Raw genomic sequence first — 110,894 nt, forward strand, 5'->3', positions numbered from 1 at the left:
CCCGCACCCGGTATTGGATGTCAGGAGTCTCGCCGCGCTCGGTGGGCCAACGAAAGGTTTCTATCGCCATAGTGATCTCGATAGGATGTTGGCTTTCAACCAAGGTGTGAGGTCCAGCATGAAACTCACCGTTTCCAGCATCTCCGTAACCGACGAAGCTGATGATGAGCGTTTGCAGTTGGTTTCAAGCCACATTGATTTGGAGTTCGATACCGACGGCTGCTATGGCGGCGCCGGTATCGGCATTAACTTTGAGATCGAGAATGCTCGTGACATGACATTCAGCCAGCTCGAAAAAATCGTGCTGGAAAAGGCACGCGCCGTCCTGAAGTGATCTCAGCGCCGCTGCATGGCCCTGCCAATGGCACCGTCAGGACGCAGGTCCATGCTCAACAGCTTGCGGTACTTCATCTCGACAAAATCGCCAATTTCCCTTCCAAACTGCCCGAGCATTGGGCTGCTCGACTCCATCTGGCTTGAGCCATCGCTATTGATCGTGATGCTCACGTTCACTGTCGAACCAGCGCCTTGCCCACCGCCTCCGCTCGACGCGATTGTTGGTGTCAAAGCCGGGCCAAGGGGCGTAATGCTCCCCGCTTCGCTACCCATCATCAGGTAGGTCTTGCCACCCTGATTCAATAGCTCGGGCCCCAGTTCATTGACCTGGTAGAGTGAGTTTGCCGCTACCGGGCCACCGGCAGCGCGCCGACCAGAGACGAAATTGTCCATGATCTCAGGGCTGTACCCGGCCTGGGTCGATCCTGCGGATGTCGTTCCGCTACCGAACCAAGCAGAGAGCGCTGTGGGCCTGCCACGGGAGACGCCGGTGGCGAGCCTCAAGCGCAGTCTCGGCGTGACAATGAAGGGCCGGCGCATCGCCGTCCGCGTGCGGCCATGACCGGCTACCAGCGAGCCCGTCGCCTCGCCATGTTGCGCGGCAGCTTAATCACCCTTTCCCTCTGCACCGCCTGGATGCTCGCCAGCGCTTACGCAGGCTGCATCACCTCCTGAGGTAACCATGAGCACAACACCCCGCCTGGCCGCCCAGCTCGACTGGAAGACGGTCGGAGCGTTCTCGCCTGAGCGCTACCAGGGCGACGAGCGCAAAGAGTCCATCCTGACCAGCCCGCTGCACATCATCTGCACCATGCGCAGCAAGACCAAGACGGTTCAGGGCGAAGGCAAGAAGATCCTCAAACTGGGCATGAAGTCCGAGCAGCGTGACGGTTCTGACTACGAGTTCACTGTGGTGCTCGACCTGCTACACGATGGAAACGTCGCCGTGACCACCAAGGACCGTACCCGTCTCTTCGATCAGCCGGAGGTTGTCAGCCCGGATACCGGCCGGCGCCTTCTGGCCTGGCTGAACGATGGCAAGTCTCAAGCTGATCTCCAGGCTGCGGCACTCGACGACGCCATGTCGAAGATCCCGATCACAGAGACGATGCAGGAACTGCAGAGCGTGTTCTCGGCAGCCTATCGCGTCCTCGAGCAGTCCCCTCAGCCATTCGCAATCAGCGATGATCTACCTGCACTACCGCGAACAAGCGCCAGGTCTTCTGCGCAACGCCCACGCCGCCCTGGACGACGTGGAGAACTGTCGCCTTCTGCTGATCAAGATCCTCGACGCCCTAGCTACTGAGCTGGGCCGCCCTGTGGCCGACTGGGAAGAGCTCTGGACCATTTCGGAAGACGCCCGCATTCCAACCGTGATCGGCTTCGGCAAGCACCGCAGCGCCAAGTTCAGCGATCTACCGCCCGATTACCGCCGCTGGCTGCTGAATCAGCCCGATCTTGACCCGTTCGTTCGCAAAGCCCTCATGAGGTAGCTCGCATGAACCAATCCATCGACCTGAAGGCCGCAACCGCGGCCTTCTTCGCGTCTGGCGGCCAGCTCGTCGTGCTGGAGGGCTTCACCTACCGGCCTCTACCGCCGCGCAGACATCCTGAGCCCAAGCCGAAGCGGGCAAAGCCAGTCAAGCAAGAGCCCGACGGTGAGCGCAAAAGCCGAGCCAAGGCCCGCACCGCGCAGATAGCAGAGCTCGCTAAGACTATGACCTGTGGCGAGGTGGCCAAGCTGCTGGGCGAAACCAAGACCGCTCTATGGGGCGTAGCGGCTCGTGGCGGATTCAGGTTCTTCAGCCCGCCTAGACCAGCCAGGCCGGCGAAGGTAAAGGCCGAACCGAGTCAGGAGGACCGCGATCTAGCCGAAAAGATCATCGCCTTGCGTGATGCGGGAAAGTCCAGATGCCGGGCCACGATTGAACTGGGTATCGGCAACTGTCGGCTTGTGCGAATCATCGAGGCGTTCGATATCGACTTCCCAGTTCAACAGCGCCAGAGGTAGGCCATGAGCGATCATGGTGAGCACCCCACCGTCTACTACCTTGGCCGGGAATGCCGCCGCAACGGTGGCGGCAAGATGGCCAACCCATTCGCCTTTCACACGTTCCACGGCTCATGGTTTCTGGCCGGTTGGAACGACATGGACCTTGAGATTGAGCAGAAAAATCCGAAGCGCGCTGCAAAGAACAAGGCGGCGTGAACATCTCCACCTTCCACCAAGCGGCCTGCAGGAGGTCGAACATGGCAACCCTTCTCGACGCATCAATGCGCAAGCCAGTGCGAAAGCTGTATATCACCCGCAGCGGCGGCCAGTACCGGCCTGATGACGTGGCCCTGGCCTTTGCGCTGAGCCTTCGTGTTCACGACAGCGCCAACCACCTGCGCAGGCTGGCCCGGCGCCTGGTCGACAAGGTCTGCCTGGAGCACCAGCCGAACATGAAGCGCTTGGCCCGCGAGCCGGACGACGCCAAGGTGTTCGACGCTGCGCTCAAGATCATCAATCGGGTGTGCGACTTGCTCAATATCGGGCCGGGCACCAGCTTTGTGCGCAATGGAGGCGATGATGGCTCTGACGCAGAAGCAGCGTGACGAGCGCCGGCGCGAAAAGGCCGAGCGCCTACAGGAAGAAGACCTGCGCTTGAAGGTTCGACCAGGGACTAAACAGGCCCTGCTGGAACTGATGGAGTGGGCCGGGATCGAGGAACAGGGCGAGGCGATGACGCTGATGATTCATCACATCGAAGCGCTCGGGCATCACGCGCTGTTCAGGATCGCGCGCCACGAAATCGATGCTCACAGAACCGTGGCGCGCACTGAACCGCTGCGGCTGTCAGCTAGGAAGCGAACGGGCCAGCACTTGCGAGCGATATGCGGCTGGGCAGATGCCACCTACAGCCAGATGATCGAGGCGCTGATTCACGGCATCCACGCACTGGGCAGGCTGCACGCGGCGAAGTTTCGCACCCCGCCGCGGCACGAAATCAGCATCTCACCGCGGCTGGCCCTGGCCTTCGACCGGAAGAGCATGTTGATGATTGAGCAAGATCCGGGGGACGAGGTTATAGCGCCATGATCCGGTCTACGAGCTCTCGTCCACGGGCGAAGGCTGAGTTTTCCGCCTGATACCCGTCAGCATATTCACCGCGCAGGCTTTCCTTGGTACCAGGAACTTCCTTTCCACCATGGAAAATCGCAAGCGTCACCGAATAATGGGTCATCTTACAGTCCGCCCTCTCCGGATGCGTCTTGATCGGCCCGGTTACCCGGGTCCTGATTTCAGGATCTCGATAGTCTTCGAAGTTCTCGAGATAAGTCGGCTCGAATGACATAAAACCTCCTTGTGTCCGGCCCTATGCCGGTCACCCGTAATACCCAATTTATAAGCAATCGTCCTGCTTCACAGTACAAAAGCATGAAGCACTGGTCAAAACCCACAGCCTCAAACTAAGGATTAAATTCAGCCTCATCATAATCAAACAAGTTAATCGCAAATTCATTGTCACCAAACGCCTCTCGATCCAGATTCAGCACATGATTTGGATGTAACAACAGAGTCACATCCAAGTTATCAAAAATTGCAAACTCATTGGCATATTGCTGAAACTTTTGACCGCTTGGCATCAAGCAATTATAAAACAGGACAACCAACTCATAATCGGAGATTAATGACCTAGCAACACTACCAAGCACTTTCTTATTGATATGCCTGCTTTCCGATATAAACCGAAGCAAAGTATACAAACTTCTAAAATAAATACTTAGATCCCCTCGATGCTTATCCCACAACTCTCTGTAGGCCTCTCTGATCCTGTCAGACTCATTAGTAGAGGTGGCATCATCATATTCTTTTTGCAACTTATTGGACCACACTTTGAAGCAGTCTCTTCCTTTAGTGATGACTTGATTACCGCCGCCATTAGTTCGTTGCAAATCAATATCATAAACGACCGACTGCTGAAGACTTAACATATTATAAAATTGCGACTCGGCCTGCTGACGCAAGCTATCGACCTGGCTGTCAGCAATATCCTTGCGCTGCAGAAGAAGAGTCGTAATAAGACCAAAAAACGCCAGGCCAGAAAAGAGAGCATTAAGCACCCCGAAGGCATCCCCGAATGTCCCAGACCTAACGCCAACCAAATTTCCATTGGTGTCAGCGGCATCGAAACCGAAAAACAGAAATAGCCAATACCCTGCATACAGCGCAACTATTAGCGAACCAACACTTACAACAACTAATGTTCTTGGAATTTTTTTATTTTCCCGATCTTCCATGTCAAATCCTCGTATCCAGCTATGAATATGGCCATGACGTCTGAAGCCATAGTGCCATCACGCCAGGAGAGAATCCATTGCGACAATCAAATCACCGCATCCTGGTGGGCGACTGCATCGAGATGATGCGGACGCTGCCGGATCAGTCAGTGCACACCTGCATTACCAGCCCGCCCTATTTCGGACTGCGCGACTACGGGGTCGACGGCCAGATCGGGCTGGAGGCCTCTCCCCGCGAATTTATCGAGAGCCTGGTCGCTGTGTTCCGCGAGGTGCGCCGAGTGCTGCGGAATGACGGAACCCTGTGGGTGAATCTGGGAGATAGCTACGCCAGTGGCACGAAAGGCAGCGGCGGTACAGGGAAGAGCACATTGGGTGCCGCCAGCGGAGGGAATGGCATCAGTGAGGCTGGGATCCTGCGTTCGCAGCAGCGGCAGGCCATGAATGCACGCAAAGTTGATTGCGGGCTGGCAGATAAGCAGTTGATTGGCATCCCTTGGCGCCTAGCCTTCGCGCTCCAAGCTGACGGCTGGTACCTGCGACAGGACATTATCTGGCACAAGCCGAAGCCGGTCAGCTGGATGCGGTTCCTGATCGCCACCTACACCAACCCCGGCCAGGTGGTGCTCGACAACACAATGGGCAGCGGCACGACCGGAGTTGCCTGTATCCAGCTGGGCCGGCGCTTTGTCGGCATCGAGCAGGACGAAGCGCATTTCGGTACCGCCCAGCAGCGCATTGCTGAGGCAATTACCATCCGCGAAACCCCGGCAGCGCAGATCGACCTCTTCGAAGCGCGAGCCTAACCCCTCCCCCAACTACTCAAGCCCGCCGACATGCGCGGACGAAGGATTCCCTATGTCCGATATCAGCGTGAAGTGCTGCCGTTGCCGCAATAAGCACAAGGAAAGCGAGCGCATTCCAGCCCCATGCAAATGGGCAGAAGGCGTAAGCACCATGGTTTGCCCGCGCTGCCGCGCAACCGATTATTACCGCGTCGAGCCTGCGCCAGCAGCCTGACAACCAACCTGCCGCCACCGGCGGCGTGGAGACGAACATGTGCAAAGTTACCCTTGAGGAATGGGCGCACGATCACTTCAGGACGCCGCCCAGCAGCAATACCCTTCGCCGTTGGGCCCGTGAGGGCCTGATCACCCCTGCCCCGGTAAAGCATGGCCGCAGCTACTATGTGGAGGATGATGCTTGCTACCAAGAGCCTGAGCCGCTGCCACGCATTCCGGCTGGCAGCTCCCTTGTAAACCGAATTGCGAGTGCACGATATGGCGCCCAGGCCGCGTAATCCTGGATCCAAGGACCTTCCGCCCAACCTCTACAGAAAGACCGACAAACGGAACGGCGTTACGTACTACACCTACCGCGACCCCGTCAGCAATCGCATGTTTGGCCTTGGCAGTGACAAGGCTAAAGCGATCGCTGAGGCGGTCGCCGCAAACATGTCCCTTCAAATGGCGCCGCCAACCCTGGCGGCCCGGATCACACCGGAACCATCTGTTCCAGATCGTCCATTCCGCGAATGGCTGGGTGAGTACCAGTTGATCCTGGATGGGCGCGAACTGTCATCAGCCACACTGCGCAATGTGCGCATGCGGTTGAAGCGTCTAGAAGAGGCCTTCGGAGGCAAAGGCATTCGCTCGTTGACCACAATGGATATAGCCGATTACTTATCTGGTTTCGTGAAGGAAGGGAAGGCGCAGATGGCCAGGGCCATGCGGTCGTTGTTGCGCGATCTGTTCATGGAGGCCGTTGGCAGGGGATGGGCTGAGTCAAACCCTGTGGAGGTCACCAGGCCGGCAAGGGTCAAGATCAAGCGCCAGCGGCTTACGCTGGAGATTTGGAAGGCGATATACGAAGAGGCCAAACAGCCGTGGCTCAAGCGCGCCATGGAGCTCGCCATCTTGACCGGGCAGCGCCGAGAGGACATCGCCAATTTCGTATTCAAGGATGAGGTGGACGGGTTCCTGCAGGTCGTCCAGTCGAAGACGGGGGCCAGGCTCCGGCTCAGCACCAGCATTACGCTCGAGTGCGTTGGGCTTAACCTGGCTGAAGTGATACGGCGTTGCCGGGACAGAGTGCTGTCGAAGCACGTGGTGCATCACCACCGGACAATCAGCCGCGCGAAGGCGGGGTCGCCGATCATGCTCGACACGGTCAGCAAAGAGTTCGCCGTGGCCCGTGACCGGGCGGCAGAGAAACTTGGCCTCGACCTGGGCGCCAGCCCGCCAACCTTCCACGAACAGCGCTCTTTGGCGGCCCGGCTGCATGAGGAGGAAGGTCGAGACGCCCAGCGACTGCTGGGTCACCGTTCAGCCAAGATGACCGATCTATACCGCGATAGTCGTGGCGCAGAGTGGATAGATGTGGCCTAGTTTTTAGGTTATGTAGAATTTATGGTGAAGATCAATGAAAACCACATAAAAGGTATTAGCGCAAAACCTAAATTTTTCTTGGCTACACAATTTGTGATTAAGTGCAGACGGGATTGTAAACCCCGCCAACCGAATGGTTCGATCAACACGAAACCTTCCCCAGACTGCGTCATGTGGCACAGATGGGGGGTGAGTAAATTCGCTTTTTTTGGGAAACTTGTCGTATATTTGATACATATTCCCATTGCCACGCCCCGCAGGCATCGTGACCCAGTGCGATAAATCCTGCTCACTGAAGTTCTTCAGCTTTTCCAACAACTGTGTAAGAAAGTCAGCAGACAACTCACCACGCAATCCAGCTGGCTGATTAAGGTCCAAGTAATGAAGATTAAACTTAAGCCTTTTAACTAGACCCGAACCTTCGACGCTATCCGTTGGAATTTGTTTGATGAATTCAGCTGCTTTTTTATTCTTAAATTTACCTCTCATAACTTAGGGATCCCACCGAGCTTACCCTCTCGATAAAGAGCTGAAATCGACCGATCATTACGAATCAAATCCCCTGGTATCTCATCAAGCCGATAGCTGTAGCTTTCACCATCTTCTTTCGAAACAAGGATAGTCCTGTACTTGCCAAGACTATCGATCACATCGGAGTTGTGTGCCGTAAACAGAAACTGAGCGCCGTGCGGGTTGGATTCTTTGTTAATGAACAGATCTAGCAAAGGCGGCAAAAGCATGGGATGGCAGTTCTGATCGAATTCATCCATGATCAGAACACCACCTTCTTTCAAAACCATCCAGTATATTGCAAGGCGCCGATACAGCGCCATTGTCCCACTAGATTGGTCATAGGAAGTAAGAGCGGCCCGCCCATTCGACTTACCTACTTTGTGAATGAAAATTGGGAAAAACTCTTTCTTTCCCGTAGGCAAGTCATGCGAATGAATTTCTATATCAACTATTCCAAGATCCGCCCTGCGAATGAAGTTTTTCACAAACTCAAAAGCTTCAGGAACGCTATTGTAAAATGAAGTAGCACTTTCCCGATTAAACATCTCTGAATCTGGAATCAAACCAAGCGGCGTCACATTGCCCGCGAACCTCTCGAAATAGCTAACAATTCGCTCAAAGTCGCTTGGCAAATTCTTAATCTTATATTTCACGATAGTCGAGACAAACGAAGCGCGAGTCTTCAGCTCAATCAGATCAAGGGCGCTGTACTCATTGGACCTGTAGGAGATTGCATCCCCCTTACGCTCAACAATAAGTGTCTTTCTCTGCAATTTCTTGTACAAAGCCTCCCTAACAACCGCTTCGCGAGTTGCAGTAAGCTCATAGCGATACTTTGCATCACCGATCTGAAAATCAATATAAAAATCGGTGGGATTCTTATTATCAAAATAGGGATCAAGACTGATATTATCTTTCTCATCATTCGCGAAAGAGTCAGCAATGAACCAGCTAAGAAAACGCAAACATTTTAGAATACTAGTTTTTCCAGAAGCGTTTCCGCCCTTGATTCCAAGCACAGTTGCAACTTTTCGTCCTTGGGATACAAGGGCCGGTGCCTTAGCTGTGAGCTGAAAGGAAGCGTTCAGACCTTCCTTGAAGGAAAAGTAGTTGCGCGCACCGTAGCTATAAATCATTCGAACCTCAGTTAAAACCCGTAATCCGTCATTTTTGACGGAAAATCATGATAAGGTATGGAAGCGCCCTTGGCTACCTCATTGGCACCTTTTGGGGGATTTGCCCTATTCTGATTCGCTGGGATAAGGGATAATTTGCCTCAGAATTTTGGGGAGATATTGGGGGGGCAAATGGGGAAGATCTCATCCTCCCTTGCAAATCAATGACTTACATCATTTACGGCATCAAAGCCTGCGACACCATGAAAAAGGCACGCACCTGGCTCGAAGACCAGGCCATTGCCTACGAATTCCACGACTACAAGACCCAAGGCATCGACCGCGACAGCCTCAACCGCTGGTGCGACGAGCACGGCTGGGAAGTGGTCCTCAATCGCGCCGGCACCACCTTCCGCAAGCTGGATGACGCCAGCAAGGCCAACCTCGACCAGGCCAAGGCCGTCGAGCTGATGCTGGCCCAGCCGTCGATGATCAAGCGCCCGGTGCTCGACCTCGGCAGCCGTACCCTGGTCGGCTTCAAGCCCGACCTGTACGCCGCGGCACTGGCCTGAACCGCCTTCGCTTCAACCCCTTATTTGCATGAGGTAATCGCATGTCCACTACCCTGTTCAGCCTGGCCTTCGGTGTCGGCACCCAGAACCGCCAGGGTGCCTGGCTGGAAGTCTTCTACGCACAGCCCCTGGTCGCCCCGAGCGCCGAGCTGGTCGCCGCCATCGCCCCGATCCTCGGCTATGAAGGTGGCAACCAGGCCATCGCCTTCAGCAACGCCCAGGCCGCCCAGCTGGCCGAAGCACTCAAGGCCGTGGATGCCGGCCAGGCCGCCCTGTTGACCCGCCTGGCCGAAAGCCACAAGCCGCTGGTCGCCACCCTGCTGGCCGAAGACGGCGCCCTGACCTCCACCCCGGAGGCCTATCTCAAGCTGCACCTGCTGTCCCACCGCCTGGTCAAGCCGCACGGCGTAAGCCTGGCTGGCATCTTCCCGCTGCTGCCGAACGTCGCCTGGACCAACCAGGGCGCGGTGGACCTGAGCGAGCTGGCCGAACTGCAGCTCGAGGCACGCCTGAAGGGCGAGCTGCTGGAAGTGTTCTCGGTGGACAAGTTCCCGAAGATGACCGACTACGTGGTCCCGGCCGGCGTGCGTATCGCCGACACCGCCCGCGTGCGCCTGGGCGCCTACATCGGCGAAGGCACCACCATCATGCACGAAGGTTTCGTCAACTTTAACGCCGGCACCGAAGGCCCGGGCATGATCGAAGGCCGCGTGTCGGCGGGCGTGTTCGTCGGCAAGGGCTCGGACCTGGGTGGCGGCTGCTCGACCATGGGCACCCTGTCCGGCGGCGGCAACATCGTCATCAAGGTCGGCGAAGGCTGCCTGATCGGCGCCAATGCCGGCATCGGCATCCCGCTGGGCGACCGCAACACCGTGGAAGCGGGCCTGTACATCACGGCCGGTACCAAGGTGAACCTGCTGGACGAGAACAACCAGCTGGTCAAGGTCGTCAAGGCGCGTGACCTGGCCGGTCAGACCGACCTGCTGTTCCGCCGCAACTCGCTGAACGGCGCAGTGGAATGCAAGACCCACAAGTCGGCCATCGAGCTGAACGAGGCGCTGCACGCCCACAACTGAGAACCATGACGGGTTCGAAGTGATAAGATCGGGTCTGGCCTAGCACCAGGCCCGATTTTCATTTCAGGTCCCGTGATCATGTTCCAGCCCTCCCCCTGGCGTGCCGATTTCCCCGCGATCGCCGCCCTGCAACGGCAGCACCAGACCTACCTGGACAGCGCCGCCACCACCCAGAAGCCCCAGGCCCTGCTCGACGCCCTGAGCCATTACTACCGCCACGGCGCGGCCAATGTGCATCGCGCCCAGCACCTGCCCGGCGCCATGGCCACCCAGGCCTTCGAAACCAGCCGTGACAAGGTCGCTGCCTGGCTCAACGCCGGCGACGCACGCCAGGTCGTCTTCACCCATGGCGCTACCGCGGCGCTGAACCTGCTCGCCTATGGCCTGGAATACCGCTTCGAAGCTGGCGACGAAATCGCCATCAGCGCCCTGGAGCACCATGCCAACCTATTGCCATGGCAGGAACTGGCCCGGCGCCGCAACCTGCGCCTGGTGGTACTGCCCCTGGACGAACACGGCCATATAGACCTGAACCAGGCCTTGCAATTGATCGGCCCCCGTACACGGTTGCTGGCGGTGAGCCAGCTGTCCAATGTGCTGGGCACCTGGCAACCCCTGCCTGCGTTGCTCGCCCATGCCCAGGCCCAAGGCGCGCTGACCGTGGTCGACGGTGCCCAGGGCATCGTCCATGGTCGGCACGACGTGCAACAGCTGGGCTGCGATTTCTACGTGTTCTCCAGCCACAAGCTGTACGGCCCCGAAGGCGTCGGCGTACTGTATGGCCGCCCGGGAGCGCTGGAGCAACTGCGCCACTGGCAGTTCGGCGGCGAAATGGTGCAACTGGCCGACTACCACAGCGCCAGCTATCGCCCCGCACCGCTGGGCTTCGAAGCCGGCACCCCGCCGATCGCCGGCGTCATCGGCCTGGGCGCGACCCTTGGCTACCTCGCCAGCCTCGACGCGACCGCCGTCGCCAACCATGAAGCCAGCCTGCACCAGCAGTTGCTGCGCGGCCTGGCCGACCGGGACGGCATCCGCATCCTGGGCACGCCGCAAGCGGCCCTGGCCAGTTTCGTGGTGGAAGGCGTGCACAATGCCGACCTTGCCCACGTGCTGACCGAGCAAGGCATCGCCGTGCGCGCCGGGCATCACTGCGCCATGCCGCTGCTCAAGGGCCTGGGGCTCGAAGGCGCGATTCGGGTGTCGCTGGCCTTGTACAACGACGGCGACGACCTGGCGCGCTTCTTCGACGCCCTCGATCAAGGCCTGGAGCTATTGCGATGAGCCTGCCGGTAGAGGCCAGCCAGGCGCTGGAGCGCTTCGAACAGGCGCACGGCTGGGAGCAGCGGGCGCGATTGCTGATGCAGTGGGGCGATCGGCTGGAGCCATTGGACGATACGCAGAAATGCGAAGCCAACCGCGTGCATGGCTGCGAAAGCCTGGTCTGGCTGGTGGCGGAGAACGACCAGGGGCAATGGCACTTCAAGGCCAGCAGCGATGCGCGCCTGTTGCGCGGGCTGTTAGCGCTGCTGTTGGTACGAGTGCAAGGGTTGCCGAGCGCGGAACTGGCACAGGTGAACCTGCACGGCTGGTTTACCCAGCTGGGGCTGGAGCGGCAGTTGTCGCCGTCGCGCAGCAATGGGTTGCATGCAGTGCTCCAGCGCATGGCAGAGTTGGCGTCCAACCGCTGACGAACACCGCCCCTGTAGGAGCGGCCTCGTGCCGCGAAAGGGTCGCGCAGCGGCCCCTGTTTTTCAGCTTCGGCGAGGATTGCCAGGGCCGCTTTGCGGCCCTTTCGCGGCACGAGGCCGCTCCTACAGGGCGGTTATTCTGGTTTGATGCGCTCCGAAGGCCGTCGCGCCCCTGCCACCAGCTTTTCCACCGCTTTGCTCGCCGCGACCATGCCAAAGGTCGCGGTAACCATCATCACCGCGCCAAAGCCACCTGAGCAGTCCAGGCGCACACCCTCACCGACGAAGCTCTTCTGCAGGCAGACGCTGCCATCACCCTTGGGATAGCGCAGCTGCTCGCTGGAAAACACACACGGCACGCCATAGTTGCGCGACACGTTGCGCGAGAAGTTGTAGTCGCGGCGCAGGGTCGAACGCACCCGCGAGGCCAGCGGGTCGTTGAAGGTCTTGTTGAGGTCGCCGACCTGCACCTGGGTCGGGTCGATCTGCCCGCCTGCGCCACCGGTGGTGACGATGGCGATCTTGCGCCGGCGGCACCAGGCGATCAATGCGGCCTTGGCCATGACGCTGTCGATGCAGTCGATGACGCAGTCGAGCGCTTCGGTGATGTATTCGACCATGGTGTCGCGGGTGACGAAGTCGGCCACGGCATGCACGGTGCACGCCGGGTTGATCGCGCGCAGGCGCTCGGCCATCACCTCCACCTTCGGGCGCCCCACCTGGCCCTCCAGGGCATGAGCCTGGCGGTTGGTATTGCTGACGCAGACATCGTCAAGGTCGAACAAGGTGATCTCGCCCACGCCACTGCGGGCCATGGCCTCGGCCGCCCAGGAACCGACCCCGCCGATACCGACGATCGCCACATGGGCCTGGCGCAGGCGCTCCAGGCCCTGTTCGCCATACAGCCGGGCAACGCCGGCGAAGCGTGGATCTTCTGTGCTCATGCTCACCCCCTGAAAAAACGGCGCGCATTATATGCCAACAGGCTGGCCCTGGGGCCGCCATGCCGCCCTTGTTAGTAAAGACCCTACGAATCCTGCTTTAATACCCATCAATCAAAGCGTCCTGAGCGATAGCCGAGCGGCATCAGAACTTCATCGTGCGCGGGCAATCCAAGCATTGCTTGCCCTGGCAAGGCCCGCCCCGCTCCCCCTTCGGAACCTGAAACACCTATGTCATCACGCAAATTCGGTCTCAACCTGGTGGTGGTCCTGGCCATCGCCGCGCTGTTCACTGGCTTCTGGGCGCTGATCAACCGCCCGGTGTCCGCCCCTGCCTGGCCGGAGCAGATCTCCGGCTTCTCCTATTCGCCGTTCCGCCTGGGCCAGAGCCCACAGAAAGGCCAATACCCCAGCGATGAGGAAATGCTCCAGGACCTGGAGCAGATGAGCAAGCTGACCGACAGCATCCGCATCTATACGGTCGAGGGTACCCAGGCGGACATCCCTCGCCTGGCCGAGGAACTGGGGTTACGCGTCACCCTGGGCATCTGGATCAGCCCGGACCTGGAACGCAACGAGCGTGAGATCGCCAAGGCCATCGAACTGGCCAATACCTCACGCAGCGTGGTGCGGGTCGTGGTGGGCAACGAAGCCCTGTTCCGCGAGGAGATCACCCCCGAGGCGCTGATCGGCTACCTGGACCGGGTGCGGGCAGCGGTGAAAGTCCCGGTCACCACCAGTGAACAATGGCACATCTGGAAGGAAAACCCGGAACTGGCCAAGCATGTCGACCTGATCGCCGCGCACATCCTGCCCTACTGGGAATTCGTGCCGATGAAGGACTCGCTGCAGTTCGTCCTCGACCGTGCCCGCGAGCTCAAGCAGCAATTCCCGCGCAAGCCGTTGCTGCTCTCGGAGGTCGGCTGGCCGAGCAACGGGCGCATGCGCGGCGGTGCCGACGCCACCCAGGCCGATCAGGCCATCTACCTGCGCACGCTGGTCAATACGCTAAACCGTCGGGGTTACAACTACTTCGTCATCGAGGCCTACGACCAACCCTGGAAGGCCAGCGACGAAGGCTCCGTGGGCGCCTACTGGGGCGTGTTCAACGCCGCACGCCAACAGAAATTCAACTTCGAAGGCCCGGTGGTCGCCATTCCGCAATGGCGCGCCCTGGCCGTAGCCTCGGTGGTGTTGGCGATGATCGCCCTGGCGGTGCTGCTGATCGACGGCTCGGCCTTGCGCCAGCGTGGCCGCACCTTCCTCACCTTCATCACCTTCCTGTGCGGGTCGGTGCTGGTGTGGATCGCCTATGACTACAGCCAGCAGTACAGCACCTGGTTCAGCGTGACCGTGGGCGTCTTGCTGGCCCTGGGCGCCCTGGGCGTGTTCATCGTGCTGTTGACCGAGGCCCATGAGCTGGCCGAAGCGGTGTGGATCCACAAGCGGCGCAGGGAGTTCCTGCCGGTGCAGGCGGACACGGCCTACCGGCCCAAGGTCTCGATCCACGTGCCCTGCTACAACGAGCCGCCCGAGATGGTGAAACAGACCCTCGACGCCCTGGCCGCCCTCGACTACCCGGACTATGAAGTGCTGGTGATCGACAACAACACCAAGGACCCGGCCGTATGGGAGCCGCTCAAGGCCCATTGCGAGCTGCTGGGCGAGCGCTTCCGCTTCTTCCACGTAGCGCCCCTGGCCGGCTTCAAGGGTGGCGCGCTGAACTACTTGATCCCGCACACCGCCGAAGACGCCGAAGTGATCGCGGTGATCGACTCGGACTACTGCGTCGACCGCAACTGGCTCAAGCACATGGTCCCGCACTTCGCCGACCCGAAGATCGCCGTGGTGCAGTCGCCCCAGGACTATCGCGACCAGCATGAAAGCGCCTTCAAGAAGCTGTGCTACAGCGAGTACAAGGGCTTCTTCCACATCGGCATGGTCACCCGCAACGACCGTGACGCGATCATCCAGCACGGCACCATGACCATGACCCGCCGTTCGGTACTGCAGGAGCTGGGATGGGCCGAGTGGTGCATCTGCGAGGATGCCGAGCTGGGCCTGCGGGTGTTCGAGAAGGGGCTGTCGGCCGCCTATGCGCACAACAGCTACGGCAAAGGCCTGATGCCGGACACCTTCATCGACTTCAAGAAGCAGCGCTTCCGCTGGGCCTACGGCGCCATCCAGATCATCAAGCACCACGCCGCCGCCCTGCTGCGGGGCAAGGGCAGCGAGCTGACCCGCGGCCAGCGCTACCACTTCCTGGCCGGCTGGCTGCCATGGATCGCCGATGGCATGAACATCTTCTTCACCGTCGGTGCGTTGTTGTGGTCGGCCGCGATGATCATCGTGCCGCAACGGGTCGACCCACCGCTGATGATCTTCGCCATTCCGCCGCTGGCGCTGTTCTTCTTCAAGGTCGGCAAGATCATCTTCCTGTACCGCCGTGCCGTGGGCGTCGATCTCAAGGATGCCTTTGCCGCCGCCCTGGCGGGGCTGGCACTGTCGCATACCATCGCCAAGGCGGTGCTGTACGGGTTCTTCACCAGCAGCATGCCGTTCTTCCGCACGCCCAAGAATGCCGACAGCCATGGCTTGCTGGTGGCGATTTCCGAGGCCCGGGAGGAGCTGTTCATCATGCTCATGCTGTGGGGCGCGGCGCTGGGCATCTACCTGGTGCAAGGCCTGCCTGGCGCGGACATGCGCTTCTGGGTGGCGATGTTGCTGGTGCAGTCGCTGCCTTATGTGGCGGCGTTGGTGATGGCGTTCCTGTCTTCGCTGCCCAAGCCGGTGGAAAAAGCGGCCGAGCCGCAGCAGGCTTGAGATTGCCGGGGGCGCGTTGCGCCCCTTTCGCGGCACAACGTCGCCCCTTCAGGGGGTCGCGTGCCGTTGTAGGAGCGGCCTTGCGCCGCGAAAGGGCCGCAACGCGGCCCCACTGGCGCCAGGTTTGATATAAGATAACGCCCCTGTTTTCCCGCCCGCCTTGCCCCGGAGTCCTTCATGACGGCCCCAGCCGAGCTCTCGCCTACCCTTCAATTGGCCTGCGACCTGATCCGTCGCCCTTCGGTCACCCCCGTCGATGCCGATTGCCAGGCCCAGATGATGAATCGCCTGGGCGCCGTCGGTTTCCAGCTGGAGCCGATGCGCATCGAAGACGTCGACAACTTCTGGGCGACCCATGGCACCGAGGACGGCCCGGTGTTGTGCTTCGCCGGCCACACCGACGTGGTACCCACAGGACCTGTGCAGACCTGGCAGCATGAGCCCTTCGAGGCGCTGATCGATGCCGACGGCATGCTCTGTGGCCGCGGTGCCGCAGACATGAAAGGCAGCCTGGCGTCCATGGTGGTGGCCAGCGAACGCTTCGTGCGCGACTACCCGAACCACCGTGGCAAGGTGGCCTTCCTGATCACCAGCGACGAGGAAGGCCCGGCCCACCATGGCACCAAGGCCGTGGTCGAGCGCCTGCGGGCGCGCAACGAGCGCCTGGACTGGTGCATCGTCGGCGAACCGTCCAGCACCACCCTGCTGGGCGATGTGGTCAAGAACGGCCGCCGTGGCTCGCTCGGCGCCAAGCTCACCGTGCGCGGCAAGCAGGGCCACGTGGCCTACCCGCACCTGGCACGCAACCCCATCCACCTGGCCGCCCCGGCCCTGGCGGAACTGGCCGCCGAGCACTGGGACGAAGGCAACGCGTTCTTCCCGCCGACCAGCTTCCAGATCTCCAACCTCAATTCCGGCACCGGCGCGACCAACGTGGTCCCGGGCGAGCTGGTCGCGGTGTTCAACTTCCGTTTCTCCACCGAATCCACGGTCGAGGGCCTGCAGGCCCGCGTGGCGGCGATCCTCGACAAGCACCAGTTGGACTGGACCATCGACTGGGCGTTGTCCGGCCTGCCGTTCCTGACCGAACCTGGCGAGTTGCTCGACGCCGTGTCCGCCGGTATCAAGGCCGTCACCGGTCGCGACACCCAACCGTCCACCAGCGGTGGTACCTCCGATGGCCGCTTCATCGCCACCCTGGGCACCCAGGTGGTGGAACTCGGCCCGGTCAACGCCACCATCCACCAGGTCGACGAACGTATCCTGGCCAGCGACCTGGAGTTGCTGACCGAGATCTACTACCAGACCCTGGTACGGTTGCTCGCCTGATGCTCGCCTGCCCTCTCTGCCAGGCCGCCCTGACGCGCCTCGACAACGGCGTGGTATGCCCCGCCGGGCACCGCTTCGACCGGGCCCGCCAGGGCTACCTGAACCTGTTGCCGGTGCAGCACAAGAACAGCCGCGACCCCGGGGACAACCAGGCCATGGTCCAGGCGCGCCGTGACTTCCTCGACGCTGGCCACTACGCCCCGGTGGCCCGGCGCCTGGCCGAACTTGCCGCCGAGCGCGAGCCCGGCGCCTGGCTGGACATCGGCTGCGGCGAGGGCTATTACACCGCGCAGCTGGCCCAGGCCCTGCCCGCCGCCGATGGCTACGCCCTGGATATTTCCCGCGAGGCGGTCAAGCGCGCCTGTCGGCGCGCGCCCCAGGTAACCTGGATGGTCGCGAGCATGGCCCGGGTGCCCTTGCTCGACGCCAGCTGCCAGTTCATCGCCAGTGTGTTCAGCCCGCTGGACTGGCACGAGGCCAAGCGCCTGCTCAGCCCCGGTGGCGGCCTGATGCGGGTTGGGCCGACCAGCGGCCACCTGATGGAACTGCGCGAGGTGCTCTACGATGAAGTACGCCCCTACGCCGACGACAAGCACCTCGCGTTGGTCCCCGAAGGCATGCACCACGCCCATGGCGAGGTGCTGGAGTTCCGCCTGAGCCTGGCCGAGCCCCAGGCCCGCGCCGACCTGCTGGCCATGACGCCTCACGGCTGGCGTGCCAGCGCCGAGAAACGCGCGCGGGTGATCGACCAGCCCGAGCCGTTCGAAGTCACGGTTTCCATGCGTTATGACTATTTCGTGCGCCAAGACTGAGCACACCGGAGCCTTTTATGCGCCAACCCGATATCGAGATCTACCTCAAGGACACCGACGTCGACCACAAGCAGGTGGCCGAGTGGCTCGGCCAGGCCCTGGGCCCTTGCAGCCCATGGCAGCAACGTGGCCAGACCTGGAAATGCACAGCCGGTAACATTCCGGTCACCTGGGTACCCAAGGCTGTGGGGAAATGGAACAGCCTGTTCCTGGAAAGCGACCAGACGCCGTGGGACGACGACATCGCCTGCGCCCGTGCAGCCTATGCCGCACTGGGGGTCGAAGTGCGCTGCGCACCGGGTGGCTGGGCCGAGGAAGATGGCGAAGAAGATGCCGACCGGTGGGTCCGCATCAGCGCCGAGGGTGAACAGGAAATCACCTGGCGCACCAGCTGAAACGCTGGCGGTAAGCGTCAGGCTGCAAGTTCCACGGTCAACTTGCAGCTTGATGCTTCAAGCGTGTAGCCAGAGGCCTTAGAGGCCGATCACGTCCTCGGCCTGCAAGCCTTTCTGGCCTTGCACGAGGGCGTATTCAACCCGCTGTCCCTCGACCAGGGTACGATGCCCCTCACCGCGGATAGCCCGATAGTGGACGAAGACATCCGCACCACCCTCGCGCTGAATGAAGCCATAACCCTTGGCATCGTTGAACCACTTTACATTCCCAGTCTCACGAGACGACATCTGAACTACTCCGGATTTTTATTTTGAAGATCGCCTTGCAAGCACGGGGTCACCTCCCCGTGCTGACGCAGCTCGCTGAAATATCTTGCAAGCTGCGGACCGAGTATATGACAGCGAACAAAAAAATTTCATGACTGGAACGAGTTTTGGCGAATTTTGCCGAACTTGCACAGATACGGCAGACTAACTGCCTGGATATTCCCGAAACATTTCACCCAGGGCACACACCCCATGACCCGTTCCCCCCTGCGCCGGCTGATTTTCGGCGCCCTGCGTCGCCTGTTGTACCTGTGGGTGCGCTCCGAAACCATCAACCAGTCGTCCCTGACGCTCAAGCTCGACCGCAGCCGCCCAGTGTTCTATGCCCTGCCCTCGCCCTCGCTGACCGACCTGGCCGTGGTCGACCGCGAATGCACCAAGGCCGGGCTGCCGCGCCCGGTGCTGCCGGTTGCCGTGGGCCCGCTGCAGGAACCGGCTGCGTTCTTCTACCTGACGCCCGACCCGGACTGGCTCGGCCGCCATGACAAGCGCGGCGCGCCGCCCACCCTGGAACGCTTGGTGGCGGCGGTCAGCCAGCATGCCGAGGAAGATGCGCAGATCATCCCGGTCAGCGTGTTCTGGGGTCAGTCGCCGGCCAGCGAGTCCAGCCCGTGGAAGCTGTTGTTCGCCGACAGCTGGGCCGTCACCGGTCGCCTGCGCCGGTTGCTGACGATCATGATCCTGGGCCGCAAGACCCGCGTGCAGTTCTCCGCGCCCATCCACCTGCGCGAGCTGGTGCAGCACAACAAAGGCCACGAGCGCACCGTGCGCATGGCCCAGCGCATCATGCGCGTGCACTTTCGCAACCTGAAGACCGCGGTCATCGGCCCGGACATCTCCCACCGGCGCAACCTGGTCAAGGGGCTGGTCCACGACCCGCTGGTGCGCCAGGCGATCAGCGACGAAGCCGAGCGCGAGAAGATCCCCTATGCCAAGGCCGAAGCCCAGGCGCTGCGCTACGGCAACGAGATCGCCTCGGACTACACCTACACGGCGATCCGCTTCCTCGAGGTGGTGCTGAGCTGGTTCTGGAACAAGATCTACGACGGTATCAAGGTCAACCATATCGAGCAGGTCCAGGGCATCGCGCCAGGCCACGAAGTGATCTACGTGCCCTGCCACCGCAGCCACATCGACTACCTGTTGCTGTCGTACCTGCTGTTCCGCAACGGCCTCACCCCACCTCACATCGCGGCGGGCATCAACCTCAACATGCCGGTCATCGGCGGCCTGCTGCGCCGTGGCGGTGCGTTCTTCATGCGCCGCACGTTCAAGGGCAACCCCCTGTACACGGCGGTGTTCAACGAATACCTGCATACCTTGTTCACCAAGGGCTTCCCGGTCGAGTACTTCGTCGAGGGCGGCCGTTCGCGCACCGGCCGCATGCTGCAGCCACGCACCGGCATGCTCGCCATCACCCTGCGCAGCTTCCTGCGTTCCTCGCGCACACCGATCGTTTTCGTGCCGGTGTATATCGGCTATGAACGCGTGCTGGAGGGCCGCACCTACCTGGGCGAGCTGCGCGGGGCGAGCAAGAAGAAGGAGTCGATCTTCGACATCTTCAAGGTGGTCGGCGCGCTGAAGCAGCGCTTCGGGCAGGTCTACGTGAACTTCGGCGAGCCGATTCGCCTGGCCGGGTTCCTCGACGAGCAGCAGCCCGGCTGGCGCGAACAGTCGCTCGGCCCACAGTTCCGCCCAGCCTGGCTCAACGAGACCACTACACGCCTGGGCGAGACCGTGGCCCGTCACCTGAACGAAGCCGCGGCGATCAACCCGGTCAACCTGGTGGCCCTGGCGCTGCTCTCCACCAGCCGCCTGGCGCTGGACGATCGTGCCCTGACCCGAGTACTCGATCTCTATCTGGCGCTGCTGCGCCAAGTGCCCTATTCCCCGCACACCACCCTGCCGGAGGGCGATGGGCCGGCGCTGATCGAGCACGTCAAGGGCATGGGCCTGCTGTCCGAACAGAAGGACGCCCTGGGGCGCATCCTGTACCTGGATGAAGCCAATGCAGTGCTGATGACCTACTACCGCAACAATGTCCTGCACATCTTCGCGCTGCCGGCCCTGTTGGCGAGCTTCTTCCAGAGCAGCTCGCGCATGAGTCGCGAGCTGGTCGGCCAATATGTCCAGGCGTTGTACCCCTACCTGCAGGCCGAGCTGTTCCTGCGCTGGACACCCGAGCAACTGGAAGGCGTGATCGACCAATGGCTGGCCGCCCTGGTGGAACAGGGCCTGCTGCGCTTCGAGAACGGCGTCTACCTGCGCCCGGCGCCCAGTTCGCGGCAGTTCGTCCTGCTGACCCTGCTGGCCCGTGCCATCACCCAGACGCTGCAACGTTTCTACATGGCGACGTCCTTGTTGCTCAACAGCGGCCAGAACACCCTGACTGCCGAGGAGCTGGAGGACTTGTGCGTGATGATGGCCCAGCGCCTGTCGATCCTGCATGGGCTCAATGCCCCGGAATTCTTCGACAAGACGCTGTTCCGCCACTTCATCCAGACCCTGGTTGGCCAGGATGTGCTGCGGCCCGATGCCCAGGGCAGGCTGGGCTATCACGACAAGCTCGCCGAACTGGCCGAGGGCGTGGCCAAGCGGGTGCTGTCGGCCGAGCTGCGCCTGTCGATCCGCCAGGTGGCGCTGCATCGGGACGAGCCCTCCGATAGCGTGCAGGGGTAGACCTTCAGCCTGCCGCCTGCCCTTGGGAAGGATGAGGATCGCCGTGCTGCATCCCTACATCCGTCCCAAGGAGCACAAACATGACGCAATTGGAAACGATCAATGTCGAGATCGCCTCGTCTGGCGACAACATGCTTCCGCCATCCGGCCTCGTCGAACTGAGCCTGGTCGATGTCTCGCGGGCAGATGCGCCCGCCATTGCTCTTGCCGAACTGCGCCTGCGCTGTGGCGGCTTGATGCCGGTCAACCTGCAACTGACCTTCGACAGCAACCAGGTCGACCCCCGCCATCGTTATGCGCTGACCGTGCGTATCGAGCAAGATGGCCGGCTGCATTACATCACCACGGCAGAACACCCGATACGCCCGCATAAGGTATTCGGTACCCAGCGGGTCATCGTGGAGAAAGTGGCCAGGGAAATAGAAGGCCTTCACGGCGGCAACTTACCTCTACCAAGCCCTGGCATCCACGGTGGCAATCGCATGGATTGAAGGCCCGCGTTCGCCGCTTTCCCAGCGGCGAGTGCATTCGTGCTGTTTCACGACACCGGCTTCGAGGACCCGGCGGAAGAAATCCGCTAAAGTCATGGCGTTGGCTTACCAGCCAGCGCCAAGGACATCGGAGATTCCATGAAAAAGCTCTTCATGCTGTGTGGCGCATCCCTACTCGCAGCCTGCGCCAATAACACCCCCTCGCACCAGGCCAGCCTGGATGGCGAAGTCTTCTACCTGCAGCGCATCGCCCTGCCGCCTGCAGCCACCTTGAGCGTCAGCCTGCAGGATGTATCGCTGATGGACGCCCCGGCAGTGACCCTGGCCAACCAGGCCGGCCCGGTCAAGGGCAACGTCCCGCTGCCCTTCCACCTGAGCTACGATCCCGCCCAAGTCAAACCTGGCCACCGCTATGCCGTCAGCGCACGCATCGAACTGAACGGCAAGCTGCTGTTCATCAATACCGAACACCATGGCGTCAAGCTCGACGGCAGCGACCCGCAGCCCGTGCGTATCAAAGTCGACCCGGTGCGCTGACCCGCCCATTCTGCCTATAAGGAAATACCCATGATCCGCACCTCCCTACGCTTCACCACGCTCTGCGCCGGCCTGCTGCTGTCGGCCAACGCCCTGGCCCTGTCACTGGGCGACCTCTCCCAGAAAGATGCCAGCGGCGGCCTGAAGGACGCCCTGACCCAGGGCGCCCAAATCGCCGTCAAGCAACTGAGCACCCCTGGCGGGTTCAGCAACAACCCGGATGTGCGCATCGAGTTGCCGGGCAACCTGGGCAAGGCCGCCAAGGCCATGAAGATGTTCGGCAAAGGTGAGCAAGTCGAAGCCCTGGAAGACAGCATGAACAAGGCCGCCGAAGCGGCTGTGCCGCAAGCCCAGGTCATCCTGGTGGACGCGGTGAAGAAGATGACCGTGACCGACGCCAAGGACATCCTCGCAGGCGGCCAGGATTCGGCCACCCAGTACCTGAACAAGAGCAGCCGCGAGGAGATCCGCGCCAAGTTCCTGCCGATCGTCAAGCAAGCCACTGACAAGGTCGGCCTGGCACAGCAGTACAACAACTTCGCCGGCCAGGCTGTGGCATTGGGCGTGGTAGACGCCAAGAGCGCCAGCATCGAGAACTACGTCACCGAGAAAGCGCTGGACGGCCTGTTCGAGATGATTGCCAAGCAGGAGCAGAGCATCCGCCAGAACCCGGCCCAGGCGGCTACCAGCCTGGCCAAGAAGGTGTTCGGCGCGCTGTGATCAGCCGTCTACCGACATAAACCCGAGGGCTGCCCATCGCCGGCTTGCCGGCGATGGGCATGCAGCGCCCCTTCGGTTTTCAGCCTTTTTTCACTCTGAACCACGCCGCATACAACGCCGGCAGGAACAACAGGGTCAGCACCGTCGCCACGATCAACCCACCCATGATCGCCACCGCCATCGGCCCGTAGAACACGCTGCGCGACAGCGGGATCATCGCCAACACCGCCGCCAGCGCGGTGAGCACGATGGGCCGGAAGCGCCGTACCGTGGCCTCGATGATCGCCTGCCAACGGTCCAGCCCGGCGGCGATATCCTGCTCGATCTGATCGACCAGGATCACCGAGTTGCGCATGATCATCCCTGCCAGGGCGATGGTGCCGAGCATGGCGACGAAGCCGAACGGCTGGCGGAACACCAGCAGGAACAACGTCACGCCGATCAACCCCAGGGGGGCGGTGAGGAACACCATCACCGTGCGCGAGAAACTGCGCAGCTGAATCATCAGCAACGTCAGCACCACCACGATGAACAGCGGCATGCCGGCATTCACCGACTTCTGCCCGCGCTCGGAATCCTCCACCGTGCCACCGACCTCCAGCAGGTAACCGTCCGGCAACTGGTCGCGCACCTGCTGCAGGGTCGGCAGGATCTGCTTGACCAATGTCACCGGCTGCTCCTTGCCGTAGATATCGGCGCGCACGGTCACCGTCGGCAAGCGGTTGCGGTGCCAGATGACGCCTTCCTCGAAGCCGTATTCCAGCGTCGCCACCTGCGACAGGGCCACGCTCTGGCCGTTGTCGGTGGGCAATGCCAGGCTGCCCAGGTTGCCCAGCTCGCGGCGTTCCTGGTCGGTCCCGCGCAGCAGGATCTCGATCAGCTCGTTGTCCTCGCGGTACTGGCTGACAGTGGTGCCGGTAAGCGAACTTTGCAGGAAGCTCGACAGGTGCGCGGTGCTCACGCCCAGGGCGCGGGCGCGATCCTGGTCGATGTCCAGGAACACGGCCTTGCTCGGCTCCTCCCAGTCCAGGTGCACGTTCACCACATGGGGGTTCTCGCGCACCTTGTCGGCGACTTCACGCGCCAGGGCGCGGACCTTCTCGATATGCTCGCCCGTCACCCGGAACTGCACCGGGTAGCCCACGGGCGGGCCGTTCTCCAGGCGTGTGACCCGCGAGCGCAGTTCGGGGAACTGTTCGTCCAACGTGGCGATCAGCCAACTGCGCAAGGCCTCGCGGTCCTCCAGGCTCTTGGCCAGGACCACGAACTGGGCAAAGCTGGCCGCCGGCAGTTGCTGGTCCAGAGGCAGGTAGAAACGCGGCGAGCCGGTGCCGACGTAGGCGACGTAGTTCTCGATGCCGTCTTGCTGCTTGAGCAATGCCTCCAGGCGTTTGACCTGCTCGGCGGTATTGGCCAGCGACGCGCCTTCGGCGAGCTTGAGGTCGACCATCAATTCAGGCCGGCCCGACGCCGGGAAGAACTGCTGGGGCACGAAGCGGAACAGCAGCAGGCTGCCGATGAACGCAGCGATGGTCAGCACGATCACCGTCTTGCGCCGCCGCACGCACCACCCCACCACGCGGCGCACCCGCTGGTAGAACGGTGTGCCGTACGGGTCATGGCCACCCTCGCCATGGCGCGCCGTGTGGCGCTTGGCCAGGTCCGGCAACAGCCGGTCGCCCAGGTAGGGCACGAACACCACCGCCGCGACCCAGGACGTGAGCAAGGCGATGGTCACCACCTGGAAGATCGAACGGGTGTATTCGCCGGTGCTCGAGGCGGCGGTGGCGATCGGCAGGAAGCCCGCTGCAGTGATCAGGGTACCGGTGAGCATCGGAAACGCCGTGCTCGACCAGGCATAGCTGGCCGCCTTGAGCCGGTCGAAGCCCTGCTCCATCTTGATCGCCATCATCTCCACGGCAATGATCGCATCGTCCACCAGCAACCCCAGGGCCAACACCAATGCACCCAGGGAGATCTTGTGCAGGCCGATGCCGAAGTAGTGCATGGCGGCGAAGGTCATGGCCAGCACCAGCGGAATGGCCAGGGCCACCACCAAGCCGGTGCGCAGGCCCAGGGAGAAGAAGCTCACCAGCAGCACGATGGCCAGGGCCTCGACCAACACCTGGACGAACTCGCCGACCCCGGCCTTCACCGCCGCCGGCTGGTCGGAAACCTTGCGCAACTCCATTCCGGCCGGCAGGTTGCGGGCCAGGCGGGCGAACTCGCTTTCCAGGGCCTTGCCCAGGACCAGGATGTCACCGCCATCCTTCATCGACACCGCAAGACCGATGGCATCTTCCCCCATGAAACGCATGCGCGGCGCAGGCGGATCGTTGAAGCCACGGTGCACGTCGGCCACGTCGCCGATGCGGAAGGTGCGCTCACCCACGCGAATCGGGAACTGGCGGATCTGCTCGACCGTATCGAAGCGCCCGCTCACCCGCAGTTGCAGACGCTCGCTGGGGGTTTCGAAGAAGCCGGCGGTGCTCACCGCATTCTGTTCCTGCAACGCCTGCTGCACGGCCTGCAACGGCACGCCGAGGGTCGCCAGCTTGACGTTGGACAGCTCGATCCAGATTTTTTCGTCCTGCAGGCCGAGCAACTCCACCTTGCCCACATCCTTGACCCGCTGCAGCTGGATCTGGATGCGGTCTGCATAGTCCTTGAGCACCGCGTAGTCAAAGCCGGCACCGGTCAGCGCATAGATGTTGCCGAAGGTGGTGCCGAATTCGTCGTTGAAGAACGGCCCTTGGATTTCCGGCGGCAGGGTATGGCGGATATCCGCGACCTTCTTGCGGATCTGGTACCAGAGTTCGGGGATGGCTTGCGAATGCATGGAGTCCCGGGCCATGAAGGTGACCTGGGACTCACCCGGGCGCGAGAACGAAACGATGCGCTCGTACTCGCCGGTTTCCATCAGCTTCTTCTCGATGCGTTCGGTGACCTGCCGGGAGACTTCCTCGGCAGTGGCGCCCGGCCAGAGGGTGCGGATGACCATGGCCTTGAAGGTGAACGGTGGATCCTCGCTCTGCCCCAACTTGGTGTATGACATGGCGCCAACCGCGGCCAGGAGAATCATCAGGAACAGCACGATCTGCCGGTTGCGTAGGGCCCAGGCGGAAAGATTGAAACCCATCGGGACTTACTCCTTGACCGCCAGGTTCACGTCACGGTTGGTGCGGTCCACGGGCCGGACCTGCTGCCCCTCACGCAATACATGACCACCGGCGGCCACCACCCAGTCGTCGGCCTTCAGGCCTTCGAGTACCGGCACGCGGTCGGCGCCATAGGGCCCCAGACGCACCACGGCGCGCTCCAGCCGGCTGTCCTTGTTGACACGCCAGACATAGGCCTGGCCCTGCTCGGCGGTGACGGCCGACAGCGGCACCGACAGCGGCGCCTGTTCGGCATGGGCAATGAACACCCGCGCGCTCTGGCCCAGTTCTGCCGGCGCGCTGGCCGAGGTGAAGGCAATCCGCGCGGCGAAAGTGCGTGAACGCGGATCGGCCGCCGGAGACAACTCGCGAATACGCCCTTCATAGCGCGCATTGGGGTGCGACCACAGCTCCACGCTGACCGTTTGCCCCACGGCAAAACGGGCGAACTGCTGCTCCGGCAGGCCGATGAGTACTTCACGCTCGCCGTCGGCGGCCAGGGTGAAGACTGTTTGCCCGGCGGCCACCACCTGGCCCACTTCGACCTGGCGCTTGGCGATCACGCCAGCCTGGGGAGCGCGCAACACCGCGTATTCAGCCTGGTTGCCGGCCACGTCGAACTCGGCCTTGGCCTGTTTCAGTCGGGCCAGGCCGGCGCGGTAGAGGTTCTCGGCGTTGTCGAACTGGGACCGGCTGACCATCTGCTTGTCGAGCAGCTTCTGATAGCGGTCGCGCTCGGTCCGCACCAGGGCCAGGTTGGCTTGGGCGGCGGCCAGCTGGGCACGGTTGGCCTCCAGTTGCAGGCGCACATCCTGCGGGTCGAGCTCTGCCAGGGGCTGGTCCGCCTTGACCCGCTGCCCTTCCTCCACCAGGCGCTTGGTGACCTTGCCGCCGATCCGGAAGGCCAGCTCCGGTTCGAAGCGGGCGCGCACCTCGCCTGGGTAGCTGTCGGCCGACGCGCCGGCCGGCTGGGGCTGGACCACCAGCGCCGGGCGAGGTGCCGCGGGTGCTGCGGTTTCCTGCCCGCAGGCGGACAGCAGCAGGGCCAAGGCGACAGGCAAAACAATGGGCAAGGCATGACGCAACATGATGGAAATCCTTTCGGGGGCAGCGCCTGGAATATTTATACTGGCGAGTATATTAAGTCAGCTGATCGGCCCGGGGAAGCAGGCAGATGCGAGAAAAACGTTCGCCCAGCCCACGCCCATCGCCGTCATACCCGGTAAGATGGGAGGCCTTTTTCAACCAGATTCGGATCCCCATGTCCCACGACGCACCCATAGGCCCGGGCCGGCCCAAGGACCTGGCCAAACGCGAGGCCATCCTCGAAGCCGCCAAGACGCTGTTCCTCAGCCTTGGCTATGCCAACACCAGCATGGATGCGGTCGCTGCGGCGGCAGGTGTTTCAAAGCTCACGGTCTATAGCCATTTCACCGATAAACAGACGCTGTTCGGTTCGGCGGTCATGGCGACTTGCCAGGCGCAATTGCCGGACCTGATCTTCGAACTCCCCGAGGGAGTGCCGCTGGAACAGGTGCTGCTGAACATCGCTCGCGGTTTCCATGCGTTGATCAGCAGTGACGAGTCGGTGAGGTTGAGCCGGTTGATCATTGCCCTGGGGAACCAGGACCCTGGGTTCGGGGAGTACTTCTGGGAAGCGGGGCCGAAACGGGTGCTCGGGGGCATGGAGGCGCTGCTGCGGTGTGTTGCGCAGCGAGGGCTGCTGGCGATCGACAATCCGCTGCGGGCGGCGGAGCATTTCTTCTGCCTGGTGAAGGGTGCGCCGGATTATCGGTTGCTGCTGGGCTGTGCACCGGCGTTGGGGGGGGACGAGGCCGAGGCGCATGTGCAGGAAGTGGTCGGGTTATTCATACGGGCGTATCGGGTGTGAAAGCAACGCTCGAGCTCGCGCCAATCGCGGACAAGCCCGCTCCTACAGGGAGCTTGCAATGCTTGAGCTCGCGCCGTTCCTGTAGGAGCGGGCTTGTCCCGCGATTGGCCGGAGAGCCCACCGCCACTCCCCTTGAAAAAACACCGTCAGCCCAGGCGCCACCTAGCACCAAAGCTACTACTCACCCTCCAGCCTTGAGCGCCTTCTTGGGGTAGATGTCATACCGACTCGACTTCCCTTCCAGGCTGTGGCTCGGCTTGGGCCCTTCGATAATCGGTGCCTTGCGCGGCCGCTTGACCACCACCCGGTGCGAAGCCAACGCCAGGGCCGCCTCGAGCAACGCTGGCGCATCCAAATCATCGCCCACCAAGGGCCGAAACACCCGCATTTCCTTCTTCACCAACGCACTCTTGTCCCGATGCGGGAACATCGGATCGAGGTAGATCACCTGCGGTGCCTCGCCCTCCCAGCCCCGCATGCGCTCGATCGCATTGCCCGTCAGCAAGCGCATGCGCGCCACGATCGCGCCTACCTCCTCATCGCCGCGCGCCCGCGCCAGGCCATCCTCGAGCAAGGCGGCGATCAACGGCTGGCGTTCGATCAAGGTCATCTGGCAGCCCAGGCTGGCCAGGACGAACGCATCCTTGCCCAGCCCCGCCGTGGCATCGAGCACCTGCGGTCGCACGCCCTGGGCGATGCCGACCGCCTTGGCGATCATCTGCCCATTGCCACCGCCATAGAGCCGCCGATGGGCCGCCTGCCCCTCGACGAAATCCACCCGCACCGGCCCCGGTGCCTGTGGCCCCAATTGCTGGATCTGCAATCCCTCGGCCCCTACCTGCACGGCGAAGCCGGCAGCATCGTCCACCAGTGGCAAGCCCAAGCGCTCGGCCCACGCCACCGCCTGGGCCTGAAATTCGGCCGACAACGCCTCGACCCTGATACCCGCGCCCTGCTCTAGCTCTACCATCCGTTCCCGTACTCGAAAAATTAATGAAATCCCGGCCACCGCCGATACACGCAGTATCCGCTATTCTGCCAGAGCACAACGCGCGCGACTGCCATGTCAGATACTCTTCCCATCGGCTTGACCTACCTGTCGCCTGTCGACCATTTCGGTCGGCAGAACACCCAGGCACTCGGGGGCATCAGCCACCTGTGGCAGGACTTCTTCGCCCGCGCATTGGCCGAACAGCAGGCCCCGGAGCACGACCCGGTCAGCCAGGCCATCGAGAAGCAGGTCGACCAACACAGCGGCGAGCCATTGGGCGGTGCGCATGCTCTGGCGCAGATTCGCCTGCAGCGCGCGTGCGACATCCATGACAGCGAGATCACCCCGCCCGAACCGCTGTTCCTGCCCAAGGCCGAGTTCGAGATGGAGCTGCTGGAAAACGCCCCCGAACCCTTCAGCGCCGCCGAACTCATCGAACAGCAACGCCAGCTCGACCTGAACAACAGTTGGTTGCGCCCGGTGGTCATGAGCCAGGGCCAGCCGCTACCCGAGCCAGGCCCGGCACCTTCGCCGCGCCCACTGTTCCTGCCGATCGCCGAGTTCGAGATGGACCTGCTGGACAACGCCCCCGAGCCCTACGATGAGCCCACCCTGGCCCAGCAACAGAACGACCTGGAATTCGACCTCCACTGGGCCCGCCCGGTGGTGTTGAACAACGTACGCGTACACGCCTGATCAGCGACAGACCTGCCAGAAGCCCATGTCCAGGTGAAAGTGGTTGCGGTGGGCCGCGTTGTAGTCCGGTCCCAGCACGGTGCTGAAACTGGCGCACGCCGCCTCGTGGACCTGCCGCAGGAACTCGGCTTCCTGCCCCTGCCCCTGCCAGTCCCGCGCCAGCACGATGCGCCGGCCATCCTGGAGGCGAAAGCCGCTGATATCCAGGGCATTGGCCGTGGCATGCTGGCTCAGCCGCCCCTGCTTGCGGTGATAGACATTGCGACAAGCAAAGCTGCCCAGGTGCTCGACCTGCGCCACCGGTTGGCCGAACACCCGCCGTGCCGCCGGTTGCACGCCATGGGTTTCGAACAATGCGTAGGCCACCGCCAGCGGGCACGACGCCAGGAAACTGCTGCCCAGCCGCGCCTGGCCACCTTCGATGCGCCAGACGTTGCGCAACGGGCATGCCGCCGTCGACGGGCTGTCGGCCTGCGCCCGGTAGCGCAGGGAGGAGGTCTGCAAGGCCTGGCGGCACAGGCCTGCATCGGTGCGCAGGCGCGACAGCTTGTACGGGGTGAGCAGGTTCGGTGGCTGGCGTACATCCAGCACCGCCCAGGGGTTCCAGGCCGACGGCGGTCGCCAGCCCAGTTGCCAGGCGAAGCCCGCCAGCACCAGCAGGCCGACGGCCAGCACCGACAACAGGCGCATTCAGCGTCGGAACAGGTCGTTGAGTTCGGCGAACGGCATGGCCTGTTCGCCATAGCCGAACGTGCCCGCGTCACGGATCTCCAGCGCCGCTCGGCGGAACGCGCCCAATGCAGCCCGGGCCAGGGACGAACCGACGCTGATGCGCTTCACCCCCAAATCCTGCAACTGATTGACGCTCAACGCCACGCCAGCCATCCCCATCAACACATTGACCGGCTTGGGCGCCACGGCCTGCACCACCGCACGGATTTCGTCGACGCTGCGCAAGCCCGGGGCATACAGCACATCGGCACCGGCCTCGGCATAGGCCTGCAGGCGGCGGATGGTGTCATCCAGGTCCAGACGGCCGTGCAGCAGGTTCTCGGCCCGGGCGCAGAGGGTGAAGGGAAATGGCAGTTCACGGGCAGCCTGCACCGCTGCACGGACACGCTCCACCGACAGGCCGAAGTCGTAGATCGGGGTATCGGCCTGGCCGCTGGCATCTTCGATCGAACCGCCCACCAACCCGGCCCCGGCGGCCTGCCGGATCGTCTCGGCACAGTTCTCGGGCAAATCGCCAAAACCGTTTTCCAGGTCGGCCGCCACCGGCAAAGGCGTGGCATCGACGATCGCCCGCGCATTGCCCAGCGTCTGCTCGAGGTCCAAGGCCCCTTCTGCATCAGGCCGCCCCAGGCTGAAGGCAAGGCCGGCGCTGGTGGTGGCCAGCGCCTCGAACCCAAGGCTGGCCAGCAACTTCGCAGAGCCGGCGTCCCACGGGTTGGGAATGACGAACGCACCCTCACGCTCATGCAGCGCCTTGAACGCTTCGGCTCGCAGGGTTTGCACATCCATGGTCATGACCTCCTACAGCATGTCGGGTTTGCTCAGAGTAGCCCCAGTTGTTCGACCTCAGGAGCGCGGGGCAATTCCGGCAGCGGGGCAAGCCCAGGCAGGCGCACCATCAGACGCTGGTGAAAGCGCCGGGCCAGGGCAGCGGCCAGCCGGTTGTCGGCCGTGTGCAAGAAGACATAGGGGCTGCGGCCTTCCTCGATCCAGGTGGCCACCTTGTCTACCCAGGGCGTGAGGAAGGGTTCGTTGGCGTCCAGGTGCGGATGCCCGATGAAACGCACCTGGGGATGTCGGCTGAAGGCTGCCGGACGTGGCGGCACCCGTGGTTTCTTGGCCTGGGCGTCCAATACGCCGGGGTCGCGCAGGGTGCAACTGAACAGGGCACGCGGGTCCAGGCAGATACGCTCGACGCCACGTTCGCGCAACAGCCGATTGAGTAGGCGCTCTTCCTCGCCACGGGCGAAGAATGCCTCGTTGCGCACCTCGACCGCCACCGGCACGCCTATCTCATCGAGAAAGTGGCATAGCTCCCCCAGCCGCGCGGGGCCGAACTGCGCGGGCAATTGCAGCCAATACGGCGAAACCCGTGGGCCCAGCGGCGCCAGCAGCCGCGTGAAATCCTGCGCCGAGGCCAATTGTTCGCCCAGGTGGCTTGCGTGGCTGACGTCGCCAGGAAACTTGGCGGTAAAACGAAAATGTCCAGGCATGACCTGGGCCCAGCGTTCCACCGTGGCAGGTGCAGGGCGGGCATAGAAGGTGGTGTTGCCCTCAACGGCGTTGAACACCTGGCTGTACAGGCCAAGGTATTGGGCAGGACGGGCGTCGGCGGGATAGAGGTAGTCGCGCCAGGCGTTGTCACTCCAGGACGGGCAACCGAGAAAATAAGGAAGAGACGATGAATTCATCCATCAAATGTACAGGTCCAGCCCCAGCACTTCCATCTCCCAGTCGGTGAAACCGGCTGTGGCCAGGTAGCTTGCCAGGGCCGTCGCGGTGCGCCGGTCACGGGCACGCGGGAAGACCATGTCCTGCTGGCGGGCGGGGAACCCAGCGGCGCGGCGACGGGCTCCCGGGTCCTGCGGCAGCTCGACCTCATCGACCAGCTCGGCGTCCTCGATCGCTTCGTCGCGCACCGGTGCCTTACGCGTGGGGCGCTTGAGCGGATAGGACTGCGAGGAGAAACCGTCGATACGCATGGACAGGGCACTCAGGATCAATGATGGCAATTTAGCAGCACCAGGGATCCGTCGCTAATGCCCGATTTGTTAACTGGACCACAGTTTGGACAAAAGGTTCGGATTTGGCCCCATCGCCGGAGAACCCATTCGTCAGAGCGCCGCATGTTCCGGTGACCATAACCCAGCCCTTCGGGCTATGCACGCAGAACTGAATTCACCGCGATGGCAGGGTCGGCCGAATCAAGGGCGCCGCCTCTCCAAGGTCTGAACTGTTCAGCGCGCCTTGGGCGTGGCCACGTTGTCGCGTAGGTACACAGGTTGCGCCTGCTCGGCGGCGATGGCTTCACCCCGGCCCCAGGCGAAGGTGGCTAGGCTGAGGATGTCCAAAGCCTTGGGCAACGCCGAAGCGTCGCGCTCGCCCACCGGCACGGCCAAGCGCCCAGCATAGCCCCACCCGGTGCCGGCACCGAACCAGTCACCGCTGGCACCTTCGGGCAACTGCACCCGTTCCGGCGGCAGTACCGCTTCGCGCCCGAGCAGGCGCATCTCGCCTTCACTGGCTTGGTAGCACCCCCAGTACACCTCGTCCATGCGCGCGTCGATGGCCGCGGCCACCTGCTGCACGCCACGCTCGCGCAAGGCGCCCTGAGCCAGGGCCGCCAGGTTGGACACCGGCAGCACCGGGCGCTCCAGGGCAAAGGCCAGCCCCTGCACCACGCCAATGGCGATACGCACACCGGTGAACGCGCCCGGGCCACGGCCAAAGGCAATGGCGTCGATGGCACTGAGCGCCACACCGGAATCGGCCAGCAGCTGCTTGATCATCGGCAGCAACTTCTGCGCGTGCATGCGTGGGATGACCTCGTAGTGGCTGGTCACCTTGCCGTCATGCAGCAAGGCGACGGAACAGGCTTCGGTGGCGGTATCCAGGGCCAGCAACGTGGTCATCGAACGGTATTCCAGGGCAGAGGTAAAAGAGCGGCAGTATAAACGACAACGGCCCGCAAGCGGGCCGTCGTGACGCACGGTGTTGGATCAGCTCAGGGCTGCCAGCACCTTGGCGGTGATCGACTCGACCGAGCCGACACCTTCGATGTGGGCGTACTTCGGCTTGCCATTGTTGGCGGCCGACAGCTTCTGGTAGAAGTCCACCAGCGGCTTGGTCTGGCTGTGGTACACCGACAGGCGGTGGCGTACGGTCTCTTCCTTGTCGTCATCACGCTGGATCAGCGCTTCGCCGGTGACGTCGTCCTTGCCTTCCACTTTCGGCGGGTTGTGCTGGATGTGGTAGGTACGGCCCGACGCCAGGTGTACGCGGCGACCCGCCATGCGACCGACGATCTCTTCGTCGTCCACGGCGATCTCGACCACGGCGTCGATGTCGACACCAGCAGCGACCATGGCTTCAGCCTGGGGAATGGTGCGCGGGAAGCCGTCGAACAGGCAGCCGTTGGCGCAATCCGGCTGGGCGATGCGCTCCTTGACCAGGCTGATGATCAGCTCGTCGGAAACCAGCTGGCCGGCATCCATGACCTTCTTGAGTTCCAGGCCCAGCGGGGTGCCGGCCTTGACGGCAGCACGCAGCATGTCACCGGTGGAGATCTGTGGAATACCGAACTTCTCGGTGATGAACTTTGCCTGAGTACCTTTACCGGCCCCGGGAGCTCCCAGCAGAATTACGCGCATCTTGTGCTCCTCATATTTTTCTATGTAAATCAACGGACTCGGCACACATGGCCAACTCCGAAAAATCGGGTGAGACCGAAAATCGGTCAAAAGGCTGCTCAAGATACACAGCGCCCGGCAACCAGACAAGCGTCCCAAAGTTGCAGGAAATCGCCATGCAGGGGCCTTTGGCGAGTCGGTTGCGCCCAGCGCAACCGGCTTGGCCAGGCCCGACCGAACGGCACATGCCACCCGGCCAAGGCCCGCCCTCTGTCACCTCAGCCAGTGTTGCGAAGGCCCGCGGCGATACCCGCCACGGTCACCAGCAGGGCCTGCTCCAACGGGCTGTCCAGAGCGGCTTCGCGACTGCGCGAACGGGCCAGCAGCTCAGCCTGCAGGCGGTGCAGCGGGTCCAGGTAGGTGTTGCGCAGGCTGATGAACTCCAGGGTCTCGGGGCTGTGAGCCAGTAGCACCGATTGCCCGGTCAGCCCCAGCACCACCTGACACGACTGCGACAATAGGTCGCGCAGTTGCGCACCCAATGGCAGCAGTTCCGGTTGCACCAGACGTTCGTCGTAGGCCTTGGCGATTTCCGCATCGGCCTTGGCCAGGACCATCTCCAACATGTCGATGCGCGTGCGGAAGAAGGGCCATTGCTCGCGCATCTGTGCCAGCAGCTCGCCCTGGCCACGGGCCAGGGCATTGCCCAGCGCCGTTTCCCAGCCCAGCCAGGCCGGCAGCATCAGGCGCGTCTGGGTCCAGCCGAAGATCCACGGGATCGCACGCAGGCTCTCGATGCCGCCGGCACGTCGCTTGGCCGGCCGGCTGCCCAGGGGCAGGCGGCCCAGCTCCTGCTCGGGGGTGGATTGGCGGAAGTATTCGACGAAGTCAGGGTTCTCGCGCACCACGTCGCGATACGCCTTGACGCCATCGGCGGCCAGCTGGTCCATCAATGCGCGCCACGCTGGCTGCGGGGGCGGCGGTGGCAGCAGGGTCGCCTCGAGCACCGCGGCAAGGTACAGGTTGAGGTTCTGCTCGGCGATACCCGGCAGGCCGAACTTGAAGCGGATCATCTCGCCCTGTTCGGTGGTTCGGAACCGCCCGCCCACCGAGCCGGGCGGCTGTGACAGGATCGCAGCGTGGGCCGGCCCGCCCCCTCGGCCGACCGTACCGCCACGGCCATGGAACAACAGCAGCTCGACCTGGTGCTCGCGGCAGATGCGCACCAGGTTTTCCTGGGCCCGGTACTGGGCCCAGGCGGCTGCCGTGGTACCGGCATCCTTGGCGGAGTCGGAGTAGCCGATCATCACTTCCTGCGGCCCGTGCAGCCCGGCACGGTAGCCCGGCAGGCCGAGCAGACGCTCCATCACCGGCCCGGCGTTGTCCAGGTCGGCCAGGGTCTCGAACAGCGGCACCACCCGCATCGGCCGGGTCAGGCCGGCTTCCTTGAGCAACAGCTGCACCGCCAGCACGTCCGAGGCGGCACCGGCCATGGAGATGACATACGAGCCCAGCGAGGCCGCGGGCGCGGCGGCGATCTCGCGGCAGGTGGCGAGTACTTCGGCGGTATCGGCCCCGGGCTGGAAATGCGCAGGCAGCAAAGGTCGCCGATTCTTCAGTTCAGCCTGAAGGAACGCGATGCGCTGCTCTTCGTCCCAGTCGGCGTAGCGCCCCAGGCCCAGGTAATCGGTTATTTCGGTCAACGCGTCACGATGCCGGGCCGCGTCCTGGCGTACATCCAAACGCACCAGGAACAGGCCGAAGGTCACTGCCCGGCGTAGGCAGTCGAGCAGCGGGCCGTCGGCGATCACCCCCATGCCGCACTCATGCAACGACTGGTAGCACAGTTCCAGGGGCTCGATCAGCTCAAGGTTGCTGGCCAGAACCTCGGCTCCAGGCGCCAGCGTGGTGGTAAGGGCGGCATGGGCCCAGGCGCGCGTGGCGCGCAGGCGATCACGCAATTGCTTGAGCAGCGCACGGTAGGGTTCGGCGCTGTCGCCAACCCGTTCGCGCAGGGCCGCGCTGGCCTGTTGCATGGACAGTTCGGCGGCCAGGTAGTCGATGTCGCGCAGGAACAGGTCGGCGGCCATCCAGCGCGCCAGCAGCAGTACTTCACGGGTCACCGCCGCGGTCACGTTGGGGTTGCCGTCGCGGTCGCCGCCCATCCAGGAGGCGAAGCGAACCGGTGCCGCCTCCAGCGGCAGGCGTAGGCCGGTGGCTTCGAACAGCGCCGTGTCGACCTTGCGCAGGTGGTTGGGGATCGCCTGCCACAGGGAATGCTCGATCACCGCGAAACCCCACTTGGCTTCGTCCACAGGCGTCGGCCGGGTGCGGCGGATTTCCTCGGTGTGCCAGGCCTCGGCGATCAACCGGCGCAGGCGCTCGCGAACCTGCTGGCGTTCGGCAGGGGTCAGGTCACGATGGTCCTGCACCGCCAGTTGCCCGGCGATGGCGTCGTATTTCTGGATCAGGGTCCGGCGCGTCACCTCGGTGGGGTGGGCGGTGAGCACCAGCTGGATATCCAGCTTGGCCAGTTGCCTGGCCAGGGCATCATCGCTGTGCCCGGCCTGTTTCAGCCGCGCCAGCAGCTCCGGCAATACCCGCGCCTCGAAGGGCTCGGGTTGGCCAGCGTCGCGGCGGCGGATCAACTGGTACTGCTCGGCGATATTGGCCAGGTTGAGGAACTGGTTGAACGCCCGCGCCACCGGCAACAGGTCATCGTCGGCCAGGTCGCCCAACGTCGAGCTCAGTTGCTCGGCGGCGCCACGGCGGTCGGCCTTGGCGCTGTGGCGAATGGCCTCGATCTTCTGCAGGAACGCCTCGCCATGCTGCTGGCGTATGGTCTCCCCCAGCAGTTCCCCCAACAGATGGACATCCTCACGCAAGCGTACATCGATATCGGTCATCGGCCCTCTCTCCGGCGCGGCTCGCCCGCGCTCCCGCTCAGGAAGGGAACAGTACTGGCACAGCCGGCCCGCCATGGCAAGCCGCAACCTGGCAAAGCGACTAAAGTGAAAGGAGTCATCCGTGGCCAGAGGTCGTCATGAAAATCCGCGAGCTTGTCCAACAATGGGAACAGAACGCCAAGGGGCACTTGAGCCCTACCGGCCATGTGCTGCACCTGGACCTGGAGTCCGAAGCGCGCCTGGCTGCCTTGATCGACATGTACCCCAAGCGCACCGCCGAAGAACTGCTCGGTGAGCTGGTCGGCGCAGCCCTCGAAGAGTTGGAGGCCAGCTTTCCCTATGTCCAGGGGCAGCAGGTGATCGCCACCGATGAAGAGGGTGACCCGCTGTACGAGGATATCGGCCCTACCCCGCGTTTCCTGGCGCTTTCCCGCCACCACCTGCATAGCCTCGGCAGCGCCGGCGACGACACCTCCAAGTGAGCCTGGGCGAGCGCCCCCAGGGCGCTCGCAATTGCCCCAGACACTCCCATCAGCGGCGAACAACACTGACTGAACAGTCAGAAAAACTTGCCCATCGAAGGCAATTTTTTCTGAACTATCTGAAAAACGCCTCAGTCACAGCCAATAGCCATCACGCTAAAACCCTGCACACATGCCGTTGTGCACTGTTCAGCCGAAGTGCGCGCATCTGCCAGGGAGAAGCGATGGACTGCTACGGACATTGTCGTTAACAGGAGTGAACCAATGGAGCTGACCACCATGAAGACCCGCACATCGAATGACTCATCCATGCCTGGACGCGGGCTCAAGCTGGCCGCACTGGCCCTGGGCAGCAGCCTGGTCCTGGCCGGTTGTGCTGGCAACCCGCCCACCGAGCAGTACGCCGTTACCCAATCCGCGGTGAACTCCGCAGTCAGTGCCGGCGGCACCGAATTCGCCGCCGTGGAAATGAAGGCCGCCCAGGACAAGTTCAAGCAGGCCGAAATCGCCATGCATGACAAGAAGTACGACGAAGCCAAGCGCCTGGCCGAACAGGCCGAGTGGGACGCGCGCGTGGCCGAGCGCAAGGCGCAGGCCGCCAAGGCGCAAAAGGCCGTGCAGGACGCTCGCCAGGGTGTCCAGGACCTGCGTGAGGAAGGCATGCGCAGCGCCGAATGAGCGCAGCCCAGCCTTTTCTTGAGCCTTCGCCACTTTTCAAAGGATGAACACTATGCGCAATCACGTCATGATCCCCGCCCTGCTGGCCCTGAGCGTAGGCCTGGCCGCCTGCTCCCACGACCCGAACCCGAACCTTGAGTCGGCACGTACCAATTTCTCGGCCCTGCAGAGCGACCCGCAGGCCAGCAAACTGGCAGCCCTCGAGACCAAGGACGCCCAGGACTGGCTGAACAAGGCCGACAAGGCGTTCATGGACCGCGAGGACGACAAGAAGGTCGACCAGTTGGCCTACCTGACCAACCAGCGCGTCGAGGTGGCCAAGCAGACCATCGCCCTGCGCTCGGCCGAGAACGAACTGAAAAACGCCTCCGCCCAGCGCGCCCAGGCCCGTTTGGATGCTCGCGACGCACAGATCCGCAAGCTGCAGGAGAGCCTCAACGCCAAGCAGACCGACCGAGGCACGTTGGTGACCTTCGGCGACGTGCTGTTCGACTTCAACAAGTCCGAGCTCAAGAGCAGCGCTTTCCCCAACATCACCAAGCTCGCCCAGTTCCTCCAGGAGAACCCTGAGCGCAAGGTGATCGTCGAGGGCTATACCGACAGCGTGGGTTCGGCCACCTACAACCAGGCCCTGTCCGAGCGCCGCGCCAACAGCGTGCGCATGGCCCTGGTGCGTGCCGGCGTCGACCCGACCCGCATCGTCGCCCAAGGCTACGGCAAGGAATACCCGGTGGCCGACAACAGCAGCAACTCCGGTCGCGCCCAGAACCGCCGCGTGGAGGTGACCATCTCCAACGACAACCAACCGGTGCAGCCGCGTTCGGTGAGCCAGGCGCGATAACACCTGGGTCTTGAAACACAGGGCTGCTTTGCAGCCCATCGCGGGACAAGCCCGCTCCTACAGGGTTCTCTTGTGGGGGCGGGCTTGTTGCGCGATGGGGCCCGTGAAAAGAATCACTGCACCTGCTGCGGCGTCTCCTGGCCCAGGCAGCGGATCGCCCGCTTGCGGTTGTCCACCAGCACGCCGGTCAGGCCCTTCTGCTGGGTATCGAACAGCACCAGCACACCATCGACGCATTGGGCCACCTGCGGCGCCGGGTCCAGGGAGACCTTGTAGTCTTCGCCGGGGATGGTCTTGAGCATGGTGAAGTCCTGCAACAGCAGGGCATCCTCGGGCTTGGCGAAATGCACGTAGCCGTAGTACCAGAGGGTGCCGACCGTCACGATGATGCTGCCGATGGCCGTCAGGATCAGCGGGATGGCGTTGCGTTCTTCACTCATTGCTCGTTGTTCTCGTCTGGGTAGTTGGGCACTTCGGCCAAGCGCCGAAGGCCATTGAAGTGGCTGGGGTCGTCAAGAAAGCGCAGCATCACCTGGCGCCAGGTCGGGTCGGCGAAGGTCTGTACATGACCACCTCGGGTCAGCTGCAGGACCCGCGGCGGCGGTGCGTGCTGGTACAGACGGATCCCGCTGTCCATCGGTACCAGGTTGTCGTCGATGCTGTGGAAGAACAGCTTCGGTGGGCTGTCCAGCCGCTCGATGGAGCGGATCGCACTGTCGCCGTCCGGTACCAGCCATGACAGCGGCACCTGCAACGGCCAGGTCAGCCAGGACGTGCTCAGGGCGAAACGCCCCACTTCCCGGTAGCTGGCCGGCACGCCGTCGAACACCAATGCCTTGAAGCGCTGGCGCTGGTCGGGATGGGCTGCCAGATAGTGGATGGCCATGGCACCGCCCAGGCTCTGCCCCAGCAGTACCAGGGGCTTGCCCTTGACTTGCGGGGCCTGGTCCAGCCAGGCCATGGCCGCGGCGATGTCCTGGTAGACCTCGGGCAAGCTGGGCTTGCCCCGGGACAGGCCATAGCCGCGGTAATCGATCAACAGCACCTGGTAGCCCTGCTCGGGCAGCCAGTAGCTGCCGCCCAGGTGCCAGGCCAGGTTGCCGCCGTTGCCGTGCAGGTGCAGTACCGTGCCCTTGACCTCGACACCAGGCTTGGCCGGCAGCCACCACCCGTGCAGGCGCGTGCCGTCGGCCGCCGTGAGGGTCAGGTCGCGATACGCGAGCTTGGCCTTTTCCGGGGTGAACGCAAGGCCCGGCTCCGGGAAGAACAGCAAGCTGCTGCAGCCCCCGAGCCCCAGCAGGAGCAGGCCCAGGATCAGCAGGCGACAAGCGTCAGAGAATGTTCGCGTAGTCGGCTTCAATGCGATCCAGGCTCAGGTGGTTGAGGAAGTTGGAGAAGCACATCCAGGCCGACAGGGCGTTGAGGTCGCGGAACTGCTCCGGCAGGTACTTGGGCGGCTCCACCAGACCCTCCTCGACCAGCTGGCGCAGGGTGCGCATGTCTTCCAGGGTGGTCTTGCCGCAGAACAGCAGCGGGATCTGCTCGAGCTTGCCCTTCTTCACGGCCAACTGAATGTAGTTGTAAACCATGATGAAACCCTTGAGGTAGGACAAGTCCTTGGTGAAAGGCAGGCCATTGGGCACCGAACCACGAAACACCCGGCTGGCGTTGCTGTAGCTCTGGGCCATCTCGAAGCCCTGGCCGCGGAAGAATTCATAGACCTGCATGAAGTCGGCGCCCTCCTCCACCATGTGGATCGCCCGGGTGCGGTTGGTGAGCTTGCGCAGGCGGCTGGGGTAGGAGGCGAAGGCGATCACCTCCATGAGGATGGCCAGGCCTTCCTGGGTCACGGTCGACGAGGGCGGCCCCTTGGCCAGGAAGGTGCAGATCGGCTGGTTGAGCCCATTGAGGGTGGTGCCCACGTGCACCAGCCCCTCGTGGACCTCCAGGGCACGTACGTCGCGGCTGTTGAACATGGCGTCGGCACGCACCTTGATGTAGTCGGCACCGGCGGCAGCATCGGCGACGATACCATCGGACTCGAACACACGGATGGTCTCCTCGGCTTCGCCGAACACCTTGTTCAGGCGGCGCTGGAGAATCGCCACGGCTTCCTTGGCCGTGAGGTTCTTCGGTTCGTCCTTCAGGTCGCCCCGGCCATCGATGTTGTTCAGGTAGTCCGAGAGCATCAAGCCAAGGTCGGCCAGGGTCGGGTCGCCGGCATGGAAGGCGTCCGAGGCCGCGCCATAGAGCTCCTGGGAAATCAGGCCGAAGTCTTCGGTGCCACGGGCTTCGAGCATGCGCACCACCATGCGGTACTCCTTGCACATGCGCCGCATGATCTGGCCGACCGGGTTGAACTGGCCGAGCTGGCGGGTGATGTCGCGTTCGATGCTCTGGAATTCGGCCTTCACTGCGCTGGAATCGAACGACAAGGGCCGGCCCTGGTAGTAGGCGCGATCGACCGCAGGTGGCTCCTTGCCCTTGGCCTTGAGAAAACCGTTACGGATGTTGTCGTCCCATTTCACCGCGTCGAGCACACGAATGGGGGTTTGCGCCGCGACGATGCGATCGGACAACGCGCGTATGGTTTGCTGGTACTCGTCCACCCCGGGGCTCCTTACTGAAACAAGATCGTGCCTGGTATTTCGCGGGTAAACCCGCTCCCACAGGTCGCGTGCTGTTCCTGTGGGAGCGGGTTCACCCGCGAAAGGGCCAGCGATAATGCGCTATTTGCCACTGCGCTGGAAACGTGCCACTTCGACGAACAGGTCGGAATTGGCCGGGTCGTCCAGGTAGGCCAGGACCCGCTCCGCCGGGCTGTCGATCAACACACCTGGCCCGTTGTCCTCCAGCCCTTCGGTGCTGCGCCCGTTGAGTTCCTTGTGCTCCAGCGCCTGCTGGACCTGGTCGACATCGAGGTTGTAGAGCACCAGCTCCTTGTCATCGACGATATCGAAGCCACCGATCAGGAAGTTGCCGCCCAGGCGCTTGGGCACCCCCGCCGACAGGTACCAGCGGTTGCCATGGCGCGACACGGTAAAGACGTACTCCTCGGGTGCCTTGCCCTTGGCGGTGGCCACCGCCCGGTAGGCATCGCCGCCGACGCGGCTGATGGCGAGCTTGAGCGGCTCGCCCCAGGCGTCCTTGCTGCTCCATTTGCCAAGCAGCGCCTTGGGCGCGGCCTGGTTGCTGGGCAAAGGTTCATGGAAGGTCACCAGACAGCCACCGAGCATCAGGAATGACAGCGTCAACAACACCACACGCCAGGCTTTCATCAGGTTCTCCTTGAAAAAGTCGGTCGCCCCTGGGGTCGGTCCCAGCCTAGGCCGATGCCAGCACCAAGTGCAGGTACCGGGTAAGGATAGCGAGCATCTGCCCATCGGCTTGCGCATTCGCATCCTTGAGCAGGCCCTGATATTCCATCTGCTCGATTATCGCCGTCAACATCTGGGCGTCCTGCTCGGGCTGGCGCGAGCCGACCACCTGCAGCATCTGACGTGCGCCATGCAGCAGGATCTGTTCGTGGGCGGTTACCAGTTCGGCCAGGCGTGGGCACAACAGCGCCTCCTGGCGGAAGGCCTGCTCGGCCATGATGAAGTCGCGCCGGGTATGCAACTGGCGGCTGACATAGTCTGCCATCATGCGCGCCACGTCGTCGGCCAGGCGCGCCCGGGACGCCGGGCTGCCGTCGCCCTGGGCGAGCAACTGGCGCAGCAGCACCTCGGAACTGGCCCAGAGCTTGGCCATGTAGGCGGCGCTGCGCTCGACATACTGGGCGAAGGTGTCGGTGAGCAGGTCTTCGATGTCCTTGAAGTAGTAGGTGGTGGCCGACAAAGGCACACCGGCCTCGGCGGCCACCGCCCGGTGCCGCACGCCGCGCACGCCATCGCGCACGACGATGCGCATGGCCGCGTCGAGGATTTGCTGGCGGCGCTGCTCGCTGCCCTGGCGGGCAGTCTTGCGCCCTTGATATTGCACGCTCTCAGCGACGGCGCTGGCGACGCCGGCTGCACCTTGTTGAGCCATTGCGGGAGTCACGATGATTACCTCGTTGAATCTCGGCGAGGGTCGTCCCCTCTGCTTCCAGTAAAGACGGTTGTAGCCGGTGGCGGGGCCGGCCCGCGAACTGTGACCGCCCAGTCACAAAAGGGTTGCAGGCAAAAAAAGGCCGCTCCGAAGGCACTTGGCATTCATTGGAGCGGCGCTTTGAAATCCTGGGGCTGCTGCGCAGCCCTTTCGCGGGACGAGCCCGCGCCTACAGAGCGGGGCGCGCAGCGGCCCCCTTTACCATGCTCAGGCCTGCGGGCGCATGTGCGGGAACAGGATCACATCGCGGATCGACGGCGAGTTGGTCAGCAGCATGACCAGGCGGTCGATACCGATACCCTCACCGGCAGTCGGCGGCATGCCGTACTCCAGGGCTCGGACGAAGTCGGCGTCGTAGTGCATGGCCTCGTCGTCACCGGCATCCTTCTCGGCCACCTGGGCCAGGAAACGCTCGGCCTGGTCTTCGGCATCGTTGAGCTCGGAGTAGGCGTTGGCGATCTCGCGGCCACCGATGAACAGCTCGAAGCGGTCGGTGACGGCCGGGTTGTCGTCGTTACGGCGCGCCAGCGGCGAGACTTCGAACGGATACTCGGTGATGAAGTGCGGCTGCTCCAGCTTGTGCTCGACCAGCTCCTCGAAAATCATCACCTGCAGCTTGCCCAGGCCCTCGTGGCCCAGCACCTTGGCGCCGGCCTTCTTGGCGATCTCGCGGGCACGGTCGACGTCTTGCAGGTCGGCGGCGGTGAGCTCAGGGTTGTACTTGAGGATCGAGTCGAATACCGACAGGCGCGCGAACGGCTCGCCGAAGTGGAACACCTTGTCGCCATACGGCACGTCGGTGGAACCCAGTACCAACTGCGCAAGCTCGCGGAACAGCTCCTCGGTGAGGTCCATGTTGTCGCGGTAGTCGGCGTAGGCCTGGTAGAACTCGAGCATGGTGAACTCGGGGTTGTGCCGGGTCGAGACGCCTTCGTTACGGAAGTTGCGGTTGATCTCGAAGACTTTTTCGAAACCGCCCACGACCAGGCGTTTCAAGTACAGCTCCGGCGCGATACGCAGGAACATGGCCATGTCCAGGGCGTTGTGGTGGGTTTCGAACGGCTTGGCCGCGGCGCCACCGGGGATGGTCTGCAGCATCGGCGTCTCGACTTCGAGGAAGTCGCGCTCGATGAGGAACTTGCGGATGTGCGAGATCACCTGCGAACGCACACGGAAGGTGTGGCGGGTTTCCTCGTTGACCATCAGGTCGACGTAACGCTGGCGGTAGCGCTGCTCGGTGTCGGTCAGGCCGTGGTGCTTGTCCGGCAGCGGGCGCAGCGACTTGGTCAGCAGGCGCACGTTGGTCATTTCGACGTACAGGTCACCCTTGCCGGAACGGGCCAGGGTGCCTTCGGCACTGATGATGTCGCCCAAGTCCCAGGTCTTGACCGCGGCCAGGGTTTCTTCCGGCAGGGTCTTGCGGTTGACGTAGACCTGGATGCGCCCGGTCATGTCCTGGATGACCATGAACGAGCCACGGTTGAGCATGATGCGGCCGGCAACCTTGACCGGGATCGCGGCTGCTTCCAGCTCTTCCTTGGTCTTGTCCGCGTACTGTTTCTGCAGGTCGTTGCAGTAGCTGTCGCGACGGAAGTCGTTGGGGAAGGCGTTGCCCTTGGCACGCTCGGCGGCAAGTTTTTCCTTGCGCAGGGCGATCAGGGCATTTTCTTCCTGTTGCAGGTCTTGCGATTCGGTCTTGAGGTCGCTCATGTCGTCATTGTTTCCATCAGGTGTTCGTTGCCCCTGTCGGGCCGGGCACGCGATACCGGCCCGAGGCCTGGTATCGCGGCGGTGGTGTGCGGTTTACAGCCCCTGCTTGAGGCTCGCTTCCAGGTACTGGTCGAGGTCGCCGTCCAGGACCTTCTGGCAGTCACTGCGCTCGACGCCGGTACGCAGGTCCTTGATGCGCGAGTCATCGAGCACGTAGGAGCGAATCTGGTGACCCCAGCCGATGTCCGACTTGCTGTCTTCCAGGGCTTGCGAGGCGGCATTGCGCTTCTGCATCTCCAGTTCGTACAACTTGGCCCGCAGCATCTTCATGGCGGTGTCCTTGTTGGCGTGCTGGGAACGTTCGTTCTGGCAGGCCACCACGGTGTTGGTCGGCACGTGGGTGATACGCACCGCCGAGTCGGTGGTGTTCACGTGCTGACCACCGGCACCGGAGGAGCGGTAGGTGTCGATGCGAAGGTCGGCCGGGTTGATCTCGATCTCGACCTTGTCGTCGATCTCGGGCGAGACGAACACCGCCGAGAACGAGGTGTGACGACGGGCGCCGGAGTCGAACGGGCTCTTGCGCACCAGGCGGTGCACGCCGATCTCGGTGCGCAGCCAGCCGAAGGCGTACTCACCCTTGATGTGCACGGTGGCACCCTTGATGCCGGCGACCTCGCCTTCGGACAGCTCGATGATGGTGGCGTCGAAACCGCGCTTGTCTGCCCAGCGCAGGTACATGCGCAGCAGGATGTTGGCCCAGTCCTGGGCCTCGGTGCCGCCGGAGCCGGCCTGGATGTCCAGGTAGGCGTTGTTCATGTCCATCTCACCGCTGAACATGCGACGGAACTCGAGCTGGGCCAGGACTTCTTCCAGACCTTCCAGCTCGGTCACGACATCGCTGACGGCGGCTTCGTCATTCTCTTCGACGGCCATGTCGAGCAGGTCCTTGCAGTCGGACAGGCCGTTGGACATTTTGTCCAGGGTCTCGACGACCTGTGCCAGCATGGCACGCTCGCGCCCCAGCCCCTGAGCATACTCGGGCTTGTTCCAGACGGCAGGGTCTTCCAGTTCGCGGTTGACTTCGATCAGGCGATCAGCTTTTTGATCGTAGTCAAAGATACCCCCGAATGGACTGGGAACGTTCGGTGAGGTCCTTGATGGTATTCAGGATTGGTTGGATTTCCATGGGCTGGCTACTCGCGCGAATTCGGTGAAAAGCCCGCGAGTATAACGCAGTCCGTGCCAGGGCGGCAGACCCGCCGGGCGGTATCGGCAAGAGGCCGCTGCGCGCCGCACTTGCGCGCTGTGTCCTGGTGCACGCCGCAAAGGAGTCAGGCCACACCCACCTGGTTACGCCCGTTGTTCTTGGCCAGGTACAGCCCCTTGTCGGCCGCCGAGATCAGCTGCCGGCTATGGCTGCCGATGCCGGGCGTGAGGGTCGCCAGGCCGATGCTCACGCTCAGGTGCGCATCGGCCTGGGGCGCGATGTGCGGAATATTCAGCGCCAGCACCGTCTGGCGCAGCTTCTCGGCGATCAACCGTGCCCCGCCGGGCGAGGTATTGGGCAGCACCAGGGCGAACTCCTCGCCGCCATAGCGCGCCGGCAGGTCGGAGGGGCGCGAGCAGGAGCCACGGATGGCTTCGGCCACCTGACGCAGGGCCTCGTCGCCGGCCAGGTGGCCGAAGCTGTCGTTGTAGGCCTTGAAATAATCGACGTCGATCATCAACAGCGACAATTGCTGCTGTTCGCGCATGGCCCGTCGCCATTCGAGTTCCAGGTATTCGTCGAAGTGACGGCGGTTTGACAGCCCAGTCAAGCCATCGGAATTCATCAGCCGCTGCAGCATCAGGTTGGTATCGAGCAGCTGCTGCTGGCTGACCCGCAGGGCGCGGTAGGCTTCGTCACGCTGCAGCAGGGTCAGGTAGGAGCGCGAGTGATAGCGGATCCGCGCCACCAGCTCGATGTTGTCCGGCAGCTTGACCAGGTAGTCGTTGGCCCCGGCGGCGAAGGCTGCGCTCTTGACCAGTGGGTCTTCCTTGGTCGACAGGACGATGATCGGGATGTCCTGGGTGACCGGGTTGTTGCGGTATTCGCGCACCAGGGTCAGGCCATCGAGACCTGGCATGATCAGGTCCTGGAGGATGACCGTGGGCTTGATGCGCATGGCCTGGGCCACCGCCTGGTGGGGGTCGGCGCAGAAATGGAAATCGATGTTCTCCTCATGGGCCAGCCCACGGCGCACCGCTTCGCCGATCATCGCCTGGTCGTCGACCAGCAGGACCATCGCCGCGCTTTCGTTGATGGTCGTGAAACCTTCGATCGGTAGATCATTCATGCCTGTTCACCCGGTCACGGCCGGCCAGCCGGCGCGACTCAATACATAACTTCATTTTGGATAGATCTCCATCAGCCGCCCGGCGATACGCTCCAGCGGCCGGATCTCCACGGCGGCATCGATCGCCGCGGCGGCCTTGGGCATACCGTAGACGGCGGAGCTCTGCTGGTCCTGGGCGATGGTCAGGAACCCTCGCTGGCGCATCTGCTTGAGGCCCTGGGCGCCGTCGCGGCCCATGCCGGTAAGCAGCACGCCGACGGCATCGCCGGTCCAGTAGCGGGCCACGCTCTCGAAGAACACGTTGATCGAGGGGCGGTAGATCTCGTTGACCGGCTCGGCGGTATACGCCAGCTGGCCGCCTTGCATCAGGCGGATATGGTGGTTGGTGCCCGCCAGCAGGACCTGCCCCGGCTGCGGTGGTTCGCCTTCACAGGCCAGGCGTACCGGCAGGCCGGACACCCCGCTGAGCCATTCGGCCATGCCGGCGGCGAACACCTGGTCCACATGCTGGACCAGCACGATGGAGGCCGGGAACTCGCGCGGCAGCCCTTTGAGCAGCACTTCCAGTGCCGCCGGCCCACCCGCCGAGGAACCGATGGCCACCAGGCCACGACGTTGGGACGCTTCACGCAGCGGCGCCGACACAGTCCGGGGCGTGGCAGGCCGTTGCTGGCCGATCAACCAGCCGATATTGAGGATTTTGCGCAACAGTGGCGCGGCCGCTTCCCGGGCGTCGCCGGCCCCCAGCGAAGGCGTGTCGACCACGTCCAGGGCACCATGGCCCATGGCCTCGAACACCCGGTGCACGTTCTGCTTGCGATCGACCGTGACGATGACGATGGCGCATGGGGTCTCGGCCATGATCCGGCGGGTGGCCTCGACGCCATCCATCTCCGGCATGATCAGGTCCATGAGAATCAGGTCCGGGGTTTGCTCGGCGCACAGCCTCACCGCCTCGGCGCCATTGGCCGCCACCCACAGCACCTGGTGCTCAGGCTCGAAGGCCAGCGCCCGGCGCAGGGCCTCCACGGCCATGGGCATGTCGTTGACGATGGCGATCTTCATCCCTGGGCCCCTCCGATCAGCTCCACCACGGCGTCCAGCAGCGCGTCGTCGTGGAAGCTGGCCTTAGCCAAATAGTAGTCGGCACCGGCGTCCAGTCCACGTCGCCGGTCTTCTTCACGATCCTTGTAGGACACCACCATCACCGGCAGCGATTGCAGACGTTGGTCCCGGCGTACCAGGGTCACCAGTTCGATGCCGTCCATTCGCGGCATGTCGATATCGGTGATCAGCAGGTCGAAAACATCGCTGCGCAAGGCGTTCCAGCCGTCCATGCCGTCCACCGCCACGGCCACGTCATAGCCGCGGTTGCCCAGTAGCTTGCGCTGCAGCTCACGTACGGTGAGCGAGTCGTCCACCACCAGGATGCGCTTGCGCACCAGGCCACGCCCACCTCGGGCACCACGCTCGATACGTTCCAGCCGCCCGGTGCTGAGCAGCTTCTCGACCGAGCGCAGCAGGTCTTCGACGTCGATGATCAGCACCACCGAGCCATCGTCGAGCAAGGCCCCGGCAGAAATGTCCTGGACCTTGCCCAGGCGCGTATCCAGCGGCATCACCACCAACACCCGCTCGCCGACCAGGCGCTCGACCGCCACGCCGTAGAGCTGATCGCGCTCACGGATCACCACGACCCGCAGGCTGCGTTCGTCATCCTGCCCTGCCGGGCGGTTGAGCAACTGGCTCGCGGCCACCAGGCCGATGTGCCGGCCCTCGTGCCAGAAGTGCTGGCGCCCTTCGATCTGCACGATCTGTTCGGCGGACACCTCCAGGGTGCGTTCGATGTGCGCCAATGGGAACGCATAGGCTTCGCCGCCCACTTCCACCACCAGGCTGCGCACCACCGACAAGGTCAGCGGTACTTCCAGGTGGAAGGTGCACCCCTGGCCGGACACCTGGGTCAGCTCGATCGAGCCGCGCAGCTCGCGCACCATGTGCTGCACCGCATCCAGGCCAACGCCCCGCCCGGACACCTCGGTGACCTGGTCACGCAGGCTGAAGCCCGGCAGGAACAGGAAGGTCAGCAGCTCCGCCTCGCTCATCTGCGCCACGGTCTCGGCAGGCGACAGCGCACGCTCGACGATGCTGTAACGCAGGCGTTCAAGGTCGATGCCGGCGCCATCATCGCTGAGTTCGAGAATCAGCAGCCCGGCCTGGTGGGACGCACGCAGGCGCAACGTGCCATCGACCGGCTTGCCCGCCAGCAGGCGCCGCTCGGGCAGCTCGATGCCATGGTCGACGGCATTGCGCAGCAGATGGGTCAAGGGCGCTTCGAGCTTCTCCAGCACGTCGCGGTCGACCTGGGTCTTTTCGCCCTCGACCTGCAGTTGCACCTGTTTGCCCAGGGAGCGCCCCAGGTCGCGGACCATGCGGCTTTGCCCGGTCAGGACATCGGCGAAGGGGCGCATGCGGCAGGCCAGCGCCGTGTCGTAGAGGTGCTGCGCACGCTGGCTGGCCTGCCAGCCGAACTCGTCGATCTCTGCGGCCTGCTGCTGCAGGATCTGCTGGGTTTCGCCCAACAGGCGTTGGGTCTGGGCCAGGGCTTCGAGCACCTCCTGGCTTTGGCCACTACCTTCGAGCTGCTGCTTGAGCCCATCGAGGGCGCGCATGCCCTGGCCATGCATGCGCTTGAGGCGCTGCAGGCTGGCCAGGTAGGGCTTCAGGCGCTGGGTTTCCACCAGCGACTTGCTCGCCAGGTCCAGCAGGCTGTTGAGGCGGTCGGCCGTAACCCTGAGCACCCGCTCGGCCCCTTCCCCGCCGCGCGTGGTGGCCCTGCGTGGCGGGACGGGCTCGGCCGGCTCGCTCGCAGCCGCTGGCACCTCAGCCTCTACCGCAGGAGGCAAGGCCGCAGTGGCGGGGGCACTCGGTGGGGCTGCGGCCGACGCGCTCGGGTCGAGCAGGCCGGCCAGCTGTGCCAGGAAGGCCGGCACCGCCGCCTCGCTGCCCTGGTCGCCCGGCGTGGCGATGCGCATCAGCAGGTCGGTGCCCTGCAGCAGGGCATCGATATGCTCGGCGCGCAGCAGCAGACGCCCTTCCTGGGCGGCCACCAGACAATCCTCCATGACATGGGCCACGTTGACCCCGGCATCGATGCCGACGATGCGGGCGGCGCCCTTGAGGGAGTGGGCCGCACGCATGCAGGCCTCCAGCTGGTCGGCCTGGGTCGGGTTGCGTTCCAGCGCCATCAGGCCAGCACTGAGCACCTGGGTCTGGGCCTCGGCCTCCAGGCTGAACAACTCGAGCAGCGATGCGTCGCGCATTTGCTCAGGGGTCATGACAGGCTCCGCTTCACGGCAGACAGTACGTGTCGTTCATCCAGCACCCGCACGCTGCGGCCGCGCCATTGCAGCACCGCCGCAGTGAAATGCGCGGCGTCCTGGCCATCGACCAGACGCGCAGGGTCCAGGCGGTGGATACCATCGATCTCGTCCACCGCGATAACCACCGGGCCACCTTCGGCTGCAAGGATCAGCATACGTGGCATCACTCGGCCATTGCGTTCCTGGGCCGGCAGTATTTCCATGCCCAGCAGGTCGGCCAGCGACAGGCAGGGCACCAGCGCGCCACGCACGTTAGCCACACCCTGCAGGACCCGTGAACGCTGGTGCGGCAGTGAATGCACGGCCTGCAGCGGCGCGATTTCGGCAAGGCATGCGCAGGCCAGGGCCAACCACTCCTCGCCGAGGCGGAACAACAGCATGGAGCGCCCAACGCTGTCTTCCTCCGGCGGCAACACCAGGTCCTGCTCGTCCTGCAACAGGGCATAGCGGTCCAGCAGGCGGGTAGCCGCTGCGGCATAGACCTGGCAGTTGCGACAGTGGACATGGCGTTCGAGCAACGGGCACTGCTTGTCGCCATGCACGCCGATGCGGTTCCAGCAGTCGTCGATGAGCTCATCGTCCTGTGCGATCAGGTGCACCCCCTGTACGTCACTCATCGTTCAGACTCCCGCCCTGCACGCGCAGCCCGCGCCTGCAGCCGACGGGCCCCGGCCTCATCGCCCTGGGAGGCGAGCAAGGCCGCCAGGTGCACCAACGCCTCCGGGTGCTGGGGTTCCAGGTACAGTGCCTTGCGGTAATGGCTGAGTGCGGCCTGGATGTCGCCTTCGGTATCGCTGAGCAGGCCCAGCCAATAATAGACCTGCGCCTTGGGCGGGAACTGCTGCAGATACTGCTGGCAGCTGGCCCGCGCCTGTTCGCTGTCGCCGGCATTGGCCTGGCGAGCGATGCGCTCGAGCAACTGCCGCTCGCCTTCGCCATGGGCCGGGGCATGGGAAACCGCCGGCACCGGGCGAGGCATCCGGGCGGGGCGAGTCACAGGCCGCGGCGACAAGGGCGGCATCGTCAGCGGGCGAACAGCCGGTACCGGCCGGCTGACCGGGGGCGGTGGCTCTGCCTGGCGAACATAGGCGAACGACTGGGCGATGCCCAGCGGGCGCATGCCCAAGCGCGCCAGCAGGCTGCCCTCGGCCGGGCCGATGAACAGCACGCCCTGGGCATGGGTCAGGTGCTTGAGCACCTCGAAAACCCGCCGCTGGGTTGGCACGTCGAAATAGATCAACAGGTTGCGACAGAACACGAAGTCGTAGAGCCCTTCGCGGTTCCTGAGCAGGGGGTCCAGCACATTGCCTACCTGCAGGTTGACCTGGCTGCGCACCCGCTCGGCCAGTTGGTGGCCCTCGTCGGTTTCACTGAAGTGCCGGTCACGGAAGGCCAGGTCGATACCACGGAAGGCGTTGCGCCCGTATACCGCCTGCTCGCCGCGGGCGATGGAGCTGGGGCTGATGTCGATGCCATCGATCCGGAACGTCGCCGGGTCCACGCCCCCATCGAGCAACGCCATGGCGATCGAATAGGGTTCCTCGCCGGTCGAACAGGGCAGGCTGAGAATGCGCAGCGGGCGTGCGCCGGCCAGCTCCGCCAGGCGTTTATGGGCCAGCCCCACCAGGGCGGTGAACGACTCCGGGTAGCGGAAGAACCAGGTTTCCGGAACGATCACCGCCTCGATCAGCGCTTGTTGCTCGTCTACCGACTGCTGCAGGCGCAACCAGTAGTCGCCCAGGTCGCCGGCCTGGCAAGCGGCGCAACGCTGCTGCAAGGCCCGCTCGACCATGGGCGCGCCAACCGAGTCCACGTCCAGGCCGATACGCTCCTGCAGGAAGCGGAAGAAATGCTGCTGGTTCATGCCGTCACCTGCCCAGGCAGCTCGGGAAACAGCAACCGGCGCACATCGTCCGGCAGCAGGTCGTCCACCTCGATACGCTGCAACAGCCCGCCGGCGTCCTGGCGCACTGGCCCCAGGTACGGCGCATCGGTATTGTCCAGGCCATAGGGCTGGAACTCGTCGGGGCGGCAGCGCAGGGTATCGGTGGCTTGCTCCAGGACCAGGCCCAGTTGCTGGTCACCACGGTAATGCACCAGCACCAGTCGGGTGCTGGTGCGCATGGGGGCCGGGCGACCGAAGCTCAGCGCCGAGAGGTCCACCACCGGCACCAGTGCGCCGCGGTGGGCCAGGATACCGGCCACCCACGCAGGGGCTTGAGCGATGGGCTTGAGCGTACGGCGCGGCAATACCTCGATCACCTCGTGCACATCCAGGGCGAAACGCTGGTCACCGATGCGAAACTGCAGGTACAGCGTGCCCTTGCCGTCGCCTGCCTGCTCCTGCTGGAGCTGCACGTCGTTCATCGCGATCAGACTTTGAAGCGCGACACGCCGCCGCGCAGTCCGGCAGCCACCTGGCTCAGTTCATCGATGGCGAAACTGGCCTGGCGCAACGACTCCACGGTCTGGGTGCTGGCATCGCTGAGCTGGGCCAGGGCCTGGTTGATCTGTTCGGCACCGGTGGCCTGGGCCTGCATGCCTTCGTTGACCATCAGTACCCGCGGCGCCAGCGCCTGCACCTGGTGGATGATCTGGCTGAGCTGCTCGCCCACCTGCTGGACTTCGAACATGCCCCGGCGCACTTCCTCGGAGAACTTGTCCATGCCCATGACCCCGGCCGACACGGCGGACTGGATCTCGCGCACCATCTGCTCGATATCGTAGGTGGCCACGGCCGTCTGGTCGGCCAGGCGTCGCACCTCGGTGGCGACCACGGCGAAGCCGCGTCCGTACTCGCCCGCCTTCTCCGCTTCGATGGCGGCATTGAGCGACAACAGGTTGGTCTGGTCGGCCACCTTGACGATGGTCACCACCATCTGGTTGATGTTGCTGGCCTTCTCGTTGAGGATCGCCAGCTTGGCGTTGACCAGGTCGGCTGCGCCCATCACCTGGTGCATGGTTTCCTCCATCCGCGCCAGGCCCTGCTGGCCGGAGCCGGCCAACACCGAGGCCTGGTCGGCGGCGGAGGTGACTTCGGTCATGGTCCGTACCAGGTCACGAGAGGTGGCAGCGATTTCCCGCGAGGTGGCGCCGATTTCCGTGGTAGTGGCAGCGGTTTCGGTGGCGGTGGCCTGCTGCTGTTTGGACGTGGCGGCGATTTCGGTGACCGAGGTGGTCACCTGCACCGACGAACGCTGGGCCTGGGCCACCAGGTTGGCCAGGGCCTCGGCCATTTCGTTGAAGCCGGTCTCGATGCTGCCGAACTCGTCCTTGCGGTCCAGGCTCAGGCGCATGCTCAGGTCGCCGGAGCGCAGTTTGTCCAACGCATGCACGATGCGCTGCACGGGCGCGGTGATCGCACGCAGCAGCAACAGGCCGCAGATGCCGGCGGCAACGATTGCCAGCAGCAACGAGACGACCATGCTGCCCTTGGCGGTGGTCACCGCACTGACGATATCGTTGGTCGCCGACTCGGCCGATTCCCGGTTGCGCTCGATGACACCATTGAGGTGTTGGCGGCCATTGACCCACGCCGGCGTCAGCACATCGTTCACCAGCCGTTCGGCCTCGGTGTAGTCCTTCTGCCGGTAGGTCGCCAGCACTTGGTCGAGGATCGTGATGTACTCCGCTTCCAGGCGCCGGAAGGTATCGAGGGCGGCCTGGTCGTCCGACTCCTTGATCGTGCTCTGGTAGCTGGCCATGTATTGCTTGAGACGCTCGTCGAACGACTTGAAGTCGGCCAGGTCGGCCGCCGTCATCTCGCGGCGATTGGACAGGCCCACCAGCTGCTGGCTGGCCACGTAGCTGTCGACCCAGGCACTGCGCAGCATCGAGCTGTAGTAGAAGCCGGGAATGCTGTCGGACCCCACCGATTCTTCGCTGGCCTCGATCGCCACCAGCCGCGAGTAGGCGGCAACGATCATCAGCAGCATGATGGCGATGATCACGGCGAAACTTGCCAGGATCCGTTGGCGCAAGGTCCAGTTCTTCACATTCAGCCCTCAGGAATTCGATACGAGCGGGGAAAATCGCCCGAGTATAGCGTAGGCACCCAGCGCAATCGCAGCTCAATCAAGGGGTGACGGGGCGTCCCTGCCCAGGTCGGGTCATTGCCCGGCGGCGAGCCTGACCTGTGCCTCCAGTTCCTGACGCAAGTTCGCGTCCAGGCGCAGCTGGCGTGCCAGTTCATCCAGGTAGGCACGCTCCATGAAGTTCTCCTGGTCGACCATCATCACGCTCGCCAGGTACATCTCGGCAGCCATTTCCGGTGTCTGTGCGGCGCTGGCGACTTCGGCGGGGTCCAGCGGCTTGTTCAGTTCGGCATGCAGCCAGTGCTGCAGTTCGCGGTCGTTGTCGAGCCTGACGAACTCACCTTCGATCAGTGCCCGCTCACGCTCGTCGATATGCCCATCGGACTTGGCAGCCGCCACCAGGGCGCGCAGCACGGCCTGGCTGTGCTGCTCGGCCTGGGCTGCGGGCAGGCGGTCGAGGGTCCGCGGCTCCTGCGGCTGGACCGTGCCCTGGCGCGCCTGCCAGTTGCCATAGGCTTTGTAGGCCAGCACGCCAAGAGCAGCCAGGCCGCCATAGGTCAGCGCCTTGCCGCCGTACTTGCGGGCCTTCTTGTTGCCCAGCAGCAGGCCCATGGCACCTGCCGCCAACGCGCCGCCACCGGCACCGGAGAGCAGGCTGCCAAGGCCGCCCTTGCCCGCCTGGCCACCCAGCAGGTCGCCAAGGCCAGGGACCTTGCCTGCCTCGCCCTTGCCTTGCGAGTTCTGCAGCAATTGCTGGCCGGACTTGAGCAATTGGTCGAGCAAGCCACGGGTGTTCATCTGGCATTACCTCTTTACTGGAAAGGAAAGCCCCAGATTAGGCCCGCACGCTGAACTCACGCTTAATGCATTTGCTTCCGGATGTTGCGCGGCCACCCGATAAAAACGGACTAGACTCGACTGCGGCTTGCGCCAACCGCACTACGCTTATCCCATCGCTTCACTGCTTTCTTGACGACTGCCCCCGACTAGAACGTTAAAAAGAGGGAACACCATGCCAGTGCACAAGACCGCATTGTCCAGCGCCATGACCTGCGCCCTGCTGGCCAGCGCCCACCTGCAGGCCGCCGGCCTGCCCCAGAGCCTCGGCGATGGCGAGGGGCGCCTGGATATCGTGGCCTGGCCCGGCTACATCGAACGCGGTGAGAGCGATAAAGCCTACGACTGGGTCACCGGGTTCGAAAAGGCCACCGGCTGCAAGGTCAGCGTGAAGACCGCCGCGACCTCCGACGAGATGGTCAGCCTGATGACCAAGGGCGGCTACGACCTAGTGACCGCCTCGGGCGATGCCTCTCTGCGCCTGATCGCCGGCAAGCGAGTGCAACCGATCAACACCGCGCTGATCCCCAACTGGAAGAACATCGACCCGCGCCTGCGCGATGGTGGTTGGTACGTGGTCGACAAGCAGGTCTACGGCACCCCGTACCAATGGGGCCCGAATGTGCTGCTGTACAACACCACGGTGTTCAAGCAACCGCCGAGCAGCTGGAGCGTGGTCTTCGAGCCCCAGGACCTGCCGGACGGCAAGCCCAACAAGGGCCGTGTGCAGGCCTATGACGGGCCGATCTACATCGCCGATGCCGCGCTGTACCTGAAGTCGGCCAAACCGGAACTGGGCATCCAGGACCCTTATGAACTGAACGAGGCCCAGTACAAGGCCGTGCTCGACCTGCTGCGCCAGCAACAACCGCTGGTCCATCGCTACTGGCATGACGCCACGGTCCAGATGAGCGATGTGAAGAACGAAGGGGTCGTCGCCTCGAGCTCCTGGGGCTACATGGTCAACAGCCTCAAGGCCGACAACCAGCCGGTGGCCTCCACCGTACCGAAGGAAGGCGCCACCGGCTGGGCCGATACCACCATGTTGCACAGCCAGGCCAAGCACCCGAACTGCGCATACCGGTGGATGGACTGGTCGCTGCAGCCGAAGGTGCAAGGCGATGTGGCGGCCTGGTTCGGCTCGCTGCCAGCTGTTCCTGCTGCCTGCACTGGCAGCGAACTGCTGGGCGCCGAGGGTTGCAAGACCAACGGTTTCGACAACTTCGACAAGATCGCCTTCTGGAAGACCCCACAGGCCTCGGGCGGCAAGTTCGTGCCCTATAGCCGATGGACCCAGGACTATATCGCGATCATGGGTGGGCGTTGAGACCGGCTGTTTGCCGAGGTCATCCTGTAGGAGCGGGCTTGTCCCGCGATTGGCCGGCACTGCCCACGCCGCTGCCGGGCAAGGACAGACCGGCCCGCGTAGAACACAACCATCGCCCGGAGCCAACGCAATGCCCCTAGCCGTCCAGCTCACCGAAGTCACCCGCGCATTCGGCGAGGTCGTGGCTGTCGATCGGGTCAGCATCGACATCCAGGAAGGTGAGTTCTTTTCCATGCTCGGCCCTTCCGGGTCGGGCAAGACCACCTGCCTGCGCCTGATCGCCGGCTTCGAGCAGCCCGGCAGCGGCTCGATCCGCCTGCATGGCGTGGAAGCCGCAGGCCTGCCGCCCTACCAGCGCGACGTCAACACGGTGTTCCAGGACTACGCCCTGTTCCCGCACATGAATGTGCGCGACAACATCGCCTATGGCCTGAAGGTCAAGGGCGTGGCCAAGCCCGAACGCTATGCCCGGGCTGACGAAGCCCTGGGCATGGTGGCCCTGGCCGGCTACGCCGAACGCAGGCCGGCACAGCTCTCCGGCGGCCAGCGCCAACGCGTGGCCCTGGCCCGTGCGTTGGTCAACCGACCACGGGTACTGCTGCTCGACGAGCCCCTCGGTGCCCTGGACCTCAAGCTGCGCGAGCAGATGCAGGGCGAGCTGAAGAAGCTCCAGCGCCAACTGGGCATTACGTTCATCTTCGTCACCCATGACCAGACCGAAGCGTTGTCGATGTCCGACCGGGTCGCGGTCTTCAACCGCGGGCGTATCGAGCAGGTCGACACGCCGCGCAACCTCTATATGAAACCGGCGACCACCTTCGTCGCCCAATTCGTCGGTACCTCCAACGTGATCCGCGGCGACCTGGCCAGGCGCCTCACGGGGAATGCGTCACCGTTTTCCATCCGCCCCGAGCACATCCGCCTGGGCGGCCAGGCCGATGCCAGCCAGGACATCCAGGTCAGCGGGCTGCTGCATGACATCCAATACCAGGGCAGCGCCACTCGCTATGAGGTGCAGCTGGACGATGGCCTGCTGCTGGCCGTGAGCCAGGCCAATGACCAGTGGCAGGCGCAGCCGTTGCCCTGGCAACCCGGCCAGCACGTGCAGGCCCATTGGCCACGGGCGGCGATGACCGGATTGCGGGAAACCCTGCCCGACGAGGGCCAGTGAGGTGACCCTGGTCATGCAGCGCGAGACCGGGCCTGCGCGCCGCCTCAGCACCCTGCTCTACCGGCGCCCCAACCTGTACCTGGCGTTGCTGCTGGTCCCGCCCCTGACCTGGTTCGGCGCGATCTACCTCGGCTCGCTGCTGGGCTTGCTCTGGCAAGGCTTCTACACCTTCGACGACTTCACCATGGCGGTGACGCCGGACCTGACCCTGGCCAACTTCGCCGCGCTGTTCGCCCCCTCGAACTTCGACATCATCCTGCGCACCCTGGCGATGGCCATCGCCGTCTCCCTGGCCAGCGCCGTACTGGCCTTTCCCATCGCCTACTACATGGCCTGCCACACCACAGGCCGGACCAAAGCGTTCTTCTACATCGCGGTGATGATGCCGATGTGGGCCAGCTACATCGTCAAGACCTATGCCTGGACCTTGCTGCTGGCCAAGGGGGGCGTGGCCCAGTGGTTCATCCAGCAGTTGCACCTGGAGCCGCTGCTGCAGGCCTCAATGGCCGTGCCGGGCGTGGGCGGCAGCACCCTCTCGACCTCTCACTTGGGGCGCTTCCTGGTGTTCGTGTACATCTGGCTACCTTTCATGATCCTGCCGATCCAGGCCGCGCTGGAACGCCTGCCACCTTCGCTGCTGCAAGCCTCCGCCGACCTGGGCGCCCGCCCTGGGCAGACATTGCGCCTGGTGGTCCTGCCGCTGGCGGTACCGGGCATCGCCGCAGGTTCGATCTTCACCTTTTCCTTGACCCTGGGCGACTTCATCGTGCCGCAGTTGATCGGGCCGCCAGGCTACTTCATCGGTAGCATGGTCTATGCCCAGCAAGGGGCGATCGGCAACCTGCCCATGGCCGCCGCCTTCACCCTGGTGCCCATCGTGCTGATCGCCGTGTACCTGTCGATCGTCAAACGCCTGGGGGCCTTCGATGCACTCTGAAAAAGCCTCGCTGGGCCTGCGCCTGTCAGCCTGGGGCGGGCTGCTGTTCCTGCATTTCCCGATCCTGGTCATCCTGCTCTACGCCTTCAACACCGAGGACGCCGCGTTCAGCTTTCCGCCCAAGGGCTTCACCCTGAAGTGGTTCAGCGTGGCCTTCTCGCGCCCGGACGTGCTGGAGGCGATCAAGCTGTCGCTGCAGGTCGCCTGCCTGGCGACGCTGATCGCCCTGCTGCTGGGCACCCTGGCGGCCGCAGCCCTGTACCGGCGCAGCTTCTTCGGCAAGGAAAGCATCTCGCTGATGCTGATCCTGCCCATCGCCCTGCCCGGCATCATCACCGGCATCGCCTTGCTGGCAGCCTTCAAGCAGCTGGGCATCGAACCGGGTATCTTCACCATCGTGGTCGGCCACGCCACGTTCTGCGTGGTGATCGTCTACAACAATGTCATCGCGCGCCTGCGGCGCACCTCCCAGAACTTGATCGAAGCCTCGATGGACCTGGGCGCGGACGGCTGGCAGACCTTTCGCTACATCATCCTGCCCAACCTCGGTTCGGCCCTGCTGGCCGGCGGCATGCTGGCCTTCGCCTTGTCGTTCGACGAAATCATCGTCACCACCTTCACCGCCGGCCATGAACGCACACTGCCGATCTGGTTGCTCAACCAGCTCAGCCGCCCGCGCGATGTGCCGGTGACCAATGTGGTCGCCATGCTGGTGATGCTGGTGACCATGCTGCCGATTCTCGGCGCCTATTACCTGACCCGTGGCGGCGAAAGCGTTGCGGGCAGCGGCAAATGACCTAGGAGGACTCCCATGCAAACCCGAATGCTGATCAATGGCCGCCTGGTGAACGGCGAAGGCCCGGCCTGGACCGTGCTAAACCCGGCCCTGGGCAGCGCCCTGGCGCAGATCAACGAGGCCAGCGAGGCCCAGGTGGACGCTGCGGTGCGCGCCGCCGACCAGGCCTTCGACACTTGGTCGCAGACCACCCCCAAGGACCGTGCACAGGCCTTGCTGGCGTTGGCCGACACGGTCGAGCGCCACGGCGAGGAGCTGGCCCGGCTGGAATCGCAGAACTGCGGCAAGCCGTTCGCCGCCGCACTGGGTGACGAGATCCCGGCCATCGCCGACGTGTTCCGCTACTTCGCCGGTGCCGCCCGCTGCCTGGGCGGCTCGGCGGCCGGCGAATACCTGCCGGGCCATACCTCGATGATCCGTCGCGACCCATTGGGCGTGGTCGCTTCCATCGCCCCGTGGAACTACCCGTTGATGATGCTGGCGTGGAAGATCGCCCCAGCGCTGGCGGCAGGCAACACGGTGGTGCTCAAACCCTCGGAGATGACACCGCTGACCGCCCTGCGCCTGGCCGAGCTGGCCCAGGACCTGTTGCCCGCCGGGGTGCTGAATATCGTCTTCGGCCGAGGCCAGACGGTCGGCACGCCGCTGGTCACCCACCCCAAGGTGCGCATGGTCTCGCTGACCGGCTCCATCCCCACCGGTGCGCGCATCATCGGTGCCACCGCCGAAAGCGTGAAGCGCATGCACATGGAGCTGGGTGGCAAGGCGCCGGTGCTGGTGTTCGATGACGCCGACCTGGATGCCGCCATCGAGGGCATCCGCACGTTCGGGTTCTACAACGCAGGCCAGGACTGCACCGCCGCCTGCCGGCTCTACGTGCAGGATGGCATCTACGAACGCTTCGTCGAGCGCCTGGGCCAGGCCGTGGCCACGATCAAGCCTGGCCTGCAGGATGCCACCGATACCGAACTGGGCCCCTTGATCAGCGCCGAGCATCGCGACAAGGTCGCAGGCATGGTGCAGCGGGCCATCGCCCAGCCGCACATCCGTCTGGTCACCGGCGGCAAGGTACTGCCCGGCGACGGCTTCTTCTTCGAGCCCACGGTACTGGCCGACGCCCAGCAGGACGACGAGATCGTGCGCCACGAAGTGTTCGGCCCGGTGGTGTCGGTGACGCGCTTCAGCGACGAAGCCCAGGCCCTGGCCTGGGCCAACGACTCCGACTACGGCCTGGCCTCGTCGGTATGGACCCGCGACACCGGTCGCGCCCATCGCCTGGCGGCGCGCCTGCAGTACGGCTGCACCTGGGTCAACACCCACTTCATGCTGGTGAGCGAAATGCCCCATGGCGGGCAGAAGCATTCGGGGTACGGCAAGGACATGTCGATGTATGGCCTGGAGGACTACACCTGCGTGCGGCATGTGATGATCAAGCATTGAGCTGACGGACGAGACGACGCCGCTTCTTTCACTGGAAGCGGTGTCGCGATTTCATTCAACAAGCGCTTTCCCTTCCTACTCGCAAGCGGTTGTGACACGCGCACTTGGTATCATAGCCTGATACCATGAACACACATCAGCGAACGACCTTGTCTTTAATCTTCAGCAAGCCCGCTCCCAAGACCCTGGAATGGTCGCGGCTGGAGTCGCTTGGCGCGAAGGTCATCGAGGGCCGAGGCTCTCGGGTGCGCTTCGAGTTAAAGGGGGTGGTGGCGACCTTTCATCGGCCACACCCAGACAGGCATGCAAAGCCATACCAGATACGCGACGCCCGTCAATTCCTCGAGCAGGCAGGAGTAACCCCATGAATGTCATGAGCTATCGCGGCTATAGCGCACGCATCGAGTACAGCGATGAAGACCAACTGCTGATTGGGCACGTTGCTGGCATACGCGATGTGATCGGTTTCCATGGCGAATCGATCAGTGAGTTGCGCAGCGCCTTCGAAGACGCCGTGGACGATTACCTGGAAACCTGCGAACGCTTGGGCCGGGCCCCGCAGAAAGCCTACTCCGGCAAGCTCAGCCTTCGCCTGGAACCGGCTCTCCACGCCAGCGTGGCAGCGAAGGCCGAGCTGGCGCAGAAGAGCATCAACCAGTGGGTGAGCGACATCCTCGATCAAGCCGCCCATAACTGAACTAGCGCGGTCACTCCCTCAAGTCCGACTCATGGATCGGGTTGGCCCGGCTGGTAGCCCGCTGGTACTGGGCCGGCCAGGTGGCCTTGTTGCCGCCCAGGTCGTCGTCGGCGTGCAGGGGCCAGTACGGGTCGCGCAGCAGCTCGCGGGCGAGGAAGATGATGTCGGCCTGCCCGGTACGCAGGATGTGCTCGGCCTGGGCCGGTTCGGTGATCATGCCCACGGTGCCGGTGGCGATCTCCGACTCCTTGCGCACCCGTTCGGCGAATCGGGTCTGGTAGCCGGGGCCGGTGGGGATTTCGGCGTTCACCGAGGTGCCGCCGGAGGACACGTCGATCAAGTCCACGCCAATGGCTCTCAGGCGCCGGGCCAGTTCGACGGTTTCGTCCGGGTTCCAGCCGTCTTCGACCCAATCGGTGGCCGAGACCCGTACGAACAGCGGCAGCTCCTGTGGCCAGACCTTGCGCACCGCCTCGGTGACTTCCAGGGTCAGGCGGATACGGTTTTCGAAGCAGCTGCCATAGCGGTCGCGGCGCTGGTTGCTCAGCGGCGACAGGAACTGGTGCAGCAGGTAGCCGTGGGCAGCATGCACCTCGACCACCTTGAAACCTGCCTCCAGGGCACGGCGCGCAGCATCAGCGAACGCCTGGACAATGCCGGCGATTTCATCTTCGGACAACTCACGGGGCACGGTGTGCTCCGGGTCGAAGGCAATTTTCGACGGGCCCACCGGCTGCCAGCCGCCGTCTTCGACCTTGACACTGCCATGCTTGCCCAGCCAGGGGCGATGGGTACTGGCCTTGCGCCCGGCATGGGCGAGCTGGATGCCAGGCACGGCGCCCTGGGCGGTGATGAAGCGGGTGATGCGCTGCAGGGGTGGGATCTGGGCGTCGTTCCACAGGCCCAGGTCCTCGGCACTGATGCGACCATCGGGGGTGACGGCGGTGGCTTCGGTGATCACCAGGCCAGCGCCGCCGACGGCACGGCTGCCCAGGTGCACCAGGTGCCAATCGTTGGCCAGCCCGTCAGCGGCGGAGTACTGACACATGGGGGAGACGGCGATGCGGTTGGGCAGGGTCAGCTGACGCAGGGTGTAGGGCTCAAGCAGCAGGCTCATGAGGGGACCTCCCAGGGACTCCAATGGTTGGCCGGTCCGGGCACTTGTGTGAGGCCTTGGTCCGGTATCGGTAGTGTTCAGACTAGACCAGATAGGGAGTGCCTGCCTTCAGGGGGCGGTGTCTGAAAGATCGAGCGCCGCCCAATCGCGGGACGAGCTCGCTCCGATAAACCCGGCTACCGCGCCTCCATGTGTGCAATCATCAATTGCACGCTCTCCTGCCCGCGAAACTCGTTCACATCCAGCTTGTAGGCCAGCTCCACCCAACGCACCGTAGGGTTCGGCCAGACCTCCCGGTCGATCCCGAAGGCAATCCCGTCCAGCCTGACCGAACCGCACTCGCTCTTGAGCACCACCTTCAGGTGCCGTTCCCCCACCACGCGCTGCTCGACCAACTGGAAAACCCCGTGGAACAACGGCTCGGGGAAGTGCTGCCCCCACGGCCCAGCGTGACGCAACGCCCGCGCCAGGTCCAGGTGGAACTCCTCGACCGCCAGCGTCCCGTCGGACAGCAACCGCCCGGTCAGGTCCTCTTCCCCAAGGTGCCGGCGAACCTCCTCGTCGAAGGCTGCGGCAAACGCCGGGAAATGTTCCGCCGGCAACGACAGGCCGGCCGCCATGGCATGCCCGCCGAACTTGCTGATCAAGTGCGGATGCCGTGCCGCCACCGCATCCAGCGCATCGCGGATATGGAACCCAGGTACCGAGCGCGCCGACCCCTTGAGCATCCCCTCGCCGGCGTCGGCAAAGGCGATCGTCGGCCGGTGATAGCGCTCCTTCAGCCGCGACGCAAGGATGCCGATCACCCCCTGGTGCCAGTCGGGCTCGAACAGGCACAGGCCATAAGGCATGGACTCGACCGGCAGGTCCTTGAGCTGGGCCAGCGCCTCGCGCTGCATGCCCTGTTCGATGGACTTGCGGTCCTGGTTCAGCCCATCGAGCTGCTGGGCCATGTCCAGCGCCAAGGCTGGGTCATCGCAGAGCAGGCATTCGATCCCCAGGCTCATGTCGTCCAGGCGGCCGGCCGCATTCAGGCGCGGGCCGAGAATGAAGCCAAGGTCGGTGGAGGTGATGCGCCGGTGATCGCGCCGGGCCACTTCGAGAATGGCCTTGAGCCCCGGCCGGGCCCGCCCGGCGCGGATACGCTCCAGCCCCTGGTGCACCAGGATGCGGTTGTTGGCATCCAACGGCACCACGTCGGCGACGCTGCCCAGGGCCACCAGGTCGAGCAGCTCGCCGATGTTCGGCTGCGCTTGGCTGGCATAGCGGCCCAGGCTGCGCAGGCGCGCGCGCAGGGCCATCAATACATAGAAGATCACCCCCACGCCGGCCAGGGCCTTGCTGGGGAAATCGCAGCCGGGCTGGTTCGGGTTGACGATCGCATCGGCATCCGGCAGGTGTTCGCCCGGCAGGTGGTGGTCGGTGACCAGCACCTTCAGGCCGGCCGCCTTGGCGGCGGCGACGCCCTCGACGCTGGAGATGCCGTTGTCCACCGTGATCAGCAACTGCGGCTCGCGCTGCAAGGCCACCTGGACGATTTCGGGGGTCAGGCCATAGCCGTATTCGAAACGGTTCGGCACCAGGTAGTCGACATGGGCAGCACCCAGCAGCCGTAGGCCAAGCACACCGACGGTACTGGCCGTGGCGCCGTCGGCGTCGAAATCGCCGACGATAAGGATGCGCTGGCGCTGGTCGAGCGCCTCGACCAGCAGGTCCACCGCCGCGTCGATGCCTTTGAGCTGTTGGTAGGGCAGCAGCCGCGCCAGGCTCTTGTCCAGTTCGGCCTCCGACTGCACGCCACGGGCGGCATACAGGCGGGTCAGCAAGGGCGGCAGGTTACCGAGAAAGGGCAGGCTCGGTGGCAAGGGACGAGGTTCGATACGCATTGGGGGCTTCGGCAATCAGGTTGGGGACAGGTCAGCCACGCTCACCGAGCAGCCATTCCAGCTGCACTTCGTGCTGGCCACGGTCGTCGGTCACGAACAGGGTGCCCTCGCTGATCATCACGTCCCACTTGATCGAGCGGGGCATGTCGGTGGCCAGGGTCTCCAGCACTTCCTGGGGCACCGCGGCGATGCTGAGGTTCTTCAGGCCCTTGACCGCATCGACCACCTTGTTCTGCCATACGCGCAGGCTGCCATAGGCCAGCAGGCTGGTACGTTCGGTACGGCGCGAGCACCAGGTCAGGCGCTCGGCATCCGGCTGGCCGACCTCGATCCAGTGCAGCACGCGGTCATCCAGGCTCTTTTCCCACAAAGCGGCCTCGTCCACGTCCGACAGGCCGCGGCCGAACGACAGGTTCTCGTTGTACCACAGGGCATAGGCCAGCAGGCGCACGGCCATGCGCTCCTCGGTTTCCGAAGGATGACGGGCGATGGTCTGGCGGACGTTCTCGTACACGCCGCGGTCGAGGTCGGTCAGATTCAGTTCGAACTTGTAGGTGGTGGACGGCTGGGCCATGGGCGGGGGCTTCTTGCGAAATAAAAGTCACACAGTCTAACCGATCCCGCCCTTCGTTGTGCCGTGACAGTACCTGCAGCCGACGACCTATGATAAAACCACGCATCAACCCAGCCGCCACGGATGCCCCATGCCCACGCCCAGCAAACCCCTCGCCGGCCTGAAAGTGATCGAACTCGGCACCCTGATCGCCGGCCCCTTCGCCTCGCGCATCTGCGCCGAGTTCGGCGCCGAGGTCATCAAGGTCGAATCCCCCGATGGCGGCGACCCGCTGCGCAAATGGCGCAAGCTGTACGAGGGCACTTCGTTGTGGTGGTTCGTCCAGGCGCGCAACAAACAATCGCTGACGCTCAACCTCAAGCACCCCGAAGGCCGTGAGATTCTCAAGCGGCTGCTGGCCGATGCCGACATCCTGATCGAGAACTTCCGGCCCGGCGTGCTGGAGAAGCTGGGCCTGGGCTGGGATGTGCTGCATGCGCTCAACCCGCGCCTGGTCATGGTGCGCCTGTCGGGCTTCGGCCAGACCGGCCCGATGAAGGACCAGCCCGGTTTCGGCGCCGTGGGCGAATCCATGGGCGGCCTGCGCTACATCACAGGTTTCGAGGACCGCCCGCCGGTGCGCACCGGGATCTCCATCGGCGATTCGATCGCCGCCCTGTGGGGCGTGATCGGCGCACTCATGGCCCTGCGTCACCGCGAGGTCAACGGTGGCCAGGGGCAGGTGGTGGATGTGGCCTTGTACGAAGCCATCTTCGCCATGATGGAAAGCATGGTGCCGGAGTTCGATGTGTTCGGCTTCATCCGCGAGCGCACCGGCAACATCATGCCGGGCATCACGCCCTCCTCCATCCACACCAGCGCCGACGGCAAGCACGTACAGATCGGCGCCAACGGCGATGCCATCTTCAAGCGTTTCATGCAGGCCATCGGCCGTGACGACCTGGCCAGCGACCCGGCCCTGGCCACCAACGATGGCCGCGACCTGCGCCGCGACGAGCTCTACGGCGTCATCGACCGCTGGGTCAACAGCCTGCCGCTGGCGCAGGTGATGCAGGTGCTGACCGATGCCGAGGTACCGGCGAGCCGGATCTACTCGGCCGAGGACATGTTCAACGACCCGCAGTACCTGGCTCGCGAAATGTTTCTCCAGGCCAGGCTGCCCGACGGCAAGCCGTTCAAGATGCCGGGCATCGTCCCCAAGCTCTCGGACACCCCGGGCTCCACCGAATGGGTCGGCCCGGCCCTGGGCGAACATACCGAGGCGGTGCTCGCCAGCCTGGGCTACGACGCGCCAGCCATCAGCCGGTTGCGCGAAGCCGGTGCGGTCTGACGGCACGCCGGTGCCCATGGCCGTCCGACAGGTACTGGGCCTGTTGGTGCTGTTGTGCGGGTTGCTGCCCGCCATGGCCAGCGCCAAGGAACGCCTGATGTGGCTGATACGCGACTTGCCACCGTTCACCATCTTCGATGGCGTGGCACAGGGCCAGGGCGTCATCGACCGTCTGCTGCCGCAGTTGATCGCACAGATGCCCGAGTACGAGCACAGCATCATCCGGGTCAATCGTGCCCGGGGCATGCAGATGCTCCAGGAGCCCAGCTTCACCTGCGACCCGACCTTGCTGTGGACGCCGGAACGGGCCAGGTTCGTGCATTTCTCCACACCGTCCTTGGGCGTGCTGAGCAGCGGCGTGGTGGTGCGCCAGCAGGACCAGGCCATGCTGGCGCCCCTTCTGGACGGCGAGCGCGTCGACCTCAAGCGCTTGCTCGCCGAACCCCGCCTCAAGCTTGGCGTGGTCGCCGAACGCAGCTACAGCACCCAGGTCGACGCCATGCTGCGCCAGCTGCCCGACACCGCCGTGAGCCGCCATTACGGCAACGAAGCCACTACCAACCTGTTGCAGATGCAGCAGCTGGGGCGCCTGCAGCTGGTGCTGGGGTACTGGCCGGAAATCCGCTACCTGATCCAGGCGCAGGGTTGGCCACTGGAGGATTATGCGTTCCATCCCATCCAGGGCGTGAACCGCTACCAGTTCTTGCACGTCGGCTGCTCCGATACTCCGCTGGGGCGCGAAGCCATCCGCCATATCGACCAACTGTTGCCGGCCCTGCGCCGGGACGTTCTGCCTGCGCTGTATGCCCACTGGCTGGATCCGGAGCAACGACAGGACTACCTGGAGCACAGCAAGCACTTTTTCGAAGACCGCCAGGACTAGCTTTATTGCCTGGAAGCCAAAAAAGAAACCCCGGACGCTGGGGAAGGATCGTCCGGGGTCAAGCGAAGTCCAAGAGACTTCCAAGGGCAGCCCGCAGCACCGGAGCAAAGCGCTGTCACACCACCCCTACTGTTTCTGATGAACCGTTCAGGCGAAGGTTCCCTGGAATGTTCGCTGGTGCTGCAAGGCCGCAATCACGCAGGGCTGCAAGCGGCCTTCGGCGATCTGCAAGTCCCGGTGCAGGCCATCGACCAGATCGACCAGCAGCCGCTGGTCCTGCAACTGGCGTTGGCTCACGGTACGTTGGAGGGTCACTTCCCCTTGCTTGTCGACCACGGTGAGTTGGCGGTGGCCGCTGGCGTCGGTTTCGCCAAGCTGGGCCTGGTAAGGGGTCAGGGCATGGTTGAGCAGTTTGCAGATTCTTTCCATCCGGCTTACTCGCTGTTCGTGGAACCTATCGGAACTGACCACCAGGCGCAGCGGAAAGTTCGTCACACGGCGCCGGTCACCTTGAGCATGCGCGGGGGAGATGACAGTTTGACAACGGGCCTAGACAGATAGGCCGGCCGGCAACGCCAGGCGCTCCAGTGCTCTTTGCAAGGTCGGCATCGACAAGGGCCAGGACAACTCGCCGACGACCTTGAGGTCCTGCCGCCGGGCTTCGCGAGCCAAGCTGTCCCCCTGCCCCGCTGGCTCGCCGACGAACAACAACGCACAAGGACGCTGCGCGCGATCCACCTGCCGGAGCAGGACTCGCCCCTCTCGTACCGGCATGGCATTGTCCAGGATCAGCAGGTCGACCGTACCACGTTGCGCCAGGCAGGACTTGGCCTCGAGCAGGTCCTGGGCGACCCGTACATTGAAGACGCCGTGGGCGTTGCAGGCCTGATGCAGAGAAATGTCGTGGGAAGGTCGTGCGTGAATCAGCACGTTGAGCCATTGCATGAGCCGCTCCTGGGGTATCGCACCCGCGTGAATGGGCAAGTCACTCTAATGGCGTCACGCTGAAAGCTATGTCAGAAAAATCCGAATCTTGTGTAGAAATATCCGCACCACGCGCTGCGGGAACGGCTTGCGCGCCGCGGCGCATGGCACTGGCGTTGCCGTGATCGCGGGACAAGTCGGACCGGCGGTCCAACCTGCCCCGCGATGGTGTCAGAGCGGCTTGCCGCGGTTGCCGTGCTGGCTGACGAAGGCCTGGACGGTCTTCAGGTCATTGGCCAGGACCGTGCAGCGCTCTTCGCGGCTGAACAGATCGCTCAGGTGCGCCGGCAGTTCCAGGGCCTTGCCCACGCCTGCCTTTTCCACCGCCTCGGGGAACTTGACCGGGTGCGCCGTGCCCAGCACCACCATCGGCGTGTCCAGGCTGCGGCGGCATTCGCGGGCGGCCTTGACGCCGATCGCCGTGTGCGGGTCCAGCACCTCACCGGTACTGGCGAACACCTCGGCGATGGTCTCGCAGGTCTGCTCGTCGGTCACCGCCAGGGAATCGAACAGCTTGCGGGCCTCGGTCCAACGGTCTTGCTCGACGCTGAAGCCGCCGCCCTGCTTGAAGCGCTCCATCAGCTCGGCGATGGCCGCGCCGTTGCGACCATGCAGGTCGAACAGCAGGCGCTCGAAGTTCGACGACACCATGATGTCCATGGAAGGCGACAAGGTCGGGTGCAGAGCATCCTTGACGTACTGGTTGCCGCTCATGAAGCGATGCAGGATGTCGTTGCGGTTGGTGGCCACGATCAGCTGGCTGATCGGCAGGCCCATGTTGCGCGCCAGGTAGCCGGCGAAGATGTCGCCGAAGTTGCCGGTCGGCACCGAGAAGGCCACCGAGCGGGCCGGGCCGCCCAGCTGCAGCGCTGCATGGAAGTAGTAGACGATCTGGGCCATGATCCGCGCCCAGTTGATCGAGTTCACCGCCACCAGGCGTGTGCCCTTGAGGAACGACTGGTCGGCGAAGCTGGCCTTGACCATTTCCTGGCAGTCGTCGAAGTTGCCTTCGATGGCGATGTTGTGGATGTTGTCACCGAAGATGGTGGTCATCTGGCGGCGCTGCACTTCCGACACACGCTGGTGCGGGTGCAGGATGAAGATGTCGACGTTGTCGCACCGGCGGCAGCCTTCGATGGCCGCAGAGCCGGTATCACCGCTGGTGGCGCCGACGATCACCACACGCTCGCCGCGCTTGGCCAGCACGTGGTCGAGCAGGCGGCCGAGCAGTTGCAGGGCGAAGTCCTTGAAGGCCAGGGTCGGGCCGTGGAACAGTTCCATGACCCATTCGTTGCCACCCAGCTGGCGCAGCGGCGCAACGGCAGCATGAGCGAAGGCGCCGTAGGTTTCTTCCAGGATCTTCTTGAAGTCAGCATCGGCGATGCTGCCGTCGACGAACGGGCGCATCACCCGGAAGGCCAGTTCGTGGTAAGGCAAGCCGGCCCAGGAGGCGATCTCCTCCTGGGTGAAGCGTGGCAGGTTTTCCGGCACGTACAGGCCGCCATCGCTGGCAAGGCCGGCCAGCAGGACATCTTCGAAATTCAGGGCCGGTGCCTGGCCGCGGGTACTGATATAGCGCATGGGTGCAAACCTTCGGTTCTGGGCGCGGGCCGCCGTCGCGACCCGCCGCTGACATTAATTGAGCTGTTCGACGCGGATGCGCACGACCTTGCCGACCACGTCCTGCAAGGCTTCCAGGGCAACGATGGCGTCGTTGATGCGCTGCTCCACCACGCGGTGGGTCAGGAGGATCATCGGCACCAGGCCATCCTGCTCCTCGGCTTCCTTCTGCATGATCGACTCGATGTTGATACCGCGCTCGGAGAGGATGCTCGCCACCTGGGCCAGCACGCCCGGGTGATCCTTGGCCTGGATGCGCAGGTAGTAGGCGCTCTCGCAGGCCTCGATCGGCAGGATCGGATGGGCCGACAGCGAGTCTGGCTGGAAGGCCAGGTGCGGCACGCGGTTCTCAGGGTCGGAAGTCATGGCGCGGACAACATCCACCAGGTCGGCGACGACCGACGAGGCCGTCGGCTCCATGCCGGCACCGGCGCCGTAGTACAAGGTGGAACCAGCGGCGTCGCCATTGACCATCACAGCGTTCATCACACCGTTGACGTTGGCGATCAGGCGGTCGTTGGGGATCAGCGTCGGGTGGACACGCAGCTCGATACCGGCGTCGGTGCTGCGGGCCACGCCCAGGTGCTTGATGCGGTAGCCCAAGGCCTCGGCGTAGTTGACGTCCGCGGTGGTCAGCTGGGTGATGCCTTCGGTGTAGGCCTTGTCGAACTGCAGCGGGATACCGAAGGCGATGGACGCCAGGATGGTCAGCTTGTGGGCGGCATCGATGCCTTCGACGTCGAAGGTCGGGTCGGCTTCGGCGTAGCCCAGGGCCTGGGCTTCGGCCAGCACTTCGGGGAAGGCACGGCCCTTGTCACGCATTTCGGTCAGGATGAAGTTGCCGGTGCCGTTGATGATGCCCGCCAGCCAGTTGATACGGTTGGCCGACAAGCCTTCGCGGATCGCCTTGATCACCGGGATACCGCCGGCCACCGCAGCTTCGAAGGCGACGATGACGCCCTTCTCGCGGGCCTTGGCGAAGATCTCGTTGCCATGCACGGCGATCAGCGCCTTGTTGGCGGTGACCACGTGCTTGCCGTTCTCGATGGCCTTGAGCACCAGGTCACGGGCAATGGTGTAGCCGCCGATCAGCTCGATGACGATATCGATCTCGGGGTTGCACGCGACCTCGAACACATCAGCGGTAATGGGGGTACCGGTAATCTGGCAGTTCGGGTTCTGCGAGCGCATGGCGATCTGTGCCACTTCAATACCGCGCCCGGCACGGCGGGCGATCTCCTCGGCGTTGCGCTGAAGTACATTGAAGGTTCCGCCACCGACGGTCCCCAACCCACAGATGCCTACTTTGACCGGTTTCACTGTGAACTCCCCATTGAACGGCCGGCACCTGCGCCGACCGTGAAACGTGCCGTCTCCCCATGAAGACGGCGTACTGTTTGAATTACTTGCCTTGCGCCAGCGCCAGCTTGGCCACCTGCGGGGCCGGCTGGTAGCCCGGAATCACCTGGCCACTTTCCAGGACGATCGCAGGCGTGCCATTGACGCCGATCGACTGGCCCAGCTGGAACTGCTTGCCGACCGGGTTGGCGCACTTGGCGGCCTTGATTTCCTTGCCATCGATCATCTTGTCCAGTGCCGCGCGGCGGTCGCTGGAGCACCAGACCGCCTGCAACTGCTCGTCACCCGGCGAGCCCAGGCCCTGGCGCGGGAAGGCGACATAGCGCACTTCGATACCGCGACGGTTGAGCTCGGGCACTTCGGCGTGCAGCTTGTGGCAATACGGGCAGGTGGTATCGGTGAAGACGGTGATATGCGATTTGGTCTGGCCCTTGGCAGGATAAACCACCATCTCGGCAGCCGGAATGCCGTTGATGAGCTTGGCGATGCCCTGGCGCTCGGTCTTCTCGGTGAGGTTGACCGGCTTGCCGTCCTGGATCTGGTACAGGTAGCCCTGCATCACGAACTGGCCGTCGGCGCTGGCATACAGCACGCGTCCGCCCTGCAGCTTGACTTCATAGAGGCCATTGACCGGGCTGCTGGCCACGCTCTCGATCGGTACTTCCAGCTCGAGCGTCTTGAGGGTGTTGCGGATCGCCTGCTCGGCGCCGGCACCGGCGTCGCTGGCCGCAGCCACGGCAAAGGTGCTGGCCAGCGCCAGGGCGGCGGCGGCGAAAAGGTGGGTCACGCGCATGGGGTACTCCTGAAGGCGGACGGGGCCGGAGGGCGTCGACATGCGGCAAGCGGGCGTCGACCGTGCGGCCCTTGGAAACCGTCCAAGCCTACCACAACCGGCAGGCGCTAAATCAGCCCTCACACGCCACAGGTCGGAACATGAAAATCATTCATCCACGCGGGTGGTGCTGGGCATGCAGCTGTTGCAGGCGCGCCTTGGCCACATGGGTGTAGATCTGCGTGGTGGACAGGTCGCTGTGCCCCAGCAGCATCTGCACCACACGCAGGTCCGCGCCGTGGTTGAGCAAGTGGGTGGCGAAGGCGTGGCGCAGGGTATGGGGCGACAGCGGCTTGTCGATCCCGGCCACCTTGGCCTGGTGCTTGATACGGTGCCAGAAGGTCTGCCGGGTCATCTGCTCGCCCCGCTGGCTGGGGAACAACACGTCGCTGGGGCGGCCGTTGAGCAGTTCACCGCGCCCGTCGCGCAGGTAGCGCTCCAGCCACACCACCGCCTCCTCCCCCATCGGCACCAGGCGTTCCTTGCTGCCCTTGCCCATGACCCGCAGCACGCCCTGGCGCAGGTTGACCTGGTCGAGGGTCAGGCTGACCAGCTCGGTGACGCGCAACCCACACGCATAAAGGACCTCGAGCATGGCCCGGTCGCGCTGGCCGATGGCTTCGCCCAGGTCCGGCGCCTTGAGCAATGCCTCGACGTCGGCCTCGGAGAGGGATTTGGGCAAAGGCCGGCCCAACTGCGGCATGTCGACCTGCAAGGTCGGGTCGACACTGACCAGCCGCTCGCGCAGCAGGTAGCGGAAAAAGCCGCGCAGCCCGGAAAGAAAGCGTGCCGTGGAACGCGGCTTGTAGCCCTGGTCGACGCGCCAGGCCAGGTGATCGAAGATCAGTTCACGACCAACCTCCGGCAATGCCACGCCGCGCGCCTGCAGCCAGCCATTGAACAGGGCCAGGTCGCTTCGGTAGGAGGCGCGGGTGTTGTCGGACAGGCCTTTTTCAAGCCACAGGGCATCGAGGAACTGGTCGATCAGGGGGTGGTCGAGGGCGGACATGAAAACTCGGTGGCAAACGACGAATTGGCGCTTAGTCTTTCATAACAACGTCGGCATAGGGAGCCCGCATGAGCGAACAGCAGATTCTCCTGAGTTTCGGTGGCATCGGCGCCGCCGCACTGGCATGCCAATGGCTGGCCTGGCGCCTGAAGCTGCCTGCGATCCTGTTCCTGTTGCTGTGCGGGATCGTCGCCGGTCCCGTGCTCGGCTGGCTGTCGCCACAAGACCTGTTCGGCCCGCTGCTGATGCCGCTGGTATCCCTGGCCGTGGCCCTGATCCTGTTCGAAGGCAGCCTGACGCTGCATCTGTCCCAATGGCGCGAGATCGGCAGCGTGGTGCATCGGCTGGTGACCCTGGGCGCGCTGAGCACCTGGGTGGTGATCGCCCTGGCCACCCATTGGCTGCTGGGCTTCGACTGGCCGCTGGCGATCCTGTTCGGCACCCTGACCCTGGTGACCGGCCCGACGGTGATCGTGCCCATGCTCCGCGTGGTGCGGCCCAAGGCAGCGATCGCCAACATCCTGCGCTGGGAAGGCATCGTCATCGACCCGATCGGTGCTTTGCTGGCGGTGGTGGTCTACAGCTTCATCATTGCCCGCACCGATGGCGAAGGGCTGAGCCAGAGCCTGGTAACCTTCGGCGGGGTGATCTTCTGCGGCAGCGCCCTGGGCGCCGCCGGCGGCTGGCTGCTGGGCCAGGTGATGCGTGCCCAGTGGCTGCCGGAGTACCTGCACAACCTGGCCTCGTTGGCCGCGGTGCTGGGCATCTTCATCGCTGCCAACCAGATCGTCCATGAATCCGGCCTGCTGGCGGTGACGGTGATGGGCATGTGGCTGGCGAACATGCCGGGGGTGGATGTACGGCAGATCCTGCACTTCAAGGAAAACCTCAGCGTGCTGTTGATTTCCGGCCTGTTCATCCTCCTAGCCGCCCGCCTCGACCTGCATGCATTGCTGGCCCTGGGCCCGGCGGTACTGGCGTTGCTGCTGGTGATCCAACTACTGGCACGCCCGCTCAATGTTCTGCTGTCCACCTGGGGCTCGACGTTGGCATGGCGCGAACGCCTGCTGCTGGCCTGGATCGCCCCACGGGGTATCGTCGCCGCGGCGGTCTCGGCCATCTTCGCCATCCGCCTGGACGAAGCGGGTCATGAGGGCGCCTTGCTGCTGGTGCCTCTGACCTTCGCGGTGATCATCGGCACCGTGGTGCTGCAGAGCGCCACCGCCAGGCCCCTGGCCCGCCTGCTCAAGGTCGCCGAACCTGCGCCCAGCGGCTTTCTCATCGTCGGCGCCAACCCACCGGCACGCGCCGTCGCCAAAGCCTTGCAGCAACTGGGTAGCCGGGTCCTGCTGACCGACTCGAGCTGGGAAAACATCCGCGCCGCGCGCATGGATGGGCTGCCGACCTATTTCGGCAACCCTGCCTCCCAGCATGCCGATGCCCACCTGGACCTGGTCGGCCTTGGCCACCTGCTCGGCCTGTCGCCGGCAGGCGAGCTCAATGCCCTGGCCTGCGCGCGCTTTCGCCATGACTTCGGCCACAACCGCCTGTTCGTGCTGGCCAGCGGCCTGGAGAAGCAGCGCAGCGACAAGCACCGCGCCAGCGAGGAACATCGTGGCCAACTGCTGGGGGCCAGCCCGATGACGTACGGGCAACTGGCCAACCGCCTGCACCAGGGCGCCGAGCTGTACAGCACCCACCTGACCGAGGGCTTTTCCTGGCAGGACTACCAGGACCTGCACGGTGAGCGGGCCACCGTGCTGTTCGCCCGCGACGCCAATGGCTGGGTGCATGTGGCCAGCCCGGACGCACCGCTAAAGCCCCAGCCCGGGTGGACGCTGGTGGCACTGGTAGAGGCCGATCGGGAGACGAAAACGGCTGTCGAGGCGGGCGTGGCCAATCGCTGAAGAATGGAAGGGGGCGCGTTGCGCCCAATCGCGGGACAAGCCCGCTCCTACAGGGCCATTGAACAATCCCTGCAGCAGAAAGCAAAAAAGCAGCCCGAAGGCTGCTTTTTTTCTCGCAAGGTGGCCTCGGCCACCGGTCAAACTGCACTCAGGACAGTTTTTCCTTGATGCGAGCGGCTTTGCCGGACAGGTCGCGCAGGTAGTACAGCTTGGCCTTACGCACGTCACCACGACGTTTCACGGACAGGCTGTCGATCTGCGGGCTGTAGGTCTGGAAGGTACGCTCTACGCCAACGCCGCTGGAGATCTTGCGCACGGTGAAGGCGCTGTTCAGGCCGCGGTTACGCTTGGCGATAACGACACCTTCGAACGCCTGCAGACGGGAACGGTCGCCTTCCTTCACTTTGACCTGGACGACAATGGTGTCGCCTGGTGCGAAGGCAGGGATTTCCTTGTTCATCTGCTCGGCTTCGAGCTGCTGGATGATCTTGTTGGTCATGCTGTGCTCCTAAGGCGGATAACTCGATCCACCATCGATACGTTAACTATCGTCCCGCTCGCGGAGGTATTCCTCGAGCAGCTTCTTCTCTTCTCCAGAAAGCGAGCGACTTTCCAGAAGATCGGCGCGTCGTTCGAAGGTCCTACCAAGGGACTGCTTCAACCGCCAACGCCGGATGTGTGCATGGTTGCCGCTAAGCAACACGTCGGGAACGCGCTGATCCGCATACACCTCCGGTCGGGTGTAGTGCGGGCAATCGAGCAGACCATCGGTGAAGGAATCTTCCTGCGCCGAGTCCACATGCCCTAAAGCTCCGGGCAGCAGTCGCGTAACCGCATCGATCAGTACCATGGCCGGCAGCTCGCCACCGGAAAGCACATAGTCGCCAATCGACCACTCTTCATCGACATGAGCCTCGATAAAACGCTCGTCGATGCCTTCATAACGGCCGGCAATCAGGATCAACGATTCCTGTCGTGCCAGGCCTTCGACCGCCTGCTGGGTCAGCTTGCGGCCTTGTGGCGAGAGGTAGATCACCTTCGCCGATGCTCCGGTCGCCTGCCTGGCGCTGGCCAGGGCGTCTTCCAGAGGCTTGATCTTCATCACCATGCCAGGACCACCGCCAAAAGGCCGATCATCCACCGTGTGGTGGCGATCCGTGGTGTAGTCCCGCGGGTTCCAGCAGGTCACCTGCAGCAACCCCTGTTTCACCGCGCGGCTGGTAATGCCGTACTCCGTGATGGCCGAGAACATCTCGGGGAACAGGGTGACGACTTCTACGCGAAGGTTGCCCATCGTTAGAAATCCGCGTCCCATTCGACTCGCATCACGCCTGCTTCCAGGTCGACTGCCAGCACACATTGCTCCGTATAGGGCAACAGACGCTCGCGGTCATCCAGGCTGCCTGCGCAAGGCTTGACCACCATTACATCGTTCGCACCGGTCTCCAACAGGTGATCGATCTTGCCGAACAGCTGTTCGTCCTGATTGATGACCTTCAGGCCCACCAACTGGTACCAGTAGTACTCGTCGGCTGCCAGGTTGGGCAAAAGGCTCCGCGGGATGCAGATTTCGTAACCGCTCAGAAGACGCGCTTCATCACGATCGTCGAGGCCTTTCAATTTCACGACCAGGCCCTTCTGGGAGCCACGACCGTTGACCAGCTCGACCTGCTTTACCTTGCCTTCGTGCCGAAGCGTCCAGCGCGGATAATCCAACAGGTTTTCAATCGGATCGGTAAAGGAGTACACCTTCACCTCGCCGCGAACGCCGTGAACCGAAAAAATCTTGCCGACGACGATGAGGGCGTCAGCGTTTTCTGGCGTCGCGTTCATACTGCTCAGGCAGCGGCCTTGGCAGCGTCCTTCAGCAGCTGAGCAACACGCTCAGACGGCTGCGCGCCCTGGCTCAGCCAGTAGTTGACGCGTTCTTCGTTGACCGACAGGCGGACTTCAGCGCCGGAAGCAACCGGGTTGAAGAAGCCAACGCGCTCAACGAAACGGCCGTCACGGGCGTTACGCGAGTTGGTCACGGTCAGGTGGTAGAATGGGCGCTTTTTCGAGCCGCCACGGGCAAGACGGATGGTTACCATGTGAACATCGTTCCTATAGTCGGTGCTGCAAATCTGAATGCCCAAATGGGCACAGGGTGCCCAAAAGGCCGCATATTCTCGGGGAATACACGGACATTTGCAAATGCCTTTTTCGGCGAGGGCCTGCCGCGCCGTTCAGATCTGCCGGTTAAGCCGCGGATTTCGCGACATCGTTCCCGCCAAGGCGGGGGTTCCAGATAGCTGCCCGATCAAAGGCAGCCACCCTGAATGACGTTACAGCTTCGGCATGCCGCCACCCGGCAGCATCCCGCCCAGGCCACGCATCATCTTGGCCATTCCGCCTTTGGCGGAGAATTTCTTCATCATCTTCTGCATTTGCTTGTGCTGCTTGATCAGCCGGCCGACATCCTGCACCTGGGTGCCGGAGCCGAGGGCGATGCGGCGTTTGCGCGAGCCGCTGATGATTTCCGGGTCGCGGCGTTCGGCCGGCGTCATCGAGTCGATGATCGCCTCCATCTGCTTGAACTGCTTCTCGGCCGCGCCCTGGGCATTGCCCATCTGCGACAGGTTGACCCCGCCGATGCTCGGCAGCTTGTCCATCAGGCCGCCCAGGCCGCCCATGTTCTTCATCTGCTGCAGCTGGTCGCGGAAGTCCTCGAGGTCGAAGCCCTTGCCCTTCTTGAGCTTCTTGGCGAGCTTGTCGGCCTTGGCCTTGTCGATATTCTGCTCGGCCTGCTCGATCAGGCTGAGCACGTCGCCCATGCCGAGGATACGCGAGGCGATACGGTCCGGATGGAACGGCTCCAGAGCCTCGGTCTTCTCGCCCATACCGATGAACTTGATCGGCTTGCCGGTGATGGCGCGCACCGACAGCGCGGCACCGCCACGGGCGTCGCCGTCGACCTTGGTCAGCACCACGCCGGTCAATGGCAGCGCGTCGCCGAAGGCCTTGGCGGTGTTGGCGGCGTCCTGGCCGGTCATGGCATCGACCACGAACAGGGTCTCAACCGGCTTGACCGCGGCGTGCAGGGCCTTGATCTCGTCCATCATATCGGCGTCGATGTGCAGACGGCCGGCGGTATCGACGATCACCACGTCGATGTACTTGAGCTTGGCCTCGCGGATCGCCGCCTCGGCGATGGCCACGGGCTTCTGGCTGATGTCGGACGGGAAGAAGGTCACGCCGATGTCATTGGCCAGGGTTTCCAGCTGCTTGATCGCCGCCGGGCGGTAGACGTCGGCCGAGACCACCATCACGCTCTTTTTCTTGCGCTCTTTAAGGAAGCGCGCCAGCTTGCCGGCGGTGGTGGTCTTGCCCGCGCCCTGCAGGCCGGCCATCAGCACCACGGCGGGCGGAGCGGCATTGAGCGCCAGGTCTTCGTTGGCGGCGCCCATCAGGCCTTCGAGTTCGGCCTGGACGATCTTCACGAACGCCTGGCCCGGGGTCAGGCTGCGCGACACCTCGGTGCCGACCGCACGCTCCTTGACGCTGTTGACGAAATCCTTGACCACCGGCAGGGCGACGTCGGCCTCGAGCAGGGCCATGCGCACTTCGCGCAGCGTGTCCTTGATGTTGTCTTCGGTCAGCTTGGCCTTGCCGGTGACATGGCGCAGCGTCTGTGACAGGCGGTCGGTCAGGTTTTCGAACATGGTGATCCTTTCAGGCCCTAGTGAAGCCGAGGTTTTTCAGGCGCCCAGGTGAATAGGTACACGCGCTGGGCACAGCAAGGCGGCGATTATAGCGAAGAGCGGCGACGGCGCACACCTTGGCACCACCGGATCTGGATGGTCGGTGCCCCCATCGCCGGCAAGCCATCTCCCACAGGTATGGCGGTGTCTCTGAAAACAGCGCAGGACAAGTGGGGGCCGGCTTGCCGGCGATGGGGCCTGCCGGTCTTCCTTGGCAGCGGCGATCTATGCCACACTCCGTCTCTTTAAGGCTCGCCAACCAGGACTTATGGTCTCCTCTCCCAGCCTCATCCCCAACCTGATCGCCGCCGGCCTTTATATAGCCGCGGCCATCTACCAGGGCGCCTACCTCGCCCAGGGCCGCAAGGCCGATAAACGCCTGCTCGGCCTGCTCGGCGCCCTGGCGGTGCTCGCCCAGGGCGGCGCCCTGTTCTTCCAGTTGATCACCCCGCTGGGCCTGAGCCTGGACTTCTTCAGCGCCGCCAGCCTGATCGCCGTGGCGGTGATCGGCCTGACCCTGCTGGCCTGCCTGCGCATCCCGGTGGAAAACCTGCTGATACTGCTGTTCCCGCTCGGCGCCATCACCGCCCTGCTGGCCCAGTTCGCACCGCCCGGCACCGTGCCGCTGGTCAACGAGGAGCCGGGAATCCTGGCGCACATCCTGCTGTCGATCCTGGCCTATGGCCTGTTCACCATCGCCGTGTTCCAGGCCCTGTTGCTGCTGCTGCAGGACCACCAGCTCAAGCACAAGCACCCCTCCGGGCTGATCCGCAACTTCCCGCCCCTGCAAACCATGGAAAGCCTGCTGTTCGGCTTCCTCTGGGCGGGCTGGGGCCTGCTTTCGCTGTCGCTGGTGTCCGGCTGGCTGTTCCTGGAGAACCTGTTCGCCCAGCACCTGGTGCACAAGACCTTGCTGTCCTGCATCGCCTGGGTGGTGTTCGGCTTGTTGCTGTGGGGCCGCACCCGCCTGGGCTGGCGTGGCCACAAGGCGATCCGCTGGACCCTCGCCGGTTTCTGCCTGCTGATGCTGGCCTATTTCGGCAGCAAGCTGGTACGTGAATTCATCCTGCATATCTGACGGCCGCCCATGAACACCCTGCCGTACGCACCGCTACTCGGCACCTTGGCACTGGCCCTGCTGTGGTCGGCGCTGTTCACCGCGGTCGACGCGGCCCGCCAACTGCTCAACGGCCACCAGCGCCCCGCTGAAAGCGCCGAACCCGCCCTGCCGGCCCAGGCCGTGGTGCTGTGTGCGAGCCTGGGCAAGCTGCTGGTGCTCGGCCTGGCCTGCCTGGCCGGGCAGCGCTACAACGGTGAGCATGGCTTCTGGCTGGCCGGCCTGGCGGCCACCTGCACCTTGCTGGTCCTGGGCGAATACTTGCCACGACGCATGGCCCGGCGCAACCCGCAGGCCTTCGTCGCCCTCGGCGCCCTGTTGCGCTGGCCACTGGTGCTATTGCAACCGCTGGCCTGCCTGCTCGATGGCTGCGCCAAGCTGCTTCTGCGGCCGTTTCGCACCCCGCCCACGGCGGTTGCCCTGCACCCGGAGGAGCACGACGACTTCGACGACGCCGAACCCTTCGAGGCCCCTCGGGCGGGCCTGCTAGAAGGCCTGCAATCGCTGGACAAGATCACCGTCAACGACATCCTGGTGCCGCGCAACGAAGTGGACGGCATCAACCTGGACGAGCCGATCGAGCAGATCATCGAGCAACTGATCGTCAGCCGCCATACCCGCCTGCCGGTCTATCACAGCGATATCAACCAGGTCGAAGCCATCCTCAACACCAAGCAGATCAGCCACCTGCTACCCCACGCCGAACTGACCCGCGAGGCGTTGCGGGCCGCCTGCTACGAGCCTTATTTCGTACCCGAGAGCACGCCGCTGCAGATGCAGCTGCTGAACTTCCACAAGCAGCAGCGGCGCCTGGGCGTGGTGGTCGACGAATACGGCGAAGTGCTGGGGATCGTCACCCTGGAGGACATCCTCGAGGAGATCGTCGGCGAGTTCGAGGACGAACAGTCCCTCGACAACCCCCACGTCCACCCCCTGGACGATGGCCGCTACGTGATCGAAGGCACCGCCTCGCTGCGCGAGATCAACCGCAGCCTCGGCTGGCACCTGCCCTGCGACGGCGGCCCGAAGACCCTCAACGGCCTGGTCACCGAAGCCCTGGAAAGCATCCCGGAAAGCGCCGTCTGCCTGAAGATCGGCCGCTATCGCCTGGAAATCCTCGAAACAGAGGACAATTGCGCCAGCAAGGTACTGGTGTGGACCGTGACCCGATAGCTATACTCGGGTCACGCTTACCCAGCCCTGCCGTCCCGCCCGCTACCCGCACCCGGCGTCCTACGGCCAGTCCGCTCCACTGACACGCCCCGCGGTCCTGCTTCACCACCCAGAACAGCCCGCTCCCCCTCCCTACCCCCTGGGCTATCGTCAGTCGGGCGACTCACCACTATTCGCTCCGGCGCCCGTGCGCCCCTGCCTGCCCGGCAGGGCACGAACCGCCCACGAGGAGCAATCGACTGTCAGGGACCTACACGATGACAACCAGCAGTACCTATGCCGATACCCCGGCAACTCCGGTCAACTCGCCTGCGCGGGTGGCCACCGCCAGCTTCATCGGCACCGCCATCGAATTCTACGACTTCTACGTTTATGCCACGGCCGCAGCCCTGGTGATCGGCCCGGTGTTCTTCCCGTCGGGCTCGGGCACCGCGCAGATGCTCGCGGCCTTCATCACCTTCGGCATCGCCTTCCTCGCCCGCCCGCTGGGCTCGGCGCTGTTCGGCCATTTCGGCGACCGCATCGGGCGCAAGTCGACCCTGGTCGCCTCGCTGTTGCTGATGGGCGTGTCCACCACACTGATCGGCGTGTTGCCGGGCTATGACAGCATCGGTATCTGGGCACCGGTACTGCTCTGCCTGTTGCGCTTCGGCCAAGGCCTGGGGCTGGGCGGCGAATGGGGCGGCGCGGCGCTGCTGGCCACCGAGAACGCGCCCGAAGGCAAGCGGGCCTGGTTCGGCATGTTCCCGCAATTGGGCCCTTCGATCGGCTTCCTGGCCGCCAACGGCCTGTTCCTGGGCTTGGCCCTGGTGCTCAGCGACGAACAGTTCCGCGAATGGGGCTGGCGCATTCCGTTCCTGCTCAGCGCCGCGCTGGTGGTGGTGGGCCTGTACGTGCGCCTGAAGCTCGAGGAAAGCCCGGTGTTCGCCAAAGCCGTGGCGCGTCATGAGCGGGTGAAACTGCCGGTGGTCGACCTGTTCGCCAAGTACTGGCTGCCGACCCTGCTGGGCGCCCTGGCGATGGTGGTGTGCTATGCGCTGTTCTACATCTCCACGGTGTTTTCCCTGAGCTACGGGGTCTCGACCCTGGGCTACACCCGCCAGAGCTTCCTGGGCATGCTGTGCTTCGCCGTGGTCTTCATGGCCCTGGCCACGCCCTTGTCGGCCTGGTTGAGCGACCGCTACGGGCGCAAGCCGGTGCTGATCGTCGGCGCACTGCTGGCGGTGGCATCGGGGTTCACCATGGAGCCACTGCTGACCTCGGGTTCGACCACGGGCGTGGCGCTGTTCCTGGCCATCGAGCTGTTCCTGATGGGCGTGACCTTCGCCCCGATGGGCGCCTTGCTGCCTGAACTGTTCCCGACCCACGTGCGCTACACCGGCGCCTCGGCGGCCTACAACCTGGGCGGCATCGTCGGCGCCTCGGCGGCTCCGTTCTTCGCCCAGAAGCTGGTGAGCATGGGTGGGTTGAGCTGGGTGGGCGGCTACGTCTCGGCGGCGGCTGTGATCAGCCTGATTGCCGTGCTGTGCTTGAAAGAGACCCGTCACGCGGAACTTTGAACGGCTGGGGCCGCGTTGCGGCCCTTTCGCGGCACAAGGCCGCTCCTACAGGGATCGAGGGAGCGGCAGGTATCAGAACTCGACCTTGACCGCCTGCGACGCACGGGTCGCCTTGGCCCGAGCAGCCTCGATCGACTCGTCGCGGGCCAGGCACACGCCCATGCGGCGCTGGCCGTCGATTTCCGGCTTGCCGAACAGGCGGATCGCGGTATCCGGCTCGCTCAACGCTGCGCCCAGGTTGGCGAACGAGGTCTGCTGCGACTTGCCCTGCGGCAGGATCACGGCCGAGGCCGACGGGCCGAACTGGCGCACCACCGGGATTGGCAGGCCGAGGATCGCGCGGGCATGCAGGGCGAACTGCGACAGATCCTGGGAGATCAGCGTCACCAGGCCCGTGTCGTGCGGGCGCGGCGAGACCTCGCTGAACCATACCTGGTCACCCTTGACGAACAGCTCTACGCCGAACAGGCCACGCCCGCCCAGGGCATCGGTGACCGCCTGGGCGACCCGCTGGGACTCGGCCAGCGCCTTAGGGCTCATGGCCTGGGGCTGCCAGGACTCCTGGTAGTCGCCCTTCTCCTGGCGATGCCCGACCGGTGCCAGGAAGGTGGTGCCGCCCACATGGCGCACGGTCAGCAAGGTGATCTCGTATTCGAAATCGATGAAGCCTTCGATGATCACCCGGCCCTTGCCGGCACGGCCGCCTTCCTGGGCGTAGTCCCAGGCCTGGTGCAGGTCGGCTTCGCTGCGCAGCAGGCTCTGGCCCTTGCCCGAGGAACTCATCACCGGCTTGACCACGCACGGGTAGCCCAGGTCCGCGACCGCCTTGGCGTAGTCTTCGAAGGTATCGGCAAAGTGATAGGGCGAGGTCGGCAGGTCCAGCTCCTCGGCCGCCAGGCGCCGGATGCCCTCACGGTTCATGGTCAGTTGCGTGGCACGGGCGGTGGGCACCACGTTGAAGCCTTCATTCTCCAGTTCCACCAGGGTGGCGGTGGCGATGGCCTCGATTTCCGGCACGATGTAGTGCGGCTTTTCAGCCTCGATCACCGCGCGCAGGGCAGCGCCATCGAGCATGTTGATGACGTGGCTGCGATGCGCGACCTGCATGGCCGGTGCATTGGCGTAGCGGTCCACGGCGATCACCTCGACACCCAGGCGCTGCAGCTCGATCACCACTTCCTTGCCCAGCTCGCCGCAGCCACACAGCAGTACACGGGTCGCGGTGGGCGACAATGGGGTTCCGATACGGGTCATTTCAGGTCCTCGAAGGCGTCGGGGCCGCGCCACGCTGGCTGCCGCCCGCTGAAAAAGGACCGGTATTCTACACCTGGCAACGCCCGTTGGGGCTGTTGTGGGAGCGACCTGGTGTCGCCAAAGAAGGGCGCGCCTGCCTCAACCCACCACGGCCGTGCGGCGTGCCCGCCAGGCCATGGCCAACCACACGGCGGTGACGCCGGCGAACTTCGAGGCCAGCGCCGTGCCGATCACCGCTGGGGTCAGGGCACCGATCATGCCGAAGAAAATGAAGGTGTCCACCGGGATGCTCATCGCCGAGCTCAGCCACAGGCGGTCGCGCAGCGGCCGGCGGGTAACGCTGAACACCAGCCAGTCGATCAACTCGGAGATGAAGAACGCGGTGGCGCTGGCCAGCGCGATGGCCGGCTCCGAAGTGACGTAGGACAGCACCAGGGCCGCCAGCATGGCCAACAGCGCGCCATGGCCATAGCGGGTTTGCACCATGTCACGCAGGATGAACACCAGCCCACCCCAGGCGGACCAGATCACATCCAGGTGCGGCGCACTGGAGAAGGCGTAGTTGATCAGCACTACGCTGCTGATGTAGGCGATGAGATAGAACATGGGATCACGCGTTGGGCAAGCGGCACAGAATACTTGATTTCAAAGTCAACTGCAGCCCCTGCCTGCGCCGGAGCCATCGCGGGACAAGCCCGCTCCCACAGGTCCCGAACGACCTCGTGGCATGCATCGTACCTGTGGGAGCGGGCTTGTCCCGCGATTGGACCGCATGAACACCATGGCTCTCAGATGACCAACCCAGCCGCCACCGCCCGCTCATGGCACAGCACCAGCACCTGCCGGCGCTCCTGGTTGTCCATGCGCGACCAGCGGGTGATCTCGGCCACCGTACGCTGGCAGCCCACGCAGATATCCTGCTCATCCAGCGCGCAGACATTTACGCACGGCGAGGCGACCGGCCGCTCACGATCAGCCACGTCAGTCATCCTGCGGCACCAGGTCACGGGCATAGCGTTCGGCGTTCTGCACGTAATGGGCGGCGCTGGCTTCGAGCATGCGCTTCTGCGCCTCGGTCAGCTCGCGTACCACCTTGCCCGGAGACCCCATCACCAGCGAGCCGTCGGGAATCTCCTTGCCTTCCGGGATCAATGCGTTGGCACCGATGATGCAGTGCTTGCCGATACGCGCCCCGTTGAGGATCACCGCATTGATGCCGACCAGGCTGTGGTCGCCCACCGTGCAGCCATGGAGCATGGCGTTGTGGCCGACAGTGACGCCCTTGCCGAGGGTCAGCGGCGAGCCCATGTCGGTATGCATCACCGTGCCATCCTGGACATTGCTGCCTTCGCCGATGTCGATCAGCTCGTTGTCGCCGCGCAGCACCGCACCGAACCAGACGCTGGCCCCGGCCTGCAGGCGGACCTTGCCGATCAAGGTGGCATTGGGCGCGGCCCAGCTGGTGGGATGGGTTTCGACCCGCAGGTCGCCCAGGCGGTATTTCATGTCTCGCTCCTCACGGTTCAAGGCCTTGGCGGGATGCCCGATCAGATCGGGATAAAGCGCTCGGGGGGATGGTGCAGGTCGATACCGGCATCGAACAGCACGTTGACCAGCTCGACGATCATGATCGCCGACAGCCCCCAGATCTTGTATTCGCCATAGCGGTAGGCAGGCACGTACCAGCTGCGGCCCTGGTAATCGATACGATGGGTATGCTCGCGCGGGTCCTGGCGGAAGAATGCCAGCGGCACGGTGAACACGGCCGCGATCTCTGCATCATTGGCCCGGTACTCGACGAAATCCGGCACCACACCGACGAACGGCGTCACCTTCAGGCCATGCAGGGAGATCAGCGGGCTGAGTGGGCCAACCACCTCCACCAGGCCCGGCGGCAGACCGATTTCCTCCTCGGCTTCGCGCAGGGCGGTAAACACCAGGTCAGGATCTTCCGGGTCTCGCCGCCCACCGGGGAAGGCCACTTCGCCGCCGTGGGTGGAAAGGCCCTTGGCCCGCAGGGTCAGCACCAACTCGGGCTCTTCGCTACGGGTGATGGGCAAGAGAACCGCCGCTTCGGGGAAACGACGGTCCGTTTCCAGTGACGCGGGGGTATGGTTGCTCATACGGCGAAGGAGCTCATCCAGCATTACACACTCTCGATTGCAAGGCCTGCCCTGCATGATGCACCAAAGCCGCAACGCACCCAAGCCCCGCCGGATGGCAGCTTGCGGTCACGGTGGCGGGCACGCCAAGATAGCCGTACCTCAAAGGAAGAAAAGCATGAAATTCTGCAGCGCGTGCGGCCAGCCAGTGATACAGCGGATCCCCGAGGGCGACAGCCGCCCCCGCTACGTCTGCGATCATTGCCAGACCATCCATTACCAGAACCCCAATATCGTGGCTGGCGTTTTGCCCACCCATGGCACCCAGGTCTTGCTGTGTCGCCGTGCGATCGAACCGCGCCGTGGGTTCTGGACCCTGCCCGCCGGTTTCATGGAGAATGGCGAGACCCTCGAGCAAGCCGCCCGTCGCGAAACCGTGGAGGAAGCCTGCGCCCGGGTCGGGCACATGAGCCTGTACCAGTTGTTCGACCTGCCGCACATCGACCAGGTGCATGTGTTCTTCCGCGCCGAACTGGCCGACCTGGATTTCGCCGTCGGAATCGAGAGCCTGGAAGTGCGCTTGTTCGAAGAACATGAAATTCCATGGGGCGAGCTGGCTTTCCGCACCGTGGCACGCACACTAGAATGCTATTATCGCGACCGCATCGGGCAGTCCTACCCGGTAGGCCATGAGTACCTGCCCCCGATGAATGTCTCGTCGTCCATCACCTAGTTTTCAGGGATACGGTTTCATGCGCTGGTTGCTCGCCCTTTTCTGCCTTTGCGTTACGTCGGTGTCCCAGGCTGCGTTCACCGAGACCATCATCCGCAAGCCGCAGGACGCCGCGCAGTCCTCGGTCACCCGTCAACCGTTGGTCGACAAGGTACTGGTGCTCAAGTCCGAGCGCCGCCTGCAACTGATCAGCCGTGGCGAGCCGCTCAAGACCTACCGCATCTCCCTGGGCAAGCAACCCAAGGGCACCAAGGAGCGCGAGGGCGACAACCGCACCCCCGAAGGCCTCTACTGGCTGGACTGGCGCAAGGTCAGCGACCGCTTCAACCTGGCCATGCACATCTCCTACCCCAATATCAGCGATGCCGCCCGCGCCCGCCGTGAAGGCGTCAACCCTGGCGGCATGATCATGATCCACGGTACGCCCATCGACGAGGAATACCCGGAGTGGTACTTCCACACCCTGGACTGGACCGAAGGCTGCATCGCCATGCGCAATGCGGACATGCAGGAAGTCTGGAGCATGGTCAAGGACGGGACCTTGATCGAGATTCGTCCCTGATTCCTACACTTCACCAATTCTGTAAGAAGCTTCTGCCAGGTGCTGCCGTCCGGGTAGCTGACCTGGGTCACCAGGGTGGTCAGGTGGTGATACTCGTAGGCGATCTTGCGGCCCAGCGGGTCGGTTTCCTCGAGCAGGCGGGCGAACTCGTCGTGCTTGAAGGCGAGTTTGTTGCCGTCCGGCAGGCCCAGGCCGACCATGTGTAACGGTACTGGGTGAGGGTCTCGACCGCTTCGTTGTTCACCACACGCTTGATATCGGTCAGCCGGCCCAGCGGGTTGTCGTAGTGCAGATGCACCCGCGTGCCGCCAGTAGCGTTGATGTCGGTCAGCCTGTCTTCGGGTGTACGGGTGAAATGCAGGAAGTGGCCGAGGGCGTTCTCGATGCGTTGCAGCGAGCGGGTAGCGCCAGGGTCTTTCCTGCAGAGAGTGAGGCCCGCAGCTCAGCTCTTCTTAATTTTGTTTTTAAGGAGCAATTTACTACGAAACTTCACGTAGAAATACTATCAAACCACTCTAATCTCCCTTAAATCCAAACCCTTCAACCCGCTATCCTTGGCCGCACCAACGAATTTATCAGACACAAAAATGGAAAGCGGACTTTCAGCCACCCGAAAAACATCAAAACCTTGCACCGCAAGAGCATTCAGTACAACCCTATAAACAACCAAACCATTGGGGTATTCATCAAACTCCGAGAGCTCTCTATTAATCGCGCCATCCAAAACCGTGTGAACCAAAATTCCAGAATGATCTGAATTTGGGGACAAGACACTTACATCCTCAATAGAACTGGGAGCCACGGAGCGGAATAAAATTTTGGCCTTGGACGTCACAATGAGCACAGGCTTAAATAAAGTAAATATATCCGAGGCGTCTTTCTTGTTCTTATCATCAGAATTAAACTCCAGCTCATATTGGTTTGCAAACAAAGATTCGACATCATTGCCAAAGGTATATTGCTGCGCGGCAGCATGCAATGAAAGACTGCTATCTTCTCCAATTAAAGTTTTAAATTTACTATCCTGAGCTACAGAGTAATATCTCATAACCATCCAGAAATATCTTTCCAATCTCCCCCAGATCTTAAGTCAGTCGTAAACCCCTTCCTCTTGAGCTTTTTCAATAAAAAGATCCTGCAAGTCACCCTGAATTTCCTCGCCATCCATACTCAGTATAAAATCGCCTTCCAGATCATCTGGGAAGTGCACTCCGTCCAGTATTCCCAATAGTACAGAAGCGCTATCCGCAATAATAACCTTAAAGAAATCTATTACATCCATTCTCTGAGAATCACTAAGCAGCGCCAGGGAATTTCGCGCTCGAGCATATGAGTCTTTATCATTGTTAACTGGTTTCTGAAGAGACTCCTTATACTGCAAAAAATTTTTTTTGAATAATTCGTAGTAAATGGCATCCACAAATTTCTTACCATTCATATACCAACCCTTATTTTTGCATCTCTGGATACATAGATTTATTCATGGCTATCAATTCTTGTAGCTTCTGATTTGGCACATCAGGATAAACACGCCGCAACTCTCTTATGTCACGCGCCAGCACATCTCGTGCGCTAGCAAGCTCGACGCGAACTGCCAGGCCTTGCGCCCCATGGCGTCATAACCGAAGCAACTGGTGAGCTTGCCCTGGGTCCGGTACACCTCGCGGTGCAGGTCATCACGCTCCATGTCGCTAATCACCTGGCCGTCCAGGTTCAGTTGGTGCAGGTGCCCGCTGCCGTAGTACAGATGGTTGACCTTGCGGCCGTCCGGCAGGCCCAGGCCGACCATGTTGTCCTGCTCGTCCAGCTCGATGGCATAGCGCTCGCCACCATAGTCCCGGCTGGCAACCACGCGATGGTCGGCGTTGTACTGCACTTCCAGCTCGCGACCGAGCACGTCGGTGGCCCAACTGGTGCGGGCGCTCAGGTCGTAGCGGAAATAGTAGTGCTCACCGTCGCTGGTCCAGTGCTCGACCACGCGCGGCTTGTCGCCAATGGTTTCCCAGCGGTAGTGGCAGCCTCGGTCAGGGTGCCGTCGGACACGCTACCAATAGGACTGAGACTTACGCCTCAGTCCATAAGTCTGAATTTTAAATATCGATTGGCTTGCAGGCTGGGAATACAACCTACGTATGTCTGTGCGAGGCTAATTTGCCTCGCACATTTTACCTTCTACCGTTCAAAGCGCCGACTCATGTGAAGAGATTAAAAGTAAAAAATCACAAATCGATAAATTCATCATTATCTTGATAATAATTTAAGGCCTTGACGTAGTCATCATACGATGCATCAGGCTTTTGCTCCGCCAACAACGTTACAACATCAACAAGTTGCTGCCCCGCATAGAGATAACTCAGCCCTGCTTTTTTTACGGACTCTGGATAGATCTCCTTATCGTCTTTAACGCTTGGATAATCCGCCACAAAATATTGCACCTTTAAATCTAGGTGATCTTGATTCTGACCATAAAGACAAAAGTCATCATCTTGCTCTGCAAAAACCTTAACATGCTCGATTAGCTCTGAAAGAGCATAAAACTTATCCTTCAATAACATGACATTTCTCCAGTTGATCAACCACAGCAAATTTTCCCGGTTGCACCGTCAAGCTTGCCTTTTCGCCCTTGAGCGCCACCACCCCATATATCTCTACCGCCTTTACCAGTCGGGTGGTATAAACCATGATTCGACATATGATCCATACGATCCACTAGAGATAGCCTATTAATATCCTCGTGGTGGTGCCACGTCACGCCAGGGGGGCTGCCACTTTTACCACCTGTCTTAGCCCACTCCTCAAGTTTTGGATAGCGATTCAGCATATCCTTCCTGAACTCAGGCTCAAGTTCCATTCTATTCAAAAGATCGGCATTAGCTCTATTAAATTGAACGACATCACTAGAATATCTATACTGAGGATCCAATGTGTGATCATGGAAAATATTATACTTTCCATTATTCGGCCTGTTCGCCAACCCAAGGGGGTCAAGCCAAGTCAGCGGATTGATAGCGTATTTGTATAAGTTAAAACCACCTTGCAACCCAATTGGGTCTTGAGTCACAAACCTCCCGGCACCCGTATCATAGTAGCGGAGCGTGTTGTAGTGCAGTTCCGTTTCGCAATCGAAGTACTGGCCTTGAAAGCGTAAATTCTGCTGAACCTCATCAACCTCTAGGGAAGGTCTGAAGTAACCCTGTATTTCCGGTCGACTTCAGCCCTTGCTGCTTTTGAAAGCGGGCCGTCGATCAAAATCGACCAGGTAACCCGCTCAGTTCTCCGTTTTTGGCCGCCGCGAGCACCTCGCAGCAGCCATTTTCCGCATTACAGGTGCACCTGTCCTGCGGTAGTCAGCAAATGTCGGCGCGCCATCCATAGGTTCGACAGCGCGAACAGCGTCACCAGCTGAGCGGTGTTCTTGGCCAGGCCACGGAAGCGCACCTTCACGTAACCGAACTGGCGCTTGATCACTCGAAACGGGTGCTCGACCTTCGCTCGCACTTGTGCCTTGGCCTTCTCGATCTTGCGCTTGGCTTTGTACAGGGCGCTGCGTTTATCGAGCTTCTTGTAGGTGCTGCGGCGTGCTGCGACCTGCCAGATCACTTCGCGGCCCGCATGTTCGGGGCGCTTTTCGACGCCGGTGTAGCCGGCATCGGCGCAGACGACGTTCTCGTTACCGTGCAGCAGTTTGTCGACCTGGGTGATATCCGCCACGTTGGCTGCCGTGCCTACCACGCTGTGTACCAGCCCCGACTCATCATCCACGCCGATGTGCGCCTTCATGCCAAAGTAATACTGGTTCCCTTTCTTGCTCTGGTGCATTTCCGGGTCGCGCTTGCCGTCCTGGTTCTTGGTCGAGCTGGGTGCGTGGATCAGTGTGGCATCGACGATAGTGCCCTGGCGCAGCGACAGGCCGCGATCCCCCAGGTAGCCATTGATTACGCCGAGGATGCCGGCTGCCAGCTCATGTTTCTCCAGCAAACGACGGAAGTTGAGGATGGTGGTTTCGTCGGGAATGCGCTCCAGGCTCAGCCCGGCGAACTGACGCAGGATGGTCGTCTCGTAGAGCGCTTCTTCCATGGCCGGGTCGCTGTAGCCGAACCAGTTCTGCATCAGATGGATACGTAACATGGCCATCAGCGGATAGGCTGGACGACCACCTTCACCCTTTGGGTAGTGTGGCTCGATCAGGGCAATCAATCCCTTCCACGGCACCACCTGATCCATCTCGATCAGGAACAATTCCTTACGGGTCTGCTTGCGCTTGCCGGCGTACTCGGCGTCGGCGAAGGTCATCTGCTTCATGGAAAAACTCGGCTGGCGGGATCGGCGTATTTCACCAGATTCGGGAAGTCTTTTTCAGACCTTCCCTAGGCTTTCAATCGCCCCCCACGAACGATAGCTCGCCTGCCAAACGATTGAGCCATCGCTATCCGTCAGCTCCAAAGGCGTGCCAATCTGGCCCGTATGGAAGTAGTAGAGTCTCTGCCCCTTCCCTTCCACCTGATCGACACGTGCCAAGGGCGCGTAACTCCCCGGCTCATAGAAATACAGAATGCTCTGCCCCGGCGTCTCCTCACGCAACATCCGCAGCCCTTGCCACAGGAAGCGTTTCTGCTCGACCTCGCCGTTGATTTCCGACTGCTTCGCAACCCGCCGCCCCAAGCTGTCATAACGGTAGTGCCCGGTGCTTTCCAGCTTGCCATTGACCGTTGTTTCCGCCCGCACCAACCGGTTCTCGCAGTCATAGACAAAGTGCTGCAGCTTGCTATGCCCCGAGCGCTTCTCGATCAGGTTGCCCCACGGATCGTAGCGGTACTCCTGGTCCCGCCACTGTTTGATCCGGTTGTCCTTGACCTTGGCGAACTGGCGGGCGTTGAAGTCCAGGCGGTTGGCCGCCGCGTCGTAACGAAACTCTTCGCTACCAATCAGCGAGCCGGTATCGCGGCTGCGTAATTGGCCGTTGGCTTCGTATTCGTATTTGACCTCGCCGCGTAGCTTGTCGAGCGTGCGTACCAGTTCGCCTGCCGGGTCGTACTGGTAACGGCGGTGGATCGGGTTGTAGGCATGCTCCACCAGCAGCGAGGTATTGATGCCGGTGTTGTGCACCTGCGAGAGCTTGTCGGCTGGCAAGGTCGAGGCGAACTGCCAGGCCTTGCGCCCCATCGCGTCATAACCGAAGCAACTGGTGAGCTTGCCCTGGGTCCGGTACACCTCGCGGTGCAGGTCATCACGCTCCATGTCGCTGATGATTTGGCCGTCCAGGTTCAGCTGGTGCAGGTGCCCGCTGCCGTAGTACAGGTGGTTGACCTTGCGGCCGTCCGGCAATGTCAGGGTGGTCAGGTTGCTGAGCGGGTCGTACTCGTAACCGAGCGTGCCGGCGGGCGTGATTTCTTTCGTCAGCCGGCCGAGCAGATCGTAGGTGTACTCCAGCTTCTCTTCTGTGATCCCAAGCTGCTTGCCGATCCCGGTCGGTTGCCGCTCGATGCGCAGCAACCGGTCGCCGTCGTCGTACGCGAAGGTCTGGCTCGCATCGCGGTTGATCTTGGCGACCAACCGGCCAATGGTGTCACGCTCGAACAGCGTGTGCCGTTCCGGGCGTTCGGCATTTTCGCCGTAGCCAATCTCATCCAGGCGGGTGAGATGACCTCCGACGTTGTAGCTGAAACGCCGCGTCAGGTTGTCCTCGACCAACCGGTCCGACGCATCGTAGACAAAGCTGTAGGTCGCGTTGTTCTCGTTGACCAACGCGGTCAGGCGAATGGCTTTGTCGTACTCGTAGTGAATTCGCTGGCCCTTGGCATCCTGGCGGCTGCTGGGCAGGCCTCTTGAAGTGCGCTGCAGGCGGGTGGTCTGGCCCTTGCCGTCGGTGTGTGCGATTACCTGGCCGAGGGTGTTGTAGGTGAAGGTTTCCGAGGTGCCGTCCGGATGGGTGATCTTCAGCACCTCGCCGTCCGGCTTGCGCTCCAGCGTGGTGGTCTGGTTCAGCGCGTCGGTGACGGCGACCAGGTGCTGGCGCTCGTCGTAGCGGTAGTAGGTGCTCTTGCCCGAACAGTCCTCGAAGCGTTCGACCTGGGCGTAGGCGTTCCACCACAGGTACTTGGATTTGAAGTTCGCATCGATGATGGTGTGCGGCAGGCCATCTTCGCCGTTGAGGTATTCGGTTTTGTTGCCTAGCGGGTCGATCTCGGCGACCAGGTTGCCCTTGTCGTCATAGCGGGACTTCCACACGCTGCCATCCGGGAAACGGGTTTCGGTCACCAGTGGCGTCGCAAAGTGGTGCTTGTAGGTGATCTTGCGGCCTAGTGGGTCGGTTTCCTCGACCAGGCGGCCAAAGTCGTCGTACTTGAGCGCCAGCGGGTTACCGTCGGGCAAGGTGAGGCCGACGATGTTGCCGAACGCGTCGAAATCGATGTTGTAGCGTTCACCACCGAAATCCCGGCTGGCGATGACGCGGTTGTCCTCGTTGTACTGGATCTCCAGTTCGCGGCCCAACACGTCGGTCGCGCAACTGGTACGTTGGCTGAAATCGTAGCGGAAATGATAATGCTCACCGTCGCTGGTCCAGTGCTCGACCACGCGCGGCTTGTCGCCAATGGTTTCCCAGCGGTAGTGGCAGCCCAGGCCCAGCGTGTTGCTGTGGGTCACCATCAGGTCTTCGGCGTAGCTGAAGCGCCGCACCGAATCGCCGTTGCGGTTCTCACTTCGCTCCTTTGACCTTGGTCTGTACCGGCATTAGATAAAATTGTTTGGCATTGGCCCGGCCAAGAATACCGGGCCAAATGAAAGTCGTACGTTGTTAAAGAACAACCTCTGGATCAGGACAAGCTAGAGTAGCTCTAAATATTAAAGTATCCCTTTACTTCTTCATCCCCCACCGGAGAATAATCAGGTCATTTATCCTTATCTCCAACTAGATCAGTCTCATTGTCAAAAATATCAACAAGCTTAATATTGTTCGCCACGCCACAAACAAACTTTATAGGTTCCTAGCTTGGAGGTTCATAATCTATCTGATGCGCCACAATCCTCCAGTCCCCTTCCAGCTTACGATCAAAGAGCGAATACGAATCTAAAATCACTGGATCACCTAATCGACTAAACGATAAGAATTTCACGTCAGGGGAAGTCAAAACCTTGTCAAAAATTTCAGCGACATGCCCCAAGCTATTTTGCGTCATGATACGCCCGACCCCGTATCTTTTATCGCTCAAAGCGAAGCAAAAAAATATCGCCACTCTTAATATTTCTTAAGCTGATCCTATTTCTTTTACCCCAATCATAAGTTTTAAGATTATTCATCCGCAACCACCTTTGAAGCAGTTTTCGAACGCTTGACGAACTGGCGCTCGCGTAGTGACGGTCAGCGTGCCTTCGAGCGTAAAGGTTAAATGCAGGTGGTCGCTGAGGGCGTTCTCGATGACGGGACCACGGTGCAGTACCAAATTCATCCTCCTGTATAAGTGCATCTATTGGGTCAACGTAGAATCAACGTTTAGGTCAAAACTGACGTTTGCAATCAGCCCGTTAGCACCTTTCCGTTCAAAAAGCTATTCTCTTAACAAGATAAAGACCTTACAACACAAAGACACTATTTAGAAAGAAATCCTTGCCGAATCCACAAAAGAATTATTTGAGACATCGGTTTTCGAAAAAGCTAAACAGATAGCGCCGTCATCGACCTTGTAACCCATGTAATAACTACCCACTTCTAAAATAATGAACTGCCCTTGCATTGCATCCGAACCATCAGGCTCTAGCCCTCCACCAGAGGTATCCTCTCCGGCACCTACAAAAACCCTACCAGAAGGAACCTTTAGGTGCACCCCACCACTTGGATCAATTAAAGAGTCGACGATTTTTATTTGATACCGTCCATCGCCCCCTAAATTCAGAAATGCGATATTGCCTCGATTCATTTCTAAGATTTCATCGCTTTGGATACTCCACCAATCAAATGTATCACTCAGTCGATGTTGCATTGCCTGCAAATCAAATACTGCCAGTGTAGCTGTATCTGTAACCACAGAAAATTCGATAGCCATGCTTCACTCTCGTCCAGAACAATGCTCTAGTATTTCGATGCCACTGTCATTGACTAAGTTGTTTCGGTCGACCAAAAAGCCTGTCAGATTATCTAAACCGCACATCAAAATGAAGTGACTGAGGCAACGTGACAGCCACTTCGAAAACTCATTAGCTAAAGAGACTTTTAAGGAAAGCCCATAGCTCTCCGGGCATGGTAAAACAACAGGCCTGGGCATGCAGGAAGTGTAAAATCAGTGACCATTGAGCCGACCGGAACGCTGAGGCCGTTCTAAAAACTGAAGCGAATAAAATAAGCATCTTCACTTCTGCTTCGACGGCTCAGCGTCCTTCCAGTTCAAAATCAAGATCGTCTATAGAAGCGCCATCACTAATCTCGGGTAAAGCTTGGACGCGGACGAGCTCAAGACCGTATCCAAGTTTTGAAGGCTGTTCCCGAAGTGCAGCATAACCCCTGACAGTCAAACTGTACATACCAGGCTCAACATCAATATAATCATTGCTAGGCAGTCGAGAATCATATTGAGCCCTATAATCTAAGAAAAAATCCGCATCCCAATCCAATAGAGCATTGAGATCCGAAACAATCAATACATCTGAGGTTATTGCAAGAGGGAAGCCTGGATATACAAAAATAGGTTCAGGCAAATTAGCAAGCCCATCATCTTGAGTCATCAAGAATACCGAGTACTCACGCTCCGATATTTGATATATAGGACAAACCACACCTTGATTAATTGCCTTCCGACCGAGTAATTCATCATCCAAAAAAGCCTCAAAAATATTTGTTTCTCTTATTCGCTCATCGCTTATAAATCCCGACAACCGCACAGGGTCAAATAGCACTATGCCTGGTGCATACAGCTCAATCAATGCACTACGTTTCATTAACCACACCCTCCTGCAGAATTAGTATTAGTCCCCTTGCCTAGCGACTTGGTTAGCGCCTCACCAATAGTAATGTCCTTCGCGAGGACTTGGCCGGTACGAGGGATTTTTAAGGTTCCTTTTTGAGGGAAGCCCTCATACGACTTTTCTAACTTCTTAACCAACTCATCAGATGTACCCTCAAATTTTTTATTGAATGGCACCCCTTCCTTCTTTATCGCCTCATGGAATTGCTGATGTAGTTTATCAGAACCCTCAACTTCATTAGGGAACCACGAAGGAGAATCAAGTTTTGTACCTAACTCTGGGAACCCATGAGTATTTGCGTGAGCCCGCGGGAATGGATGATGCCCCATACCATTAGGTTTCAGAGGCTTCCAAAATGCCATCCACCCCCAAGGATCTACCCAAGATAGTGGATTTGGAACATATTGATAAAGATTAATGCCTCCCCTAAGACCTATCGGATCCTGAGTGGCAAAGCGCCCGATCTCGGGATCATAGTAACGGAAGGTATTGTAGTGCAGGCCCGTCTCTTCATCAGAGTATTGGCCCTGGAATCGGAGATTCTGCTCAAGCTTATTGACAGTTAATTGCTCGACCGCACCCCACGAACGATACGTCGCCTGCCAAACAATCTCACCTTCGCTATCCGTCACCTCCAGCGGCGTACCGATCTGGTCGGTATGGAAATAGTAGACCTTCTGCCCTTTCCCTTCGATGCGATCGACACGTGCCAGCGGTGCGTAACTCCCCGGCTCATAGAAATACAGAATGCTCTGCCTCGGCGTCTCCTCACGCAGCATCCGCAGCCCTTGCCAGACGAAGCGTTTCTGCTCGACCTCGCCGTTGATTTCCGACTGCTTCGCTACTCGCCGCCCCAAGCTGTCGTAGCGGTAGTGCCCGATACTCTCCAGCTTGCCATTGACCAATGTCTCGGCACGTACCAGCCGGTTCTCGCAATCATAGGCAAAGTGCTGCAGCGTGCTGTGCCCCGAGCGCTTCTCGATCAGGTTGCCCCACGGATCGTAGCGGTACTCCTGGTCCCGCCACTGCTTGATCCGGTTGTCCTTGACCTTGGCGAACTGGCGCGCGTTGAAGTCCAGCCGGTTGGCCGCCGCGTCGTAGCGAAACTCCTCGCTACCTATCAGCGAGCCGGTATCGCGGCTGCGCAATTGCCCGTTGGCTTCGTATTCGTATTTAACCTCGCCGCGCAGCTTGTCGAGCGTGCGTACCAGTTCACCCGCCGGGTCGTACTGATAACGGCGGTGGATCGGGTTGTAGGCATGCTCCACCAGCAGCGAGGTATTGATGCCGGTGTTGTGCACTTGCGAGAGCTTGTCGGCTGGCAAGGTCGAGGCGAATTGCCAGGCCTTGCGCCCCATCGCGTCATAACCGAAGCAACTGGTGAGCTTGCCCTGGGTCCGGTAGACCTCACGGTGCAGGTCATCGCGCTCCATGTCGCTGATCACCTGGCCGTCCAGGTTCAGCTGGTGCAGGTGCCCGCTGCCGTAGTACAGGTGGTTGACCTTGCGGCCATCTGGCAGGGTCAATGTGGTCAGGTTGCTGAGCGGGTCATATTCATAACTGAGCGTGCCAGCGGGCGTGATTTCTTTCGTCAGCCGGCCGAGCAGATCGTAGGCGTACTCCAGCTTCTCTTCCGTGATCCCAAGCTGCTTGCCGATCCCGGTCGGTTGCCGCTCGATGCTCAGCAACCGGTCGCCGTCGTCGTACGCAAAGGTCTGGCTCGCATCGCGGTTGATCTTGGCGATCAACCGGCCAATGGTGTCACGCTCGAACAGCGTGTGCCGTTCCGGGCGTTCGGCATTTTCGCCGTAGCCAATCTCATCCAGTCGGGTGAGATGACCACCTTCGTTGTAGGTGAAGCGCCGCGTCAGGTTGTCCACCCGTACTTCTTCGACCAAGCGGTCCGATGCATCGTAGGCAAAGCTGTAGGTCGCGTTGTTCTCATTGACCAACGCGGTCAGGCGAATGGCTTTGTCGTACTCGTAGCGAATTCGCTGGCCCTTGGCATCCTGGCGGCTGCTCGGCAAACCCCGGGCCGTGCGCAGCAGGCGGGTGGTCTGGCCCTTGCCGTCGGTGTGGCTGAGCACCTGGCCATAGACGTTGTAGGTGAAGGTTTCCGAGGTGCCGTCCGGGTGGGTGATCTTCAGCACCTCACCGTCCGGCTTACGCTCCAGCGTGGTGGTCTGGTTCAGCGCGTCGGTGACGGCGACCAAGTGCTGGCGCTCGTCGTAGCGGTAGTAGGTGCTCTTGCCCGAGCAGTCCTGGTAACGCTCGACCTGGGCCTGGGTGTTCCACCACAGGTACTTGGACTTGTAGGTCGCGTCGATGATGGTGTGCGGCAGGCCATCGTCGCTGTTCAGGTACTCGGTCATCTGGCCGAGGGCATCGAATTCGGCGAGTAGGTTGCCCTTGTCGTCGTAGCGCGCTCGCCAGGTGCTGCCGTCCGGGTAGCTGACCTGGGTCACCAAGGTGGTCAGGTGGTGATACTCGTACTGGATCTTGCGGCCCAGCGGGTCAGTTTCCTCGAGCAGGCGGGCGAACTCGTCGTACTTGAAAGCGAGTTTGTTGCCGTCTGGCAGGACTAGCCCGACCATGTTGCCGTGGTCGTCCAGCTCGATGGCATAGCGCTCACCACCATAGTCCCGGCTGGCAACCACGCGATGGTCGGCGTTGTACTGCACTTCCAGCTCGCGGCCGAGCACGTCGGTGGCCCAGCTGGTGCGGGCGCTCAGGTCGTAGCGGAAATGGTAATGCTCACCGTCGCTGGTCCAGTGCTCGACCACGCGCGGCTTGTCGCCAATGGTTTCCCAGCGGTAGTGGCAGCCCAGGCCCAGCGCGTTGCTGTGGCTGGTCATCAGCCCTTCGGCGTAGGTGAAACCGCGCACCGAATCACCGTTGCGGTTGATCACTTCGCTCAGTTGGCCGTGTTCGTCGTAGCGGTACTGGGTGAGCGTTTCCACCGCTTCGTTGTTCACCACGCGCTTGATGTCGGTCAGCCGGCCCAGCGGGTGGTCGTAGTGCAGGTGCACCCGCGTGCCGCCGGTGGCGCTGATGTCGGTCAGCCTGCCTTCGGCTGTACGGGTGAAATGCAGGAAGTGGCCGAGGGCGTTCTCGATGCGTTGCAGCGGGACTTCGGTGTTGGTGTCTGGCACTTCACCGAAGTAGAAGAACAGGTTGTCGAGGGTCTGCAGGAGGTAGTGACCACCCTCGGTGCACACCAGGTACACCTGCTCGTGCGGGTTGTAGATGCGCTCGCCCGGTTGCAGGGTGACGAAGGGGACTTCGCGGCCCTGGTTGTCGGTCAGGTAGATGAAGCTACCGCTGCGGCGCAGGCTCTGCTCCCAAGGCAGCACCCAACCACGGCCAAGTACGCTGTCGACGGTCAGGTCGCTGGCGTAGAAGCGCGACCATTCGATCGGCATGAGGCCCGGGAGGTTGAAATCGACTTCGTCGTGAATGACCTTGCGCCCAGTCGTGAGATCGACCGGGTTGCCCACCAGGCCGCCCACGGCACGCTCGATCGCGGGGCCGACCACATAACGGCTGGCCACCTCGCCGGCCACGAACCCGGCGGTGAACTTGGCCACGCACGGCATGATGGCCTTCATGCCGGCCTGGCTACCGGCCTTGATCAACTGCGCGATGCCGCCAGCAGCACCCGCGATGGCCATCAGCACATCGACGGTGGTGCGTAGCCATTCGGGTACTTCGTCGTCTACCGGCAGGTAACGGTAGGTACCGCCGCCGATGATGACGTTGTCCGAGCCACTGGTAATGGTCGCGCCGCAAGTCAGCTTGTCGCCATTGCGTGCGGCGGCCACGCTGTTGATGAAGACGTTGGTCGAGCCTTCGGCGATCTGCACCGGCCCTGGGTGCTTGTCGCAGGCGCCGATGCTTTTCTCGACGCGGGCAGCCTTGCGGCCGTTGATGAAGACGTTGGGGGAGGCCGTGGTTATCGTCCCTGACGGGGACGAGAACATTTTGCCTATCGCCTCCCCTGCGGCAACCAGCAAGCTGCCCCCTACACCTGCCGCGAGACCGGCCAGCAAGGCCACGCCGAACCCGCAAGTGAACGTGGCGATGGCCACCGTGGCCACCAGCGCGATCCCCAGGGCCGCTCCGATCAGGAAGCCCCCCAGCGCGCTGGTGTGTGAAATCTCGTCGCCGAACCTGGCCGCTTCGAACATGAGGGTTACTCCTGTTCGCCAGGAACGGGATAGCCTGCGACCGGGTCGCGTCGATCCATAAACATCAGCATCTCCATGAAATGCACGGTGAAGGTCCTCAATCCGATTGCCGTGTAATCATCCGTGAAAGGCGCTGAGTTAATAGGCTGGAGCGTTGCACTGTCAACCGAGTGAGGGCCTTGTGTGGCGCGGGTTACAGGTGGGCAAAAATGCCATCAAAAAGCCACACACCAGAGAAATCGTTGCCTCCTGAGCCGAAGGTTGGCAGTTCAGTTAAACGGGCCTTTTTGTAATTTCAGAAACGTCTGTAGGAAAAATCGCTACCACTGGATCTCTTTTCGACCAGACAGCACTTGCGGCCCCAGCCATTGCATACCCCGCAACACTGCAATCAGCCCGGCATCTGGCTGCAAATCGAGCGCGACCGTTGCCCGGTGCGCCAGCAGGTCCGCATCCAGCTTCAATTCATGTTGCCCTATCTGCGTCAGTTGCCCGCGCAAGCGCCAGCCAGCACGACAGTCCATCTCAACCCAACCCTGCCCCAACCCCAACGACCAGGGCGCAGCCAGGGCCAGGTCTTCCACCGCAAGCCGGCCTTGGGCTTGCAGGCATTGCGACCCCTTGCCCTGCAGACGAACCACGCCTTGCCATTGCCCCGCCAACCGATAGACCGACGCAACGCTGGCGCGCGGTCCCAGCGCCTCGAGCTCGGCCTGCCACTGCCACGGCCAACCGCCCAGGCGAGCGCGCCAGCCTTGACCCTGGTACGCCAGGTCTATCTCGATCTCGCGATGCCAGGGGCGCCAGTGCCAGTGCACCGGGCCGGCCTCGCCTACCTGCCGGGCTTCACCCTGCCATAGGCTCCCAGACACGCCGGCCACCGGCAGGGCCTGGCCACGCAGCACCCAGCCGGCCGGCAGCTCGACCAGCACGGTCAGGCAGAACACCACCGTCAGCCATACCCAGCCACGCCGTGTCATGGCCGCAACCACAGCGCGAAACGCAGACCCTTGACGTCCCGCTCCAGGCCCCATTGCAAGGGCTGGGCGCCATCGATCTGCACGGCCTGCAGCCACCCTTGCAGCACCTGCTCGTCAGCGACCAGGCCATGCAGTTGCCAGGTTTGGTCGTCGGCTTGCACATCCTGCAGGTCGATCCCCCGTGCCTGAGCCGACTGACGCAGGCGCTCCAGGCTCAGCGTCGGCCCATTGCGCAGCCCTGCAGCCGTGGCAGCCAAGGCTTGCCACTGGTTCGTCTCGCGCCACAGGGCCAAGCCTTCACGCCCGGCCAGCAAAGCCAGCAGCGATGCAATCAGGCTCCAGGCCAGGGCCATGCGGTAGCGTCGCACGCCATCCAAGTTCATGTTGCGTCCCCCAGGTCGAACACCACTTGCCATTGCCCTGCTTGCCCATCGCCCTGCACCTCGACGCGTACCCCCGCGCCCGAGGCCATCGCGTCCCAAGGCGGCGCGGCGTCATCACCCTCCATGCGCAGGTGCCAGCGCCGGCCATCGAAGCGCACGGCCTGCAGGCGCCAACGGGGCTGCTCACGCAGCCAGGCCTGCAAACGGGTTTGCAGGTCCTCGAGCTGGCGCAGGCGCAGTTGCCGTTCCGTCTCGGCCCCCTGCAGGCGCTTGAGGGCCTGTGCGGCCTGGCGTGGCGACGCCTGTTGGCCTACCACCGCGTGTACCTGGGCTCGCCATAGTTGCGCCTGGCGCCATTGCTGGTGCGTCCACAACCCGGCCCATAACGTGCACAACAGCAGGCAAGCGAGCATCAGGCGCACGTGCAGGCCTGGCAACTGAGGCCTGCGCCACGTTCGCGCCCGCCGCTGGGTGAACAGCCCGGGCAGCGCGTCGAGGTTGGCCAGGTGCGTCGGCCAGGCGCCCTCCATGACCTCCATCGGCAGGCCCGCCCAAGGCGAACGCGGGGCCTCGCCCAGGGTCTGCGGCCAGGCCAGCCAATGCTCGTGGCCATCCTCGAACACGCCTCTGAACAGCCTCATGTCCGTCGGCTTGCGCCATTGCCATGCCGTACCCGTCGTCGGTGCCGGCAGCAGCTGGAACTCCGCCCAGCAGCGCTCGAGTGGCAATCCCCAGGTTGCACACTGGGCTTGCCAGGCTTCGAGCTGCTGGCGGGCCACGACTACCAGGCGTACCTGGCCCGCCAGCCGGGCAAGGTTGGAGCAGGCCAGGGTCTGGGGGGCCTGCAACAACTGGTCTTCCAACAGCAGCGGCCACTCCTCGCGCTTGAGCGCAACAGGGGCAGTCACCTGGAAATGGCTGCACGCCTCCCCCGGCACCACCAGGGCCACTCGGGCGTGCGGCTCGGCCGGGGGCTCGCCCTGGCCCTGGCGCAGCGGCGTGTCACCGCCCACCAGCAACCAGTCCCAGGGGGTGTCGGCCAGGCCGGGGCGCAGCAGGAGCCAGGGCCGGGTCGGCGCGGGTCGTCGCCACTCAAATTTCATGAGCGCCCCCAGGGCAATACGAAGGTGCAGACATACGGTGCTCCATCACGCTGCAGATGCAAGCGCACGCCACGACCCGGGTGCACCGGTTGCTCGGAAGGCCAGGCCAGCCAACGGCCCTCCTGGAAATAGAGAATGTGCATGGCACTCACCCGCTCCAATTGTTCACGCAGCGCCCATCGCGGCTCTTCCGCGGCGTACAGGTCTGCCGAGGTCTCCAGCAGCAGCCGTTGGCCGTGGGCATCGAAGCGCAGGCGTTGACGCTGCAGACGTGATCCTCCCTCGGCCTGCGGCCAGCCGGTTGCGGCCACCCACAGCAAGGTGTTGCGCTGTGGCTGCCAGTCGAGCCAGCGCACCGCCAGGGGCAGGCGTTGTTCGTACACCCGGCGCAGCACCGGGCTGTCGAAGCGCCGTTCCAAGGCCAGGCAGAACTCCAGCACGCTGTCTGCGTCGGCAGACGTGCCGAGGCGTTCGCGCACCTTGAGCCAGCCGTTCACCAGCGCCGCGAGCATGACGCCGAGCACGGCGGTCAAGGCCAGCGCCACCATCAGTTCGATCAGAGTCATGCCTCCCTGGCGAGCGTTCATGGGCGCTCCAGGAAAAGGCTGTACTGCCCCAGCGGCAGGCGTTGGTCGGCATCGGCGAACAGCCGCAACTGGCCCCGGCGCAAGTCGCGCACACCCGTGCCACGCAGTTGCAACTGCCAGTGGCAGGCCTGCCCGCCCTGGTGCAGTACGCCGCTGTTCTGGTTGGACGGTGGCCAGTAGCGCTCCACGGTAAAACGCGCCTGCAGTTCGCGCGCGCAGAGCAGGCCCAGGCGATGCTGTTGCACGCTTTCCTGCACGGCCAGGCGCTGGCGCAGCACCTGGTTGGTGATCACCGCCAGCACTGCGGCGATCGCCAGGGCGACGCTCACTTCGAGCAAGGTGAACCCTCGCTGGCGCGCCTTCATGAGCCCTGGATCCTGCGCAGCTGGCCATCACGCCCCCACGCCCAACGCTCGCTGCCTTCGGCCCAGCGCCAGGTCAGGCTGCCCGGCTGGGCCCAGCCCTGCGGGGTGAACACCAGTTGCGGTGCCTGGCTCGCGGGCCAGTCCGGGCGCAGCGCCGTGGGCCAGTCGCCCAGGCGGGTCGGCTCGGCTACCCAACCTGCCGGCTCACGCCGAACGAACTCCGGGCGCTGGCCGTTCCAGCGCAGGCCACGCACCTGGCCCGCGTGCCGGGCCAGGGCAGCCTGGCTGCGGACCTCGGCGGCCAGGCGCGCCAAGGCTTGATCGGCGCCAGCCTTGCCGCCGTCGAGCCAGGCCACGCTGAGCCCGGTCATCAGCCCGACGATGGCCAGCACCACCAGCAATTCGAGCAGGCTGAAGCCGCGTTGGCCCATCACCGGTCAGAGTTCCCAGTTGCCCAGGTCGGCATCCAGGCCCTCGCCGCCCGGCACGCCATCGGCACCCAGGGAATAGACATCGACCCGCCCGTGCTCACCAGGCAAGCGATATTGATAGGGCGTACCCCAAGGATCTTCCGGCAGGCGACGGATATAGCCATCGCTGCGCCAGGCCCGTGGCAGCGGCTCCTGGGTCGGCTTCTTCACCAGGGCCGCCAGGCCCTGTTCGCTGCTGGGAAAGCGCAGGTTGTCCAGGCGGTACATGTCCAGGGCCTGCTCCAGGGTCGCCAGGTCGGCCATGACCTTCTGGCGCATGGCCTTGTCCTGGTTGCCCAGCACGCTGGGGGCGACCACCGCGATCAGCAGGCCGATGATGAAGATGACCACCATGATTTCCATGAGGGTGAAACCACGCTGGCGCGCGCGTCGATGCTGCATGTTGGTGCTCCTGTTCACAATTGCGGTTTTCAGAGTTGCAGGCCCTGGTTGAGCTGCATGATCGGCAACAGCACCGCCAGCACGATGAACAGCACTACGCCGCCCATCACCAGGATCATCAGGGGTTCGAAGAGCGCCATGGCTGTGTCCACCTGACGGGCGAAGCCACGCTCCTGGTCATCGGCCACGCGCTCGAGCATGTCGGCCAGGGTGCCGCTGGCCTCGCCGCTGCCGACCATGTTCACCAGCAGTGGCGGGAACTGGCCGCTGGCATCCAGGGCCCGGTGCAGGCTGGTGCCGCCTTCGACCTGGGTGCGCACCTGTTCCATGGCCTGGCGGATGCGCCGGTTGCCGACCGTCTCGGTGGCCACCTGCAAGGCCTCGAGCAGGGCCACGCCGCTGCCGCAGAGGATCGCCAGGCTGCGCGCGAGCCGCGCGCTTTCCAGTACCTGCAGCAGTGCGCCGACACGCGGCAGGCGCAGCAACAGGTCGTCGCGGCGCAAGCGCCAGTGGGGCTTGCGCAGCAGCCAGGCGCACAGCAACGTCGACAGGGTCGCCAGGCCCAACAACCAAGGGCCTGCCGTGACCAGGCCCTGGCTGAGGCCGATCAATAACGAGGTGACCAGGGGCAGGCTCTGCCCGGAATGGGCGAACTGTTCGGTGAGCTTGGGCACCACGAAGGTCATCAGGCCGATCACCACCGCCAGCGACACCCCCATCAACACGCTGGGGTAGATCAGTGCCGTACGCGCCTTGTGCTGTTGGCGCTGCACCTGCTCCAGGTGATCGGCCAGGCGCGCCAGCACCTGGGCCAGGCGCCCGGAGCGCTCGCCGGCCTCGACCAGGGCACAGTACAGGCCGGTGAAGGGTGCGCCCTGGCGGGCCAGGCTGCGCGCCAGCCCCAGGCCTTCGGCCAGCGAGCCGCGCACAGCGACCAGCACCGTGTGCAACGCAGGTTGACGCAGTTGCCGCTCCAGGGTCGCCAGGGCATCGACCAGGGGAATGCCGGCACCGGTCAAGGTGGCCAGCTGCCGGGTCAGCTCGCACAGTTGCGGCCGGCTCAGGCGTTGGCGATGCGGCTTGCTTTCGCCCGGGTCCTGGCGCTGCAACTGACGGGCGAACAGGCCCTGCTCGCGCAACAGTTGCCGGGCATGGCGCTCGGTGTCGGCCTGCACGCTGGCCTTGTGGGTCCGCCCGGCCATGTCGACCGCCTGGTATCGGTAGGTCGGCATGCTCAGCCCTGCACCACGCGCAACACTTCGGCCAGGCTGGTCCGGCCGCGGGCCAGGCAGTGGCTGGCCATGCCCAGCAGGCTCTGGCGCCGGTCGGCGAGGTAGCCTTGCATGGCCACCTCGCTGGCGCCGTCATACAGCAGCGCCACCAGGCCGGCATCCAGTTCGATGAATTCGTAGAGGCCCAGGCGCCCCACATAGCCAGTGCCCTGGCACTGCTCGCAACCGACGGGGTGGTGGGTCTCGTCCAGGTTCGCAAGCTCAGGCCACAGACGCCGCTCGGCCGCCTGCAGCGGGTGCGCCACGGCACATTCGCACAATCGCCTGACCAGGCGCTGGGCCAGCACGCCACGCAAGCTGGAGGCGATGAGGAACGGCTCGACGCCCATGTCGCGCAGACGCGTCACCGCGCCCACGGCGCTGTTGGTGTGCAGGGTCGAAAGCACCAGGTGCCCGGTGAGGCTGGCCTGCACCGCGATCTGCGCGGTTTCCCGGTCACGGATCTCGCCGAGCATGATCACGTCCGGGTCCTGGCGCAGGATGGCACGCAGGCCACTGGCGAAGGTCAGCCCCGCGCGTGGGTTGATGGCGGTCTGGCCGATGCCGGCGATGGCGTATTCCACCGGATCTTCGACGGTGAGAATGTTGCGGCTGCCGTCGTTGAGGCTGTTGAGGCAGGCATAGAGCGTGGTGGTCTTGCCCGAACCGGTGGGGCCAGTGGAAAGCACGATGCCATTGGGGCGGGCCAGGCAGCCACGCAAGCCGTGCAGCACCGCTTCGGTCATGCCCAGGTTGTCCAGTGCCAGCAGGCTGGCCTGTTTGTCCAGCACGCGCATCACCACCCGCTCGCCGTGGATGCCCGGCAAGGTCGAGACCCGTACGTCCACTTCGCGCCCGGCGGCGCGCAGGGTGATGCGCCCGTCCTGGGGCTGGCGCTTCTCGGCGATGTCCAGGCGTGCCATGACCTTGATCCGCGACACCAGCATGGCCGACAGCGCCCGCGGCGGGCGCAGCACCTCGCGCAGGTGACCGTCGATGCGCAGGCGCACCACCAGGCTCTGCTCGAAGGTCTCGATGTGGATATCCGAAGCGCGCTGGCGCAAGGCCTGGGCGAACAGGCCGTTGATCAAGCGAATCACCGGCGCTTCGTCATCGCTTTCGAGCAAGTCCTCGATGCGCGGCATCTCGCTCATCAACCCGGCCAGGTCGACCTGTTCGCCGATGCCTTCGATCAAGGCCTCGGTGGCCGATTCCCCTGCTTGGTACAACAGGCCAAGACGCTCGTCGAAGGCAGCATGGTCCAGATATTGGCAGGCGAGCGGCCGGCCATGCACGCGCAGCAGCTCCTGCAGCTGATCGCTGTCGGCATCGTCGCGCAGCCACAGCTGCCAACCTTCGGCACTCGGGGCCATGGCCAGGCCGGCCTGGCGTGCCAGGCGATACGGGAGCATCACCAGTCCCCGCCTTCCAGGCGCGCACGGCTGGAGGGGAATACCTTCAGCAATTGCGAGCCCTCGGCCAGCTCCGGCAGTTGCAGCGGCGTGCCCTGCTGCAGGCTGCGGTATTTCTCCTGGCTCAGGCCCGCCAGGCTCTGGCCATCACGCAGGATGCGCGGGCGGATGAACACCATCAGGTTCTGCTTGGTGTTCTTGCTGGCGTCGGAGCGGAACAGCCGGCCCAGCCCCGGGATGTCGCCCAGCAACGGGACGCGCTGGTCGCTGGTGCTCAGCTCGTCGCTGATCAGGCCACCGAGGATCACCAGGCCATTGTCCTCGACCATCACCTTGGTCTTGATTTCGCGCTTGTTGGTGATGACATCGCTGGCCGCGCTGGAATCGGCGATCGACGAGACTTCCTGGACGATGTCCAGGCGCACGCTGTTGTCGATGTTCACCTGCGGCTTGATGCGCAGCTTGACCCCCACTTCCTTGCGCTCGATGGTCTGGTAGGGGTTGGCGTTGTTCTGGGTCACGGAGCCAGTGACGAAGGGCACCTCCTGGCCGACCAGGATCGACGCCTCGGCGTTGTCCAGGGTCAGCAGGGTCGGCGTCGACAGTAGGTTGAAGCCGCTCTTGCCCTTGAGCGCGTTGATCAGCATGGCGAAGTTGAAGCCGCCGCCGATATGGCCGATGCCGACGGTGGCACCGGTGGTGGCCGAAAGCAGCTTGCCGAGCTTTTCGTTGTCGCCGCTGGCGGCCGCCCCGGCGACGTTGGCGATGTTCACGCCGTTGCTGCCGAAGTTGACGATACCGGCGCCGAACTTCTCGTCGGCGAACAGCCATTGCACGCCCAGCTCCTGGGCCTGGCTGTCGCTGACCTCGGCGATGATCGCCTCGACCACCACCTGGGCACGGCGGATGTCCAACTGCTCGACGATGGTGCGGTAGGCGGCCAGCTCGCTGTCCGGGCCGACCATCACCACAGCATTGGTGCCTTCTTCGTATTCCAGGCGAATACCCGAGTCGCTGGCCATCGCCACCGGCGCCTCCCTGCCCTGCCCTTCGCCTTCGGCGGGCACCGCGCCGCTCTGGCTGAGGCCGCGCAATACCTTGACCACCTCGCTGGCGTTGGCGTGACGCAGGTAGATCACCTGGGTGTTGCTGCTGTGCAGGTTGTCGCTGGGCCGGTCGAGCTGGGCCAGCAGGGCGCGCACGCGCTCGCGGCTGTCGGCGCTGCCGCGTACCAGCAAGGCATTGCTGCGCGGGTCGGCCACCACCTGGGCGCTGTCGGCGCCCTGCTCGCGGGCCAGCAGGCGCGTCACCAGCTGGGCTGTGTCGGCCGCGCTGGCGTGGCGCAGAGGCATCATCTGCAGGGGCTCGTCGCTGACCTGGTCGAGCTGGCGCAGCAGGCTGTCGATACGCTCGAGGTTGCTGCGCCAGTCGGTCACCACCAGCAGGTTGGCCGCCGGATACGGGGTGATGACACCGACCCGGGGGTCGATCAGCGGCTTGAGGATGCCGAGCATCTGCTCGCTGGCGGCATTGCGCACATTGAACACCCGGGTGGCCACGCCATCGCTGCCCTCGCTCTGCCTGCCCGCGGCCTCCACCGGCACCGGCTCCAGGCGCGCCGCCTGGTCGGGGACGATCTTCACGCTGCCGTTGGGCAGGTCGACGGCAGCGAAACCCTGGGCACGCAACTGGGCCAGGAAGATGTCGTAGATGGCCTCGGCGTCATGGCGGTCGACGGTGCGCACCGTGACCTTGCCCTTGACCCTCGGGTCGACGATGAAGCTGGTGCCGGTGATGCGCGACACGCTGTCGATGAACTCGCCAAGGTCGGTGTCGACGAAGTTCACCTCGTACAACGGCGTGCCGTTCTCGTCGATCTCCTCAGGCTCCTCGGCCCAGGCCAGCGCCAGGCCCAGGCTCAACATTGCGGCCACACAGTATCTTGCAAACATCGCTCATCCTTGCCGCTTGAAGCCGGTCACGGCGGGCCGTGGCGGCCAGGGCAGGCGCTCGCGCCGCCCCTGGTTGTCGAAAATCAGGCCATCGGCGTCGATGGCCTGCAGCACGATGCCCGGCGCCAGCCGCTGGCCAAGGCCGAGGGTGCGTACCTGTTCGCCGAAACGCAGCACCACCACCGTGGCGGACAGCGGCTGCGCCTTGAGGCCTCCCAAGTAGCGCAGCGGCAAGCGGGTCAAGGGAATGACGCCATCGTCGAGCGCGGGCTGCCAGTGGCCGGCCATCAGACCGGGCAGGCCCGTATCGCGGCTCTCGGGAGCACGGGCAGGCTGCAAGGGTTGGCTGAGCTGCAGCACGCATTGGGCGGCGAGCCAGCCGGCCAGGGTCAGCAGCGATGCGCCGAACAGGCGGCCGCGCCAGGTCACGACGCCACCTGCCGGGGGTGCCAGCCGGGGTGGCCCTGTACATAGCGCACATCCGGTCGTTGCAGCGTGTCCAGCTGCCAGTCGGGGCGCTGGCGCAGCAGCCAGGCCTCGACCTTCTGCCACAACGGCTCGCCGGCCTTGGCATCGAACTGCAGGCCAAAGGTGCGGCACAGCCCTTCGACCGGCTCGAGGCCCGCGACCCGCTTGCCCTGGGGGCTGTAGCTCAGGCGCCAGGCCTGGCCTTGCCAGCGGGGCAGGTCCTGGCTGTTGTCCAGCAGCAGCGGGTCGCCGAACAATTGCTCGGCGGCGTTCTCCAGCACCTGCTCGACCTGCCGCGCCGGCGCCTCGACCACCGGTGCCGGGTAGCCGCCAGACAATGCGATCAGGTGTTCGCGGGTGATGAATTCACCGCTGGCCAGCGGTGCGTCGTAGCGCAGCCCTGGCAGCAGCACCGGCACGCCGCTGCCGTCGGCCAGTGCCTGGTGCAGCAAGCGGTCCCAACTGCCGCCGAGGGTATCGCGACGCCAAAGGGCTTCCGGCGCCCTGGCCAAGGGCTGGTCTAGCCAGGCGGCATGCCCGGCGCGTTGCAGGTGCAGCTGCGTACGCAACTGGCTGGCGCGGCCCTGGGCAACCGGGCCAAGCTGGTGCTCGAAGGCGGGGAAGAATTGCGCCGTGAACCGCCACTGCCCGGCCACCTGCTGGCAACGCAGGCGGAATGCGCCACTGGCGCGGCAGCCGGCGAACAGCACCGGCACACGCCGCCCGCTGGCCTGGGTGACCTCTACCGGTGCGGGCCAGAAGTCCTGGCCGCGGGCGCAAAGCAGCACGTCGAGCTCAGGCACCCGCTCGGCCAGCCACAAGC

At 63.3% G+C, this 110,894-nt stretch carries 114 protein-coding genes and 5 pseudogenes (2 of these 119 cut by a window edge); 43 read left to right on the forward strand and 76 right to left on the reverse strand.

The window, feature by feature from the left end; all coding sequences use genetic code 11:
• Positions 1-70 (reverse strand): annotated as a pseudogene (locus K8374_RS18245) (phage tail protein); its annotated part reaches 68 nt to the left of the window's first position; the annotation flags it as partial.
• A 48-nt stretch (positions 71-118) separates the two neighbouring features.
• On the opposite strand from K8374_RS18245, the gene K8374_RS18250 reads away from it, so the two are divergent.
• Positions 119-334 carry a hypothetical protein gene (locus K8374_RS18250; RefSeq protein WP_224456663.1) on the forward strand — a complete coding sequence of 72 codons (216 nt, stop codon included), beginning with the start codon at positions 119-121 and terminating at the stop codon, positions 332-334.
• A 2-nt stretch (positions 335-336) separates the two neighbouring features.
• On the opposite strand, the gene K8374_RS18255 is transcribed toward K8374_RS18250, so the two are convergent.
• Positions 337-729 carry a hypothetical protein gene (locus K8374_RS18255; RefSeq protein ID WP_224456664.1) on the reverse strand — a complete coding sequence of 131 codons (393 nt, stop codon included), beginning with the start codon at positions 727-729 and terminating at the stop codon, positions 337-339.
• A gap of 289 nt (positions 730-1,018) precedes the next feature.
• Here K8374_RS18255 and K8374_RS18260 point away from each other — a divergent pair, with 289 nt between their 5' ends.
• Genes K8374_RS18260 through K8374_RS18285 form a run of 6 tightly spaced genes read left to right on the forward strand, consistent with a single transcriptional unit; the run spans position 1,019 to position 3,418 of the window.
• Positions 1,019-1,642, forward strand: a complete 624-nt coding sequence (locus K8374_RS18260) for a hypothetical protein (RefSeq protein ID WP_224456665.1) — start codon at positions 1,019-1,021, stop codon at positions 1,640-1,642.
• A gap of 13 nt (positions 1,643-1,655) precedes the next feature.
• Complete coding sequence (locus tag K8374_RS18265) at positions 1,656-1,829, forward strand: hypothetical protein (RefSeq protein WP_224456666.1); 174 nt, start codon at positions 1,656-1,658, stop codon at positions 1,827-1,829.
• 5 nt (positions 1,830-1,834) lie between these two features.
• A complete protein-coding gene (locus K8374_RS18270; RefSeq protein WP_224456667.1) occupies positions 1,835-2,347 on the forward strand; it encodes a hypothetical protein in 513 nt (170 codons plus the stop codon).
• A gap of 3 nt (positions 2,348-2,350) precedes the next feature.
• A complete protein-coding gene (locus K8374_RS18275; RefSeq protein WP_224456668.1) occupies positions 2,351-2,545 on the forward strand; it encodes a DUF3784 domain-containing protein in 195 nt (64 codons plus the stop codon).
• 41 nt (positions 2,546-2,586) lie between these two features.
• A complete protein-coding gene (locus K8374_RS18280; protein WP_224456669.1) occupies positions 2,587-2,934 on the forward strand; it encodes a hypothetical protein in 348 nt (115 codons plus the stop codon).
• A complete protein-coding gene (locus K8374_RS18285) occupies positions 2,909-3,418 on the forward strand; it encodes a hypothetical protein (protein ID WP_224456670.1) in 510 nt (169 codons plus the stop codon). The genes K8374_RS18280 and K8374_RS18285 overlap by 26 nt, the downstream gene beginning before the upstream one ends.
• Here the strand turns inward: K8374_RS18285 and K8374_RS18290 are convergent.
• Positions 3,405-3,674 (reverse strand): hypothetical protein, encoded by a 270-nt coding sequence (locus K8374_RS18290; protein WP_224456671.1) that lies wholly within the window; start codon positions 3,672-3,674, stop codon positions 3,405-3,407. The two genes, K8374_RS18285 and K8374_RS18290, sit on opposite strands and share 14 nt — an antisense overlap.
• A 115-nt stretch (positions 3,675-3,789) precedes the next feature.
• Positions 3,790-4,620 carry a putative phage abortive infection protein gene (locus K8374_RS18295; RefSeq protein WP_224456672.1) on the reverse strand — a complete coding sequence of 277 codons (831 nt, stop codon included), beginning with the start codon at positions 4,618-4,620 and terminating at the stop codon, positions 3,790-3,792.
• A 122-nt stretch (positions 4,621-4,742) separates the two neighbouring features.
• Between K8374_RS18295 and K8374_RS18300 the strand changes: the two are divergent.
• The 4 genes and pseudogenes from K8374_RS18300 to K8374_RS18310 all read left to right on the forward strand — a co-directional run.
• Positions 4,743-5,195 (forward strand): annotated as a pseudogene (locus tag K8374_RS18300) (DNA methyltransferase); the annotation flags it as partial.
• A 6-nt stretch (positions 5,196-5,201) separates the two neighbouring features.
• On the forward strand, positions 5,202-5,426 hold the full coding sequence (locus K8374_RS26260) for a site-specific DNA-methyltransferase (RefSeq protein ID WP_263498540.1): 225 nt from the start codon (positions 5,202-5,204) through the stop codon (positions 5,424-5,426).
• Between the two features lie 251 nt (positions 5,427-5,677).
• Positions 5,678-5,920: an excisionase gene (locus tag K8374_RS18305; RefSeq protein ID WP_197853769.1), complete on the forward strand. Its 243-nt coding sequence runs from the start codon at positions 5,678-5,680 to the stop codon at positions 5,918-5,920.
• Positions 5,901-7,007: a phage integrase Arm DNA-binding domain-containing protein gene (locus K8374_RS18310; protein ID WP_224459357.1), complete on the forward strand. Its 1,107-nt coding sequence runs from the start codon at positions 5,901-5,903 to the stop codon at positions 7,005-7,007. The genes K8374_RS18305 and K8374_RS18310 overlap by 20 nt, the downstream gene beginning before the upstream one ends.
• Before the next feature lie 3 nt (positions 7,008-7,010).
• On the opposite strand, the gene K8374_RS18315 is transcribed toward K8374_RS18310, so the two are convergent.
• Complete coding sequence (locus tag K8374_RS18315; protein ID WP_224456673.1) at positions 7,011-7,496, reverse strand: hypothetical protein; 486 nt, start codon at positions 7,494-7,496, stop codon at positions 7,011-7,013.
• Entirely contained in the window at positions 7,493-8,656 is a 1,164-nt protein-coding gene (locus K8374_RS18320; protein WP_224456674.1) for an AAA family ATPase, read from the reverse strand. The genes K8374_RS18315 and K8374_RS18320 overlap by 4 nt, the downstream gene beginning before the upstream one ends.
• 203 nt (positions 8,657-8,859) lie before the next feature.
• Here K8374_RS18320 and K8374_RS18325 point away from each other — a divergent pair, with 203 nt between their 5' ends.
• The 4 genes from K8374_RS18325 to K8374_RS18340 all read left to right on the forward strand — a co-directional run bounded on the left by K8374_RS18325 (position 8,860) and on the right by K8374_RS18340 (position 11,974).
• Complete coding sequence (locus tag K8374_RS18325) at positions 8,860-9,207, forward strand: ArsC family reductase (RefSeq protein WP_224456675.1); 348 nt, start codon at positions 8,860-8,862, stop codon at positions 9,205-9,207.
• Positions 9,208-9,248: 41 nt separating this feature from the next.
• The gene (gene dapD / locus K8374_RS18330) at positions 9,249-10,283 is read left to right on the forward strand and encodes a 2,3,4,5-tetrahydropyridine-2,6-dicarboxylate N-succinyltransferase (protein ID WP_084854346.1); all 1,035 of its coding nucleotides are present in this window, start codon (positions 9,249-9,251) and stop codon (positions 10,281-10,283) included.
• 78 nt (positions 10,284-10,361) lie between these two features.
• Complete coding sequence (locus tag K8374_RS18335) at positions 10,362-11,567, forward strand: cysteine desulfurase (RefSeq protein ID WP_224456676.1); 1,206 nt, start codon at positions 10,362-10,364, stop codon at positions 11,565-11,567.
• The gene (locus K8374_RS18340) at positions 11,564-11,974 is read left to right on the forward strand and encodes a SufE family protein (RefSeq protein ID WP_224456677.1); all 411 of its coding nucleotides are present in this window, start codon (positions 11,564-11,566) and stop codon (positions 11,972-11,974) included. Before K8374_RS18335 ends, K8374_RS18340 begins: the two co-directional genes overlap by 4 nt.
• Before the next feature lie 134 nt (positions 11,975-12,108).
• Here K8374_RS18340 and tcdA read toward each other — a convergent pair whose 3' ends face one another.
• Positions 12,109-12,918 (reverse strand): tRNA cyclic N6-threonylcarbamoyladenosine(37) synthase TcdA, encoded by an 810-nt coding sequence (gene tcdA, locus K8374_RS18345; protein WP_224456678.1) that lies wholly within the window; start codon positions 12,916-12,918, stop codon positions 12,109-12,111.
• Positions 12,919-13,146: 228 nt separating this feature from the next.
• On the opposite strand from tcdA, the gene K8374_RS18350 reads away from it, so the two are divergent.
• From K8374_RS18350 to K8374_RS18365, 4 genes are all read left to right on the forward strand, one after another.
• The gene (locus K8374_RS18350) at positions 13,147-15,738 is read left to right on the forward strand and encodes a glycosyltransferase (protein ID WP_224456679.1); all 2,592 of its coding nucleotides are present in this window, start codon (positions 13,147-13,149) and stop codon (positions 15,736-15,738) included.
• Between the two features lie 177 nt (positions 15,739-15,915).
• On the forward strand, positions 15,916-17,067 hold the full coding sequence (dapE, locus tag K8374_RS18355; protein ID WP_224456680.1) for a succinyl-diaminopimelate desuccinylase: 1,152 nt from the start codon (positions 15,916-15,918) through the stop codon (positions 17,065-17,067).
• Entirely contained in the window at positions 17,067-17,879 is an 813-nt protein-coding gene (locus tag K8374_RS18360) for a putative RNA methyltransferase (RefSeq protein ID WP_224456681.1), read from the forward strand. The genes dapE and K8374_RS18360 overlap by 1 nt, the downstream gene beginning before the upstream one ends.
• 17 nt (positions 17,880-17,896) lie before the next feature.
• A complete protein-coding gene (locus K8374_RS18365; protein ID WP_224456682.1) occupies positions 17,897-18,274 on the forward strand; it encodes a hypothetical protein in 378 nt (125 codons plus the stop codon).
• A gap of 78 nt (positions 18,275-18,352) precedes the next feature.
• Here the strand turns inward: K8374_RS18365 and K8374_RS18370 are convergent, their stop codons facing one another.
• Positions 18,353-18,562: a cold-shock protein gene (locus K8374_RS18370; protein ID WP_084854326.1), complete on the reverse strand. Its 210-nt coding sequence runs from the start codon at positions 18,560-18,562 to the stop codon at positions 18,353-18,355.
• A gap of 231 nt (positions 18,563-18,793) precedes the next feature.
• Between K8374_RS18370 and plsB the strand changes: the two genes are divergently transcribed.
• The 4 genes from plsB (at position 18,794) to K8374_RS18390 (ending at position 23,028) form a co-directional block, all read left to right on the forward strand.
• Entirely contained in the window at positions 18,794-21,280 is a 2,487-nt protein-coding gene (plsB, locus tag K8374_RS18375; protein WP_224456683.1) for a glycerol-3-phosphate 1-O-acyltransferase PlsB, read from the forward strand.
• Positions 21,281-21,360: 80 nt separating this feature from the next.
• The gene (locus K8374_RS18380) at positions 21,361-21,771 is read left to right on the forward strand and encodes a YbaY family lipoprotein (protein WP_224456684.1); all 411 of its coding nucleotides are present in this window, start codon (positions 21,361-21,363) and stop codon (positions 21,769-21,771) included.
• A gap of 138 nt (positions 21,772-21,909) precedes the next feature.
• Positions 21,910-22,308: a YbaY family lipoprotein gene (locus K8374_RS18385; protein ID WP_224456685.1), complete on the forward strand. Its 399-nt coding sequence runs from the start codon at positions 21,910-21,912 to the stop codon at positions 22,306-22,308.
• Between the two features lie 30 nt (positions 22,309-22,338).
• Positions 22,339-23,028, forward strand: a complete 690-nt coding sequence (locus K8374_RS18390; protein WP_224456686.1) for a DUF4197 domain-containing protein — start codon at positions 22,339-22,341, stop codon at positions 23,026-23,028.
• 79 nt (positions 23,029-23,107) lie between these two features.
• On the opposite strand, the gene K8374_RS18395 is transcribed toward K8374_RS18390, so the two are convergent.
• Both K8374_RS18395 and K8374_RS18400 read right to left on the reverse strand, forming a co-directional pair.
• A complete protein-coding gene (locus K8374_RS18395; protein ID WP_224456687.1) occupies positions 23,108-26,167 on the reverse strand; it encodes an efflux RND transporter permease subunit in 3,060 nt (1,019 codons plus the stop codon).
• Between the two features lie 6 nt (positions 26,168-26,173).
• Positions 26,174-27,274 (reverse strand): efflux RND transporter periplasmic adaptor subunit, encoded by a 1,101-nt coding sequence (locus K8374_RS18400; RefSeq protein WP_224456688.1) that lies wholly within the window; start codon positions 27,272-27,274, stop codon positions 26,174-26,176.
• Positions 27,275-27,447: 173 nt separating this feature from the next.
• Here K8374_RS18400 and K8374_RS18405 point away from each other — a divergent pair, with 173 nt between their 5' ends.
• Positions 27,448-28,077, forward strand: a complete 630-nt coding sequence (locus K8374_RS18405) for a TetR/AcrR family transcriptional regulator (protein ID WP_224456689.1) — start codon at positions 27,448-27,450, stop codon at positions 28,075-28,077.
• Positions 28,078-28,258: 181 nt separating this feature from the next.
• On the opposite strand, the gene K8374_RS18410 is transcribed toward K8374_RS18405, so the two are convergent.
• Entirely contained in the window at positions 28,259-29,047 is a 789-nt protein-coding gene (locus K8374_RS18410) for a class I SAM-dependent methyltransferase (RefSeq protein ID WP_224456690.1), read from the reverse strand.
• Positions 29,048-29,140: 93 nt separating this feature from the next.
• Between K8374_RS18410 and K8374_RS18415 the strand changes: the two genes are divergently transcribed.
• Positions 29,141-29,764: an energy transducer TonB gene (locus K8374_RS18415; RefSeq protein ID WP_224456691.1), complete on the forward strand. Its 624-nt coding sequence runs from the start codon at positions 29,141-29,143 to the stop codon at positions 29,762-29,764.
• Here K8374_RS18415 and K8374_RS18420 read toward each other — a convergent pair whose 3' ends face one another.
• The 7 genes from K8374_RS18420 to ppc all read right to left on the reverse strand — a co-directional run bounded on the left by K8374_RS18420 (position 29,765) and on the right by ppc (position 37,031).
• Positions 29,765-30,454, reverse strand: a complete 690-nt coding sequence (locus K8374_RS18420) for an extensin family protein (protein ID WP_224456692.1) — start codon at positions 30,452-30,454, stop codon at positions 29,765-29,767.
• Positions 30,455-31,285: an oxaloacetate decarboxylase gene (locus K8374_RS18425; protein WP_224456693.1), complete on the reverse strand. Its 831-nt coding sequence runs from the start codon at positions 31,283-31,285 to the stop codon at positions 30,455-30,457.
• A gap of 32 nt (positions 31,286-31,317) precedes the next feature.
• A complete protein-coding gene (locus K8374_RS18430; protein WP_224456694.1) occupies positions 31,318-32,187 on the reverse strand; it encodes a DUF72 domain-containing protein in 870 nt (289 codons plus the stop codon).
• A 3-nt stretch (positions 32,188-32,190) separates the two neighbouring features.
• Positions 32,191-32,478 (reverse strand): hypothetical protein, encoded by a 288-nt coding sequence (locus K8374_RS18435; protein ID WP_224459358.1) that lies wholly within the window; start codon positions 32,476-32,478, stop codon positions 32,191-32,193.
• 255 nt (positions 32,479-32,733) lie between these two features.
• Complete coding sequence (gene tsaB, locus K8374_RS18440; RefSeq protein WP_224456695.1) at positions 32,734-33,408, reverse strand: tRNA (adenosine(37)-N6)-threonylcarbamoyltransferase complex dimerization subunit type 1 TsaB; 675 nt, start codon at positions 33,406-33,408, stop codon at positions 32,734-32,736.
• 87 nt (positions 33,409-33,495) lie between these two features.
• Complete coding sequence (gene adk / locus K8374_RS18445) at positions 33,496-34,146, reverse strand: adenylate kinase (protein WP_084856818.1); 651 nt, start codon at positions 34,144-34,146, stop codon at positions 33,496-33,498.
• A gap of 257 nt (positions 34,147-34,403) precedes the next feature.
• Entirely contained in the window at positions 34,404-37,031 is a 2,628-nt protein-coding gene (gene ppc, locus K8374_RS18450; RefSeq protein WP_224456696.1) for a phosphoenolpyruvate carboxylase, read from the reverse strand.
• A 137-nt stretch (positions 37,032-37,168) separates the two neighbouring features.
• Between ppc and K8374_RS18455 the strand changes: the two genes are divergently transcribed.
• The 3 genes from K8374_RS18455 (at position 37,169) to K8374_RS18465 (ending at position 39,032) form a co-directional block, all read left to right on the forward strand.
• Positions 37,169-37,513, forward strand: coding sequence for a pilin assembly protein (locus tag K8374_RS18455; RefSeq protein ID WP_084856813.1), 345 nt, complete (start codon positions 37,169-37,171; stop codon positions 37,511-37,513).
• Positions 37,514-37,777: 264 nt separating this feature from the next.
• A complete protein-coding gene (locus K8374_RS18460) occupies positions 37,778-38,191 on the forward strand; it encodes a DUF4398 domain-containing protein (protein ID WP_224456697.1) in 414 nt (137 codons plus the stop codon).
• Positions 38,192-38,243: 52 nt separating this feature from the next.
• A complete protein-coding gene (locus tag K8374_RS18465; protein ID WP_084856809.1) occupies positions 38,244-39,032 on the forward strand; it encodes an OmpA family protein in 789 nt (262 codons plus the stop codon).
• A 113-nt stretch (positions 39,033-39,145) separates the two neighbouring features.
• On the opposite strand, the gene K8374_RS18470 is transcribed toward K8374_RS18465, so the two are convergent.
• The 15 genes from K8374_RS18470 to K8374_RS18540 form a co-directional block, all read right to left on the reverse strand.
• Complete coding sequence (locus K8374_RS18470; RefSeq protein WP_224456698.1) at positions 39,146-39,472, reverse strand: hypothetical protein; 327 nt, start codon at positions 39,470-39,472, stop codon at positions 39,146-39,148.
• On the reverse strand, positions 39,469-40,392 hold the full coding sequence (locus tag K8374_RS18475; RefSeq protein ID WP_084856805.1) for an alpha/beta hydrolase: 924 nt from the start codon (positions 40,390-40,392) through the stop codon (positions 39,469-39,471). Before K8374_RS18475 ends, K8374_RS18470 begins: the two co-directional genes overlap by 4 nt.
• Positions 40,364-41,641, reverse strand: coding sequence for a flavohemoglobin expression-modulating QEGLA motif protein (locus K8374_RS18480; RefSeq protein WP_084856803.1), 1,278 nt, complete (start codon positions 41,639-41,641; stop codon positions 40,364-40,366). The genes K8374_RS18475 and K8374_RS18480 overlap by 29 nt, the downstream gene beginning before the upstream one ends.
• A 120-nt stretch (positions 41,642-41,761) precedes the next feature.
• Positions 41,762-42,310 (reverse strand): hypothetical protein, encoded by a 549-nt coding sequence (locus K8374_RS18485; protein ID WP_224456699.1) that lies wholly within the window; start codon positions 42,308-42,310, stop codon positions 41,762-41,764.
• A 46-nt stretch (positions 42,311-42,356) separates the two neighbouring features.
• On the reverse strand, positions 42,357-43,061 hold the full coding sequence (locus K8374_RS18490; RefSeq protein WP_084856799.1) for a TetR/AcrR family transcriptional regulator: 705 nt from the start codon (positions 43,059-43,061) through the stop codon (positions 42,357-42,359).
• Between the two features lie 267 nt (positions 43,062-43,328).
• A complete protein-coding gene (lysS, locus tag K8374_RS18495) occupies positions 43,329-44,831 on the reverse strand; it encodes a lysine--tRNA ligase (protein ID WP_084856798.1) in 1,503 nt (500 codons plus the stop codon).
• Between the two features lie 93 nt (positions 44,832-44,924).
• A protein-coding gene (gene prfB / locus K8374_RS18500; RefSeq protein ID WP_143515203.1) for a peptide chain release factor 2 occupies positions 44,925-46,020 on the reverse strand; the annotation gives its coding sequence in 2 pieces (ribosomal slippage) (positions 44,925-45,947 and positions 45,949-46,020; 1,095 coding nt in all).
• Positions 46,021-46,165: 145 nt separating this feature from the next.
• On the reverse strand, positions 46,166-47,170 hold the full coding sequence (locus K8374_RS18505; RefSeq protein ID WP_224456700.1) for a PleD family two-component system response regulator: 1,005 nt from the start codon (positions 47,168-47,170) through the stop codon (positions 46,166-46,168).
• Positions 47,171-47,221: 51 nt separating this feature from the next.
• Positions 47,222-48,235, reverse strand: coding sequence for a chemotaxis response regulator protein-glutamate methylesterase (locus K8374_RS18510; RefSeq protein WP_224456701.1), 1,014 nt, complete (start codon positions 48,233-48,235; stop codon positions 47,222-47,224).
• Positions 48,232-50,508, reverse strand: a complete 2,277-nt coding sequence (locus K8374_RS18515) for a hybrid sensor histidine kinase/response regulator (protein WP_224456702.1) — start codon at positions 50,506-50,508, stop codon at positions 48,232-48,234. Before K8374_RS18515 ends, K8374_RS18510 begins: the two co-directional genes overlap by 4 nt.
• On the reverse strand, positions 50,505-51,170 hold the full coding sequence (locus tag K8374_RS18520; RefSeq protein WP_224456703.1) for a chemotaxis protein CheW: 666 nt from the start codon (positions 51,168-51,170) through the stop codon (positions 50,505-50,507). Before K8374_RS18520 ends, K8374_RS18515 begins: the two co-directional genes overlap by 4 nt.
• Positions 51,167-52,417, reverse strand: coding sequence for a CheR family methyltransferase (locus K8374_RS18525; protein ID WP_224456704.1), 1,251 nt, complete (start codon positions 52,415-52,417; stop codon positions 51,167-51,169). The genes K8374_RS18520 and K8374_RS18525 overlap by 4 nt, the downstream gene beginning before the upstream one ends.
• Positions 52,414-52,920 (reverse strand): chemotaxis protein CheW, encoded by a 507-nt coding sequence (locus tag K8374_RS18530; protein ID WP_084856788.1) that lies wholly within the window; start codon positions 52,918-52,920, stop codon positions 52,414-52,416. The genes K8374_RS18525 and K8374_RS18530 overlap by 4 nt, the downstream gene beginning before the upstream one ends.
• Before the next feature lie 5 nt (positions 52,921-52,925).
• Complete coding sequence (locus tag K8374_RS18535) at positions 52,926-54,548, reverse strand: methyl-accepting chemotaxis protein (protein WP_224456705.1); 1,623 nt, start codon at positions 54,546-54,548, stop codon at positions 52,926-52,928.
• Positions 54,549-54,662: 114 nt separating this feature from the next.
• Positions 54,663-55,385 (reverse strand): tellurite resistance TerB family protein, encoded by a 723-nt coding sequence (locus tag K8374_RS18540; RefSeq protein WP_224456706.1) that lies wholly within the window; start codon positions 55,383-55,385, stop codon positions 54,663-54,665.
• A 214-nt stretch (positions 55,386-55,599) separates the two neighbouring features.
• Here K8374_RS18540 and ydcS point away from each other — a divergent pair, with 214 nt between their 5' ends.
• The 7 genes from ydcS (at position 55,600) to K8374_RS18575 (ending at position 61,792) form a co-directional block, all read left to right on the forward strand.
• A complete protein-coding gene (ydcS, locus tag K8374_RS18545; RefSeq protein WP_224456707.1) occupies positions 55,600-56,751 on the forward strand; it encodes a putative ABC transporter substrate-binding protein YdcS in 1,152 nt (383 codons plus the stop codon).
• Positions 56,752-56,881: 130 nt separating this feature from the next.
• The gene (locus K8374_RS18550; RefSeq protein WP_224456708.1) at positions 56,882-57,922 is read left to right on the forward strand and encodes an ABC transporter ATP-binding protein; all 1,041 of its coding nucleotides are present in this window, start codon (positions 56,882-56,884) and stop codon (positions 57,920-57,922) included.
• A gap of 13 nt (positions 57,923-57,935) precedes the next feature.
• Positions 57,936-58,859: an ABC transporter permease gene (locus tag K8374_RS18555; RefSeq protein ID WP_224456709.1), complete on the forward strand. Its 924-nt coding sequence runs from the start codon at positions 57,936-57,938 to the stop codon at positions 58,857-58,859.
• Positions 58,849-59,655, forward strand: coding sequence for an ABC transporter permease (locus K8374_RS18560; protein WP_224456710.1), 807 nt, complete (start codon positions 58,849-58,851; stop codon positions 59,653-59,655). The genes K8374_RS18555 and K8374_RS18560 overlap by 11 nt, the downstream gene beginning before the upstream one ends.
• Positions 59,656-59,670: 15 nt before the next feature.
• Positions 59,671-61,095: a gamma-aminobutyraldehyde dehydrogenase gene (locus tag K8374_RS18565; RefSeq protein WP_224456711.1), complete on the forward strand. Its 1,425-nt coding sequence runs from the start codon at positions 59,671-59,673 to the stop codon at positions 61,093-61,095.
• A 125-nt stretch (positions 61,096-61,220) separates the two neighbouring features.
• Positions 61,221-61,463, forward strand: a complete 243-nt coding sequence (locus K8374_RS18570) for a type II toxin-antitoxin system HicA family toxin (protein ID WP_224456712.1) — start codon at positions 61,221-61,223, stop codon at positions 61,461-61,463.
• Complete coding sequence (locus tag K8374_RS18575) at positions 61,460-61,792, forward strand: type II toxin-antitoxin system HicB family antitoxin (protein ID WP_224456713.1); 333 nt, start codon at positions 61,460-61,462, stop codon at positions 61,790-61,792. The genes K8374_RS18570 and K8374_RS18575 overlap by 4 nt, the downstream gene beginning before the upstream one ends.
• Before the next feature lie 10 nt (positions 61,793-61,802).
• Here the strand turns inward: K8374_RS18575 and K8374_RS18580 are convergent, their stop codons facing one another.
• From K8374_RS18580 to K8374_RS18590, 3 genes are all read right to left on the reverse strand, one after another.
• Positions 61,803-62,909 carry an NADH:flavin oxidoreductase/NADH oxidase gene (locus K8374_RS18580; protein WP_224456714.1) on the reverse strand — a complete coding sequence of 369 codons (1,107 nt, stop codon included), beginning with the start codon at positions 62,907-62,909 and terminating at the stop codon, positions 61,803-61,805.
• A gap of 176 nt (positions 62,910-63,085) precedes the next feature.
• The gene (gene recJ, locus K8374_RS18585; RefSeq protein ID WP_224456715.1) at positions 63,086-64,795 is read right to left on the reverse strand and encodes a single-stranded-DNA-specific exonuclease RecJ; all 1,710 of its coding nucleotides are present in this window, start codon (positions 64,793-64,795) and stop codon (positions 63,086-63,088) included.
• 31 nt (positions 64,796-64,826) lie between these two features.
• The gene (locus K8374_RS18590; RefSeq protein WP_224456716.1) at positions 64,827-65,369 is read right to left on the reverse strand and encodes a YaeQ family protein; all 543 of its coding nucleotides are present in this window, start codon (positions 65,367-65,369) and stop codon (positions 64,827-64,829) included.
• A 130-nt stretch (positions 65,370-65,499) separates the two neighbouring features.
• Here K8374_RS18590 and K8374_RS18595 point away from each other — a divergent pair, with 130 nt between their 5' ends.
• Complete coding sequence (locus tag K8374_RS18595; RefSeq protein WP_224456717.1) at positions 65,500-66,699, forward strand: CaiB/BaiF CoA transferase family protein; 1,200 nt, start codon at positions 65,500-65,502, stop codon at positions 66,697-66,699.
• Positions 66,700-66,715: 16 nt separating this feature from the next.
• Complete coding sequence (locus K8374_RS18600; RefSeq protein ID WP_224456718.1) at positions 66,716-67,582, forward strand: TIGR02285 family protein; 867 nt, start codon at positions 66,716-66,718, stop codon at positions 67,580-67,582.
• A 147-nt stretch (positions 67,583-67,729) separates the two neighbouring features.
• Here K8374_RS18600 and K8374_RS18605 read toward each other — a convergent pair whose 3' ends face one another.
• The 6 genes from K8374_RS18605 to xerD all read right to left on the reverse strand — a co-directional run bounded on the left by K8374_RS18605 (position 67,730) and on the right by xerD (position 73,386).
• Entirely contained in the window at positions 67,730-68,011 is a 282-nt protein-coding gene (locus K8374_RS18605; protein WP_224456719.1) for a DUF3509 domain-containing protein, read from the reverse strand.
• A gap of 120 nt (positions 68,012-68,131) precedes the next feature.
• A complete protein-coding gene (locus tag K8374_RS18610) occupies positions 68,132-68,527 on the reverse strand; it encodes a response regulator (RefSeq protein ID WP_224456720.1) in 396 nt (131 codons plus the stop codon).
• Positions 68,528-68,737: 210 nt separating this feature from the next.
• Positions 68,738-70,147 carry a threonine synthase gene (gene thrC, locus K8374_RS18615; RefSeq protein WP_084856769.1) on the reverse strand — a complete coding sequence of 470 codons (1,410 nt, stop codon included), beginning with the start codon at positions 70,145-70,147 and terminating at the stop codon, positions 68,738-68,740.
• A gap of 54 nt (positions 70,148-70,201) precedes the next feature.
• Positions 70,202-71,506 carry a homoserine dehydrogenase gene (locus tag K8374_RS18620; protein WP_224456721.1) on the reverse strand — a complete coding sequence of 435 codons (1,305 nt, stop codon included), beginning with the start codon at positions 71,504-71,506 and terminating at the stop codon, positions 70,202-70,204.
• An 82-nt stretch (positions 71,507-71,588) separates the two neighbouring features.
• On the reverse strand, positions 71,589-72,338 hold the full coding sequence (locus tag K8374_RS18625) for a DsbC family protein (RefSeq protein WP_224456722.1): 750 nt from the start codon (positions 72,336-72,338) through the stop codon (positions 71,589-71,591).
• A gap of 151 nt (positions 72,339-72,489) precedes the next feature.
• Positions 72,490-73,386, reverse strand: a complete 897-nt coding sequence (gene xerD, locus K8374_RS18630) for a site-specific tyrosine recombinase XerD (RefSeq protein ID WP_224456723.1) — start codon at positions 73,384-73,386, stop codon at positions 72,490-72,492.
• 68 nt (positions 73,387-73,454) lie between these two features.
• On the opposite strand from xerD, the gene K8374_RS18635 reads away from it, so the two are divergent.
• Positions 73,455-75,293, forward strand: a complete 1,839-nt coding sequence (locus K8374_RS18635) for a cation:proton antiporter (protein WP_224456724.1) — start codon at positions 73,455-73,457, stop codon at positions 75,291-75,293.
• A gap of 148 nt (positions 75,294-75,441) precedes the next feature.
• Here the strand turns inward: K8374_RS18635 and rplS are convergent, their stop codons facing one another.
• The 5 genes from rplS to ffh all read right to left on the reverse strand — a co-directional run bounded on the left by rplS (position 75,442) and on the right by ffh (position 78,994).
• Positions 75,442-75,792, reverse strand: coding sequence for a 50S ribosomal protein L19 (gene rplS, locus K8374_RS18640; protein ID WP_084856761.1), 351 nt, complete (start codon positions 75,790-75,792; stop codon positions 75,442-75,444).
• 42 nt (positions 75,793-75,834) lie between these two features.
• Entirely contained in the window at positions 75,835-76,587 is a 753-nt protein-coding gene (trmD, locus tag K8374_RS18645; RefSeq protein WP_224456725.1) for a tRNA (guanosine(37)-N1)-methyltransferase TrmD, read from the reverse strand.
• Between the two features lie 2 nt (positions 76,588-76,589).
• The gene (rimM, locus tag K8374_RS18650; RefSeq protein ID WP_070574704.1) at positions 76,590-77,126 is read right to left on the reverse strand and encodes a ribosome maturation factor RimM; all 537 of its coding nucleotides are present in this window, start codon (positions 77,124-77,126) and stop codon (positions 76,590-76,592) included.
• A 5-nt stretch (positions 77,127-77,131) separates the two neighbouring features.
• Positions 77,132-77,383, reverse strand: a complete 252-nt coding sequence (rpsP, locus tag K8374_RS18655) for a 30S ribosomal protein S16 (RefSeq protein WP_224456726.1) — start codon at positions 77,381-77,383, stop codon at positions 77,132-77,134.
• A gap of 234 nt (positions 77,384-77,617) precedes the next feature.
• Complete coding sequence (gene ffh / locus K8374_RS18660) at positions 77,618-78,994, reverse strand: signal recognition particle protein (RefSeq protein WP_043212452.1); 1,377 nt, start codon at positions 78,992-78,994, stop codon at positions 77,618-77,620.
• A gap of 307 nt (positions 78,995-79,301) precedes the next feature.
• Here ffh and K8374_RS18665 point away from each other — a divergent pair, with 307 nt between their 5' ends.
• The 3 genes from K8374_RS18665 (at position 79,302) to K8374_RS18675 (ending at position 82,882) form a co-directional block, all read left to right on the forward strand.
• The gene (locus K8374_RS18665; protein WP_224456727.1) at positions 79,302-80,111 is read left to right on the forward strand and encodes an inner membrane protein YpjD; all 810 of its coding nucleotides are present in this window, start codon (positions 79,302-79,304) and stop codon (positions 80,109-80,111) included.
• Between the two features lie 9 nt (positions 80,112-80,120).
• The gene (locus K8374_RS18670) at positions 80,121-81,323 is read left to right on the forward strand and encodes a transporter associated domain-containing protein (protein ID WP_224456728.1); all 1,203 of its coding nucleotides are present in this window, start codon (positions 80,121-80,123) and stop codon (positions 81,321-81,323) included.
• A 257-nt stretch (positions 81,324-81,580) separates the two neighbouring features.
• Complete coding sequence (locus K8374_RS18675) at positions 81,581-82,882, forward strand: MFS transporter (protein ID WP_224456729.1); 1,302 nt, start codon at positions 81,581-81,583, stop codon at positions 82,880-82,882.
• A 72-nt stretch (positions 82,883-82,954) separates the two neighbouring features.
• On the opposite strand, the gene purT is transcribed toward K8374_RS18675, so the two are convergent.
• From purT to K8374_RS18700, 5 genes are all read right to left on the reverse strand, one after another.
• A complete protein-coding gene (purT, locus tag K8374_RS18680; protein ID WP_224456730.1) occupies positions 82,955-84,136 on the reverse strand; it encodes a formate-dependent phosphoribosylglycinamide formyltransferase in 1,182 nt (393 codons plus the stop codon).
• A gap of 138 nt (positions 84,137-84,274) precedes the next feature.
• Entirely contained in the window at positions 84,275-84,742 is a 468-nt protein-coding gene (locus tag K8374_RS18685; protein ID WP_224456731.1) for a VUT family protein, read from the reverse strand.
• Positions 84,743-84,924: 182 nt separating this feature from the next.
• The gene (locus K8374_RS18690; RefSeq protein ID WP_196144551.1) at positions 84,925-85,125 is read right to left on the reverse strand and encodes a DUF1289 domain-containing protein; all 201 of its coding nucleotides are present in this window, start codon (positions 85,123-85,125) and stop codon (positions 84,925-84,927) included.
• Positions 85,118-85,642 (reverse strand): gamma carbonic anhydrase family protein, encoded by a 525-nt coding sequence (locus K8374_RS18695; RefSeq protein ID WP_084856748.1) that lies wholly within the window; start codon positions 85,640-85,642, stop codon positions 85,118-85,120. The genes K8374_RS18690 and K8374_RS18695 overlap by 8 nt, the downstream gene beginning before the upstream one ends.
• A gap of 41 nt (positions 85,643-85,683) precedes the next feature.
• Entirely contained in the window at positions 85,684-86,283 is a 600-nt protein-coding gene (locus K8374_RS18700; RefSeq protein ID WP_084856746.1) for a CoA pyrophosphatase, read from the reverse strand.
• A 133-nt stretch (positions 86,284-86,416) separates the two neighbouring features.
• Between K8374_RS18700 and K8374_RS18705 the strand changes: the two genes are divergently transcribed.
• On the forward strand, positions 86,417-86,971 hold the full coding sequence (locus K8374_RS18705) for an NUDIX hydrolase (protein WP_224456732.1): 555 nt from the start codon (positions 86,417-86,419) through the stop codon (positions 86,969-86,971).
• 19 nt (positions 86,972-86,990) lie between these two features.
• Entirely contained in the window at positions 86,991-87,533 is a 543-nt protein-coding gene (locus K8374_RS18710; protein WP_224456733.1) for a murein L,D-transpeptidase family protein, read from the forward strand.
• A 32-nt stretch (positions 87,534-87,565) separates the two neighbouring features.
• Here K8374_RS18710 and K8374_RS26540 read toward each other — a convergent pair.
• From K8374_RS26540 to K8374_RS18830, 24 genes and pseudogenes are all read right to left on the reverse strand, one after another.
• A pseudogene (locus tag K8374_RS26540) lies at positions 87,566-87,927 on the reverse strand (hypothetical protein); the annotation flags it as partial.
• Positions 87,928-88,038: 111 nt separating this feature from the next.
• Positions 88,039-88,581: an imm11 family protein gene (locus K8374_RS18720; RefSeq protein WP_224456734.1), complete on the reverse strand. Its 543-nt coding sequence runs from the start codon at positions 88,579-88,581 to the stop codon at positions 88,039-88,041.
• 42 nt (positions 88,582-88,623) lie between these two features.
• Positions 88,624-88,971, reverse strand: a complete 348-nt coding sequence (locus K8374_RS18725) for a hypothetical protein (protein WP_224456735.1) — start codon at positions 88,969-88,971, stop codon at positions 88,624-88,626.
• A 123-nt stretch (positions 88,972-89,094) separates the two neighbouring features.
• Positions 89,095-89,553 (reverse strand): annotated as a pseudogene (locus K8374_RS26340) (hypothetical protein); the annotation flags it as partial.
• 199 nt (positions 89,554-89,752) lie between these two features.
• Positions 89,753-90,088, reverse strand: coding sequence for a hypothetical protein (locus tag K8374_RS18735; protein ID WP_224456736.1), 336 nt, complete (start codon positions 90,086-90,088; stop codon positions 89,753-89,755).
• A gap of 17 nt (positions 90,089-90,105) precedes the next feature.
• Complete coding sequence (locus K8374_RS26545; protein ID WP_411969656.1) at positions 90,106-90,507, reverse strand: HNH endonuclease; 402 nt, start codon at positions 90,505-90,507, stop codon at positions 90,106-90,108.
• Positions 90,502-90,708: pseudogene (locus K8374_RS26550) on the reverse strand (RHS repeat-associated core domain-containing protein); the annotation flags it as partial. The gene K8374_RS26545 and the pseudogene K8374_RS26550, both read right to left, overlap by 6 nt.
• A 146-nt stretch (positions 90,709-90,854) precedes the next feature.
• Positions 90,855-91,835 carry an IS5-like element ISPa16 family transposase gene (locus tag K8374_RS18745; protein WP_038410028.1) on the reverse strand — a complete coding sequence of 327 codons (981 nt, stop codon included), beginning with the start codon at positions 91,833-91,835 and terminating at the stop codon, positions 90,855-90,857.
• 54 nt (positions 91,836-91,889) lie between these two features.
• Positions 91,890-94,211, reverse strand: a complete 2,322-nt coding sequence (locus K8374_RS18750; RefSeq protein WP_224456737.1) for an RHS domain-containing protein — start codon at positions 94,209-94,211, stop codon at positions 91,890-91,892.
• 914 nt (positions 94,212-95,125) lie between these two features.
• Positions 95,126-95,575, reverse strand: coding sequence for a DUF6386 family protein (locus tag K8374_RS18760; RefSeq protein ID WP_224456739.1), 450 nt, complete (start codon positions 95,573-95,575; stop codon positions 95,126-95,128).
• A 322-nt stretch (positions 95,576-95,897) separates the two neighbouring features.
• Positions 95,898-96,464, reverse strand: coding sequence for a hypothetical protein (locus tag K8374_RS18765; RefSeq protein WP_224456740.1), 567 nt, complete (start codon positions 96,462-96,464; stop codon positions 95,898-95,900).
• A complete protein-coding gene (locus tag K8374_RS18770) occupies positions 96,464-100,678 on the reverse strand; it encodes an RHS repeat-associated core domain-containing protein (protein ID WP_224456741.1) in 4,215 nt (1,404 codons plus the stop codon). Before K8374_RS18770 ends, K8374_RS18765 begins: the two co-directional genes overlap by 1 nt.
• A gap of 320 nt (positions 100,679-100,998) precedes the next feature.
• Positions 100,999-101,658, reverse strand: coding sequence for a type II secretion system protein N (locus K8374_RS18775; RefSeq protein WP_224456742.1), 660 nt, complete (start codon positions 101,656-101,658; stop codon positions 100,999-101,001).
• Entirely contained in the window at positions 101,655-102,041 is a 387-nt protein-coding gene (gene gspM, locus K8374_RS18780; RefSeq protein ID WP_224456743.1) for a type II secretion system protein GspM, read from the reverse strand. Before gspM ends, K8374_RS18775 begins: the two co-directional genes overlap by 4 nt.
• Entirely contained in the window at positions 102,038-103,144 is a 1,107-nt protein-coding gene (gene gspL / locus K8374_RS18785) for a type II secretion system protein GspL (RefSeq protein WP_224456744.1), read from the reverse strand. Before gspL ends, gspM begins: the two co-directional genes overlap by 4 nt.
• A complete protein-coding gene (locus K8374_RS18790) occupies positions 103,141-103,731 on the reverse strand; it encodes a type II secretion system protein J (protein WP_224456745.1) in 591 nt (196 codons plus the stop codon). The genes gspL and K8374_RS18790 overlap by 4 nt, the downstream gene beginning before the upstream one ends.
• Complete coding sequence (locus K8374_RS18795) at positions 103,728-104,096, reverse strand: type II secretion system protein GspI (RefSeq protein ID WP_224456746.1); 369 nt, start codon at positions 104,094-104,096, stop codon at positions 103,728-103,730. Before K8374_RS18795 ends, K8374_RS18790 begins: the two co-directional genes overlap by 4 nt.
• Entirely contained in the window at positions 104,093-104,530 is a 438-nt protein-coding gene (gene gspH / locus K8374_RS18800) for a type II secretion system minor pseudopilin GspH (RefSeq protein ID WP_224456747.1), read from the reverse strand. Before gspH ends, K8374_RS18795 begins: the two co-directional genes overlap by 4 nt.
• A gap of 3 nt (positions 104,531-104,533) precedes the next feature.
• Positions 104,534-104,968, reverse strand: coding sequence for a type II secretion system major pseudopilin GspG (gene gspG, locus K8374_RS18805; protein WP_224456748.1), 435 nt, complete (start codon positions 104,966-104,968; stop codon positions 104,534-104,536).
• Between the two features lie 29 nt (positions 104,969-104,997).
• The gene (gspF, locus tag K8374_RS18810) at positions 104,998-106,200 is read right to left on the reverse strand and encodes a type II secretion system inner membrane protein GspF (RefSeq protein WP_224456749.1); all 1,203 of its coding nucleotides are present in this window, start codon (positions 106,198-106,200) and stop codon (positions 104,998-105,000) included.
• A gap of 2 nt (positions 106,201-106,202) precedes the next feature.
• On the reverse strand, positions 106,203-107,651 hold the full coding sequence (locus K8374_RS18815; protein WP_224459360.1) for a GspE/PulE family protein: 1,449 nt from the start codon (positions 107,649-107,651) through the stop codon (positions 106,203-106,205).
• The gene (gene gspD, locus K8374_RS18820; protein WP_224456750.1) at positions 107,651-109,603 is read right to left on the reverse strand and encodes a type II secretion system secretin GspD; all 1,953 of its coding nucleotides are present in this window, start codon (positions 109,601-109,603) and stop codon (positions 107,651-107,653) included. Before gspD ends, K8374_RS18815 begins: the two co-directional genes overlap by 1 nt.
• A gap of 3 nt (positions 109,604-109,606) precedes the next feature.
• Positions 109,607-110,032: a pilus assembly protein PilZ gene (locus K8374_RS18825; RefSeq protein WP_224456751.1), complete on the reverse strand. Its 426-nt coding sequence runs from the start codon at positions 110,030-110,032 to the stop codon at positions 109,607-109,609.
• Positions 110,029-110,894, reverse strand: partial view of a lipoprotein UxpA gene (locus K8374_RS18830; protein ID WP_224456752.1) — the 3' portion only. It continues 775 nt past the right edge of the window; only the last 866 of its 1,641 coding nucleotides appear in the window; its start codon lies off the right edge, out of view — the gene reads right to left on this strand; the stop codon is at positions 110,029-110,031. Before K8374_RS18830 ends, K8374_RS18825 begins: the two co-directional genes overlap by 4 nt.

Origin of the sequence: Pseudomonas sp. p1(2021b), assembly GCF_020151015.1 — a bacterium.
Classification (GTDB): Bacteria; Pseudomonadota; Gammaproteobacteria; order Pseudomonadales; family Pseudomonadaceae; genus Aquipseudomonas; species Aquipseudomonas putida_K.

Excerpts from the sequence above, each read along its gene's own strand:
- K8374_RS18795 (WP_224456746.1), bottom strand. The coding sequence starts at position 104,096 with ATGAAGGCGCGCCAGCGAGGGTTCACCTTGCTCGAAGTGAGCGTCGCC.
- K8374_RS18675 (WP_224456729.1), top strand. The coding sequence starts at position 81,581 with ATGACAACCAGCAGTACCTATGCCGATACCCCGGCAACTCCGGTCAAC.
- K8374_RS18725 (WP_224456735.1), bottom strand. The coding sequence starts at position 88,971 with ATGAATGGTAAGAAATTTGTGGATGCCATTTACTACGAATTATTCAAA.
- gspG (WP_224456748.1), bottom strand. The coding sequence starts at position 104,968 with ATGCAGCATCGACGCGCGCGCCAGCGTGGTTTCACCCTCATGGAAATC.
- K8374_RS18470 (WP_224456698.1), bottom strand. The coding sequence starts at position 39,472 with ATGAGTGAAGAACGCAACGCCATCCCGCTGATCCTGACGGCCATCGGC.
- K8374_RS18765 (WP_224456740.1), bottom strand. The coding sequence starts at position 96,464 with ATGAAACGTAGTGCATTGATTGAGCTGTATGCACCAGGCATAGTGCTA.
- dapE (WP_224456680.1), top strand. The coding sequence starts at position 15,916 with ATGACGGCCCCAGCCGAGCTCTCGCCTACCCTTCAATTGGCCTGCGAC.
- ffh (WP_043212452.1), bottom strand. The coding sequence starts at position 78,994 with ATGTTCGAAAACCTGACCGACCGCCTGTCACAGACGCTGCGCCATGTC.
- K8374_RS18590 (WP_224456716.1), bottom strand. The coding sequence starts at position 65,369 with ATGGCCCAGCCGTCCACCACCTACAAGTTCGAACTGAATCTGACCGAC.
- dapD (WP_084854346.1), top strand. The coding sequence starts at position 9,249 with ATGTCCACTACCCTGTTCAGCCTGGCCTTCGGTGTCGGCACCCAGAAC.
- gspM (WP_224456743.1), bottom strand. The coding sequence starts at position 102,041 with ATGAACTTGGATGGCGTGCGACGCTACCGCATGGCCCTGGCCTGGAGC.
- K8374_RS18525 (WP_224456704.1), bottom strand. The coding sequence starts at position 52,417 with ATGAACCAGCAGCATTTCTTCCGCTTCCTGCAGGAGCGTATCGGCCTG.
- K8374_RS18600 (WP_224456718.1), top strand. The coding sequence starts at position 66,716 with ATGGCCGTCCGACAGGTACTGGGCCTGTTGGTGCTGTTGTGCGGGTTG.
- K8374_RS18250 (WP_224456663.1), top strand. The coding sequence starts at position 119 with ATGAAACTCACCGTTTCCAGCATCTCCGTAACCGACGAAGCTGATGAT.
- K8374_RS18670 (WP_224456728.1), top strand. The coding sequence starts at position 80,121 with ATGAACACCCTGCCGTACGCACCGCTACTCGGCACCTTGGCACTGGCC.
- K8374_RS18295 (WP_224456672.1), bottom strand. The coding sequence starts at position 4,620 with ATGGAAGATCGGGAAAATAAAAAAATTCCAAGAACATTAGTTGTTGTA.
- K8374_RS18540 (WP_224456706.1), bottom strand. The coding sequence starts at position 55,385 with ATGAACACCCGTGGCTTGCTCGACCAATTGCTCAAGTCCGGCCAGCAA.
- K8374_RS18690 (WP_196144551.1), bottom strand. The coding sequence starts at position 85,125 with ATGACTGACGTGGCTGATCGTGAGCGGCCGGTCGCCTCGCCGTGCGTA.
- K8374_RS18255 (WP_224456664.1), bottom strand. The coding sequence starts at position 729 with ATGGACAATTTCGTCTCTGGTCGGCGCGCTGCCGGTGGCCCGGTAGCG.
- rpsP (WP_224456726.1), bottom strand. The coding sequence starts at position 77,383 with ATGGTAACCATCCGTCTTGCCCGTGGCGGCTCGAAAAAGCGCCCATTC.
- K8374_RS18400 (WP_224456688.1), bottom strand. The coding sequence starts at position 27,274 with ATGTTGCGTCATGCCTTGCCCATTGTTTTGCCTGTCGCCTTGGCCCTG.
- K8374_RS18485 (WP_224456699.1), bottom strand. The coding sequence starts at position 42,310 with ATGAAAGCCTGGCGTGTGGTGTTGTTGACGCTGTCATTCCTGATGCTC.
- K8374_RS18280 (WP_224456669.1), top strand. The coding sequence starts at position 2,587 with ATGGCAACCCTTCTCGACGCATCAATGCGCAAGCCAGTGCGAAAGCTG.
- plsB (WP_224456683.1), top strand. The coding sequence starts at position 18,794 with ATGACCCGTTCCCCCCTGCGCCGGCTGATTTTCGGCGCCCTGCGTCGC.
- K8374_RS18350 (WP_224456679.1), top strand. The coding sequence starts at position 13,147 with ATGTCATCACGCAAATTCGGTCTCAACCTGGTGGTGGTCCTGGCCATC.
- K8374_RS18415 (WP_224456691.1), top strand. The coding sequence starts at position 29,141 with ATGTCAGATACTCTTCCCATCGGCTTGACCTACCTGTCGCCTGTCGAC.
- K8374_RS18505 (WP_224456700.1), bottom strand. The coding sequence starts at position 47,170 with ATGAATGATCTACCGATCGAAGGTTTCACGACCATCAACGAAAGCGCG.
- K8374_RS18320 (WP_224456674.1), bottom strand. The coding sequence starts at position 8,656 with ATGATTTATAGCTACGGTGCGCGCAACTACTTTTCCTTCAAGGAAGGT.
- K8374_RS18270 (WP_224456667.1), top strand. The coding sequence starts at position 1,835 with ATGAACCAATCCATCGACCTGAAGGCCGCAACCGCGGCCTTCTTCGCG.
- K8374_RS18290 (WP_224456671.1), bottom strand. The coding sequence starts at position 3,674 with ATGTCATTCGAGCCGACTTATCTCGAGAACTTCGAAGACTATCGAGAT.
- K8374_RS18605 (WP_224456719.1), bottom strand. The coding sequence starts at position 68,011 with ATGGAAAGAATCTGCAAACTGCTCAACCATGCCCTGACCCCTTACCAG.
- recJ (WP_224456715.1), bottom strand. The coding sequence starts at position 64,795 with ATGCGTATCGAACCTCGTCCCTTGCCACCGAGCCTGCCCTTTCTCGGT.
- K8374_RS18325 (WP_224456675.1), top strand. The coding sequence starts at position 8,860 with ATGACTTACATCATTTACGGCATCAAAGCCTGCGACACCATGAAAAAG.
- K8374_RS18530 (WP_084856788.1), bottom strand. The coding sequence starts at position 52,920 with ATGAACGACGTGCAGCTCCAGCAGGAGCAGGCAGGCGACGGCAAGGGC.
- K8374_RS18310 (WP_224459357.1), top strand. The coding sequence starts at position 5,901 with ATGGCGCCCAGGCCGCGTAATCCTGGATCCAAGGACCTTCCGCCCAAC.
- gspF (WP_224456749.1), bottom strand. The coding sequence starts at position 106,200 with ATGCCGACCTACCGATACCAGGCGGTCGACATGGCCGGGCGGACCCAC.
- K8374_RS18625 (WP_224456722.1), bottom strand. The coding sequence starts at position 72,338 with ATGCGCGTGACCCACCTTTTCGCCGCCGCCGCCCTGGCGCTGGCCAGC.
- lysS (WP_084856798.1), bottom strand. The coding sequence starts at position 44,831 with ATGAGCGACCTCAAGACCGAATCGCAAGACCTGCAACAGGAAGAAAAT.
- K8374_RS18560 (WP_224456710.1), top strand. The coding sequence starts at position 58,849 with ATGCACTCTGAAAAAGCCTCGCTGGGCCTGCGCCTGTCAGCCTGGGGC.
- K8374_RS18700 (WP_084856746.1), bottom strand. The coding sequence starts at position 86,283 with ATGCTGGATGAGCTCCTTCGCCGTATGAGCAACCATACCCCCGCGTCA.
- ydcS (WP_224456707.1), top strand. The coding sequence starts at position 55,600 with ATGCCAGTGCACAAGACCGCATTGTCCAGCGCCATGACCTGCGCCCTG.
- K8374_RS18685 (WP_224456731.1), bottom strand. The coding sequence starts at position 84,742 with ATGTTCTATCTCATCGCCTACATCAGCAGCGTAGTGCTGATCAACTAC.
- trmD (WP_224456725.1), bottom strand. The coding sequence starts at position 76,587 with ATGGGCAACCTTCGCGTAGAAGTCGTCACCCTGTTCCCCGAGATGTTC.
- K8374_RS18635 (WP_224456724.1), top strand. The coding sequence starts at position 73,455 with ATGAGCGAACAGCAGATTCTCCTGAGTTTCGGTGGCATCGGCGCCGCC.
- K8374_RS18435 (WP_224459358.1), bottom strand. The coding sequence starts at position 32,478 with ATGCGTATCGACGGTTTCTCCTCGCAGTCCTATCCGCTCAAGCGCCCC.
- K8374_RS18770 (WP_224456741.1), bottom strand. The coding sequence starts at position 100,678 with ATGTTCGAAGCGGCCAGGTTCGGCGACGAGATTTCACACACCAGCGCG.
- K8374_RS18610 (WP_224456720.1), bottom strand. The coding sequence starts at position 68,527 with ATGCAATGGCTCAACGTGCTGATTCACGCACGACCTTCCCACGACATT.
- tcdA (WP_224456678.1), bottom strand. The coding sequence starts at position 12,918 with ATGAGCACAGAAGATCCACGCTTCGCCGGCGTTGCCCGGCTGTATGGC.
- K8374_RS18735 (WP_224456736.1), bottom strand. The coding sequence starts at position 90,088 with ATGTTATTGAAGGATAAGTTTTATGCTCTTTCAGAGCTAATCGAGCAT.
- K8374_RS18520 (WP_224456703.1), bottom strand. The coding sequence starts at position 51,170 with ATGAGTGACGTACAGGGGGTGCACCTGATCGCACAGGACGATGAGCTC.
- K8374_RS18365 (WP_224456682.1), top strand. The coding sequence starts at position 17,897 with ATGCGCCAACCCGATATCGAGATCTACCTCAAGGACACCGACGTCGAC.
- gspD (WP_224456750.1), bottom strand. The coding sequence starts at position 109,603 with ATGTTTGCAAGATACTGTGTGGCCGCAATGTTGAGCCTGGGCCTGGCG.
- K8374_RS18420 (WP_224456692.1), bottom strand. The coding sequence starts at position 30,454 with ATGCGCCTGTTGTCGGTGCTGGCCGTCGGCCTGCTGGTGCTGGCGGGC.
- K8374_RS18695 (WP_084856748.1), bottom strand. The coding sequence starts at position 85,642 with ATGAAATACCGCCTGGGCGACCTGCGGGTCGAAACCCATCCCACCAGC.
- K8374_RS18390 (WP_224456686.1), top strand. The coding sequence starts at position 22,339 with ATGATCCGCACCTCCCTACGCTTCACCACGCTCTGCGCCGGCCTGCTG.
- K8374_RS18370 (WP_084854326.1), bottom strand. The coding sequence starts at position 18,562 with ATGTCGTCTCGTGAGACTGGGAATGTAAAGTGGTTCAACGATGCCAAG.
- K8374_RS18260 (WP_224456665.1), top strand. The coding sequence starts at position 1,019 with ATGAGCACAACACCCCGCCTGGCCGCCCAGCTCGACTGGAAGACGGTC.
- ppc (WP_224456696.1), bottom strand. The coding sequence starts at position 37,031 with ATGACCGATATCGATGTACGCTTGCGTGAGGATGTCCATCTGTTGGGG.
- K8374_RS18285 (WP_224456670.1), top strand. The coding sequence starts at position 2,909 with ATGGCTCTGACGCAGAAGCAGCGTGACGAGCGCCGGCGCGAAAAGGCC.
- K8374_RS18335 (WP_224456676.1), top strand. The coding sequence starts at position 10,362 with ATGTTCCAGCCCTCCCCCTGGCGTGCCGATTTCCCCGCGATCGCCGCC.
- K8374_RS18405 (WP_224456689.1), top strand. The coding sequence starts at position 27,448 with ATGTCCCACGACGCACCCATAGGCCCGGGCCGGCCCAAGGACCTGGCC.
- K8374_RS18340 (WP_224456677.1), top strand. The coding sequence starts at position 11,564 with ATGAGCCTGCCGGTAGAGGCCAGCCAGGCGCTGGAGCGCTTCGAACAG.
- K8374_RS18580 (WP_224456714.1), bottom strand. The coding sequence starts at position 62,909 with ATGAGCCTGCTGCTTGAGCCCTACACCCTGCGTCAGCTGACCCTGCCC.
- K8374_RS18705 (WP_224456732.1), top strand. The coding sequence starts at position 86,417 with ATGAAATTCTGCAGCGCGTGCGGCCAGCCAGTGATACAGCGGATCCCC.
- K8374_RS18595 (WP_224456717.1), top strand. The coding sequence starts at position 65,500 with ATGCCCACGCCCAGCAAACCCCTCGCCGGCCTGAAAGTGATCGAACTC.
- purT (WP_224456730.1), bottom strand. The coding sequence starts at position 84,136 with ATGACCCGTATCGGAACCCCATTGTCGCCCACCGCGACCCGTGTACTG.
- K8374_RS18360 (WP_224456681.1), top strand. The coding sequence starts at position 17,067 with ATGCTCGCCTGCCCTCTCTGCCAGGCCGCCCTGACGCGCCTCGACAAC.
- K8374_RS18515 (WP_224456702.1), bottom strand. The coding sequence starts at position 50,508 with ATGACCCCTGAGCAAATGCGCGACGCATCGCTGCTCGAGTTGTTCAGC.
- rplS (WP_084856761.1), bottom strand. The coding sequence starts at position 75,792 with ATGACCAACAAGATCATCCAGCAGCTCGAAGCCGAGCAGATGAACAAG.
- rimM (WP_070574704.1), bottom strand. The coding sequence starts at position 77,126 with ATGAACGCGACGCCAGAAAACGCTGACGCCCTCATCGTCGTCGGCAAG.
- K8374_RS18385 (WP_224456685.1), top strand. The coding sequence starts at position 21,910 with ATGAAAAAGCTCTTCATGCTGTGTGGCGCATCCCTACTCGCAGCCTGC.
- K8374_RS18410 (WP_224456690.1), bottom strand. The coding sequence starts at position 29,047 with ATGGTAGAGCTAGAGCAGGGCGCGGGTATCAGGGTCGAGGCGTTGTCG.
- K8374_RS18275 (WP_224456668.1), top strand. The coding sequence starts at position 2,351 with ATGAGCGATCATGGTGAGCACCCCACCGTCTACTACCTTGGCCGGGAA.
- K8374_RS18760 (WP_224456739.1), bottom strand. The coding sequence starts at position 95,575 with ATGGCTATCGAATTTTCTGTGGTTACAGATACAGCTACACTGGCAGTA.
- K8374_RS18665 (WP_224456727.1), top strand. The coding sequence starts at position 79,302 with ATGGTCTCCTCTCCCAGCCTCATCCCCAACCTGATCGCCGCCGGCCTT.
- K8374_RS18745 (WP_038410028.1), bottom strand. The coding sequence starts at position 91,835 with ATGAAGCAGATGACCTTCGCCGACGCCGAGTACGCCGGCAAGCGCAAG.
- K8374_RS18460 (WP_224456697.1), top strand. The coding sequence starts at position 37,778 with ATGGAGCTGACCACCATGAAGACCCGCACATCGAATGACTCATCCATG.
- K8374_RS18720 (WP_224456734.1), bottom strand. The coding sequence starts at position 88,581 with ATGAGATATTACTCTGTAGCTCAGGATAGTAAATTTAAAACTTTAATT.
- K8374_RS18790 (WP_224456745.1), bottom strand. The coding sequence starts at position 103,731 with ATGAACGCTCGCCAGGGAGGCATGACTCTGATCGAACTGATGGTGGCG.
- K8374_RS18575 (WP_224456713.1), top strand. The coding sequence starts at position 61,460 with ATGAATGTCATGAGCTATCGCGGCTATAGCGCACGCATCGAGTACAGC.
- K8374_RS26260 (WP_263498540.1), top strand. The coding sequence starts at position 5,202 with ATGCGGTTCCTGATCGCCACCTACACCAACCCCGGCCAGGTGGTGCTC.
- K8374_RS18425 (WP_224456693.1), bottom strand. The coding sequence starts at position 31,285 with ATGGATGTGCAAACCCTGCGAGCCGAAGCGTTCAAGGCGCTGCATGAG.
- adk (WP_084856818.1), bottom strand. The coding sequence starts at position 34,146 with ATGCGCGTAATTCTGCTGGGAGCTCCCGGGGCCGGTAAAGGTACTCAG.
- K8374_RS18465 (WP_084856809.1), top strand. The coding sequence starts at position 38,244 with ATGCGCAATCACGTCATGATCCCCGCCCTGCTGGCCCTGAGCGTAGGC.
- K8374_RS18570 (WP_224456712.1), top strand. The coding sequence starts at position 61,221 with ATGAACACACATCAGCGAACGACCTTGTCTTTAATCTTCAGCAAGCCC.
- K8374_RS18710 (WP_224456733.1), top strand. The coding sequence starts at position 86,991 with ATGCGCTGGTTGCTCGCCCTTTTCTGCCTTTGCGTTACGTCGGTGTCC.
- K8374_RS18380 (WP_224456684.1), top strand. The coding sequence starts at position 21,361 with ATGACGCAATTGGAAACGATCAATGTCGAGATCGCCTCGTCTGGCGAC.
- K8374_RS18305 (WP_197853769.1), top strand. The coding sequence starts at position 5,678 with ATGTGCAAAGTTACCCTTGAGGAATGGGCGCACGATCACTTCAGGACG.
- K8374_RS18430 (WP_224456694.1), bottom strand. The coding sequence starts at position 32,187 with ATGAATTCATCGTCTCTTCCTTATTTTCTCGGTTGCCCGTCCTGGAGT.
- thrC (WP_084856769.1), bottom strand. The coding sequence starts at position 70,147 with ATGCGCTATATCAGTACCCGCGGCCAGGCACCGGCCCTGAATTTCGAA.
- K8374_RS18490 (WP_084856799.1), bottom strand. The coding sequence starts at position 43,061 with ATGGCTCAACAAGGTGCAGCCGGCGTCGCCAGCGCCGTCGCTGAGAGC.
- K8374_RS18550 (WP_224456708.1), top strand. The coding sequence starts at position 56,882 with ATGCCCCTAGCCGTCCAGCTCACCGAAGTCACCCGCGCATTCGGCGAG.
- K8374_RS18555 (WP_224456709.1), top strand. The coding sequence starts at position 57,936 with ATGCAGCGCGAGACCGGGCCTGCGCGCCGCCTCAGCACCCTGCTCTAC.
- K8374_RS18815 (WP_224459360.1), bottom strand. The coding sequence starts at position 107,651 with ATGCTCCCGTATCGCCTGGCACGCCAGGCCGGCCTGGCCATGGCCCCG.
- xerD (WP_224456723.1), bottom strand. The coding sequence starts at position 73,386 with ATGTCCGCCCTCGACCACCCCCTGATCGACCAGTTCCTCGATGCCCTG.
- gspL (WP_224456744.1), bottom strand. The coding sequence starts at position 103,144 with ATGAAATTTGAGTGGCGACGACCCGCGCCGACCCGGCCCTGGCTCCTG.
- K8374_RS18510 (WP_224456701.1), bottom strand. The coding sequence starts at position 48,235 with ATGAAGATCGCCATCGTCAACGACATGCCCATGGCCGTGGAGGCCCTG.
- K8374_RS18775 (WP_224456742.1), bottom strand. The coding sequence starts at position 101,658 with ATGACACGGCGTGGCTGGGTATGGCTGACGGTGGTGTTCTGCCTGACC.
- K8374_RS18565 (WP_224456711.1), top strand. The coding sequence starts at position 59,671 with ATGCAAACCCGAATGCTGATCAATGGCCGCCTGGTGAACGGCGAAGGC.
- K8374_RS18455 (WP_084856813.1), top strand. The coding sequence starts at position 37,169 with ATGAAAATCCGCGAGCTTGTCCAACAATGGGAACAGAACGCCAAGGGG.
- K8374_RS18315 (WP_224456673.1), bottom strand. The coding sequence starts at position 7,496 with ATGAGAGGTAAATTTAAGAATAAAAAAGCAGCTGAATTCATCAAACAA.
- K8374_RS18395 (WP_224456687.1), bottom strand. The coding sequence starts at position 26,167 with ATGGGTTTCAATCTTTCCGCCTGGGCCCTACGCAACCGGCAGATCGTG.
- tsaB (WP_224456695.1), bottom strand. The coding sequence starts at position 33,408 with ATGACCACGTTGCTGGCCCTGGATACCGCCACCGAAGCCTGTTCCGTC.